This window comes from Nocardia beijingensis NBRC 16342 (assembly GCF_001612785.1).
Lineage (GTDB): Bacteria > Actinomycetota > Actinomycetes > Mycobacteriales > Mycobacteriaceae > Nocardia > Nocardia beijingensis.
The window spans coordinates 1-102,878 of sequence record NZ_BDBC01000026.1 but is presented as its reverse complement, the minus strand read 5'-3'; the positions used below and the strand labels follow the sequence as shown (position 1 = coordinate 102,878).

Annotated in this window: 89 protein-coding genes and 2 pseudogenes; 64 read left to right on the top strand and 27 right to left on the bottom strand. The window is 69.4% G+C overall.

Annotated features, from left to right (window positions below; genetic code table 11):
* Positions 1-527: 527 nt before the first annotated feature.
* From NB3_RS35060 to NB3_RS17065, 16 genes are all read left to right on the top strand, one after another.
* Positions 528-875: a hypothetical protein gene (locus tag NB3_RS35060; protein WP_067803894.1), complete on the top strand. Its 348-nt coding sequence runs from the start codon at positions 528-530 to the stop codon at positions 873-875.
* 48 nt (positions 876-923) lie between these two features.
* Complete coding sequence (locus tag NB3_RS17135) at positions 924-1,208, top strand: hypothetical protein (protein WP_067803935.1); 285 nt, start codon at positions 924-926, stop codon at positions 1,206-1,208.
* A 29-nt stretch (positions 1,209-1,237) separates the two neighbouring features.
* Entirely contained in the window at positions 1,238-1,729 is a 492-nt protein-coding gene (locus NB3_RS17130; protein ID WP_067803891.1) for a DUF6301 family protein, read from the top strand.
* Positions 1,726-2,169 carry a TY-Chap domain-containing protein gene (locus tag NB3_RS17125; protein ID WP_067803888.1) on the top strand — a complete coding sequence of 148 codons (444 nt, stop codon included), beginning with the start codon at positions 1,726-1,728 and terminating at the stop codon, positions 2,167-2,169. The genes NB3_RS17130 and NB3_RS17125 overlap by 4 nt, the downstream gene beginning before the upstream one ends.
* 99 nt (positions 2,170-2,268) lie before the next feature.
* Positions 2,269-3,843, top strand: coding sequence for a hypothetical protein (locus tag NB3_RS35055; RefSeq protein ID WP_067803885.1), 1,575 nt, complete (start codon positions 2,269-2,271; stop codon positions 3,841-3,843).
* Positions 3,844-4,301: 458 nt separating this feature from the next.
* On the top strand, positions 4,302-6,152 hold the full coding sequence (locus tag NB3_RS17115; RefSeq protein WP_067803882.1) for a hypothetical protein: 1,851 nt from the start codon (positions 4,302-4,304) through the stop codon (positions 6,150-6,152).
* A complete protein-coding gene (locus NB3_RS17110) occupies positions 6,149-6,922 on the top strand; it encodes an ESX secretion-associated protein EspG (protein WP_067803879.1) in 774 nt (257 codons plus the stop codon). Before NB3_RS17115 ends, NB3_RS17110 begins: the two co-directional genes overlap by 4 nt.
* Before the next feature lie 41 nt (positions 6,923-6,963).
* The gene (locus NB3_RS17105; RefSeq protein WP_067803877.1) at positions 6,964-7,320 is read left to right on the top strand and encodes a hypothetical protein; all 357 of its coding nucleotides are present in this window, start codon (positions 6,964-6,966) and stop codon (positions 7,318-7,320) included.
* Positions 7,321-7,358: 38 nt separating this feature from the next.
* Entirely contained in the window at positions 7,359-7,646 is a 288-nt protein-coding gene (locus tag NB3_RS17100) for a YbaB/EbfC family nucleoid-associated protein (protein WP_244891940.1), read from the top strand.
* A gap of 99 nt (positions 7,647-7,745) precedes the next feature.
* Positions 7,746-8,063, top strand: a complete 318-nt coding sequence (locus NB3_RS17095) for a type VII secretion target (protein WP_067803932.1) — start codon at positions 7,746-7,748, stop codon at positions 8,061-8,063.
* Complete coding sequence (locus NB3_RS17090) at positions 8,060-9,439, top strand: hypothetical protein (RefSeq protein WP_067803872.1); 1,380 nt, start codon at positions 8,060-8,062, stop codon at positions 9,437-9,439. Before NB3_RS17095 ends, NB3_RS17090 begins: the two co-directional genes overlap by 4 nt.
* Before the next feature lie 32 nt (positions 9,440-9,471).
* Positions 9,472-9,813, top strand: a complete 342-nt coding sequence (locus NB3_RS17085; RefSeq protein WP_067803869.1) for a PE family protein — start codon at positions 9,472-9,474, stop codon at positions 9,811-9,813.
* Between the two features lie 34 nt (positions 9,814-9,847).
* On the top strand, positions 9,848-10,846 hold the full coding sequence (locus NB3_RS17080) for a PPE domain-containing protein (protein ID WP_067803868.1): 999 nt from the start codon (positions 9,848-9,850) through the stop codon (positions 10,844-10,846).
* Positions 10,843-11,634, top strand: coding sequence for an ESX secretion-associated protein EspG (locus NB3_RS17075; RefSeq protein WP_067803865.1), 792 nt, complete (start codon positions 10,843-10,845; stop codon positions 11,632-11,634). The genes NB3_RS17080 and NB3_RS17075 overlap by 4 nt, the downstream gene beginning before the upstream one ends.
* 95 nt (positions 11,635-11,729) lie before the next feature.
* Positions 11,730-12,035, top strand: coding sequence for a WXG100 family type VII secretion target (locus NB3_RS17070; RefSeq protein WP_067803862.1), 306 nt, complete (start codon positions 11,730-11,732; stop codon positions 12,033-12,035).
* A 60-nt stretch (positions 12,036-12,095) separates the two neighbouring features.
* On the top strand, positions 12,096-12,389 hold the full coding sequence (locus tag NB3_RS17065) for a WXG100 family type VII secretion target (protein WP_067803859.1): 294 nt from the start codon (positions 12,096-12,098) through the stop codon (positions 12,387-12,389).
* A gap of 67 nt (positions 12,390-12,456) precedes the next feature.
* Here NB3_RS17065 and eccE (NB3_RS17060) read toward each other — a convergent pair whose 3' ends face one another.
* Positions 12,457-14,199 (bottom strand): type VII secretion protein EccE, encoded by a 1,743-nt coding sequence (gene eccE / locus NB3_RS17060; protein ID WP_084486309.1) that lies wholly within the window; start codon positions 14,197-14,199, stop codon positions 12,457-12,459.
* A 172-nt stretch (positions 14,200-14,371) separates the two neighbouring features.
* Here eccE (NB3_RS17060) and eccB (NB3_RS17055) point away from each other — a divergent pair, with 172 nt between their 5' ends.
* Positions 14,372-15,880, top strand: coding sequence for a type VII secretion protein EccB (eccB, locus tag NB3_RS17055; RefSeq protein WP_067803854.1), 1,509 nt, complete (start codon positions 14,372-14,374; stop codon positions 15,878-15,880).
* Positions 15,881-15,916: 36 nt separating this feature from the next.
* On the opposite strand, the gene eccA is transcribed toward eccB (NB3_RS17055), so the two are convergent.
* Complete coding sequence (gene eccA, locus NB3_RS17050; RefSeq protein ID WP_067803850.1) at positions 15,917-17,749, bottom strand: type VII secretion AAA-ATPase EccA; 1,833 nt, start codon at positions 17,747-17,749, stop codon at positions 15,917-15,919.
* Between the two features lie 239 nt (positions 17,750-17,988).
* Here eccA and eccD (NB3_RS17045) point away from each other — a divergent pair, with 239 nt between their 5' ends.
* The 3 genes from eccD (NB3_RS17045) to eccCa (NB3_RS17035) are packed head-to-tail and all read left to right on the top strand — an operon-like array spanning position 17,989 to position 24,998.
* Entirely contained in the window at positions 17,989-19,467 is a 1,479-nt protein-coding gene (gene eccD, locus NB3_RS17045) for a type VII secretion integral membrane protein EccD (RefSeq protein ID WP_307694825.1), read from the top strand.
* Between the two features lie 32 nt (positions 19,468-19,499).
* Positions 19,500-20,873: a type VII secretion-associated serine protease mycosin gene (gene mycP, locus NB3_RS17040; RefSeq protein ID WP_067803846.1), complete on the top strand. Its 1,374-nt coding sequence runs from the start codon at positions 19,500-19,502 to the stop codon at positions 20,871-20,873.
* A 45-nt stretch (positions 20,874-20,918) separates the two neighbouring features.
* Positions 20,919-24,998, top strand: coding sequence for a type VII secretion protein EccCa (gene eccCa, locus NB3_RS17035; RefSeq protein WP_067803841.1), 4,080 nt, complete (start codon positions 20,919-20,921; stop codon positions 24,996-24,998).
* Positions 24,999-25,121: 123 nt separating this feature from the next.
* Here the strand turns inward: eccCa (NB3_RS17035) and NB3_RS17030 are convergent, their stop codons facing one another.
* Together NB3_RS17030 and NB3_RS17025 are read right to left on the bottom strand one after the other, a co-directional pair.
* On the bottom strand, positions 25,122-25,727 hold the full coding sequence (locus tag NB3_RS17030) for a GNAT family N-acetyltransferase (protein WP_084486307.1): 606 nt from the start codon (positions 25,725-25,727) through the stop codon (positions 25,122-25,124).
* A 3-nt stretch (positions 25,728-25,730) separates the two neighbouring features.
* Complete coding sequence (locus NB3_RS17025; RefSeq protein WP_067803838.1) at positions 25,731-26,534, bottom strand: GntR family transcriptional regulator; 804 nt, start codon at positions 26,532-26,534, stop codon at positions 25,731-25,733.
* Positions 26,535-26,811: 277 nt separating this feature from the next.
* On the opposite strand from NB3_RS17025, the gene NB3_RS17020 reads away from it, so the two are divergent.
* Entirely contained in the window at positions 26,812-27,204 is a 393-nt protein-coding gene (locus NB3_RS17020) for a DUF4254 domain-containing protein (RefSeq protein WP_244891938.1), read from the top strand.
* 51 nt (positions 27,205-27,255) lie between these two features.
* Here the strand turns inward: NB3_RS17020 and NB3_RS17015 are convergent.
* Positions 27,256-28,297, bottom strand: a pseudogene (locus NB3_RS17015) (MinD/ParA family ATP-binding protein); the annotation flags it as partial.
* A 3,794-nt stretch (positions 28,298-32,091) separates the two neighbouring features.
* On the opposite strand from NB3_RS17015, the gene infA reads away from it, so the two are divergent.
* From infA to truA, 8 genes are all read left to right on the top strand, one after another.
* Entirely contained in the window at positions 32,092-32,313 is a 222-nt protein-coding gene (gene infA, locus NB3_RS17010; protein ID WP_003418601.1) for a translation initiation factor IF-1, read from the top strand.
* Between the two features lie 149 nt (positions 32,314-32,462).
* Positions 32,463-32,576 (top strand): 50S ribosomal protein L36, encoded by a 114-nt coding sequence (gene rpmJ / locus NB3_RS17005; protein ID WP_011207363.1) that lies wholly within the window; start codon positions 32,463-32,465, stop codon positions 32,574-32,576.
* Between the two features lie 249 nt (positions 32,577-32,825).
* Entirely contained in the window at positions 32,826-33,197 is a 372-nt protein-coding gene (rpsM, locus tag NB3_RS17000) for a 30S ribosomal protein S13 (protein ID WP_039795645.1), read from the top strand.
* A 9-nt stretch (positions 33,198-33,206) separates the two neighbouring features.
* Entirely contained in the window at positions 33,207-33,620 is a 414-nt protein-coding gene (gene rpsK, locus NB3_RS16995; protein ID WP_039795647.1) for a 30S ribosomal protein S11, read from the top strand.
* A 20-nt stretch (positions 33,621-33,640) separates the two neighbouring features.
* Positions 33,641-34,246, top strand: coding sequence for a 30S ribosomal protein S4 (rpsD, locus tag NB3_RS16990; RefSeq protein WP_067803832.1), 606 nt, complete (start codon positions 33,641-33,643; stop codon positions 34,244-34,246).
* A gap of 142 nt (positions 34,247-34,388) precedes the next feature.
* The gene (locus tag NB3_RS16985) at positions 34,389-35,447 is read left to right on the top strand and encodes a DNA-directed RNA polymerase subunit alpha (RefSeq protein ID WP_039796155.1); all 1,059 of its coding nucleotides are present in this window, start codon (positions 34,389-34,391) and stop codon (positions 35,445-35,447) included.
* Between the two features lie 50 nt (positions 35,448-35,497).
* Positions 35,498-36,025: a 50S ribosomal protein L17 gene (gene rplQ / locus NB3_RS16980; RefSeq protein ID WP_067803829.1), complete on the top strand. Its 528-nt coding sequence runs from the start codon at positions 35,498-35,500 to the stop codon at positions 36,023-36,025.
* Between the two features lie 139 nt (positions 36,026-36,164).
* Positions 36,165-37,007, top strand: coding sequence for a tRNA pseudouridine(38-40) synthase TruA (truA, locus tag NB3_RS16975; protein ID WP_157111831.1), 843 nt, complete (start codon positions 36,165-36,167; stop codon positions 37,005-37,007).
* A 119-nt stretch (positions 37,008-37,126) separates the two neighbouring features.
* Here the strand turns inward: truA and NB3_RS16970 are convergent.
* Positions 37,127-37,567, bottom strand: a pseudogene (locus NB3_RS16970) (Hsp20/alpha crystallin family protein); the annotation flags it as partial.
* 162 nt (positions 37,568-37,729) lie between these two features.
* Between NB3_RS16970 and NB3_RS16965 the strand changes: the two are divergent.
* The 5 genes from NB3_RS16965 to NB3_RS16945 all read left to right on the top strand — a co-directional run bounded on the left by NB3_RS16965 (position 37,730) and on the right by NB3_RS16945 (position 43,209).
* Positions 37,730-38,563: an LLM class F420-dependent oxidoreductase gene (locus NB3_RS16965; protein WP_067803917.1), complete on the top strand. Its 834-nt coding sequence runs from the start codon at positions 37,730-37,732 to the stop codon at positions 38,561-38,563.
* A gap of 166 nt (positions 38,564-38,729) precedes the next feature.
* A complete protein-coding gene (locus NB3_RS16960; protein WP_067803827.1) occupies positions 38,730-40,121 on the top strand; it encodes an MFS transporter in 1,392 nt (463 codons plus the stop codon).
* A 46-nt stretch (positions 40,122-40,167) separates the two neighbouring features.
* The gene (locus tag NB3_RS16955) at positions 40,168-40,827 is read left to right on the top strand and encodes a response regulator transcription factor (protein WP_067803824.1); all 660 of its coding nucleotides are present in this window, start codon (positions 40,168-40,170) and stop codon (positions 40,825-40,827) included.
* Between the two features lie 28 nt (positions 40,828-40,855).
* Positions 40,856-42,277, top strand: coding sequence for a sensor histidine kinase (locus tag NB3_RS16950; RefSeq protein WP_067803822.1), 1,422 nt, complete (start codon positions 40,856-40,858; stop codon positions 42,275-42,277).
* Complete coding sequence (locus NB3_RS16945) at positions 42,277-43,209, top strand: TAXI family TRAP transporter solute-binding subunit (protein ID WP_067803818.1); 933 nt, start codon at positions 42,277-42,279, stop codon at positions 43,207-43,209. The genes NB3_RS16950 and NB3_RS16945 overlap by 1 nt, the downstream gene beginning before the upstream one ends.
* Before the next feature lie 4 nt (positions 43,210-43,213).
* On the opposite strand, the gene NB3_RS16940 is transcribed toward NB3_RS16945, so the two are convergent.
* On the bottom strand, positions 43,214-43,537 hold the full coding sequence (locus NB3_RS16940) for a metal-sensitive transcriptional regulator (protein ID WP_067803816.1): 324 nt from the start codon (positions 43,535-43,537) through the stop codon (positions 43,214-43,216).
* Positions 43,538-43,747: 210 nt separating this feature from the next.
* On the opposite strand from NB3_RS16940, the gene NB3_RS16935 reads away from it, so the two are divergent.
* Positions 43,748-44,557 carry an S-methyl-5'-thioadenosine phosphorylase gene (locus NB3_RS16935; protein WP_067803814.1) on the top strand — a complete coding sequence of 270 codons (810 nt, stop codon included), beginning with the start codon at positions 43,748-43,750 and terminating at the stop codon, positions 44,555-44,557.
* Positions 44,558-44,718: 161 nt separating this feature from the next.
* Here NB3_RS16935 and NB3_RS16930 read toward each other — a convergent pair whose 3' ends face one another.
* Positions 44,719-45,561, bottom strand: coding sequence for an NAD(P)H-binding protein (locus NB3_RS16930; protein WP_067803812.1), 843 nt, complete (start codon positions 45,559-45,561; stop codon positions 44,719-44,721).
* A 570-nt stretch (positions 45,562-46,131) separates the two neighbouring features.
* Between NB3_RS16930 and NB3_RS16925 the strand changes: the two genes are divergently transcribed.
* Positions 46,132-46,692, top strand: coding sequence for an NADPH-dependent FMN reductase (locus NB3_RS16925; protein WP_067803809.1), 561 nt, complete (start codon positions 46,132-46,134; stop codon positions 46,690-46,692).
* 208 nt (positions 46,693-46,900) lie between these two features.
* On the opposite strand, the gene eccE (NB3_RS16920) is transcribed toward NB3_RS16925, so the two are convergent.
* Complete coding sequence (gene eccE, locus NB3_RS16920) at positions 46,901-48,544, bottom strand: type VII secretion protein EccE (protein WP_067803806.1); 1,644 nt, start codon at positions 48,542-48,544, stop codon at positions 46,901-46,903.
* Between the two features lie 112 nt (positions 48,545-48,656).
* Here eccE (NB3_RS16920) and eccB (NB3_RS16915) point away from each other — a divergent pair, with 112 nt between their 5' ends.
* Entirely contained in the window at positions 48,657-50,150 is a 1,494-nt protein-coding gene (eccB, locus tag NB3_RS16915; protein WP_084486305.1) for a type VII secretion protein EccB, read from the top strand.
* A 529-nt stretch (positions 50,151-50,679) separates the two neighbouring features.
* On the opposite strand, the gene mycP (NB3_RS16910) is transcribed toward eccB (NB3_RS16915), so the two are convergent.
* Both mycP (NB3_RS16910) and eccD (NB3_RS16905) read right to left on the bottom strand, forming a co-directional pair.
* A complete protein-coding gene (mycP, locus tag NB3_RS16910) occupies positions 50,680-52,146 on the bottom strand; it encodes a type VII secretion-associated serine protease mycosin (RefSeq protein WP_067803800.1) in 1,467 nt (488 codons plus the stop codon).
* A gap of 10 nt (positions 52,147-52,156) precedes the next feature.
* On the bottom strand, positions 52,157-53,623 hold the full coding sequence (gene eccD, locus NB3_RS16905; protein ID WP_067803797.1) for a type VII secretion integral membrane protein EccD: 1,467 nt from the start codon (positions 53,621-53,623) through the stop codon (positions 52,157-52,159).
* A gap of 170 nt (positions 53,624-53,793) precedes the next feature.
* Here eccD (NB3_RS16905) and eccCa (NB3_RS16900) point away from each other — a divergent pair, with 170 nt between their 5' ends.
* Both eccCa (NB3_RS16900) and NB3_RS16895 read left to right on the top strand, forming a co-directional pair.
* On the top strand, positions 53,794-57,825 hold the full coding sequence (eccCa, locus tag NB3_RS16900) for a type VII secretion protein EccCa (RefSeq protein WP_067803794.1): 4,032 nt from the start codon (positions 53,794-53,796) through the stop codon (positions 57,823-57,825).
* Positions 57,825-59,252: a type VII secretion-associated protein gene (locus NB3_RS16895; protein WP_157111830.1), complete on the top strand. Its 1,428-nt coding sequence runs from the start codon at positions 57,825-57,827 to the stop codon at positions 59,250-59,252. Before eccCa (NB3_RS16900) ends, NB3_RS16895 begins: the two co-directional genes overlap by 1 nt.
* Positions 59,253-59,353: 101 nt before the next feature.
* On the opposite strand, the gene NB3_RS16890 is transcribed toward NB3_RS16895, so the two are convergent.
* The 6 genes from NB3_RS16890 to NB3_RS16865 form a co-directional block, all read right to left on the bottom strand.
* Entirely contained in the window at positions 59,354-59,656 is a 303-nt protein-coding gene (locus tag NB3_RS16890) for a WXG100 family type VII secretion target (RefSeq protein WP_039795677.1), read from the bottom strand.
* A 36-nt stretch (positions 59,657-59,692) separates the two neighbouring features.
* Entirely contained in the window at positions 59,693-60,010 is a 318-nt protein-coding gene (locus NB3_RS35595) for a WXG100 family type VII secretion target (RefSeq protein ID WP_039795679.1), read from the bottom strand.
* Positions 60,011-60,421: 411 nt separating this feature from the next.
* Positions 60,422-61,960, bottom strand: a complete 1,539-nt coding sequence (locus tag NB3_RS16880) for a serine/threonine-protein kinase (protein ID WP_067803915.1) — start codon at positions 61,958-61,960, stop codon at positions 60,422-60,424.
* 83 nt (positions 61,961-62,043) lie between these two features.
* The gene (locus NB3_RS16875; RefSeq protein ID WP_157111828.1) at positions 62,044-63,273 is read right to left on the bottom strand and encodes a DUF7373 family lipoprotein; all 1,230 of its coding nucleotides are present in this window, start codon (positions 63,271-63,273) and stop codon (positions 62,044-62,046) included.
* Positions 63,270-64,469: a DUF7373 family lipoprotein gene (locus NB3_RS16870; protein ID WP_244891937.1), complete on the bottom strand. Its 1,200-nt coding sequence runs from the start codon at positions 64,467-64,469 to the stop codon at positions 63,270-63,272. Before NB3_RS16870 ends, NB3_RS16875 begins: the two co-directional genes overlap by 4 nt.
* 110 nt (positions 64,470-64,579) lie before the next feature.
* Positions 64,580-65,785: a DUF7373 family lipoprotein gene (locus NB3_RS16865; RefSeq protein ID WP_067803780.1), complete on the bottom strand. Its 1,206-nt coding sequence runs from the start codon at positions 65,783-65,785 to the stop codon at positions 64,580-64,582.
* A 142-nt stretch (positions 65,786-65,927) separates the two neighbouring features.
* Here NB3_RS16865 and NB3_RS16860 point away from each other — a divergent pair, with 142 nt between their 5' ends.
* On the top strand, positions 65,928-67,259 hold the full coding sequence (locus tag NB3_RS16860; RefSeq protein WP_067803777.1) for an FHA domain-containing protein: 1,332 nt from the start codon (positions 65,928-65,930) through the stop codon (positions 67,257-67,259).
* A 7-nt stretch (positions 67,260-67,266) separates the two neighbouring features.
* Here the strand turns inward: NB3_RS16860 and NB3_RS16855 are convergent, their stop codons facing one another.
* Positions 67,267-68,712 (bottom strand): neutral zinc metallopeptidase, encoded by a 1,446-nt coding sequence (locus NB3_RS16855; RefSeq protein ID WP_067803774.1) that lies wholly within the window; start codon positions 68,710-68,712, stop codon positions 67,267-67,269.
* A 107-nt stretch (positions 68,713-68,819) separates the two neighbouring features.
* Here NB3_RS16855 and NB3_RS16850 point away from each other — a divergent pair, with 107 nt between their 5' ends.
* From NB3_RS16850 to glmM, 5 genes are all read left to right on the top strand, one after another.
* Complete coding sequence (locus NB3_RS16850) at positions 68,820-71,312, top strand: FHA domain-containing protein (protein ID WP_067803771.1); 2,493 nt, start codon at positions 68,820-68,822, stop codon at positions 71,310-71,312.
* A 100-nt stretch (positions 71,313-71,412) separates the two neighbouring features.
* Entirely contained in the window at positions 71,413-73,032 is a 1,620-nt protein-coding gene (locus tag NB3_RS16845) for a chromosomal replication initiator protein DnaA (protein WP_067803912.1), read from the top strand.
* Positions 73,033-73,207: 175 nt separating this feature from the next.
* Positions 73,208-73,651 carry a 50S ribosomal protein L13 gene (rplM, locus tag NB3_RS16840; protein ID WP_067803768.1) on the top strand — a complete coding sequence of 148 codons (444 nt, stop codon included), beginning with the start codon at positions 73,208-73,210 and terminating at the stop codon, positions 73,649-73,651.
* Positions 73,648-74,157 (top strand): 30S ribosomal protein S9, encoded by a 510-nt coding sequence (rpsI, locus tag NB3_RS16835; RefSeq protein WP_084486303.1) that lies wholly within the window; start codon positions 73,648-73,650, stop codon positions 74,155-74,157. Before rplM ends, rpsI begins: the two co-directional genes overlap by 4 nt.
* 215 nt (positions 74,158-74,372) lie before the next feature.
* On the top strand, positions 74,373-75,749 hold the full coding sequence (gene glmM, locus NB3_RS16830; protein ID WP_067803766.1) for a phosphoglucosamine mutase: 1,377 nt from the start codon (positions 74,373-74,375) through the stop codon (positions 75,747-75,749).
* A 36-nt stretch (positions 75,750-75,785) separates the two neighbouring features.
* Here the strand turns inward: glmM and NB3_RS16825 are convergent, their stop codons facing one another.
* Positions 75,786-77,441, bottom strand: coding sequence for an ABC-F family ATP-binding cassette domain-containing protein (locus tag NB3_RS16825; RefSeq protein WP_067803907.1), 1,656 nt, complete (start codon positions 77,439-77,441; stop codon positions 75,786-75,788).
* A gap of 147 nt (positions 77,442-77,588) precedes the next feature.
* Here NB3_RS16825 and NB3_RS16820 point away from each other — a divergent pair, with 147 nt between their 5' ends.
* From NB3_RS16820 to NB3_RS16800, 5 genes are all read left to right on the top strand, one after another.
* Entirely contained in the window at positions 77,589-77,780 is a 192-nt protein-coding gene (locus NB3_RS16820; protein ID WP_039795694.1) for a PspC domain-containing protein, read from the top strand.
* A 98-nt stretch (positions 77,781-77,878) separates the two neighbouring features.
* Positions 77,879-78,187, top strand: coding sequence for a DUF6802 family protein (locus NB3_RS16815; RefSeq protein ID WP_067803763.1), 309 nt, complete (start codon positions 77,879-77,881; stop codon positions 78,185-78,187).
* 127 nt (positions 78,188-78,314) lie between these two features.
* Positions 78,315-78,626, top strand: coding sequence for a hypothetical protein (locus tag NB3_RS16810; protein ID WP_157111827.1), 312 nt, complete (start codon positions 78,315-78,317; stop codon positions 78,624-78,626).
* A 58-nt stretch (positions 78,627-78,684) separates the two neighbouring features.
* Positions 78,685-80,436 (top strand): hypothetical protein, encoded by a 1,752-nt coding sequence (locus tag NB3_RS16805; protein ID WP_067803757.1) that lies wholly within the window; start codon positions 78,685-78,687, stop codon positions 80,434-80,436.
* A 47-nt stretch (positions 80,437-80,483) separates the two neighbouring features.
* Positions 80,484-80,834: a hypothetical protein gene (locus NB3_RS16800; RefSeq protein WP_067803754.1), complete on the top strand. Its 351-nt coding sequence runs from the start codon at positions 80,484-80,486 to the stop codon at positions 80,832-80,834.
* 27 nt (positions 80,835-80,861) lie between these two features.
* Here NB3_RS16800 and NB3_RS16795 read toward each other — a convergent pair whose 3' ends face one another.
* Positions 80,862-81,719, bottom strand: coding sequence for a poly(ethylene terephthalate) hydrolase family protein (locus NB3_RS16795; protein ID WP_067803751.1), 858 nt, complete (start codon positions 81,717-81,719; stop codon positions 80,862-80,864).
* A gap of 36 nt (positions 81,720-81,755) precedes the next feature.
* On the opposite strand from NB3_RS16795, the gene glmS reads away from it, so the two are divergent.
* A complete protein-coding gene (gene glmS, locus NB3_RS16790) occupies positions 81,756-83,639 on the top strand; it encodes a glutamine--fructose-6-phosphate transaminase (isomerizing) (RefSeq protein ID WP_067803748.1) in 1,884 nt (627 codons plus the stop codon).
* Between the two features lie 57 nt (positions 83,640-83,696).
* On the opposite strand, the gene NB3_RS16785 is transcribed toward glmS, so the two are convergent.
* A complete protein-coding gene (locus NB3_RS16785) occupies positions 83,697-84,863 on the bottom strand; it encodes an MFS transporter (RefSeq protein ID WP_067803745.1) in 1,167 nt (388 codons plus the stop codon).
* Positions 84,864-85,023: 160 nt separating this feature from the next.
* Between NB3_RS16785 and NB3_RS16780 the strand changes: the two genes are divergently transcribed.
* Positions 85,024-85,515, top strand: coding sequence for a MarR family winged helix-turn-helix transcriptional regulator (locus NB3_RS16780; RefSeq protein ID WP_067803742.1), 492 nt, complete (start codon positions 85,024-85,026; stop codon positions 85,513-85,515).
* Between the two features lie 145 nt (positions 85,516-85,660).
* Here NB3_RS16780 and NB3_RS16775 read toward each other — a convergent pair whose 3' ends face one another.
* Entirely contained in the window at positions 85,661-86,086 is a 426-nt protein-coding gene (locus tag NB3_RS16775) for a cupredoxin domain-containing protein (RefSeq protein ID WP_067803904.1), read from the bottom strand.
* Positions 86,087-86,128: 42 nt separating this feature from the next.
* Here NB3_RS16775 and NB3_RS16770 point away from each other — a divergent pair, with 42 nt between their 5' ends.
* The 7 genes from NB3_RS16770 (at position 86,129) to tsaD (ending at position 93,083) form a co-directional block, all read left to right on the top strand.
* The gene (locus NB3_RS16770) at positions 86,129-87,574 is read left to right on the top strand and encodes an NAD(P)H-hydrate dehydratase (RefSeq protein WP_067803739.1); all 1,446 of its coding nucleotides are present in this window, start codon (positions 86,129-86,131) and stop codon (positions 87,572-87,574) included.
* 479 nt (positions 87,575-88,053) lie between these two features.
* Complete coding sequence (gene alr / locus NB3_RS16760; protein WP_371855912.1) at positions 88,054-89,232, top strand: alanine racemase; 1,179 nt, start codon at positions 88,054-88,056, stop codon at positions 89,230-89,232.
* Positions 89,229-90,317: an alpha/beta fold hydrolase gene (locus NB3_RS16755; RefSeq protein WP_067803729.1), complete on the top strand. Its 1,089-nt coding sequence runs from the start codon at positions 89,229-89,231 to the stop codon at positions 90,315-90,317. Before alr ends, NB3_RS16755 begins: the two co-directional genes overlap by 4 nt.
* Positions 90,310-90,762, top strand: coding sequence for a tRNA (adenosine(37)-N6)-threonylcarbamoyltransferase complex ATPase subunit type 1 TsaE (gene tsaE, locus NB3_RS16750; protein WP_067803726.1), 453 nt, complete (start codon positions 90,310-90,312; stop codon positions 90,760-90,762). The genes NB3_RS16755 and tsaE overlap by 8 nt, the downstream gene beginning before the upstream one ends.
* A 55-nt stretch (positions 90,763-90,817) precedes the next feature.
* Complete coding sequence (tsaB, locus tag NB3_RS16745; protein WP_067803723.1) at positions 90,818-91,534, top strand: tRNA (adenosine(37)-N6)-threonylcarbamoyltransferase complex dimerization subunit type 1 TsaB; 717 nt, start codon at positions 90,818-90,820, stop codon at positions 91,532-91,534.
* A 26-nt stretch (positions 91,535-91,560) separates the two neighbouring features.
* Positions 91,561-92,043 carry a ribosomal protein S18-alanine N-acetyltransferase gene (gene rimI / locus NB3_RS16740; RefSeq protein ID WP_067803900.1) on the top strand — a complete coding sequence of 161 codons (483 nt, stop codon included), beginning with the start codon at positions 91,561-91,563 and terminating at the stop codon, positions 92,041-92,043.
* Entirely contained in the window at positions 92,040-93,083 is a 1,044-nt protein-coding gene (gene tsaD, locus NB3_RS16735) for a tRNA (adenosine(37)-N6)-threonylcarbamoyltransferase complex transferase subunit TsaD (protein ID WP_067803720.1), read from the top strand. Before rimI ends, tsaD begins: the two co-directional genes overlap by 4 nt.
* A 79-nt stretch (positions 93,084-93,162) precedes the next feature.
* Here tsaD and NB3_RS16730 read toward each other — a convergent pair whose 3' ends face one another.
* Positions 93,163-94,641 (bottom strand): DUF7159 family protein, encoded by a 1,479-nt coding sequence (locus NB3_RS16730; protein WP_067803897.1) that lies wholly within the window; start codon positions 94,639-94,641, stop codon positions 93,163-93,165.
* Between the two features lie 583 nt (positions 94,642-95,224).
* On the opposite strand from NB3_RS16730, the gene groES reads away from it, so the two are divergent.
* Positions 95,225-95,527, top strand: a complete 303-nt coding sequence (gene groES / locus NB3_RS16725) for a co-chaperone GroES (RefSeq protein WP_028479292.1) — start codon at positions 95,225-95,227, stop codon at positions 95,525-95,527.
* A 153-nt stretch (positions 95,528-95,680) separates the two neighbouring features.
* Positions 95,681-97,291 (top strand): chaperonin GroEL, encoded by a 1,611-nt coding sequence (groL, locus tag NB3_RS16720; RefSeq protein WP_067803717.1) that lies wholly within the window; start codon positions 95,681-95,683, stop codon positions 97,289-97,291.
* A 223-nt stretch (positions 97,292-97,514) separates the two neighbouring features.
* Here the strand turns inward: groL and NB3_RS16715 are convergent, their stop codons facing one another.
* The 3 genes from NB3_RS16715 to NB3_RS16705 form a co-directional block, all read right to left on the bottom strand.
* Positions 97,515-97,766: an RskA family anti-sigma factor gene (locus NB3_RS16715; protein WP_067803714.1), complete on the bottom strand. Its 252-nt coding sequence runs from the start codon at positions 97,764-97,766 to the stop codon at positions 97,515-97,517.
* A gap of 1 nt (position 97,767) precedes the next feature.
* Complete coding sequence (locus NB3_RS16710; protein WP_067803711.1) at positions 97,768-98,343, bottom strand: sigma-70 family RNA polymerase sigma factor; 576 nt, start codon at positions 98,341-98,343, stop codon at positions 97,768-97,770.
* Between the two features lie 430 nt (positions 98,344-98,773).
* Positions 98,774-99,067: a WhiB family transcriptional regulator gene (locus NB3_RS16705; protein WP_039796164.1), complete on the bottom strand. Its 294-nt coding sequence runs from the start codon at positions 99,065-99,067 to the stop codon at positions 98,774-98,776.
* 629 nt (positions 99,068-99,696) lie between these two features.
* Between NB3_RS16705 and NB3_RS16700 the strand changes: the two genes are divergently transcribed.
* The 3 genes from NB3_RS16700 (at position 99,697) to NB3_RS16690 (ending at position 102,456) form a co-directional block, all read left to right on the top strand.
* A complete protein-coding gene (locus NB3_RS16700; RefSeq protein ID WP_067803708.1) occupies positions 99,697-100,581 on the top strand; it encodes a hypothetical protein in 885 nt (294 codons plus the stop codon).
* Between the two features lie 134 nt (positions 100,582-100,715).
* Complete coding sequence (locus NB3_RS16695; protein ID WP_039795737.1) at positions 100,716-101,294, top strand: sigma-70 family RNA polymerase sigma factor; 579 nt, start codon at positions 100,716-100,718, stop codon at positions 101,292-101,294.
* On the top strand, positions 101,287-102,456 hold the full coding sequence (locus NB3_RS16690) for an anti-sigma-D factor RsdA (protein WP_067803705.1): 1,170 nt from the start codon (positions 101,287-101,289) through the stop codon (positions 102,454-102,456). Before NB3_RS16695 ends, NB3_RS16690 begins: the two co-directional genes overlap by 8 nt.
* 229 nt (positions 102,457-102,685) lie before the next feature.
* Here NB3_RS16690 and NB3_RS16685 read toward each other — a convergent pair.
* A partial coding sequence (locus NB3_RS16685; RefSeq protein WP_169810698.1) for a DUF5319 family protein occupies positions 102,686-102,878 on the bottom strand: 193 nt, incomplete at its 5' end.

The following is a 102,878-nucleotide window of genomic DNA, read 5'->3' as shown; positions in this document are numbered from 1 at the left end:
CGCCGGTGCCGCCGACGCTGCCAGTGCCGCCGGTCCCGCCGTCACCTGCGGAACCGCCGTCACCTCCTGAACTTCCCACGCAGTCTCCGTACCGGCCCACGCCTTCGGAACCGCCCACACAGTCTCCGTACCCGCCGTCGCCTCCTACCCGGCCCGGCCCGCCGACACCTGGCGAGCCGACGCCTCCGTACCCGACGCCGCCGGGACCACTACCCCCATACCCGTCGGCCCCACCCTCGTACCCGTCGATGCCGACTCCGGGACCGTCGACACCCTCGTATCCGGAACCGTCCACTCCGCCGTATCCGCCGACGTCGCCGAGTTGGCCGGGCGACACGAACGGATCGGCTCACCCCGACGGCACGGTCCCCCCTGGCATGCCCATGCCCCCGATGCCCCCCGGCATGCCGATGGCGTCACCGGCGAACGGCGCCCGGCGGACCAACGGCCTTGGACCGCATGGGAACGGGCACCGCGCCCAGGACTCGGGATGCGGTGTCTTCGTCCGTCCCTTCGCAGGATTCGGTGTGCCTGCCGAGTTCGACCCGAGCACCGGCGCGCTGCGCGCCAACCCGTCCGAGGTGGCCACGCACAATGGCGTCTACGGTGAGCTCGGTGGAGTCACGGTGGTGTTCTATCGGCATAACGGCGGGCTCGTGCTGCGTGTCGGCGACCACACGGTCGAGCTCGACGGCCCCGTCGGCGTCGAATGGGGCACGGTGGGGTGGCGCACCACTCGTTTCGCGGTGGTCGTAGGCGGTGCCGTCCGCTGCGAGCTGACCTATCGCTCGGTGCCGGAGGAGATGGACATCGGCGCGCTGATCCGAGCCGTGGTCGACGACCCCGTCCGCCGCGCCGAGATCTTCGCCGGATGACCGGAAGGCGACGATGCGACAAGGTAACCACCGACGTGAGGAGGAATGATGCGGATCGACCATCCAACGGATGACGAACTGCGGGAGAACTTCGACGAGATGCTCCGCTCCGTGCTGACCGGCGGCGGCATCCGCACGGAGACCGGCCTCGACATGAAGACCGAGGAGGCGCTGTGGGCGATCGCCCGCGCGTATCCCGAGGTGCCAGACGCGCTGGTCGACGCGGCACGCTCCGCGTTCGCGGGTCAGCTCGACGGCTCCAACGCCCGCGAGCGCAAGGAGGCGCTGGCCCGCAAGATCGAGGAGATCAATCGTCGCAGGTCCGCCCGGTGAGCGCCGATGTCACGACCTAAGGTGGGCACATGACCGAGTGGCGCGCGCTGACCGACGGCGAGATCGTCGACCTGGCCACCGGCCTGCGGCAGCTCGACGGCTCCGAGCCGATGGACGCGGTGCCGCGGCTGGCGGAGACGTTCCGTTGGAAAGTGCTGACCGCCCACCCGGACCGGGCGATGCTGGACGCCGGATTCGGGATGGCCAGCGGGAAGATTCACGGCCGGGACGGCCTGATCGTCGATATCAAACTGCGCGTCACCGATTTCGCTCCGGACGACGCGGACGGAAGGGCGCGCTCGCGGGACGCGTTCGTGGCGATGGTCGCGGCGCTCACCGGCGCACTCGGCGAACCGACCACCCGGGTTCCCGGCGCCGCCGCCGAGGTCAGGTGGGCGGGTCCCGAGACCACACTGGTGGTGGCGGACCTGGGCCGCTCGGTGCAACTGTCCCTGACCGCCAATTCCTGGCTCGAATTGCACGATCAGGCCATCGAGCTGGAGCAGCAGGAGCAGAGTTGACCGGGTGGGGAGATTTCGCCGCGGGCCTGGCCGTGGAACTCGCCGGGTTACGTGCCGGTTCCATCGTGAAGCTGGTCGAGTCCGAGGCCGGACCGCGACGGCGATACGCTCAGTTCCTTCAGCTCGACGACGCGCTCTCGGCCGAATTGGTCGACGACGAATGGCTCGATCCCGCCTTGCGTGCGGGCGCTGCGGGACGTGCGCTGATCGCCGAGTCGGGTTGGCGGGAACGCGATGCGAGCCACAGCAATTGGTGGGCCGAACTCGCTTGGCCGAGTCCGACCAGTGAATACCGGCGGCTGGCCGGCATGGTCGTCACCGGATTGCGCGACGGGTTCGGCATCGACGCCCCCGCCGCCATGGCCTATGCCGCGTGGAACGAACGTTCGGCGAATCGCAAGCTGGACCTGCCGCTGCTCGGCCTGCGGCAGGAGCCGTGACGTGCGCCGCGTGCGAACCGGCGCGGCGCGGATGAACGAAAGCAGGCATCGTGGCGTGCACGCCCGCTCCGATGCGGTGGACGAGGGGATTTCCACGACGTGACCAGATCAGGCGGCCACGCCACCGGCGACGAACTCGGCGCTGCCGAGACACCGGCGGACAGCGCGGCGCACTCGGCCGAAACGGCGGCTCAGCAGCTCGAACAGGACAGCGAGCCGTCGGCGGATGAGCCCGACGTCGGCTTCACCTTGTCCGAGGCGGCGCCGGTCGAGGATGTCGCCGAGCGGGCCAAGACGCTCATGCACCAGGTCGCCCGCGAGCTCGCGGCGGGCGGGCCGCCGGGTTGGCAGCGGGTCGACGCGGTGTTCGCGCTGACGGTGGCCGCGGAGGTGGCGCTGGCCGTCTACGCCGACGAGCAGGAGCGCGCCGTACGAGTGACTCCCGATCCCGCGGTCGTCGCACTGGTCCGGGACCATCGGCAGCTGGCGGCCGGGCTCGAGGACGGGCCGTGGTGGCGTCTGCTCTTCACGCTGACCAGCGACGGCCGGATGGAGGTCGACTACGACTACGGCGACGAGCCGTTCCCGGACGACCAGCTGTTCCCGCCGGAGGTCTACCTCGCCGATCTCGCGGCGTTTCCGCGGGATTCGCTGCCGGTCTGGCTCGGCGCCTACCTGGGACACGGTGACCGTCAGGCGCGGCCGCCGCAGGTGGCGGCGGCACAGGCGCGGGCGGACCGAGAGGCGGGCGTGCGCGCCGTCGTTTGCGAGGACGAGCTGCCGCTGTTCCCGGTCATGGCCGCCCGGTGGGCGGTGCTCGCCGCGGCGTTCGTCGCGGTCGGGTCGCCATGGGGGCCACGGTTGTTGCCCTCCGTGAGCTGGTTCGAGGGAGCAAAGCGCAGCGGCTGTTCGCTGTACGCGCTGCCCGGCGGGCGCGCCGTGCTCTCCGGCGGGGTGTGGAACGCCCCGGAACTGGCCGCGGCCTACAACGACGGGGTCCGGCTGCCCGACCTGTACGCGGGCGCGCCGGAATGGGTGGCGGGACAGGTGCTGAACCACCGCTGCACCAGCGGTCTGCTGACGTTCTGCTACTGGTGGGAGAACGGCCGCTGGTATCGCGGTGAGTCACCGGGGCCTGCCCGGTTCGCCGAGGCGATGCCGGGCGTGTGGAGCGCGGAGACCGCCGCCGACATCGTCGGCGGCCTGCTCGGCGACGACGCGAACGAGCGGCGGCGGGCGGCCGTCGGCGCGCTGGTGTCCGCGGCGGAAGCAGGCGGCGTCACGCGGGACGTCCTCGCCGGTGTCTTCGACGACGACGAACGATTCGATGTGGACGGCGCCTTCTTCCAGCTCACCATGGCCGGGGTGACCATGACCGCGCCGGAGCCGATGCCGCGCGAGGACGCGCTCGCCCGGGTCGAGCGGTTCCTCCGCGACAGCGGCGCCGACCTCGCGGCCTATCCGCCGGAGGACTTGCGCGCCGATCGGATCAGCGTGGGCTGGATGGTGTACGTGCCGGTCGAGCCGGGCGAGATCGCGATCGGCCGGGCGATCTACTACCTCGCCGACGACGGTGTGCTGGAACGGTCTTCGTCCTCGGTGGCGCCGTCGGTCTACCGCGCGGAATTCGAGCGACGGTTCCGGGACCGGCACGGCCCGGTCGGCGCGTCCTGACCTCGGCTTCGCCGCTGCGTCGCAACGGAATCCAGTCGGCGCGGGGCAGGGCGGTGCCACCGGGATTCGGGTCTGTACATGCGTCGGCAACCCGACTCACCATAGAATCGTTGGTGCGTCGTAAGACAATATTCGGCCTGCCGTAACAACCGGCTGTCAGATTGGCCTGTGGCGCACAGCCGTTCCGCGGCACGCCAGCGATGAGGAGGGTCGTCAGCGTATGAGTTGCCGGGCGCAGCAGTGTGATCCCGTACGCGGGGGCGAACGGGTCACCGCGCCGTGGCACGCGCACCGTCGGCGCCCACGTCGGGGAGGTATTCAGTTGTGCTGGCCGGAGTTTCCGGCTCGGGGATCGGACTTCGGCATCGTATCTCCCTGGGCCGTCGGCACTCGCTCAGCGCGCTTCCCAGTGGTGACAACAGGGGCGGGGAGCTTCGACGCGACGGAGGGAGCCTGGCATGTCTGAGCAACCGAATCCGTGGAGCGGCCTGTCGCGCGAGGCGCAGAACGGCACGCTGGAGCTGCGTCCGGGAGTGCTCGAAGCCCTGATCAACGCGGCTAACGGCGTACGCGTTCGCGTCGCGTCGGTCAAGAAAGAGCTGTCGAAGATCGATTCACTTCCGCCGTTCGCCGATCTGTTGCTCTCGGCCGAGGCGCTCGCCTCCCGCTTCTCGGAAAAAGGAAAAGAACTCGGCGGCATTCTGGACGACCACATCACCATCCTCGATGATCTGACCGATACGTTCTTCGCGGCGGCCAGGCACTACCGGGGCACCGAGGAGGACAACCGGGTCGATTTCGCCGCGCTCGAGCGCCGAGTGAGCGAGCACAAGGGCATCACCGAGAATCTTTCGAAGCGTTGGGACCCGGCGGGTTTGACCACGGCGAGCGACGGCAGCGGCAACACTTACGCCCATCCGGATTGGAACGAGGTCGGCAAACGCAAGCCCGAGGAGAACCACGGATTGCCGTCTACCCTGGCCGAGCCCGGCGACGTGAAATTCGAACCCAGGGGCGTGCACGCGGACGACCCGGAGAACTTCACCTACTCCCAGTACCAGACGATCATTTCCTCGATCACCGGTGGCAGTCCGAGCATGCCGATCAAGGTCGCGCAAGCCGCGGCGGACTGGCGGTGGCTGGCCGGAGAACTGAAGGAAACGTTCGACATCCTCACCAACCAGATGACGACCAGTAGGTCGAGCTGGACCAGTCCGAACGACAATGGCGGCGCCGAGCGAGCCCGCCGAGCGATCACCGCTTACGGCACCGGCACCGATCAGCTCCATACGAATATGAATCTCATCGGTGACAGCCTCGAATACGTGTCGGAATGGCTGTACACCACCGGCGTGCTGCTCCAGCAGGGCGACGACTATCCGCCCACACGAACTACCGGCGAGACCGACGACGCATACCGGCAGCGGAAGGAAGAAGCCGCGGTTCGCAATTACGTGCGGGCGATGCAAGAGGCATATGTTCCCGGCGTAGAGGAGACCGACAAGGTCATCGCGGTGCTGCCGGATCCGATTCCGCCGACCACCGGCCAGGTGCCGGGACCGGGACCTGGCCCCGGCGGTCCCGGGCCGGGTGCCGCGCCGGGGCCGGGAACCAGCCCTGCGCAATTACAGGCGATGCAGAACGCGCAGCGGCAGGCCGAACAGCAGCGCAAAGCGTTGGAAGACGCGCAGCGTCAGGCGCAATTGGATGCTCAGCGTCGCGCCGCCGAACAGCAGCAACAGCAACAGCGGCAGCAGCAACAGCAGCAACAGCAGGCCGCGCAGCAAGCTGCCCAGCAGGCCGCTCAGCAGCTGGCGCAACAGGCGCAGCAGGCCGCCCAGCAGATCGCGCAGCAGGCGCAGCAGATCGGCCAGCAGGCGGCGAGCGCCGCGCAGCAGGCTGCCCAGCAAGCCGCCCAGCAGGCTGCGCTGGCCGGCCTTCCCGGTATGCCGAATCTCTCCGACGCGACGAAGAAACTCGAATCGGCGCTGGCGAAGGGCGCGGGCGGCCCCGGTGGTTCGGGTGGTCCCGGCGCGCCGAAGTCGGCCGCGAATCAGAACTTGGAGAAGGCGTCGAAGTTGTTCCCGCGGGCAGCGACGAACGCGGTTACGGCGGCCGCGGCCGGGCGGGCCGGTCTCGCGCCGGGGCAGGGCATGCCGGGTCCCGGCATGCCGATGGGCGGACCCGGCGCCGCGCAGGGCGGACAGCAGAAGGAGCACAAGCGCGCCGACTACCTGGACTCCACCGAGCATCTGGAAGAGGCGCTGGGTGAAGCGCCCGTGGTCGCGAAACCGGTTGTCGAGCAATGAACGACACGTGGGAGTTCTCCGGGCTCGAGTTCGCCGCGGCATGGCACGCGGCGAAGGAGAGTCTGCCCGACCCGTTCTTCTACCTCAGCGGCACGACCTACTACGACGACGCGCGCAGGCAGAAAGACGAGGCGTGGCAGCGCATTCGAACCCGATGGGGACATGCGCTGGAGGAGTTGATGGACGTGCTCATGGTGCCCGACATCCGGCTGGTGATCCGTGGGATCGACGGCCGGGACGCGCGGAATCCGCAGGGCTCGATCCGCATACTCGCCGGCCGTAAGGGCGACCGTGCGTTCCTGGTGACCCAGAAGCCGGGAGCGGAACGGCCGACCGGAGGATTCACGGTGGCCGAACACGACGCGCTGGCACTCGGCCACGCCGTGGCGGCCGCGCTGCCGAAGGTCGATGCCGGGCGCGGCCGCGCCTTCGATCTCCTCGAGCCGGACGGCGACGGCCTCGACCACTCCTACGGTCGTTCCCTGGTGCACGACGTCGAAGACCGCGCGGCGAGTCGCAGCGAGTCCTTCGATCGCGCGCAGGCGACCACGGTGGGCACCATCGTGGTGGAGCAGGGGCATTCGCGCTTCGGTCCGCGCGGCATCGCCAGAGCGCATCTGGCCTGGCGCGATCTCGTCGACGACGGGCGTTACGCGATCGTGCCCGGCAATCCGCCGACGGTTGTCGCCGCGGACGTCCGGCGGCTGGCCGAACTGATCAACGCGCGGATCGCCGAAGTGGTCCGAACCATCAAAGACGAGCGGATGTGATCGTGCGCGCGATTTCATTTCCGACCAGAAGGGGGGACTGAATGACCACACCGCAGCCGGATCCGATCGGTGAATTCCCGACGGAATTCACGGCCACGTCGCTCACCGGATCGATTTCCGTGCGCACCACCGAAACCGGCCTGCCGCTCGGAATCGAGGTCGACGCCGACCAATTGCGCCGCGACCCGGAAGCATTGGCGGGTGAGGTCCTGCGATTGTGCAGACAGGCGGCGAATCGCGCCGGCCTGGCGCGGCGGGCGCAATTGCGGCAACTGGGATTCACCTCGGAAATGCTGGCGCTGACCGGATTGCCCACCGAACAGCAGGTGGCGACGCAGGAGATCATCGACGAGCAGCAGTACGACACCGAACCGCAGAGCTGGCTGCGATCGGTCTGAGCGGCAACGGAATTCGTGAGGTCGGCATGGTCGAAACAATGGACGAGCTCATCGCTCGGGTGCGGAATCAGCTCTACCGGCTCACCGATCTCGATGACGCCATGAACGGGATCCGGGTAGCCGAGACATCGCCCGACGGCGCGGTGACCGCGGAAGTCGACGGTAACGCCGCGTTGGTCGGACTCAGCTTTTCCGCCGCGGTGTCGAAACTTTCGCCGAAAGAGTTCGAGAAAACGGTCGTCGATACCGCGCGAGCCGCCGCGCACATGGCTTTTGCGCAACGCGGCGCGCTTATCACCGCATTCAATGAGGAGGCCACCGGGTAGTCACCGGATGTTAACCACGACGGGATCGCGACAAGCGGTCTTCGCTGGGTAGAGTTGAATACGAAACGTCGGGGGATGTTTCGGGATTGGACGATGATCATGAATCACATTGAAGTAGTCCCGGATGCGCTGCGTGTGTACGGAAGCGAATCGGCGGCCATGGCCGCCGGAGTGGGAGCGATCGCCGCGACCGACCAGGCCGCGACGATCGCCGCGGTGGTCCCGGTGTTCGGCCTGATCGGCCAGGAGTTCCTCGTCTCGTACGCCTTCGCCCAGGCCAACCACCTGTCGTCGGTGGCACAGCTCGCCGCCGTGCACGCGGGCACCGCGCTGACGGCGCATCAGGCCGCCGCCACCTACGAGGGCACGGACACCGCCTCGGGCGCGGCCATCGGAGCGATCCGCGCGCGGTCATGACCACGCCGGGAGCCGTTCCGCCGCCCGGCGCCGATCCGCTGGATCCCACAGTCCTGGAATTGCTGCGGGGCAGCGCTCTCGCGCCCATGCTGGACCTGCCGGTGAACGATGTCCTGCGCAGCATGGGATTACCGAATCTGCCGGAGCTGCCCGCCTTCGTGCACCTGCCGGAGCTGCCGCCGCTGCCGACGATCGATCTCGGCGCGCTGATGCGCCCGCTGACCGATCTCGCCTCCGCGTTCGGCACCGGTCAGCTCGCCGCGCCCGCGCCCGCCGGTGCTACCGCCGCGGCGCAGGCTCCGCCACCGGCCGACCCGACCCAGTTGTTGCAGAACGTGTCCACCGTGATGCAGACGGTGATGCAGGTCGGCTCCTCCCTGGTGCAGACCTTGATGTCGGTGTGGCAGGGCATGGCGGCGATGGAGGCCGCGAAGAAGGCGGGCGAAGCGCAGGCCGACGCGGGTGAGCTGGCGGCGCAGAGCACGCAGGAGAAGGCGGTGCTCGGTGGCGCGGCGGGCAGCGTCTTCACCGGCGCGGGCCTGATGGCGGCGGTGCTGGCGAAGTTCTCCACCACCATGGCTTTCGCGCCGCTGCTCGCGGCTTCGCCGGGCGGGCAGGGCTTCCTGGTCGCCTCCGCGATCGAGGCCACGACCGAGGCGCTGGCGATCACCGTCAAGACGAAGGCCGAGCTGGCCGGCCACAGCGCGAGCATGACGCAGGCCGGTCAGAAGGTCCCGATCACGAACGCGCCGACGGGGGTGAAGTCGGCCGAACAGCTCACCCAGTTGATGAGCATGATCACGCCGCTGATCAGCACGGCCGGTCAGGTGGCGCAGTCGCTCGGGCAGCTGGCGGCGGCCAATCCTTCGCTGCTTGCGCCGAAACCGATCAGTGCCCCTGGCGCGCATGAAGACGCGGGCGAAGCCGGGGAAGGCAAGGAAGGCGAGAACGGCGAGCACGCCGGTGGCGCGGGCGGTGCCGGTGGCATCGGCGGTGGCGTCCCCGGCGCGATCGCCGCGGCCGCCGCACCGCTGAACCCATGGCCGGGGACCCGCGTGGCCGGCGGATCACTCGGCGCCATCGGCGGCGCCACCGCCGCCGGTACCGGAGCGGGAACGTCGTCTGCCACCGTCGCGGGGACCACCGCGGCGGGGACCGGAACCGGGACGGGATATGTGCCGATGGGCGGCGCAGGCATGGCGGGCGCCGGCCTGGCCCGCGACGGCGAATCCACCACCGACGCGCTGCGCGGCCAGATGGTCACCGGTCAGCACGGCGACGAAGTGGTCGGCCGGATCGAAGGGGTCTCGCTGCCGGTGGTCGGCGCGGCCGACACGACATCGGAACCACCGCCGGACAAGGAACTCACGCTCTGACGCGAGTGCCGACCAGTACACAGGAGGGTCTTATGAGTGACGGGCGGGGTCAGGTGTACGACAGCGTGCGATTCGACTCGGTCACGGCGGCCGAGGCGTCATCCGGGCTGGACGCTCTGGCCGACCGGTTGGCGTCGGATCTGCGTTCCGCCGAGGAAGCGCTGACCGTCGTTCCCGCGGGCGCCGACGAGGTCTCCGGCCGCGCCGCGCGGACCGCGAACGACGTGGCGTCGTCGTACCTGGCAGGCGCGCAGGCCAGTGTGCACGAACTGCGCAAGCTGGCGGCCACGTTGCGGCTGCACTCGAACCAGTTCGACGGCATGGAATCGGCCAATACGGCGGATTTCGGCACCACGGGCGACCGGTCGGCCTGACCGTCGCCGAGCAACCGGAAGGTCCTCCGCAGCGATGATCGAACCACCGCAGCCAGGTTTCACCGGCGTGGTGTGGACCGCGCGCCCGCCCGAGCGGCTCGCCCGCGAGCTCACCACGGGGCCGGGCGCCGGGCCGATGGCCGAGGCCGTCGCCGCATGGTCGCGCCTCGCCGCGTCGTTCGGCGCCGCTGTGGCCGAGTACGAGAAGGTTCTCGCGGACGTGCGCGGGGCCTGGCAGTCGGGGCGCAGCGACGAAGTGCTGCACCAGATCTCGACCCTGCGGGACTGGCTGGTCGACGCCGCCGCCGCCGCGGCGGCCAACGCCGCGCGATTCCAGGCCCAGGTCACCGCCTACGAGATCGCCCGGCTGGCCATGCCGAACACCGCCGACCTGGAGAGCCTGCAGCAGGTACAGCGGATGCTGGAGTCGATGGGCGGCATGCTCGGTGGGCCGATCCGCGCGATCGCCGCCGAGACGGACGCCGACCAGGACGCGGCTAAGGCGGTGGCCTCGCGCGTCATGCGGAACTACGAGCTGGCCACCGAGCCACTGGCCCTGCCGTGGCAGCACCAGGAGCCGCCCGCGGTGGCGCCGGAACAGGCGCTGGCCGCCGAACAGGCCGCGGCATCGGCCGAGGCCGCGCAGTCGGCCGCGGCGCCGTTCGGCCCCGCACCGCTCGCTGCGCTGCCCATCGGGACGGTCCCCGTCCCGGTGGTGCCGCGGGTGCGCACCGCCTACCAGGCGCCGGTGTACGCGCAGTCGGCCGCCACCGCCGACGTCGTCCCGCGCGCCACGCAGGCCGCCACGGTGAACGCGGGCGGGCAACCCGCTCCGCTCTTTCCAGGGGCGCTGGGCCAGGCCGGGCCCGCGCCGGACGCGGCGCGCTTCCCACGCGCCAGCCTGCCCACGGAGACGAGCGATCAGATCGGTTTCGAGGGTGGCATCCAAGCCGCGCCCGCGGTGCTCGGCGGCGCGGAACCCGCGGCTGTCGCGCAGACGGAGACCAGGTCCGAACCGGGAGGTGCGCCGTGACGTCACTGACGAACGACGCGCTGCTCGTCGTCGCCGAGCGGCTCGGTGTGCAGACCTTGCCGCTGGTGCTTTCGGTCGCGCCGCGACAGGACTCGATCGAGGAATACCGCGCCGCGCGGGAGCGTGCGCTGTCCGGCTTGATCGGTGCCGGCCTGCTCGACGCCGAGGGTGAAGTCGAATCCGACCTGGCCGCAGCGCTGTTCGTCCTGGCGCAGCCCGATCGCGAGCTCGTCGCCCGCGTCTACACCGAGGACGGCGCCCGCCGCTTCTGCCTGGCGCGCCGGGGGGAGCGGCACGCGCTGGCCGCGCGCTCGGGCGACAGTTTCGAGGTGACGTCGATCTGGGCCGACGGCTCGGACGCGTCACTGGCTCGTCCGCTGCTGGCCGCGCTCGGCGCATGCGAACCCGCGCAGATCGCCGGATTCAGCGCGCTCGCCAGCGAACTGGCCGACCGCATGGACGCGGCCGAATGCTCCGGCGATTACGCCGACGCGATGTACGCCCTCGGCGTCGGCGAACGTGACGCCGCCGTGCTCGGACTCGCCTTCGGCTCCTGCCGCGCCTATGCCGAGATCGTGGCCTACGCCCATCAGGACGGCTTGACCAGGCGGGCGCCCGGCGCGGTGGCGGTGTACGACACCGGCCGCGGCCGCATCGTCGCCGCCCCCATGGTCGCGCCGGATCAGCGGATCTGGTCGACGGTCACGACGGGCACCGACCACCGGGTGACTCAGGCGGTCGCCACGTTGCTGGAAGGGCTGCCCGGGGGGAGGTGGCTGCCTCAGTAGCTGTCGAGTCGCAAGAAAACTCGGTTGCCACATCGCTCGGCGAGATCGTCCTGATCTCCGCACCAACACCACTTCTGACGGAAGGACCACACGAAATGGCTTACACAACTCTCGGCGACGGCTCGGGGAACACCTACGGTGTCGAACAGGGCGGCATCGACGGCGTCGTCAGCCGCATGGAGGACTCGATCTCGACGCTGCGCACCTCGATCAACCAGATCGACGAGTCGGTGCAGGCCGTCGCGCGCGGCTGGCAGGGTGACGCCCACCGCGAGTTCAACACCGCCGCCGCCGAATGGCACGACGAGGTCACCGCGCTCAACGGCAAGCTCGACCGGCTCTCGCAGGCCGTGACCTCCGGCAAGAACACCATCGTCGGCTCCGACGCGGCCGGTCTGTGACAGCTGGACGGCAACGCCGTCCAGCCGGATCGCCCATCGCACGACCAGAAGGGAACAACAATGACGATCAAGTACAATTCGCCCGCCATCACCGAGATGGTCAGTGATCTCAATCAGTACGGTTCGAACATGAAGGCGCAGATCGACGAACTCAACAGCGCCGCCGCGTCGTTCCGGGAGAACCTGCAGGGTGATCAGGCGGTCGCGAACTTCAACGATGCGCACAACAAGTTGACCACCGAGCTGGAGGACACGCTCCAGAAGCTGGACAACCTCGGCCGCAAGGTCGAGAACGCGCTGAACCGCGCCATCGAGGCCGACGGCAAGGTCGGCGACGGCTTCGCCGCTTTCTGAGCGCGCGCGGCGACGAGCAACGGCCGGCTGGCCCGGTAAGGGTGCCAGCCGGCCGTTTTGTGTGCGGTCAGCGGGCGGCGAGCGACTCGCCGATGTAGTGCATCTCGTCCGGTGTGGTGACCATCAGCACGGTCGCGCTGCGCGCGGCGGTGCGCACCGTGATCCGGTTGGGCGCCTGGGGATCCTGCACCAGCGTGACGTCGGCGTCGACCGACCTGTCCGGATCGTCCGGCCGCCGCACGTGCACGATCGTCGCGCCCCCCGCGTGCGCGATCGGCGGGATGCCGTCGAACACCAGCACCGTCGTGCTCGGGTAGGGAGCGGCGGGCGTCGGCGGGGGAGCCGGCGGGTGGTAGCTGGCGCCCGCGGCCCGCGGAGCGATCGAGAGCACCTGTGGCGCACCGAGATTCGCCACCATGGTGTGCCATGCCTCGGGCCGGGCGGTGTGCACGATGGCATGGGCGCCGAGCGCGGTGGCGCGCAGGATCACCTGCTGAGCCAGGTCGAGGTTGCCGATCACCTCCAGGTGCCTGGTGCCCTCGCCGATCAACGGCACCGCGATGCCCTGCCCGCGCTCGTCGGCGCCGATGAGCTGGCCGCAGCCCGCTGTCGGCACCGCCAGCTCGGTGAGCGCGGCCAAGGTGCCGCGATAGGCGATGTCGCTGCCCCAGCGCCCCGCGTAGCCGATCGGCAAGGTGTCCAGCAGGATTCGCAGCTGGTTGCCGATCAGTTCGCGCAATCCGGGCAGTGGTGGCTCCTCGGGCGGCGCGACGGTGTCGAAGCGGACGACGGCGTTGAGCACCACGGTGCCGGCCGCGTCGGCGTGCCGATCGCGGCGGCCCGCTCCCGGCCGCAGGCGCAACGTCACCGTGGTGGACAAGCTGGGCACCGCCCAGATGCCGGCCAGACCGCGCGGACCGATCATGTCGGCCGCGATCTGGTATTGGGTGAGGTAACGGCCTTGGTACTCCAGTGTTTTCGGGGATTCGGTGAGCTGGTCGACATCGAAGCCGTGGGTGAGCTGGCGCACCGCGGCGTTCATCTCGGTGGCGGTCAGCACGGAAGCGGCGATGTCGTGCGCGGCCAGCCGGTTGGCGACCCGGCGGGTCGCGATGATCGCGGTGCGCAGCGCGCCGCCACCACCGCCGCCGCGGTTGTCCACCGCCTCGGCGTTGGCCAGCGGATCCATCCGCAGCACCAGCCAGCAGGTGCGGTGCGCGATGGCGGGCAGCGGGCCGAGGATGCGGTCGTACAGTTGCGCGGCCACGCCGGTGCCCGCGGTGCGCGCGCCGGTGCTCACCACGTCGATGCCCGCCAGGGTCAGATCGAATTGATCGAGGCAGCGGGCGATCTCGGGGAGCGGGAGCAGTTGATCGGTGCTGAGCGAACCACGATCCAGCAGCGTCAGCGTGTCCGGCGGCGGATCGATCCGGAGCATGGTGAGCAGCAGGTCGCCGTCCCAGCGCACCCCGTAGGCGCCGCCCTCGGCCAACGGCACGTCGAGCGCGGGCGCCTGCGACAGGCGTTCGGCCGGGCGCAATCCCTGGCGCCTGCGGGCGATCGCGCTACCGATGCGCTCGGCGGGCGTGTGTCCACCGACCGGCACGAGACCGGCCAGCACGACCACCGCGCCCGCGGCGATCGCACCCCACGTCGAGTCGCCGACGGCGAGAACGATCCACGCGACGGCGGCGGCCGATATCGACACGGGCACGACCACGCGCAGCGGAAAAACGCGAAACAACCAGAATTCCGGATCGCGCAGTGTGTCGTAGTCCGATCGGCGTTGATTTCTCGGCGGCGCATTCATTATTTCACTATCGGTTGCCGCGCCGTTCATCGTTTCGTTCACCGCTGTTCGTCCCCGCTTCGTTTCGAAACGGCCGCCGTCGATCGGGTCGTGATTCCATCGGTTCAGGGCCGTCGGTGAATTACGGTACCGTGTCGGAGAGAATGGTGATCGATAGCTCGATGGAGACCATGTGCCGGCACAGCTGACCACCCGTGCTCAGGTCAACGGATACCGATTCCTGTTGCGCAGGCTCGATCACGCGCTGGTTCGCCGCGACGTGCGCATGTTGCACGATCCGATGCGTTCGCAGATCCGTTCCCTGCTCGTCGGCGCGGTGCTCGGTGTGCTCGTGGTGGCGGGCGCCGCGATCCTGGCCTTCCTGCGTCCGCAGGGCGCGATCGGCGACGCCGTGATCGTCTCGGGAAAGCAGAGCGGCGCGTTGTACGTGGTGGTGCAGGGCCAGGATGGCGGCAAGACGCTGCATCCGGTGCTGAATCTCGCGTCAGCGCGGTTGATCACCGGCGCGAACGCCGAGCCGCACGCGGTGAAGGACGACAAGCTCAACGACCTGCCGCGCGGGCCGCTGCTCGGCATCCCGGGCGCGCCGAGCGCGCTGCCCGGTTCAACGCAGGGCAGCGACTCGGAGTGGTCGCTGTGCGAGACCATCCCGCTGTCCGAGGGCGGTAGCGCCGCTTCCTCTTCCGGCGGCACGACCACGGTGATCGCGGGCCACCCCGCGCTCGGCGACCGGATCCGGACCGCGAATCACGACGAGGCGCTGCTCGTCCGGCGCGACAACAAGACCTACCTGGTCTACGACGGCAAACGCGCCGAGGTGGATCCGGCCAACTCGGTGATGGCCAGGGCGCTTGACCTGCGCGCCCAGCGGCCGCGGCCGGTCGGCACCGGTCTGCTCGGCGCGACGACGCAGGTGCCCGCGTTGACGCCGCCGCAGATCCCACGGGCGGGTGAGCGGGGCCCCGGCCCGCTGTCGGAGATCCCGGTGGGCGGCGTCATCTCGGTGTCCGGTGTGGGACCGGACGGTGGTTCCGCGCTGTACGTCGTGCTCGCCGACGGTGTGCAGCCGGTATCGCCGTTCACCGCGCAGGTGATCAGGTACGCCGATTCGCACGGCATGCGCGAGATCGCGACCATGCCGCCCGATGTGCTGGACCGGGTTCCGGTGGTCCGGCAATTGCCGGTCGACGACTTCCCGGTGCGCACCCCGCGGATTCTGCCCGCCGAGGACGCGCCCGTGACCTGCGTGGCCTGGGCGAAATCGCCGGGCACCGCTCCCGGGAAGAGCGAGGACAACGCGGGCGACGGCCCCGGCGAGCGAGCTGTGGTCAGCCTGCTGGTCGGCACCCGCCTGCCGATCGCGGAATCGGCGAAACCCGTCGAGGTGTCCACCTCCGACGGCGTCGGAGACCGGGTCGACGCGGCCTACATCCCGCCGGGCTCAGGGGAGTTCGTGCAGGTGACCGGCATGGAGCCGGGTAGCCCGCGCCGCGACAGCCTGTTCTACGTCGCCGACACCGGCGTCCGCTACGGCATCCCGGATTCGGCCACCGCGAACGTGCTCGGACTCGGCGGCTCTCCGCGTCTCGCGCCATGGGCGATCATCGGCCAGCTGGTCCCCGGCCCCACGCTGTCGGCGCGCGAAGCGCTGGTCAGCCACGATTCGCTGCCCACGAAATGAGCCGCGGCGGACCGGTCTCGCGGTCCGCCGTGGGCCTCAGTCCGTCCAGCCGACGTTCAGCGAGGTGAGCAGACCGGCCAAGGCCAGCTCCATGTCCGACGCCTCGATGCGGCGCAGCACCGCCTCATCGATGTCGGTCAGGTCCAGCGATTCGTCGTTGGCCAGCCGGTATTCGCGCTCCTCCTCGGCCGCCTCGATCACGTTGCGGACGAACCGTCCGTTGCCGGCGAGGTCGACGCCGCGGCGCGGCTGACCGCTCTGGTCGGTGCTCTGCATCGCGTACAGGCGCTCGCAGGCCCGCACCAGCTGCTCCAGCGCTCCTTCGGACAGGTCGGAATCGCGTTTGCGGGCGATCACCTGGCCGATCTGCCCCAGTTCGTCCGGCGTGTAGGACGGGAACTGCAATCGCTTCGAGAAACGCGAGGCCAGGCCGTCGTTGGCGGCGAGCAACCGATCGATCTCGCCGTCGTAGCCCGCGATGATCACGACGAGGCGATCGCGGTCGTTCTCCATGCGCGCCAGCAGCGTGTCCACCGCTTCGCGGCCGAACGCGTCGCCGCCCTGCAAGCCGGTCTGGATCAGCGTGTACGCCTCATCGATGAACAGCACGCCGTCCATCGCGGTGTCGATCAGCTTCTCGGTCTTGATCGCGGTGCCGCCCAGGTTCTGGCTGACGAAGTCGACGCGCTTGGCCTCGACCACCTTGTCGGTCTTCAACAGGCCGACGCCGCAATAGATCTTCGCCACCACCCTGGCGATGGTCGTCTTACCGGTGCCGGGCGGCCCGGTGAAGGCCAGGTGCTGGCCGCGCGGCTGGCTCGCCAAGCCCTTCTCGGCCCGGATCTTCGCCAGCTGCGCCGACGACTGCAGCTTCGCCACCTGGGTTTTCACCGAGGCGAGACCGATCTGCGCATCCAGTTCGGCACGGGCCTCGACCAGGATCTTCTTCGCCCGGTCCTGGTTCTCGGCCTGCTCCATCTGCTCCATCGACGGCGAGGACGCCGGGTCCCACTTGTCGGTCCGCGCATCGATCACCTCACGGCTGGTGACGGTGATCCGATAGGTGCGGTCGCGCATCGCGGCCGCGTTCGCCTCGAAATCCGGCGCCTGCGAGTACACCTTCTCGAACAGGGCTTGGGCTTCGTCCTCGTTGCCCGATTCCCGCAGGCACAAGCCGCGGCAGAACATCGCGGTGGACCGGGCCGCCGGGATCGGGCCCGCCTCGGCCTGCTGCATCCGCCGGATCGCCTCGCCGAACAATCCGAGCTGGGCACACGCGGTGCCGACCATCACGTGCGCGCCCGCCGCCAGGTACGGATCCTCCCACTCCGCCGACCCGGCCAGCACCGCCATCACATCGGGCCAGCGCTGGGTGTTGTAGTGCAGCACGCCACGGACATACGCGCAGATGCGGTCGTCGATCTCGCCGTCGGGGTTGCTCAGCTGCCCGCGGCGGAACGTGTCGAGTTCGTCGAGCACTCGCTCGGCCTCGCCGTACTCCTTGTCGGCGATCAGATGCGCCGCCCAGGCCAGCGTGATCTCGGTGTGGTTGGCCAGCGGATAGTCGATGTACAGGCCCGGCAGGAAGCGGCCGGCGAGTTCGCGCGGACGCAACCCGAGCCTGCGCTGCTCACGGTAGAGCGTGCTCGCGCTGGTCTTGTACAGATTGAACAGAACGTCCTTGGTCAGCTCGCCCGCGGCGGCGCGTCCGAGCCACGCGTCGCACATCGTGGGATCCCACTCCGTGGCGCGCTGAAAAGCCAGTTTCGCGTAGTCGAGATCACGTGCGGATTCTTGCCCCTCGATGGACAATCCGAGCGACAGGATTCCGGCGTCGAATGCGCGTTGTGCTTGGCGGTTGCCGGTCATTGCTGTCGAACCCCGAAATCTTCGTTTCTCATAGTAGAGACGTTCATCTGGATACCAGACTACCGATCGCGCGCGGCCCGGTTCGTCCGTTACATTAGGTTCAGCTGCCGGGAGGTCGCAACGCAAGAGTCGGCTATGTGTGAACGTGCTCGACGAGTGGTGAAGTCGTGTACTCAGGACAGGTTTCAGCAAATGGTGTCGATGCGTGAATCATTGTTCCGGATGAGGGCGGGAGAAGGTTGCCGTTGATCGAGCCGGCGAGCGGCACACGTGCCACCGAGCCCGTATTGAGTCGTGTTTCGGTCATCGGTGGAAACACTCAGATCGATGTGGGATTGCCTGCCACCGTGCCGATCGCCACATTCATAGGTGATCTGGTCGCGCTCATCCGGTCGCGCGACCCGGAGCGTTCCGAGGCCGAGGAGGACGCGGCGCCGCTGGACGCGCGGCACTGGACGCTGGCCCGGCTCGGTCGCGAGGCGATCGCGCCGAGCCGCACGCTCACCGAGGCCGAGGTCTACGACGGTGAGCTGCTGGTGCTGCGTTCGGTCGCGGCGAAGGAAGCGCCCGCGCTGTTCGACGACGTCATCGACGCGGTATCACGGCTGACGGCGGAGGAATTCCGGAGCTGGTCGGGGGCGGCGGCCCGCTGGATGGGCCTGGTCGTCTCGGCGCTCACCGTGCTGGCTACGCTGGCCGTGCTGGCGCTCTCCCGCGGGAACGGTGATCCGCTCGCGCCCGCTCTGGCGCTGCTCGGTTGCGGCACAGCGGCTTTCGTCGCCGCGGGCATCGCCGCGCGCCGATACGCCGACCAGGTGACCGCGACCTGGCTGTCACTGGACGGATTGCTGCTGCTGTTCGGTGGCGCCGCGCTGCTGGTCCCCGGCGCGCTCGGCAGTCCCCATCTGCTGCTGGGCAGTTCGGTGCTGCTGATCGCGGCGCTGCTGGGCTACCGGATAACCGGCGCGGGCGCGACGCTGTTCTCCTGCGCCGCCGCGCTCGCCGTGATCGCGGGTGTCGCCGCGGCCATCCATCTGATCTGGCATCCGGGTCTGCCGAAGCTGTCGGCCGGTCTGCTGGTGGCCGGCATCGCGATCATCTCGGCGGTGCCGCGGCTGGCGGCCGTGCTGGCGCGGCTGCCGATTCCGCCGGTCCCCACCGCGGGCGGCGCGATCGACCCGGCCGACCACGAACCGCGACCGACCATCGAGGGCATCGGCGCCATCGGCGCCAGCGCGCTGCCATCGGCGGCGGGGCTCGGGGCGCGGGCCCGCACGGCCAACCGGTTCCAGTCGGGGCTGATCGCGGCCTGCGCCGCGAGCGCGGTCGTCGGCGCGTTCGGCGTGGCGGATCCGCTGGGTTCGCCACGCTGGCAAGGAATCTCGCTCGCGGTCGTGACCGCGATCATCCTCGCGCTGCGCGGCCGCTCGTTCGCCGATCTCGCCCAGGCCGCGACGCTGATCGGCGGCGGGTGCCTGACCGCGGTCGTCCTGACCGCCGGGTTCGCCGTCGGCGATGCGGATCACACCTTGCTCGCGGCAGGGGTCCTGCTCGCGTTCGCGACCGGCGTCGTCGGGTTCGGGGTGATCGGTCCTCACATCGAGGTCACCCCCGTGACCAGGCGAATGATCGAGATCTTCGAGTACTTGCTGATCGTGTCGGTGATCCCCCTGGTGTTGTGGGTGATGAACATCTACTCCATGGCCCGGAACATATGACCGGCAGTGCCTTCCGCCGAAGCGTCTTGCGGATGGTTTGCGCCGCAACGGTTGCCGGCGCCGCCATCGGTGTGCCCAGCGCCCGGGCGATCACCCCACCCGGGATCGATCCCGGCGCACTCGGGGCCGCACAGGCTTTGAGCGTGCGGCCCGCGCCGCTGGAACCGACCGAACAGCGTGCCGTGTGCGCCGAACCGCTGCTCACCGGCGCGCCGCCCAGCGAGCCTCCCATGGCGCAGCGGGTGCTGGATCTGCCGTCGGCGTGGCAGTTCAGCCGCGGCGCGGGGCAGAAGGTGGCCGTCATCGATACCGGGGTGAACCCGCACCCGCGGCTGCGGTCCCTGCAACCGGGCGGCGATTTCGTCTCCGACAGCGACGGCACCGTCGACTGCGACGGTCACGGCACCCTGGTCGCCGGGATCATCGCGGCCCAGCCGAGCCCCGGCGACGCCTTCGCGGGCATCGCGCCAGACGCGGAGCTGCTCACCATCCGGCAGCTCAGCCTGGCCTACGAGCCGAAGGACCGTGCCGGGCGCGGCGATCCGCCGGGCAAGATCAGCAGCGACGGCTACGGCAGCGTGCTCACGCTGGCGGCGGCCGTGGTCCGCGCCGTCGATCTCGGCGCCACCGTCATCAACATCTCCGAAGTCGCCTGCACCGCGGCCGGTTCCGACACCGCCGACGCCTCGCTCGGCGCGGCGGTGAAGTACGCCTACGACCGCAATGTCGTCGTGGTCGCGGCGGCGGGCAACTTGCAGCCCGACGGAGCCTGCTCGAAGCAGAACGAGGGCTCCGGCTGGGGTTCGGTGGTCACAGTCGCGAGCCCGGCCTGGTTCACGCCCTATGTGCTCTCGGTCGGCTCGGTGGACTCGACGGGCCAGGTGTCGGAGCTGTCGCTGCACGGCCCGTGGGTGGGCGTCGCCGCGATCGGCCGCAATATCGTTTCGCTGGACAGCAAGCCGGGCGCGGCCGGATTGGTGGACGGCGTCCAGACCACCGACGGCATCAGGACCGTCGAGGGCACCAGCTTCGCGGCCCCCTATGTGGCCGGGCTGGCCGCGCTGGTGCGCGCGCGTTTCCCGGAACTCACCGCCCAGCAGGTGATGGACCGCATGATCCGCACCGCGCACGGGCCTGGCACCGGCCGCGACGACCGGATCGGGCACGGCCTGATCGATCCGCTCGCCGCGCTGACCGCACAACTGCCGGACAAACCCGTGAGCGCCGACGCCGACGCCGCACGAGCGGTCGCCGCGCCGGTGCATCCGCCCGGCCCCGACCCCCGGCCCCGCCGGATCGCGGTGCTCGGCTCCATCGTCTGCCTGGCCGGCCTCGCCATCGGTGTGGCCGTGGCGTTCCCGTTCCGCCGGACCAGGCAGGACCTGAACGCCGAATTCGATCCGTAGCGCGGGCGCAGCCGCACCGCTCGCCGCCGACCGAACGAAGGAATCATGGCTACCGAAGGCTTTGTGCGCCGCCCCCGCCTCGCACCGCCCCGGGCACCCGGTGGCGAGGTGGCGCTGACCGCACCGCCGGAGATCGCGCGCGCACTGCCGGCGCCGCTGATGATGAAGCTGATGCCGATCGTCATGGTGGTCGCGGTGGTCGGCATGATCGCCATGATGGCGATGATGGGCCGCAACCTGCTGGCAAATCCGTTCATGATGATGTTCCCGATGATGATGCTCATGTCGATGGTCGGCATGATGGCGGGCTTCCGGGGCGGCGGGCCGAAGCGCGCGGTGGAACTGAACGAGGAACGCAAAGACTACTTCCGCTACCTCGACCAGGTCCGCAGGGAGGTGCGCCGCACCGGCGGCAAGCAGCTGGATACGCTGCGGTGGAGTCATCCCGAACCCGCCGACCTGCCGTCCCTGATCGGGACGAGGCGGATGTGGGAGCGCAGGCCGAACGACCCCGACTTCGGGCACGTGCGCGTCGGGGTCGGCAGCCACCGGCTGGCCACCAAGCTGGCGCGCCCGGAGACGGGGCCACTGGAGGATCTGGAACCGGTCTCCACCGTGGCTCTGCGCCGATTCGTGCGAACCCATTCGGTGGTGCACCGCCTGCCGACCGCCGTGTCGTTGCGCGCGTTCCCCGCGATCAACATCAGCGGCGCGGCCGAGGAGGCGCGCATGCTGGTGCGGTCGATGCTGATGGAGCTGGCGGTGTTCCACGGGCCCGACCATCTCGCCATCGCGATCGTCTGCTCCGACCCGGACGGCGCGGCGTGGTCCTGGGCGAAATGGCTGCCGCAGCTGCAGCATCCGACACAGCGCGACGGCATGGGCTCGGCGCGCATGATGTACCACTCGCTCGGTGAGCTGGAGACGGCGCTGGCGGCCGAGCTGCTCGAGCGCGGCCGGTTCATGCGCAACCCGCAGCCGACCCAGGGGCGCCTGCACCTGGTGGTCGTCATCGACGACGGCTACGTCAGCGGCGGCGAACGACTGGTCAGCGAATCGGGCCTGGACTCGGTGACGGTGCTCGACCTCACCGCGCCGGAGGGCGGGCTCGCGGCCCGGCGCGGACTGCAACTGGTCGTCGCCGACGGCGAGGTGGCCGCGCGCAGCGCCGCCGGAGTGGAGAAGTTCGCCACCGCCGACGAGGTGAGCACGGCCGAGGCCGCGTCCTTCGCCCGCGCACTGGCCAGATACCGGCTGGCGACCGCGGCGCAGATCGTCAGTCTCGGCGAGGGAACCACGGCCGATCCCGGGCTGATGGCGCTGCTGAAGATTCCCGACGCGGCCCAGATCGATCCGGCGCGGGTGTGGCGTCCGCGCACCGGCCGGGAGCGGCTGCGGGTGCCGATCGGCATCACCCCCGACGGCACTCCGGTGGAGATCGACATCAAGGAGTCGGCCGAGAACGGTATGGGCCCACACGGCCTGTGCATCGGCGCCACCGGCTCCGGAAAGTCCGAATTCCTTCGCACCCTGGTGCTCTCGCTGGTCACCACGCACTCGCCGGACGCGCTGAACCTGGTGCTCGTCGACTTCAAGGGCGGCGCCACCTTCCTCGGCCTCGACTCGCTGCCGCACGTCGCCGCCGTGATCACCAACCTGGAAGAGGAACTGTCGCTGGTCGATCGCATGAAAGACGCGCTCGCCGGCGAGATGAACCGCCGCCAGGAGCTGCTGCGTTCGGCGGGCAACTACGCCAACGTCACCGACTACGAGAAGGCGCGCGCCGCGGGCGTACCGCTCGATCCGCTGCCCGCGCTGTTCATCGTGGTCGACGAGTTCTCCGAATTGCTTTCGCAGAAGCCGGATTTCGCGGAGCTGTTCGTGATGATCGGCCGCCTCGGGCGGTCGCTGCACGTGCACCTGCTGCTGGCTTCGCAGCGCCTGGAGGAGAACAAGCTGCGCGGCCTGGAATCGCACCTGTCCTACCGGATCGGTCTGCGCACGTTCTCGGCGAACGAGTCACGCGCCGTGCTCGGCATCACCGACGCCTACCACCTGCCGAGCGTGCCGGGCTCGGGATATCTGAAGAGCGACGCGTCGGACCCGTTGCGGTTCAACGCCAGTTACGTGTCCGGTCCGTATGTCGCGCCGCAAGCTACGGTGGCCGGCGAGGACGGCAGCCCGGTCGCGGGTCGACGGCCCGCGTTGTTCACCGCCGCCCCGGTGGAGATGCCCGAGCCGATCGATACCGATATCGGAATCGAGCCGGTCGCGCCGTCGAACCCGTTGCTGGAGTTGCCGCCGCCACCGTCGGCGGTCGGGGCCGCGCCCGGCGCCGACGAGGGCATCCCCGACACGTTGCTCGACGTGGTGGTCAAGCGACTCACCGGGCACGGCCGCCCGGCGCACGAGGTGTGGCTGCCGCCGCTGGACGAATCCCCGACGGTGGACATGCTGCTTCCGGATCCCGATTGGCGTTCGCCGGTCAACCGGCACGGCCAGCTGTGGATGCCGATCGGCGTCATCGACAAGCCCTACGAGCAACGCCGAGATGTGCTCACCATCAATCTGGCCGGCGCGCAAGGCAATGTCGCCGTCGTCGGTGGCCCGCAGTCGGGCAAGTCGACGACACTGCGCACCATCATCATGGCGACCGCGGCCACGCACACCCCGGAACAGGCGCAGTTCTACTGCCTCGACTTCGGTGGCGGAAGCATGGCCGGGTTGTCCGGCGTGCCGCACGTCGGTTCGGTGGCCGGGCGTCTCGACAGCGACCGGGTGCGCCGCACCGTCGCCGAACTCACCACGCTGATGCGTCAGCGCGAGGAGCGCTTCGCCGCGCTCGGCATCGAGTCGATGGCCGAGTTCCGTCGGCGCAAGTTCGGCGATGGCCGCCGCGTCCAGGACGGCGCGGCCGGGCCCGCCGATCCGCTGGCCGACGACAAGTTCGGCGACGTGTTCCTGGTGATCGACGGCTGGGCCGCGATCCGCGAGGAATTCGACATGCTGGAGCCGCAGATCAACGCCATCGCGGCCCAGGGGCTGTCGTTCGGCATCCACCTGATGATCGGCGCCGCGCGCTGGGCCGAGATCCGTCCGGTGGTCAAGGACCAGATCGGCACCCGCATCGAGCTGCGCCTCGGCGATCCGTCCGACTCGGAGATGGGCAGGCGCACCGCGCACCAGGTTCCGGTCGGACGTCCCGGCCGCGGTCTGACCGCCGACCAGCTGCACATGCTGATCGCTGTGCCGCGCTTGGACTCCGACTCCGACCCGGGCAGCCTGGCCGACGGTGTCGCGCAGGCGCGGGCCGGACTCGAACAGCAGTACCCGGACCGCCACGCGCCCGAAGTGCGCATGCTGCCGCTACGGTTCGGCAGGGACGAGCTGCTGGCCTCGGCGAAGGCGGAAGGTGTCGAACTCGGCCCCACCCGCGTCGTCGTCGGGCTCGGCGAGTCCGAGTTGCAGCCGCTGGTACTGGATTTCGGCGTGGAACCGCACTTCATGGCATTCGCGGACGTGGAGTGCGGCAAGACCACCCTGTTGCGCAACATCGTGCTGGGCGTGGTGGAGCAGTCGACCACCGAGCAGGCCCGGATCATCATGGTGGATTACCGCCGGACCATGCTGGGCGTGGTGGAGGGCGACCACCTGGCCGGGTATTCCACGTCGTCGCAGACCTGTGGTCCGATGATCCAGGAGGTGGCCGGGTATCTGGCCAAACGGATTCCGGGCTCGGATATCACGCCGCAGCAGTTACGCGAACGCAGCTGGTGGAGCGGCCCGGAGATCTACATCGTGGTCGACGACTACGACATGGTCGCCACGGGCACCGGCATGAATCCGTTCGCGCCGCTGCTGGAATTCCTGCCGCAAGCGCGCGACATCGGCATGCATTTCGTGGTCACCCGCCGCAGCGGCGGTGTCTCCCGCGCGCTGTACGACCCGATCCTGGGCACCATGAAGAACCTCTCGGTGGAGACGTTGATCATGAGCGGATCGCGGGACGAGGGCAAGCTGATCGGTGACGTGCGGCCGAGCAAGCTGCCGCCAGGACGCGGAACGCTGGTCTCCCGCAGCAGAGGCATCGAGATGGTGCAGATCGCGCATCTGCCGCCGATCTGAGGGGCGCATCGGATCGTCGCGCGGCATGCGGCCGGGGATGGCACGGATCGCCGACCATCTCCCGTGAGCGGGGTGCCGCGCACCGGTACGTTCGCCGTCGTCGCGAGCGCCGAGTACCGGCGCTCAGTTGTTCGGTGGCGGGCGCAAGAGCGCGGACGCGCCCACTCGCCCGGCAGCCGTCACCGGTACGGGAAGGGGGGGATCCCAGGTATCGGCTCTCCGCTCGAACAGTGCGCGCGAAGGTCCTAGCGCGAGCGGTCCCCCCGCGATGCGCACCGAACGGAAACCCGCGGAACGGTAGTAGGCGTGCAGGTCGGCATTGGTGGTCCACGCGTCGAGCCGGACCCAGGCGCGGCCCTGCGAGCGGGCGAGGGTTCCCGCGTGCGCGAGCATGTAATGGCCGACGCGCTGGCCCGCGAATCGCAGGTCCACGATCATGTAGTGGACGATCACCGCGTCGTCGAGTTCCCACCGAGACCACAGGCCCTCGTCGGCGCGGTCGTTGACCGTGATGGTCCCTGCCGGTTCCCCCGCGACCTCGGCGATCCAGGTCTCGCCCGCGTCCAGCGCACGTCCGACGGCGCGGGCGAAGATCTCGATGGGCAGCCCGCGCCCGGCGACCGTCCACTGGTCGGAGCCGCGCGCGGTGAGCCACGCCGTGCGCTGCACCCGCAGGCGGCAGATCGTGCCGAGATCGCCCCAAGTCGCCTGGCGCAGCGCGATCGTCATGGACTACGCCCGGCCGGACCCGTGTGAATCGGCAAGCGTGTTCCGGATGACCGCGGTGCCTTCGGCGTCGCCGAGTTCGTAGGCGAGCCGATTGCCGGTGGCGAGCGAACGTTGCCGCGTGGCGCGGGTGACGCGTTCGTGGGTGGCGCCGATCCGCAGATGGTCGAGCAGGATGGTGCCGGTGGCGACGCCGAGCACCAACGCTTCCTCCGCGTTCGCCGGCCGCGCGACGAGCGTGTCGCGGTGCGCGGTCTCGGCATGGCCCCGGTCGGCGAGGCGGCGGGTGGTGCCCTCCGGGATGTCGTGCGGCGAGTCGATTCCGGTGGCCTCGGCCAGGTCACGGGGATAGAAACTGACCTCCCACGACCACGGCTCGTTGTCGAGATACTGGACCACCGTCCTGGCCAGCACCCACGAATCCGGCGGTACACCCAGCCAAGACGCGACCTCGGGGCTGGCGGGCTCCATCTTCGCGCTGAACTCCTTCGACGGCTCCCGGTGCGCGGCCCGCGCGATCTCCTCGAAGATGTCGTGCGGGGTCTGCGGCCGGTCGGGGCGGATGGAATCGGTGACCACGGATTCCAGAATCTCTTGGTTTCGAACGATCGTCCCGCGGGAAGTAGCTGTATAGACGAGATTTTCGGCCACCAGCACCTGGATCGCGTTGCGGGCCGTGGTTATCGAGACCTGCATTTGATCGGCAAGTTCCGAGTGACTGGGCAGTCGATCGCCCGGTTTCCACTTGGCTGCGCGGATCTCCTCGCGGAGGAGGTCTGCGATCCGGTGATACGTCGGACCGTCCGCCATCTTGCTCCTCGGTTGGTCATGCAGGTAACGAAGTGTACTCTTCGTGACTGCCTACGGACCGGTAACGCTTGACAGGTGCCTTCAGAGGTTTATTGTAATGAAGTCCTGATCCGGTGTTGTGCGGCGATGACGGCGAGGCAACGTGGCAGGTTCGGATTCAACGGTCGTAATGCCCCTCCCCGGCACATCGAGGTGTGCCGATCCTTCGGTGCGCTCTTCGGCGCCGGGATTGCTTCCCACGTCCGACCTATTGGTCCGGGCGTGTCGCGGACACCGCGTGGTCGGTGGTCCGCTCCTGTGGTTCGCTCGTGATCTGGCAGTGCTACATGAGCGCCGCCTGGTCGGCCGCGGTGGTTCGGTGGACACCTCGGTGGCGGTGGTCCGCGAAATCGAGCGTCGCAGAGTCGAATTGGTGATGGCCATCGATGACTGGGTGATGCGGAACGTGCCGCAGCATCGGCTCGGCGCCACGTTGCATACCGAAACGGTGGGCGCGGTGATCGATCGCCTCGCCGAGTCGTCGGTGCGCGCGCACCACGCGTTGATGACTCTGAACGCGCACGACGAGTTGCTGCACAACGCGTGGCATCATCTCGCCGAACTCGCGGACGCCTACGACGATCTGGTGCGCGACGTCATGGCGGGCAGACGGCGTCTGCCCGAGTGGTGAGCGGCTGATCCGTTCTCGCCCTTTGCCCGCCGGGCCACGGCCCGGCGGGTGTCACGGGTGGTAACGACGGTGATCGGTGGCGAAATCGTCCGCGACGGTCGCGGCCAGCTCGACGTAGGCCCGCTTGGTCTGCTTGTGCAGCCGGTGCAAGTCGATTTCGGCGCCCTCGGACATGTGCGCGTCGAACGGGATGATGTGCACGGCGCGGCACCGGGACAGGAAGTACTCCCGTAGCTGCTGGATACCGACATTCGGTGATCCGGCCCGCGGGGAGTTGATCACCACCACCGCGTTGCGCACCAAATGGTCGTGGCCGTGCAGGGACAGCCAGTCCAATGTCGCTGCGGCACTGCGGGCTCCGTCGATCGCGGGGGAGGAGATCAGTACCAGCGAGTGCGCCAGATCGAGCACGCCGGACATGGCCGAGTGCATGAGCCCGGTACCGCAGTCGGTGAGGATGATGTTGTAGAACCGCTGCAGGATCCGGGCGACCGCGCGGTACTCCTCTTCGCTGAACGCCTCCGACGCGGCCGGATCACGTTCGCTGGCCAGCACTTCCAGGCGGCTGGTCGCCTGCGAGGTGTGCCTGCGCACGTCCGAATAGCGCTGGATGGTCGAATCGAGGAGCAGGTCGCGCACGGTGGACCTGGTCTGCAGCGGCACCCGCTGCGACAGCGTGCCGAAGTCGGGATTGGCGTCCACCGCGATCACCCGGTCGCCCCGGATGGAGGCGAAGGTGGAGCCGAGACCCATTGTGGTAGTGGTCTTTCCGACACCGCCCTTGAGCGACAGCACCGCGATCCGGTAGTCGCCGCGGACGGGCTGCCTGATCCGCGCGACCAGTTCCTGCAGCCTGCGTTCCTCCGCGGACATACCGGGGTTGATCGCGCCGCCGGACACGTGGTGCACCGCCTTGCGCCATCCGGTACCCGGCGCCTTCTTGGCCCGGCGCAGCGGCACGTTGTCCAGCGAAGGTTGCTGGAACGGCGCGCCTTGTTGCTGGAGCGGGACGCCTTGCTGTTGGAGTGGTGCGCCTTGCTGTTGGAGTGGTGCGCCTTGCTGTTGGAGTGGTGCGCCTTGCTGTTGGAGTGGTGCGCCTTGCTGTTGGAGTGGTGCGCCTTGCTGTTGGAGTGGTGCGCCTTGCTGTTGGAGTGGTGCGCCCTGCTGTTGGAGCGGCGTGCCTTGCTGCTGGGCGGGCGGTTGTGCGTAACCCGGCGGCGCGCCCCACTGCGGGGCTGTTTGCACGGTGGTCTGGTGCGGTGGCGCGGAATGCGGTGTTGCTGCCGCGGATTCCGGGGCGGCGGCATTGCGCCACTGGTCGGCGGGGGCCTGTGGTGGGGCAACCGGCGTCTGACCGCCCGCGAACTGGGCAGGCTGGACCGCGTTTACGTCGCTCGGGCCATTGGGGTGCTGCTGTGGGCCGCCTGCGGCGTAGGCAGTATCCGGTCGTGACTGGGGAACTTGTTGCTGGTCGAAGCCGGGCACTTGTCCGACCGGCGTCTGCGGAGCCGACGGCTCGTTCGGCTCCTCGGACAGCCGGTGTCGTCCGCCGCCTGCGACGGACCGGTGGCCTACCTCGGTCGCGCTGGTCCAGTTCGGCGCTGGCGCGCTCGAATTACCCTGCTCGCCAGCGACATCCGCAGAATCCGAGGCGTTCGGATTCGCGGGGGTTTCTGGCGTGTGGGCGGCAGCCACAGCGCCGGTCGCGGCGGCGCTGTGGGGGCCGGGCGGCACAGTGAGCCCACCATGCCCGGCATGCGGGCCGGAGGGGGCCGGTTCCGTGACGCCGTGATCCGCGGGCAGCGGGTGCGACGGCGGTCGGTGATCGGCGGGCGTATGGGTTTCCGGCGCGCGGTCGGCCGGTGCGGCGGTCTCCTGCGGCGTGGGCGGGAGTCCCGGACGGTCGGACCGACCTTGCTCCGGCGCGCTGTGACCGAGCCAGGGCGGCGGGCCGTCCGCGCCGCGCGGCGGCAGGCGGTGCTCGTCCGGAGCGGCTGTGGGTGAACCGGATCCGCCGGTGCGCGGCGGGTCGGGCAGCGGCGGGAGTGGGCCCGGCGCGTCGGTCGCGGACGCCGCGGCCTGCTCGGGCGTGGACGCGGCGAGCCAGGGCGGCGGACCGTCAGAAGTCACCGCAGGAGGAGCAGCCGAGGCGGCCTGCGGGCCTTGTGCGGAATGCTGTGCGCTGGACGGTGTCTGGTCGGCATCGCTCGACGGCGTGATGTAGCTGGTGCCCTGCCCGAACTCCGTAGCTGCCGTCGTCGCCGGGGCCTGAGCCGCTGCCGCGCTCGACCCGGCAGCGGTGTTCTCGCCGCGCGGTTCGGCCGGACTTGCACCGCTTGACGGCGTCCCAGCACCGGGCGCTCTCTCACTCCCTGCCTCCCGGACCGGGTCTGCTCCGGTAGAAGCCGTGCTTCCACCCCCGGGCGCCGATACCCGATCGGCGTGCTGCCGTGTCTGCTTGTCGGCTGCAACCCCGGAGTGCTCTCCCTGCGGCTCGCCGGAATCTTCCCCGCTCAACAGGGCGGCCGACTCCCGTGCCGAAGATTCCGCGCCGGCCGGTGCCCCGCTCGCGGTCGCGACCTCGCTTGATACGGGCTGGGTGCCGGGTGTTGTCGGCAAGAGTGCGTTGTGCGGTGCCGTGTGGTCCGGGCCGGTCGGCGTTCCGCTTGTGGTGGGGGCGTCACCTGGTGTGGGTGGGGTGCCGGGTGTTGTCGGCAGGGGTGCGTTGTGCCGTGTCGCGTGGTCTGGACCGGTCGGTGTTGCGCTTGTGGTGGGGGCGTCGCCTGGTGTGGGTGGGGTGCCGGATGTTGTCGGCAGGGGTGCGCTGTGCCATGCCGTGTGGTCCAGGCCGGTCGGTACTGCCCCCACGGTCGCGCCACCGGTCGGCCCGGCAGTGCCCGTGGTGGGCGGTGTGCCAGCCGGTGCCGACGCCTGTGCGATCTGCGAACCCGGCTGCTCGGTGTCGGTCGGCGCAGCGGCCACGTCGGTGGGAAGCTCGGAAGGCGGAGTGGGTGGAGTGGCCGTCGGCGTCGGCGAGTGCCCGCTCTGCCACATCGTGTGGTCTCCGGTGAACGGAGGCACTGCGGAGTATCCGCCGCTGGTCGGCGGAACCGGCGTATCGCCGGTCGGAGCTTCCGGACGCGCGCCGGTCAGGCGCGTCTGCTGCGGGCCGTGTGGTGCGAGTTCGCCGGGAGCCGTCGGTGAGTGCCCGCCCGGCCATGCCGCCTGGTCCGTCGGAGACGGGGGCGCGGCGGGGTATCCGCCGTGGAGCGCCTGCGCGGACCTATCGCCGCCGGTCGGAATTGGTTCGCCGCTCGGCCGCGTCTGCTGTGGACTGTGTGGTGCGAGTTCGCCGGGAGCCGTCGGTGAGTGCCCGCTCTGCCATGCCGCCTGGTCTGTCGGAGACGGAGGCGCAGCCGGGTCGGGTGACTGCGTCGACGTGTCGCCGCTGGTCGGAGCCGGAGTCCGGGGTCGGGGAGATCCGGCACCCGGCTGAGCTACCTCGTTTCCAGTCGGTCCGGTGCCTGCGGCCTGGCCGGGCGGAGCCGAGTTCGGCCACAGGTTCGGCGCCACGGCCGAGAGGGCGGCGTCGAGCCGAGGGTTGCCGGTGGACGGCCATCCGCCGTGCTGCGGGCCGAGCGGAGGCCGGCCGACGGCTTGGGCGGGCGTGCTCTGTCCGTGCGACGGCCGGGCGTGCTCGTCGTTCCGCGCGGCGGCGGGCCGCTCCTCGGCCGGCTGCCGAGGCGGCGGTGGCGGGAGATCGGGCCGGTCCGCCTGCCGGTGCGCAGGCTGGTCGTTCGGTACGGGCGGGTTCGCGGCCCTGCTGCCGAGCGGCTGGAAGCCGGGCGACGGCCGCGACGGGTTGCGGGTGGGCAGGCTGTGCTGCGGACCGTTGCCGCGCTCGGGCGGCGCTTGCCACGAGTTGTCCTGGGCCGGTGGAGTGCGGTCCTGGCCGGGCTGCTGCCACGATTCCTGGGACTGCTGCCATGACTGCTGCGGCTGCTGCGATGGCTCCTGCGGCTGCTGCCATGACTGCTGGGACTGCTGCCAGGACTCCTGCGGGGGCGGAACCGGTGCAGGCTCGTCCGGGACCGGTGCGGGCGCGCGGCTCGCCTCGCCGTGCCGCTGGTCCTCCTCGGCGGGGCCCTCGTTCTTGTCGCGGCGCCAGCCCTTGCGGCGCTTCTCCGGCCGCGCGGCCTCCGGGCGTTCCGCCTCGGGCGCGCGGTTCTTGAAACGGCCGCGCCTGCGGCTGGGCGTCTCTTCGATGAGGTCGTCGTGCGGAAGGTTCTGCACCGGCGCTTCGTAGCCGCTCTGGCCGACGTCGCTCTCCGACAACCACGGCGGCAGCATCGGCAGGCCGTCATTGCTACGGCTCACGACTGCGCCTCTCCGCCACTCGACGGGCCGGTGATCCGCTCGTGCTCAGCCACGACTCGCCTCGCTGCCGCTCGGCTCGGTCGTGGCCAGGGGTGCCCTGCCGGTGACTCGCTCGCTACGCTTACTCACGGCCTCGCCTCCCTGCCGCTCGCTTCGGCCGCGACCGAGAGCGCCTCCGCCGGTGGCTCGCACGCTGCGCCGGCTCACGCGTCCCCCTCGATCTGCTCGACCCAAATACCTGAACAGCGGCCAGTTTACGCGACAACCGGGCGCCGTCGCGGCACCGCGTCGGAGGCCAGCCACCAGTGGGAAGGCGGCTGCGAAACGCCTGGCGACACGGGTATACAGGGAGGCATTTTTGCCCGATCCGGAACGTGTCGGTAAGCTGGAGCGGCGGTGCACCTACGCGCCGCCTGTTTGTGTGCGAGCGGTCCGCTCCAGCGGCCCGGTCCCATTCGAGCAGAACCAGGCAAACAAACCAGGTTGAGCGTAACCGGGATCGCGGAGGACATGGCGAAGAAAGACGGGGCCATCGAGGTCGAGGGTCGAGTTGTCGAACCGCTGCCCAATGCGATGTTCCGGATCGAGCTCGAGAACGGGCACAAGGTTCTCGCGCACATCAGCGGGAAGATGCGGCAGCACTACATTCGCATCCTCCCCGAGGACCGTGTGGTCGTCGAGCTCTCGCCCTACGACCTGTCGCGCGGCCGGATCGTCTACCGCTACAAGTGAGCGCGCCCGCGCGATCGGAGTCGGTTGCGAACCGGCGGTCCCGGCGTGAGCCGGGGCGGAGTCGAAGGACTCACACCAGAACTTCCCCAGTCGCCGACTGGGGAAAAACTGTGTTCACACCCCTGTGAACCACAACAGATTGGACGGACGTGAAGGTTCAGCCGAGCGTCAAGAAGATCTGCGAGAAGTGCAAGGTGATCCGCCGTCACGGCCGGGTCATGGTGATCTGCGACAACCTGCGCCACAAGCAGCGCCAGGGCTGAGCGGAGGCGAGGGCGACCTCGCACCATTCGCCCGAGGCTTGCCGACGGCGCCGCTCGACGCGACACCAGCCAAGCACCGAACCGCAGTTCGGATTGGCAAGAAGAACTCCCAGCACCAGCCGCACGCTGCGGAAATCCAGGGTTCGCCCTGGGGCGTGCGCGCCTACCACCGGTTCGGAGGCCGGTGCCCCGCCAAGACGAGGGGACGGACAGGGAGCAGACCTCCGCAACGATTAAGGAAGCTGCCAGATGGCACGTCTCATGGGCGTCGACCTCCCGCGCGAGAAGCGCATGGAGATCGCACTGACCTACATTTTCGGCATTGGCCGTACCCGCTCCAAGGAGATCCTCGAGGCCACCGGCGTCAGCCCGGACCTGCGTTCGAAGGATCTCAGCGACGACGATCTGACGAAGCTGCGTGACTACATCGAGGCTTCGGAGTTCAAGGTCGAGGGTGACCTGCGCCGCGAGGTGCAGGCCGATATTCGCCGCAAGATCGAGATCGGCTGCTACCAGGGCCTGCGCCACCGTCGTGGCCTGCCCGTGCGTGGCCAGCGCACCAAGACCAACGCGCGCACCCGCAAGGGCCCGAAGCGCACCGTCGCCGGCAAGAAGAAGTAGGGATAACCGATGCCTCCGAAGAGTCGGGCCGCGGGCCCGAAGAAGACCCAGAAGTCGCGTCGCAGGGACAAGAAGAACGTCCCGCACGGCAACGCGCACATCAAGAGCACGTTCAACAACACGATCGTGTCGATCACCGACCCGAACGGCAACGTCATCTCCTGGGCGTCGTCGGGTCACGTCGGCTTCAAGGGCTCGCGCAAGTCGACCCCGTTCGCCGCGCAGCTCGCCGCCGAGAACGCCGCCCGCAAGGCGCAGGAGCACGGCGTCAAGAAGGTCGACGTGTTCGTGAAGGGCCCCGGTTCGGGCCGCGAGACCGCGATCCGCTCGCTGCAGGCCGCCGGCCTCGAGGTGGGCACGATCTCCGATGTCACCCCGCAGCCGCACAACGGCTGCCGTCCGCCCAAGCGGCGTCGCGTCTAGCGGGAAAGGAATAACGAACAATGGCTCGTTACACAGGCCCTATCACCCGCAAGTCGCGTCGTCTGCGCGTCGACCTCGTCGGCGGCGACCAGGCGTTCGAGCGTCGCCCCTACCCGCCCGGCCAGCACGGCCGCGCGCGGATCAAGGAGAGCGAGTACCTGCTCCAGCTGCAGGAGAAGCAGAAGGCCCGCTTCACCTACGGCATCATGGAGAAGCAGTTCAGCCGGTACTACAAGGAGGCCAACCGCCTCAAGGGCAAGACCGGTGACAACCTGCTGCGTCTGCTCGAGACCCGCCTGGACAACGTGGTGTACCGCGCCGGCCTGGCCCGCACCCGTCGGCAGGCTCGCCAGCTGGTCAGCCACGGCCACTTCCTGGTGAACAACAAGAAGGTGGACGTTCCCAGCTTCCAGGTCACCCAGTACGACATCATCGATGTCAAGGAGAAGTCGCTGGGCACCCTGCCGTTCCAGGTGGCGCGCGAGACCATCGGCGACCGTCCGGTTCCCGGCTGGCTGCAGGTGCTCCCCGGCCGGCTGCGGATCCTGGTCCACCAGTTGCCCGAGCGCGCGCAGATCGATGTGCCGCTGCAGGAACAGCTGATCGTCGAGTACTACTCGAAGTAACACTCGACGAGCCGTCCTTGGCATGCCTCGGACGGCAAGCGCGCATGTGCCGCTGGTGCGTGGCTGCCCCCGATGGGCGGCCACGCGCAACCCCTGAGACGAGGCGTCAAATAGCGGGCGCCCAAAAAGGAGGATGATCCTAATGCTGATTTCACAGCGTCCGACGCTGACCGAAGAGGTCGTCGCCGAGAACCGCTCGAAGTTCACCATCGAACCGCTCGAGCCCGGCTTCGGTTACACCCTCGGCAACTCGCTGCGGCGTACCCTGCTGTCCTCGATTCCGGGGGCGGCGGTCACGAGCATCCGCATCGACGGCGTCCTGCACGAGTTCACCACCGTTCCCGGCGTGAAGGAGGATGTCACCGACATCATCCTGAACCTCAAGGGCCTGGTCGTCTCGTCCGAGGAGGACGAGCCGGTCACGATGTACGTGCGCAAGCAGGGCCCCGGCACCGTCACCGCGGGTGACATCGTGCCGCCCAGCGGCGTGGTGGTGCACAACCCGGACATGCACATCGCGACCCTGAACGACAAGGGCAAGCTGGAGATCGAGCTCGTCGTCGAGCGCGGTCGCGGCTACGTCCCCGCCGTGCAGAACAAGGCGTCCGGGGCGGAAATCGGCCGGATCCCGGTGGATTCGATCTACTCGCCGGTGCTGAAGGTGACCTACAAGGTCGAGGCGACTCGCGTCGAGCAGCGCACCGACTTCGACCGGCTCATCCTGGACGTGGAGACCAAGAACTCCATCAGCGCGCGGGACGCGCTCGCCTCGGCGGGCAAGACCCTGGTCGAGCTCTTCGGCCTGGCCCGCGAGCTGAACGTCGAAGCAGAAGGCATCGAGATCGGCCCCTCGCCGGCCGAGGCGGACCACATCGCCTCGTTCGGTCTGCCGATCGAGGACCTGGACCTCACCGTCCGGTCCTACAACTGCCTCAAGCGCGAGGGTGTGCACACCGTGGGCGAGCTTGTCGCCCGCACCGAGTCGGATCTGCTGGACATTCGCAACTTCGGCCAGAAGTCCATCGACGAGGTCAAGGTCAAGCTGCACGCGCTCGGCCTCTCGCTCAAGGACAGCCCCGCGTCGTTCGACCCGTCCAGCGTGGTCGGCTACGACGCGAGCACCGGCACGTGGAGCGACAGCGGCACGTTCAGCGACACCGACGGTGGCGAGCAGGACTACGCCGAGACCGAACAGCTCTAGGCCGCCGGGGTAGGCGCCCCGGCCCGGCCTCATACAAGGAGAACACCACAATGCCCAAGCCCAAGAAGGGTGCCCGCTTCGGCGGGTCGGCGTCGCACCAGAAGGCGATCTTCGCCAATCTGGCCACGGCGCTCTTCGAGCACGGCCGGATCACCACCACCGAGGCCAAGGCCAAGGCCGTGCGTCCCTACGCGGAGAAGCTGATCACCAAGGCGAAGGCAGGCACCCTTGCCGACCGTCGCGAGGTGCTGAAGGTGATCCGCAACAAGGACGTCGTGCACGAGCTCTTCGCTCAGATCGGCCCGTCCTTCGAGGGGCGCGAGGGTGGCTACACCCGCATCACCAAGACGCTGCCGCGTAAGGGTGACAACGCGCCGATGGCGATCATCGAGCTGGTCCGGGAGAAGACCGTGACCAACGAGGCCGATCGCGCTCGCCGGGTGGCCGCGTCGAAGAAGGCGGAGGAGGCTCCGGCCACCGAGGTCGTCGAGGAGGAGGCCACCGAGGCCACCGCCGAGACCGCCGAGGCCGAGGCTCCGGCTGCCGACGAGGCCGCCGAGGACAAGAAGGACGCCTGACGCTGAGCGTCGGACTTCGCGGACGAGCCCGCCACCCGCACTGGGTCGGCGGGCTCGTTCGTTTCTACCGGAGGATCATGTGACCGTGGAGGAATCGGTGGGATCGTCGTCGGACCGGCCGCACGCGGACGCGCCGGGCGTGGCAGCGGCCGAACCGCCACGGGCCCGGGTCCGGTTGGACATCGCCTACGACGGCACGGATTTCATCGGCTGGGCGCGTCAGCCCGGCCTGCGCACCGTGCAGGGGGTGCTGGAGGACGCGCTGAGCAAGGTGTTCCGCGAGCCGATCCAGTTGACCGTGGCTGGTCGTACGGACGCGGGCGTGCACGCCGAGGGGCAGGTCGCGCATTTCGACACCTCCGGCGAACTGGACGCGGAGAAGCTCGTGCACCGGATGGCGCGATTCCTGCCGAAGGACGTGCGGATCAAGCAGGCACGCCCGGCCGCGCCCGAGTTCGACGCCCGGTTCTCCGCCATCCGCCGCCATTACGCCTATCGGTTGACCACCGCGCCGTACGGGGCCGAGCCGCTGCTGGCCCGCAGCGTGGTCGCCTGTCGATCCGGCGTCGATGTCGACGCGATGCGAGCGGCGTCGCGAAAGTTGCTGGGCCTGCACAACTTCGCCGCGTTCTGCCGCCGCAGAGAGGGCGCGACGACGGTGCGGGAGTTGCAGCGCTTCGACTGGGTGCGCGACGGTGACCTGCTGATCGCCTACGTCAGCGCCGACGCGTTCTGCTGGTCGATGGTCCGCAGCCTGGTCGGCGCGGTCCTCGCCGTCGGCGAAGGGCGGCGCACGGTGGAGTGGGTCGCCGACCTGTTGCGGGAGACCGAGCGCTCCAGTTCGGTCACCGTCGCTCCCGCGCATGGCCTGAGCCTGATCGGCGTCGACTATCCGGCGGACGAGGATCTCGCCGCCCGCAACGCGCAGACGCGGGAGACGCGGACGGTTCCGGTTCCGGGCGGAGGTTGCTGCGGCGAGTGAAAGCTACCCGCACCCGGCGTGGGTGCGGGTAGCGGGTACGGTCACTTCGATGACCGCGGGTACTGCTGCTGCGACTGCTGACTCTGTTCCTGCTGCGTCGGCGACATCGTCTCCGACCGGCTCGATTGCGCTTCGATGGTCCTCGGTTCCTGTGACGCCCCGGTGATCTGGATGCGGCGCGGCTTCGCGCGCTCCGCGATGGGGATCGTCACCGACAGCACGCCGTTGTTGTAGGTCGCGCTGATGTTCTCCACGTCGACGTTCTCGCCGAGGGACATCTGGCGCATGAAGGTGCCCGCGAAGCGTTCCGAGGCGATCCACTGCACGCCTTCTTCACTCGGCACGGTGCGCTGGGCCCGCAGGGTGAGCGTGCCGTTGTCGACGCTGACGTCGATCGAGCCCGGGTCGACGCCGGGCAGGTCCGCGTTCAGGACGTAGTGATCTCCCGCTTTGAACAGATCCATCGGCATGAATCGCGGTGCGCGACCGGTTCCGGCGCTCTCACCGAGCAATTGGCGAGCAACGGTATCGATGTCATGGAATGGATCGAATCGAAGCACAGCAATCACCTCCATTTCCCTAGTGGCGGCGCGGGCCAGGTGGCGGGCGCCGATAGCTGTGCAATAGCCACCCTAGCCCTCGGTAATCAGGAAGGCACCGACTCGACCGGCCCGGCGCATCGAGCCGGAATAGCCGTCTCCGGGCGTGTGTTGGGTCGGGACATGGCATTCGACAGTCTCGGACGGTTCGGCGTGTGGCGGGCGTACAACGGGTTCAGCCCGGAGGACGCACGGGAATTGGAGCAGCTGGGGTACGGCGCGCTGTGGTTGGGGGCTTCGCCTCCCGCGGATCTGGCGACGGTCGAACCGCTGCTCGAGGCGACCGAGACGATCACCGTCGCCACCAGCATCGTGAACATCTGGGCGTCGCAGGCGAAAGAGGTGGCCGACTCGTTCCATCGGATCGAGGCCCGCTTCCCCGGCCGGTTCCTGCTCGGCATCGGCGCGGGACACCCGGAGCACACCGGTGAGTACCGCAAGCCGTACGACGCGCTGGTGGAGTATCTCGACGACCTCGACGCCGCAGGAGTGCCCGCCGAACGGCGCGCGGTGGCCGCGCTCGGGCCGCGCGTGCTGAAGCTGGCCGCCGAGCGGTCCCTGGGCGCCTTGCCCTACTTCGTGCCCGCGGCGCACACCGGGAAAGCGCGCGAGATCGTCGGCCCGGACGCGCTGCTGGCGACCGAGCACAAGGTAGTGCTGACCGACGACACCCCGACCGCGCACGCCGTCGCGGACCAGACCGTCGCGTTCTATGTCGGCCTGACCAACTACGCGTCGAACCTGCGCCGATTCGGTTTCACCGACGCCGACCTCACCGTGCCGCCGAGCGAGGCGCTGTTCGATGCCGTCATCGCGCACGGCACGCCGGAGCGGATCGCCGCCCAGCTGTCCGCACACGCCGACGCGGGCGCCGATCACGTCGCGGTGCAGATCCTCGGCGACAACTACCTCCCCGCACTGCGCACCCTCGCTCCGCTGCTCACCGCGCGAGCCTGACCACCCTGTCTTCTCCGGCCCCCGGCGCAGCGCCGGGGGCCGGTTCGCGTTTCCGGGTGATCGTCCTAAGGGACTGTTAGGAAGCCGCGAGAGCCATTCCGCGCGCGTGTGACTGCCGACACACTGATCTGCGACGACGTGATGAGGCGTCGGAGAAGGAGATGTTGTGACTACGACACAGCCCGTGGGCGAGCGCCGGGTGGTCGCGAATGTGCTGCGCGGATCCATCGGCAATCTCGTCGAGTGGTACGACTGGTATGTCTACGCCGCGTTCAGCGTGTACTTCGCGAAGACGTTCTTCCCCAAGGACGATCCGACCGCGCAGCTGTTGTCCACCGCCGCCGTGTTCGCGGTCGGCTTCCTGATGCGCCCGATCGGCGGCTGGGCGCTGGGCCGCTACGCCGACCGGTTCGGCAGGCGCTCGGCGCTGACCTTGTCGGTGACGGTGATGGCCGCCGGATCGCTGATGATCGCGGCGACGCCGGGCTATCAGACCATCGGTCTGGCCGCGCCCGCCCTGCTGCTGGTGGCCCGGTTGCTGCAAGGTCTGTCGGTGGGCGGTGAGTACGCCACCAGCGCGACGTATCTGTCCGAGGTGGCCTCGGCGGGCAGACGCGGGTTCTACTCGAGTTTTCAATACGTGACGCTGGTGGCAGGCCAGCTCGTCGCGCTCGGGGTGCAGATCGTGCTGCAACAGTTCCTCGACGCCGACCAGATGAACGCGTGGGGCTGGCGGATCCCGTTCGTGATCGGCGCCGCGGGCGCGCTGATCGTGATGTGGTTGCGGCGCGGCATGGACGAATCCGAGCAGTTCCGCGCCGAATCCGCCCAGGAGCCGGCGAAGGACGCGCCAACCGCTGTGCGGCAATCGCGTGGCTCGCTGCGCATCCTGTTGCAGTATCCGCGCGAATGCCTGCTGGTCGTCGGCTTGACGCTGGGCGGAACGGTCGCGTTCTACACCTACACGACCTACATGCAGAAGTTCATGATCAACACCTCCGGCATCTCCAAGTCGACTGTCGCGTGGATCAACTTCATCGCGCTGCTGGTCTTCGTGGTGCTGCAACCGCTGGCGGGCGCGCTGTCGGACCGGGTGGGACGGCGCAAGCTGCTGATCTTCTTCGGCGTGGCGGGCACCCTGCTGACCGTGCCGATCATGACGGTGCTCGCGCGCACCACGAATCCGGTCGCCGCGTGGGGCCTGATGATGGCGGCGCTGGTGATCATCACCGGATACACCTCGATCAACGCGATCGTGAAGGCCGAGCTGTTCCCGACGAGGATTCGCGCGCTCGGCGTGGGACTGCCCTACGCCCTGACCGTCGCCATCTTCGGCGGCACCGCCGAGACGATCGCGCTGGCGCTGAAGAAGGGCGGCCACGAGTCGCTGTACTTCTGGTACGTCGCCGGCTGCATCGCCGTCTCGCTGATCACCTACTACTTCATGCGGGAGACCTCGGCCTCGTCGGCGATCGACGCCGAGCCCACCGCGAGCGCCGATACCGGGCCCGGCGCCGCGGCCGAGCCGGGACGGCCGATGGTCACCGTGCGTGACTGACCGGCCGGCACACGCGCCGGTCCGCCCACTGTGGGAGGATCGGCGCGTGCGGCTTGCGGTGGTCGAGGACGACGACGGCGTGGGAGACGCGCTGGTCGAAGCGCTCAACGCCCGGGGTTACCGCGCCGAACGCAAGCGCCGCGGCGCGGACCTGCTGATCGCGCACCGCGACTACGACGCGGTGATCCTCGACCTGGGACTGCCCGACGGCGACGGCTTTCAGGTGCTGCGCAGGCTGCGCGAGGTGAGTTCGGTCCCGGTGCTGATCCTGACCGCACGCAGCGACGAACGTTCGATCGTGCGCGGTCTGCGCGGTGGCGCCGACGACTATCTGGTGAAGCCGCCGCGCATCGCGGAACTCGTCGCGCGGTTGGAGACGGTCGCCAGGCGCGCTGCCGCGGCGGCGCGGCAGGAGCGGTCGGTGGTCGTCACCGGTGACGTGCGGGTCGATCTGGGCGCGCGCGTGGTGGAGGTGGCAGGCGAGCCGGTGGCGCTGACCCAGAAGGAATTCGAGCTGGTCGAGGCGCTGGTGGAACGGCCGGGGGCCGCGGTGAGCCGCCAGCAGTTGATGGATCGCATCTGGGGTGACGCCTTCGTCGCGGTCTCGCGTTCGCTGGACGTGCACATGACCGGCTTGCGGGCGAAGCTCGGCAGGCCCGGCCTGATCACCACCATTCGCGGATACGGGTACCGGTGGGGGCAGTGAGCGCGGCCCGGCGGGCCGGAGGAGTGCGATGCGGCGTCGCTTGCTCGTCGCGCTGACGCTGTTCGCGGCCGTCGCGGTGCTGGGGTTCGCGGTGCCGCTGTCGCTGACCGTCGCCACCAGCCGCACCCAGCAGTTGGTGCTCGCCCGCTCCGGGGACGCCGATCGCTTCGCCACCCTCGCCGACGACGCGGTCACCGCGGGGGACAGCCGCGCGCTGGCCGACGAGGTGCTGCGCTATCACGAGCTGTACGGCGAGAACGTGCTCGTGGTCGACGCCAAGGGCGCGACGACGGTGAACGCGGGCGCGGACGTCGACGATCCCGGTATCGAGGCGGCGGTGGCGGCCGCGCGCCGTAACCAGCGCCCGCACGCGGTGGACAAGCTGACGCCGTGGGGCGCGCCGACCATGCTGGTGGCACGGCCGGTCGGCACCGGCGTGCAGGTGAACGGGGCCGTGGTGATCGAGGCGTCGACGGCCGGCGCCCGCGGTGACATCGGGCGGGCCTGGCTGGTGATCGTGCTCGGCGGCGTGGTCGCGATGGCGGTGTTCGTGCTGCTCGCGGTGACGATCGGCCGCTGGGTGCTGCGGCCGCTCGCGGCGCTGTCGCACGGTGTCGCGGAGTTGACCGCGACGCTGCCCAAGCCGCGCGCCGACACTGTCGCGCCGGTGTCGATCGCGGGCCGCTACGGCGGGCCGCCGGAGATGCGGGCGCTGGCGGAGTCCTTCGACGCCATGGCGCTGGCCGTGGCCGATTCGGCGGACGCGCAGCGCCAGCTGGTGGCCGACACCGCACACGCCATGCGCAATCCGCTGGCCGCTCTGACCATCCGCCTCGATTCCCTGGAATCCGCGATCCCGGCGAGCGCGGCGAATATCTTCCGCAGCGCGGGCGCCGAGGTCGAGCGGCTCACCGCGCTGCTCGACGGCCTGCTCAGCCTGGCTGTCGCCGAGACGCCCGCGGCCTTCGACCTCGCCCGCACCGCCGAGGACGACAACCAGTGCGATGCCGCGCAGGTGGTCGCCGACCGTTTCGACGCCTGGTACTCGGCATTCGAGGCGGCCGGGCAGGAATTGCGGATGGCGCCCGTGGCCGGGCACGCCGAGGTCGCGGTCCCGGCGGACGTTCTCGCGCAGATTCTCGACGTGCCGCTGAGCAACGCGACGCGTTACGCGGGCGCGGGCGCGCACATCGATCTGGTCGTCGCGACCGAGCCAGGCTGGGTCACCGTGGCCGTCCGCGACGACGGCGACGGTGTTCCCACCGCCGAGATCGATAAGCTGACCACCCGTTTCTTCCGGGGTTCGGCCGCGCGGGCCGGTGGCTCCGGGCTCGGCTTGCCGATCGCCGCGGCATTGGCGCAGGCGCGCGGCGGCGCGCTCACCGTGGCGGCGGTGCGTCCGCACGGTCTGGCGGTCTCGGTGCGCCTGCCCGCGGCGGAGGCACCCTGATGGACAGGCAGCCGATCGTCGGGCGCGGCATAGGTCGTCGCGGTTTCCTCGCCTTGGCCGTGGCGGCGGGCATCGCGGGTTGTGGGCCGGGCGGCGGGGGCGCCACCGTGCGGCTGGCGTCCGGCGAGGTCGGCGGCTTCTATCACGCCTTCGCCGGATTGCTCGGCCTGGCCGCCGCCGATACCGCGGATGTGCGGATCGAACGGGTGACCACCTCTGGATCGCAAGACAACCTGGCGTTGCTGGCGCGCGGGGCCGTCGATGCCGCGCTCGCCCTCGCCGATTCGGTGCGCGACAGCGCGGGCGAGGTGTTCGCGCTGGGCCGGGTGTACGAGAACTACTTGCAGTTGGTCGTGCGCGCGGACAGTCCGATCGGTTCGGTCGCGGACCTGCGCGGAACGCGGGTGAGCCTGGGCGCGGAGGGCTCGGGCGCGGCGTTGACCGGTGAACGCATCCTGCGCGTCGCGGGGCTCGACCCGAGCGCCGACGTCACGATCACCCATCGTCCCTTGGCGCAGGCGGTGGCCGCCTTGACGGCGGGCGAGGCGGATGCGCTGTTGTGGGCGGGCGGTGTGCCGACGGCGCGGCTGGCGATACCGAGCCGGATGCGTCTGGTGGACATGGGCGAACTGGCCGCGCCGATGCGGGAGCGGTTCGGGCCGGTGTACGACCGGGTCGCGATACCCGCCGACGCCTATCCGGGCGGGGTCTCGGTGCACACCATCGGGGTGGCGAATCTGCTGCTCGCCGCGGGCGGCATGGCCGAGGAGGTGGCCGCCGCCATCGTGGAACTGCTGGTGTGGCATGCCGACGCGCTGGTGCCCACCGAGGCGGCGGGCACCCAGTTCCTCGACGGCCGGTCGCTGATCAGCACCGGCCCGATTCCGCTGCATCCCGGCGCGGCCGCGGTCTATCGCCGCTGGCACGGCTAGCTCGTCAGGAACGGACCAAGCGGGCGATGGCGTCGGTGGCTTCCTTGATCTTGGCTTCGGCCTCAGGGCCGCCCGCGACGGCCGCGTCCACCACGCAGTGGCTGATGTGGTCCTCGAGCAGGCCCATCGCCACCGCTTGCAAGGCTTTGGTCATCGCGGAGACCTGGGTGAGGATGTCGATGCAGTATTTCTCCTCCTCGACCATCCGCTGCAACCCGCGCGCCTGGCCCTCGATGCGCCGCAGCCGCTTGAGGTAATCGTCCTTGGCGGTGATGTAGCCGTGCCCGGCGTGGTCGGCCGCCGTGTGGTCGTGGGGGGAAGCTGCCACCGATGTCTCCTCGCTGCCTGCCGGTCGCCGCAACCGGCTCAATACCCCCCTAGGGTACAGCTCGCGGGGCGTCTTGTCAGGTCGGGGCCATTCGACGCGGCGGGTTCTTCCTCGGTCGCCATGGTCGGTGTCCCCTCGTGCGCCGCCACGAAAGCAGGGTAACGCGGATCCCGGCGCGCGACGGCCGTCGCGGGACGAGACAATTGGGGTATGAGTTCGCACCCTCGGCCCACGCTCGCCGTCATCGGCGGCAGCGGCTTCTACGATTTCTTCGACAACGAGGCGACCATCGTCGAGGTCGAGACCCCTTATGGCGCACCGAGCGCGGGCATCGCCGTCGGAGAGGTGGAAGGGCGGCCGGTGGCGTTCCTGCCTCGCCACGGCAAGAACCACGAATTCGCTCCGCACACCTTGCCGTACCGGGCCAACTTGTGGGCGCTGCGCTCGCTGGGCGTGCGCCGGATCTTCGCGCCCTGCGCCGTCGGCAGCCTGCGCGCGGACTGGGGGCCCGGCACGGTCGCGGTGCCGGATCAGCTGGTCGACCGGACCTCCGGCCGCCCGCAGACCTACTTCGACGGCGGCGGCATCCACGTGTCCTTCGCCGACCCGTACTGCGAGGAACTGCGCGCCGCCGCCATCAAGGCCGAGTCCGACGAGCTGCACATGATGCACGCGGCCACGATGGTCGTGGTCGAGGGACCGCGTTTCTCCACCCGCGCCGAGAGCCGGTGGTTCGCCGCACAGGGCTGGGAGCTGGTGAACATGACCGGCCACCCCGAGGCGGTGCTCGCTCGCGAACTCGAGATGTGCTACGCCGCCGTCGCGCTCGTCACCGATCTGGACGCCGGTCTGGAGGAGGGCGAGGGAGTGCGCGCCGTCGACGTCTTCGCCGAGTTCAAACGCAATCTGGTGCCCTTCAAAGAACTCATCCGCCGCGCGGTGGCCGCGGTGGACGGCACCGACACCTGTGACCGGTGCCGAGTCCACGCGGGAGCGTCGCTGCCGTTCGAACTGCCCTGAGTCCTTATCCGAGGGTGGGCCACCGCAGCGGGCGCCCGCTGCGGTGAAGCCCGCCGAGTCGGTGACGCCCGGCGTTCCCGCGCGGACCGCGGAAAGGGCGGAACGACCGCGCCGGGCACGGCCGAGTAGTCGGCCACCGAACTCGGATGGCCGGATGTCGCTCAGCTCGGCCTCGGCGCGAACGCCTCGGCGTGAGCCGTTGCCCACTGCTCGAAAGTGCGCGGAGGTCGGCCGGTCACCTGCTCGACGGTCGGATAGAGCGTCGCCTCGTCCAACGTGCCCTCGACGAAGAAGCTGAGAAACGCGTCCACGTACTCCCGCGGCATGGTGGCCGCCAACTCGGCCTCGGTCTCCTGGTCGTCGAGCTCGTGCGCCACCAGCGGCCGGTTCAGCACCGCGGCGAGTACCGCGACCTGCTCCGCCGGTCGCAGTGCCTGCGGGCCGGTGAGCTCGAGCACTCGCCCTTGCAGCCCGTCCCGGGTGAGCGCGGCGGCGGCGACCGCCGCGATGTCGGCGGGGTCGATCGCGCCGACTCGGACACCGGGGAATTGCACACGGACGACGTCGCCCGCGGCGAGCTGCGGCAACCAGCGCAGCGCGTTCGACATGAACGACCGCGGCCGCAGGAAAGTCCAGCTCAGCTCGGATGCGCGCACCGCGTCCTCGGACAGCGTCATGTAGCGCGAGACGGCGTTGTCCATGTCGCGCAGCGCGGCGGAGCCGCCGGAGAGCAGCGCGACCCGGCGGACCCCAGCCTTGTTCGCGAGGTTCAGTAGCCCCGGCAAGTCGTTGTAGCCGGGGAGCAGGAACATGCCGTCCACGCCGTCGAGCGCGTCGGCCAGCGTCTCCGGGCGGTTCAGATCACCGGTGACGGCCTCGGCGCCGGGTGGGAGCACCGCCTTGGCCGGATCGCGCACCAGCGCTCGCACCTGCTCGCCCGATTCGCTGAGGGTCCATACCAGTTCCGCGCCGACATTGCCGGTGGCGCCGGTTACCAAGATCATTTCGTCTCCGTGTTTGTTTGGCCGCGACTGCGTCGCGGCGTATTCGCGGCCCTCTGATGGCTCGCGTGTGCGCGACCGCCGCTTGCTCCTTCGTCGCGGACGCGGCGGCCGCGCACACGCGAGCCGGGCCGCGAACGGCGGATGCTCGGTCTCGCTTCGCTCGAAAGACGTGGTTGCGGGGCGCTGGGCGCGTCGGTAGCGGGACTCAGCACCAGGCGCGCAGTGGAGGTGGACGGTGTGCGGCTTGCCACGGCGGTCGCTTGCCCCTTCGTCGCTTACGCGGCGGTCTGCCCGGACGCGAGCCGGGCCGCGAACGGCGGATGCTGGTGCGTGTAGGCCATGCCTTCCGTATCCAGTGCTTGCCGTCCAGTGTTGTTTCGGCAGCGTTGGCTTCGGTTGTGACGTCGGATCGAATTGCGGTAGCTCGAATGGGTTGTCTTGTCGGCCTCAGAGTATCCAGTGCTCTCGGGTCGGGCGCTCGTCAACGGCGGGAAGTCGTCGCTGAGTTTCCCGATGCTGCGGAGCGCGCCGGTACGCGGTTGCCGTCAGGTCCCGCGTTAGGCTCGCGCGGTGGAAACCCCGTTGCGGCTCGAGGTCATCGTGGCCAGTGTGCGTCCGGAGCGGTTCGCGCCGGTGGTCGCGGAATGGTTCCTGCGTACGGTGCGTGCGTGGCCCGAATTCGACACGGGCGTCATCGATCTCGCGCACACTCCGTTGCCGCTCGAGCTCACCGAGAACGAGGAGACCGCCGCCTATCGCGCGCGACTGCGGGACGCCGACGCGTTCGTCGTCGTCACCTCGGAGTACAACCACGGCTATCCGGCGTCGCTGAAGACGGCTTTCGACACCGCGAAGCACGAATGGCGCGCGAAACCCATCGCGTTCGTCTCCTACGGCGGCCTTTCCGGCGGTCTGCGTGCGGTGGAGCAGTTGCGCCAGGTGGTCGCGGAGATCCATATGGTGTCGGTTCGCGAGACGGTCAGCTTCCACCAGGCCAAGAAGCGGTTCGACGAGACGGGCGAGACCCGCGACGGCGCCGCCATCGACGCGGCGGAACGCATGCTGCGTCAATTGGCTTGGTGGGCGCGCACTTTGCGAGCTGCGAGGACAACCGATCCGTACCCGGGCTAACGCTGCCTGAGCGCAGGAGGGGTGAGGGGGGTCTTGACGCCCGCGCCGGAATCGGTATCAGTGTGCGGACGACCTGCGCTTCTGACGCTCAGCACCGGGCCGCCGATTGCGCGGGGCCGGTGCGCGCCCAGTTCTACGGCTCAGCTTTTCGATTTCGGAGCCATCGAGCCGACGTCGGAACCGAGGTGAATCGAATTCTCATGCTGCGCTACTGCGGTTGCATCGCCCGTCGGCCGCGCGGCTGGCCGATGTAGGTGGCCTCACTGGGAATCGATACCAGCGTGAGGTCGACCTGTGCCGTGCCGGTGCGCAGCACCACGTGGTTGCCGATCGCGCCGGGCTGGTGGATGGCCAGGTCGGGACGGCTCGCGGGCCAGCCCATCGGATCGCCCGTCACGTAGATGGTGGTGACGCCGGCGTGCGGGGCGGGCGCGAGCACCCCGTCCACCACCGTCGCGGTGAAACCCGCGTCCGACTGGTGGGTTTCGACCGCGATGGTCAAGCGCTCGGGATTGCCGATGGTGGTGACCAGGTTCTCCCACGCCCGCGCCCGGTCGGTGCGGATGAGGATCCGTTCGCCGACCGCGAGCGCCCGGAAGACCAGCTGCTGCGCCAGATACAGCTCACCGGCGACGTACACCGTCGAGATGCCCGCGCCGACGATGCGGACCGCGACGCCGTTGCCTTCGTCATCCGAGCCGATCAGCTGGCCGCAACCGGACGAAGGAAGGTGCAAGTCGTCGACGATATCGATGAGGTGCTCGATCATCGGAATGGTGTCGTCCACACCGGGAACGGCCAGCGGCAGATGCGCCAGCAGGCCGTCGCGGTGGCGTCCGTTCATCGAGATCATGCCCGGCAGCTGGGAACGCTCCGGCAGCTCGCGTGCGGTCAGCCGCCAGGCCGCACCGATGCTCACCGAGTCGGCGGAACTACCGGGGCGCAGCCGCACCGCCACCGTGGTTCCGCGCGACGGCGCCACCCAGAGCTGGGCGAGCAGGTCGGATTCGAGTCGCTTGGGGTCGAGTGCGCTGCCGATGTTCACGCTGTTGCCGATTTCGGCGTAACGCCAGCTGTGTTCGAGCGTGCGCGGATCGTAGCCGCCGGTGATCTGCAGGACCGCCTTGCGGATCTCCGGCGCGGTGAGGATGCGGGCATTGCAATCGGCGTCCTCGAGCGTGCGCATGATGCGCTGGGTGGCGATGGTGACCGCGCGCGACGCTCCTTCCGCACCACCGCCGCGCCGGGCCGCCGCCTCCGGGCAGGCGACCGCGTCGAAGCTGATCGCCAGCCACACCGTGCGGTGCGCGGTCGCGGGCAGCGGGCCGAGCAGCGATTCGTAGATCTTGCCCGCGGGAGTGCCGGAACGGCTGCGATGCCCGTGGCTGACGATGTCGATGCCGCTGAGCAGGATGTCGTGCTGGTTCAGGCATTTCGCCAGCTCGGACAAGGGAAGCAGATGCGAGGCGTGCACCGTGGTGCGAGCGATCCTGGTCAGGCCGCCGGGCGGGGGCAGCACCTCCACCACCGTCACCACGCGGCTGCCGTCCCAGTAGAGGCCGAGCGAACGTCCGTCGGCGCCGCGGAAGTCGACGGTGTCACCGAGTTCGTAGTCACGATGGGTGAGGTAGCGCCACCACGTGGCGACCCAGTCCAGCAAAGTGCGTCCGGCGACGGGAATCAGCGGAATCAGCGCGACGACCACCGCGACGCCGAGCGCGGGAAGTCCCGGCAGGCCGGCCGACAGCGCGACGACTCCGGCGAGCAGCCCGATGAGCTGGGCGACCAGCAGGTTCCGCATCGAGATGCGCCCGAAAAGCGGTCGTGGTCCCGCGCCTGCCGGTTCCGCCATCGTCGTCCCCCAAGTACCCGATATCGGCCGGTTCGCCGCGGCCGAGCTGAACAAGAGTCCCCGGGAACTGTACTGTGTTCGGCGAACGTGAGCACTGTTCGGGGGAGGAATAATGCCTTCAAAACCCACCACTCGCTGGCAGGTCAGCGGCTACCGCTTTCTGGTCCGGCGGATGGAGCACGCCTTGGTGCGCCGGGACGTGCGAATGCTGCACGACCCCATGCGTTCCCAGTCCCGCGCCTACGCGGCCGGACTGATCCTGGCGTGTGTCGCACTGGCGGGTTGCGGCGTGCTCGCGTTGCTGCGCCCGCAGGGCAAGATCGGCGACGACAACAAGATCCTGATCGGCAAGGACTCCGGCGCCGTCTACGTGGTGATCGACGACGTGGTGCACCCGGCCCTCAACCTCGCCTCCGCCCGCCTGGCCGCGGGTGAGGCCGCCAAGCCCGCCACCGTGAAGGAATCCGAGCTCGGAAAGAAGCCGCGCGGCCAATTGATCGGCATCCCAGGCGCTCCCGCCTCGCTGCCCTTCGACAAGGAGGGCAAGGGGCGCGCTTGGACGGTGTGTGATTCGTTGAAGACCGACGGCACCGATGACCGCAGCACCTCCGTTCTCGTCGGCGATCTGGAACTCGGCGACAAGGCGTCGGCGATGGGCAAGGACAAGGCGCTGCTGGTGAAGGGTAAGGACGCGACTTACCTCATCTGGAACAAGACGCGCGCTCGCGTGGATATGAGTGAACCGGCGGTCACCGGACCGTTGGGGATCCGTGGCATGACGCCGCGCCCGATCAGTGAAGGTCTGCTGAACGCGATTCCAGAGGTGGACGCGATCGTGCCGCCGAAGATCGATGATCCGGGTGGGCAGCCGTCCGGCTACTCGATCAACGGCCTGCGGATCGGCACCGTCGTGCAGATGACCGGCAAGTCGAACCAGAACTTCGTCATCCTGCACGACGGTTTGCAGCCCATCAGTGCATTCACAGCCGAAGTCATCCGCAGTTCCCAACGCAACCCGGATCACGGCGCCGCCATCGGCGACTACGAGGCGAACAATGCGCCGCCTTCGAAAGCGCTGAAGGTCGACTCCTACCCCGATGTCGCGCCGACCGTCATCGAGCCCAAGGCGCGACCAGTGAGCTGCTTGTCCTGGAAGCCCATCCCGGGAGTCGCGGGCAATGCCGACGTTGCCCTGCGTGCGGAACTCACTGTCATCGATGGCAGCGACCTGCCGATGTCCAGCAGCGCCAAGCTGGTTCCGCTCGCCCAAGCCGATGGCAAGGGGGACAAGGTGGACTCCGTGTACTTCAAACCGGGCTCCGGCGCCTTCGTCCAGAGCACCGGCATCGAACCGGACAGTCGACGTAAGGACAGCATGTTCTACATCGCCGACACCGGTGTCCGCTTCGGTATCAAGGACGTCGAGGCCGCGAAAGCGCTCGGCATGGACAAGGAATCGGGCGTGACGCCGGAACCCGCCCCTTGGCCGATCATCGGTCTGCTCGCAAGCGGCCCAACCCTGAGCCGCGAGGCGGCCATGATCGCCCACGACGGCGTCGCTCCGGATTCCGCTCCCGCGAAGCAGCCGGTGGCCTCGGCGAAATGATCGACTGGCGGAGGTTGGCACCTCCACCACATCTGTGACCCAGATTACTTAGCCGATTTTTTGTCAGACGGGAACCGAAGCCGATCACGTGACGTCCAATCCCCTGACGGACAGCAACTGCCGATCACGTTCGTCGCCGATGGCCGCACAGCAGATGCTGGACGGCGGATCAGGGAAGGGGTTTCGTATGAATAGAGGGGTTTCGGCACTGGCATCGTTCGCCGCCTCAGTTGCCGTTGTCGGGGGTGTCTGTGCGCTCAATGCGGGACAGGCGTACGCGGACCCGATCGCCAAATACAGCAGCCCGGACGCATGCGAGAAGGAAGCGGCGAAGCGAAACGCCGAATACCGGCGTAGTAACGAGGGTTCGACTGCGCCCGGGGTTACTTTCTACTGCGAGCCGTGGGAATGGGTGGAGACCAAATCGTGGGGCTTGTTCTGGAGGCCCAATTCTTAACCGTGATCACGTCCTGTGATTCGAACGGCTGTAGGCCCGTCGTATGACGGGCCTACAGCCGGGTCCAGCGGGTCACTCGTCTTCGCGGACGCCGAATCGGCGGCGGATCGGAAAGGAGGCGAGCATGCCCAGCACCAGTAGTACCGCGACGCTGCCGCTGCCGATAAACGCTACGTTTCGTGCGCGATGGTCGGGCGGTGGAGCCGGCGACGGAACCCGCAATTGCACGCTCGAAGCTGCTGCGGGTCGCTTCGGCGGAAGCGTTTTAGGTACTTCGGCGGTCAAGGCGGCGACCGGATCCACAGCGCCATAGCCGATGTAGGGATTCCATCCCTCCGCAGGGGCATGGGCGGTCGCTTCGATGCGCTTGATGACCTCCAGCGCACTCAGCTCCGGGAAACGGGCTCGCACCAGGGCAGCTACCCCGGAAACCAACGGGGTCGCAAAACTGGTGCCCTGAATCGGACCGAGCTTCCCCGACTGCTGCACGCTGCCCAGTTGAACCGCGGTTCCTTTGCTGTTCGGATCATTGAACAGTGGGTCGAGGGAGGTGATGTTCTCGCCGGGCGCCGCCACACCAAGCCATGGTCCGGGCACTGTGAAGGTGGACGGCTGCCCGTTCCCGTTGATGGAACCGACGGCGAGCACGTAGTCGTCATAGCGGGCGGGCGACACGTTCAGGTCGACTTTGGCCCACGGGTCCCCGGTGGGGTCGAGCGGATCGATGATCGCGTTGTTGCCCTTGCAGCTGTCAGCGCTTTCGCTGCTGTTACCTGCTGCCGCTACCACGACCACGTCCTTCTCGATCGCGGCGTACCGGACCGCGGCGCCGAGCTCGGTATCTTCAAAAGGCTCGGAGATCGGCTTGCACGCGACTTCGGAGATATTGATGACGGTTGCTCCCATGTCCGCCGCGCGACGGATCGCCGATGCCATGGTTCGAGTGGTGCCGTATCCCTGGGGCAGCGCATCCGGTCCTTTGTCCCGATTCGCTCCCTCCTGCTGGTACAGCCTGCTGGTCTGGCGGATCGTGAGAATTCGGGCCGCCGGTGCGACCCCGGAGAAGCCCTGGCCGTCGACCTCCGTCGCCGCGATCAGCCCCGCGACCAACGTTCCATGTGCATCGCAGTCCTCGGTTCCGTCACTATTGCTCACATAGTCGCCGCCCGCGATCAACCCAGGCAGGCGCGGATGGCGGGCGACGCCGGTGTCGATGACCGCCACGAGTTGACCTGCGCCCTTCGAGAATCCCCAGGCATGCTGCAGGTCGAGGGAGCGTTGCGCCTCGGGAATCGAGGGCCCGTTGCCTCCCGAGCCGGTACTGACGCAAGGGGTATTGGATGCCCGCTCGGTCTTGTCCGGTGGAGCGGCCGGCTCGCCCGCTGGCGGTGGCGTATTCGGGCTTACGGTGGGTTTCTCCGCTTGCGCAGGCGGGATTCCGGCCGTAGCGCCGACGGAGACGCCGAGCGCCAACACGCAGACTGCCGTGCCCAACCGAACCGCTCGGAAGCCACCGGCGATCAGCTGTTCGGAACTCATCGCTGCGAACTCACAGCCCGCGGACGATGGAGTAGAGGTCCGCCACCCAGAAGACCAGGGGCAGTACCGCGGCGACGAACGTGTACTCGAGCAGTTCCACGCCCCGGCGCATGGGCGGGGTGGCCGACTGGTTGGGGATGATGATGCCGAGGATCAGCGCGGCGACCAGGACCACCATGGCCGCGCCGAAGACGGCCAGCGGCTGGTGCATCGCGAAACCGGCGCCCACCAGCATGATCAGCACGATGCCCGCGCCACCGGCGATGAGAACGACGGCCTGTTCCGCGCCCGCGTAGGTGCGACTGCGGAACATCAGCACCACCGCGCAGACCAGGGCGAGCGCGATGCCGGGCCAGTACGGGTCGTCGGACGCCGGGTCGGTGGCGCCGAGCGCGCCGATGACGGTGACCAGCGTGGTCGCCGCGACCAGGCCCGCGAGGTACATACGAGCCCGTTCCGACTTCACCCGCAGCACCTCCATCGTGGGCAGTGCGCGGTGATCGTCGGGATCGTCCTCGGTCGGATCGATAGGGGTGCCCGGCGAAGGCACCGGCGGCAGCGGCAGTTTCGCCAGCAGCATGGACACGCGCGGCGCCAGGGACAGGCCGCCGAGGCCGAGCGCCGCCGCGCCCGCGCCGATCGCACGCTCCGGCTGGTCGGTGAGCAGGCCGACCAGCGCAGCCGGCACGGCGTAGGTGGCGAGCGCGGCGCCGCCGATGAACAACGCGAGCCCGACGCCGGTGACCCGCCACGCCAGGATCGCCGTCGCTCCGGCCAGGACCGATCCGAGCAGGATGTGCGCCCAGCCGTAATCGTCCGGCACGTAGAGCATGCCCGCGCTGAACGCGGCGGGCAGCGCGCAGCCGCCGAGCACCAGCGCGGTGCCGTTGTCGCTGTACATCCTGCTCAGCACCATCGCGGTGACGACGAGCAGGATCGCGACCACCAGCGCGATCGAGCCGCCGACCCCGGTCGGCAGCGAGCCGGGGGACAGCAGCAGCCCGAGACAGCCGACGATCATGGTGAGCGCCGCGAGCACGGAGCCGGTGATCCGCGCGACCCGAGGGGTCCAGCTGCGGTAATGGTCGGTGTCGGCGATCGCGACGTTGTACATGATGTCGTCGAACAGCGGAGTCGGCGCGGTGTGCGAGGCGCTCTCCAGCATCAGCAGTTCGCCGTCGCGGACGCCGTGCTCGCCGAGGCTGAGCGAGTTGGAGAACGGGGGATGGCCGATCCGGGCGAGCACCCATTCCGCGGGTTCGTAACGCTCGCCCTCGTTGTCGAAGTCGTTGGTGCGGCTGTGCTGGGCGACCATGTCGACCACGCTCGGAATCACCAGCGCGACCGGCACGTCGACCGGGATGGCCATGTCGACCTGTGTGTGCTTGGCCAGAATCGTCACCCGGGCGAGGTCGGGGGCGCGGACGATGCCCCGCGAGGATTCTTCGTCGATGTGGTCGAGCCGCGCGTGCGTCAAACTTCCCCCAACTCCGTCTTCTACCTAGTGATTCCACGGCACGGCGGGCCTGGGGCGAGCTTGCGAACCCTCGGTCCGGGCAGCAGAATGCTGGTCGAACTGTACGACATGTCGGCTGTGACCTCTACACTGAGGCCGAATCGCAGCTGGCCTAAGGGGGAATCTCGTCGATGAGCACTGTCCGCTTCCAGCGCCGTGCGCGCCGCGAGATGCCACGAACGCCCGGCGGCGAGGTCACGCTGCAGCCGCCGCCCGAAATCCCCCGGGTCACACCGGGAAATCTGGTGCTCAAACTCATGCCGGTCGTGATGGTGATCGGCATGGTCGGCATGATGGCCCTGATGTTCACCCAGGGTGGCGGCATCGCGTCCAACCCGATGAGCATGATGTTCCCGATCATGATGCTGTTCTCCATGGTCGGCATGTTCGCGGGCCAGGGCGGGGGCAAGGGGCAGAAGGCCGCCGAGGCCAACGAGGACCGCAAGGACTACCTTCGCTATCTCGACCAGGTCCGCAAGGACGTCAACGAGACCGCCGCCCAGCAGCGCGCTTCCGTCGAATGGAGTCACCCGGAGCCGGAACTGGTCTGGATGCTCGCAGGCACCAGCCGCATGTGGGAACGCCGCGCGGGGGACAAGGACTTCTGCCACGCCCGTATCGGTCTCGGCGGCCAGCGCTTGGCCACCAGGCTGGTTGCGCCGGAGACCGGTCCGGTCGAGGAGCTCGAACCGATCGCCGCGGTCTCCCTGCGCCGTTTCGTGCGCGCCCACTCGACCGTGCCGGATCTGCCGACCGCCATCGCGGTCAAGGGTTTCGCCACCATCGCGCTGGACGGCGACCGAGGCCAGGCGCGCGACATGACGCGCGCGATGCTGGTGCAGCTGTGCATGTTCCAGGCGCCGGACCAAGTGCTCGTCGCGGTCGTCTGCGGTCCGGACACCGCGCCGGAGTGGGAGTGGACCAAGTGGCTCCCGCACACCCAGCACCCCGACGCGCAGGACGGCATCGGCACCCAGCGCATGTTCTACGGCTCGATCCGGGAGGCGATGGCGGGGCTGCATCCGCTGCTCGGCAACCGGGTCAGGTACTCGCGCAACCAGCCCGCCAACGCGAACATGGTGCACATCGTCATCGTGGTCGACGGCGGTCTGCTGGAGGCCGAGGACGATCAGCTGCGCGAATCCGGCTACGAGGGCGTCACCATCATCGACCTGTGCGGCTACGCACCGCGTCTCGCGGTGTCGCGCGGCATCAAGATGATCGTCGAGAACGGCGAGTGCGTCGGCCGCGGCGCCACCGGCAATCAAGAGCGGTTCGCGCTGATCGATCGGATCAGCCCCGAGCAGGCGCAGCAGGTGGCGCGCAGGCTCGCCCCCTACCGTGCCGCCACCCAGCGCAGCAGCGACGCGGAGACCGACGACGCCGAGGTGATCTCGACCTGGGCGCAGCTGATGGGTCTCGGGGACATCGGTTCGTTCAACCCGGAGCACGCGTGGCGGCCGCGCTACGGACGGGAACGCCTGCGCGTCCCGTTCGGTGTCGGCGCCGACGGTCTTCCGGTGGAACTGGATATCAAGGAGGCCGCCGAGAACGGCATGGGCCCGCACGGTCTGTGCATCGGCGCCACCGGCTCCGGTAAATCGGAGTTCCTGCGCACCCTCGTGCTCAGCCTGCTGGCCACGCACTCGCCCGACCAGCTGAACCTGGTCCTGGTCGACTTCAAGGGCGGCGCGACGTTCCTCGGCCTGGAAGGTGTTCCGCATGTCGCGGCCGTCATCACGAACCTGGAGGAAGAGGCCGATCTCGTCGACCGCATGAAGGACGCACTGGCCGGTGAGATGAACCGCCGCCAGGAAGTGCTGCGGGCGGCGGGCAACTTCGCCAATGTCTTGGAGTACGAGAAGGCCAGGGCCGCGGGCGCCGATCTGGATCCGCTGCCCGCCCTGTTCGTGGTGCTCGACGAGTTCTCCGAACTGCTCACCCAGCACCCGGATTTCGCGGAGCTGTTCGTCATGATCGGCCGCCTCGGCCGCTCACTGCACGTGCATCTGCTGCTCGCCTCGCAGCGGTTGGAGGAAGGCAAGCTCAAGGGCCTCGAATCGCATCTTTCCTACCGCATCGGCCTGAAGACATTCTCCGCCAACGAATCTCGTCAGGTGCTCGGTGTGCCCGACGCCTACAACCTGCCGAACCACCCCGGTGGCGGCTACCTGAAGGCCGACTCCGGAGAGATCCAGCGCTTCCAGGCTTCCTATGTCTCCGGGCCATATGTCGGCGGAGGCTCGCAGCGTGACATGACCGTGGCGACCCAGTCCGGGGAAATCGATGTCAAAGCGCGGCCGTTCACCGCGACCCATGTCGACTTCCGGGCCGCGGACCGCGTTCCGCTGCCGCCCGAACCGAGCTCGGAACCGGAACAGGACGAGGACGGCGAGCAACTGTCCAACCTGAACATGCTGGTCTCCCGGATCCGCGGCCACGGCCGCCCGGCGCACGAGATCTGGTTGCCACCGCTGGACGAGGCGCCGACGCTCGACCAGCTCGTCCCACGCTCCATTCTCACCGGCGAGTACTCCGCGGTGTCCACGCTGCGTGCTCCGATCGGCATCGTCGACCGCCCGTACGACCAGCGGCGCGACCCGATGATCATCGACCTGTCCGGCGCCCGCGGCAATGTCGCCGTCGTCGGTGGCCCGCAGTCCGGGAAGTCGACGGCGCTGCGCACGCTCATCATGGCGATGTCGTTGACGCACACCGCCGAACAGGTGCAGTTCTACTGCCTCGACTTCGGCGGCGGCACCCTGGCGAGCCTGCAGGGGCTGCCGCACGTCGGCTCGGTGGCGAGCCGGTTGGACGAGGACCAGGTGCGGCGCACCATCGCGGAGATGACCACCATCGTCCGGCAGCGCGAGGCCCGCTTCCGCCAGCTCGGCATCGAATCGATGGCGGACTTCCGCAGGCTGCGCGCGATGGACCCGGCCGGCAGCCCGGGTGCTGCGGGCGCGCACGAGGACCCGTTCGGTGACGTCTTCCTGGTGATCGACGGTTTCAGCTCGATCCGCCAGGACTTCGAGATGCTCGAGCAGACCATCATGAATCTCGCCGTCCAGGGTCTGTCCTACGGCGTGCACGTGGTCATCGCGCTCAACCGCTGGGCGGAGGCGCGGCCCGCGCTCAAGGATCAGATCGGCACCAGGATCGAGTTGCGCCTGGGTGATCCGATGGACTCCGACCTGGGCCGTAAGTTCGCCTCCCTGGTTCCGCAGGGGCGGCCGGGTCGCGGTATGACCCCGGAGTGCCTGCACATGCTGACCGGTCTGCCTCGCATCGACGGCAGCTCCGATCCGACCGACCTCACGCACGCCGTCGCGGACGCGGTCGCCACCATCGCCAGGCTCACGCCGGGGCGTCATGCGCCGCAGGTTCGCATGCTGCCCGAGCAGCTTCCCCGCGAGCAACTGCTGTATCTGGCGGGCGATTGGCCGTCGCAGGTCGACCCGAACGCGAAATGCCTGCGTATCCCATTCGGCATCAACGAATCCGAACTCGCGCCGGTCTACATCGACTTCGTCGAGAGCCCGCACTTCATCATCATCGGTGACACCGAATCGGGAAAGACGACGCTGTTGCGCTCGCTGATCGAGGGCATCGCCGCGTCGAACACGCCCGATCAGGCCCGCTTCATCATCGGCGATTACCGGCGCGGCATGCTGGGCCTGGTCCCGGAGGGATATCTCGCGGGCTACGGCTCCACGGCGCCGCAGTTCACGCAGAACATGAACGACCTGGCCGCCTACGTCGGCAAGCGCACGCCGGGTCCGGACGTCACTCCGCAGCAGTTGCGGGATCGCTCGTGGTGGAGCGGACCGGAGCTGTACGTCATCGTCGACGATTACGACTTGGTCGCCACGTCCGCGGGCAATCCGGTCCAGGCGCTGCTCGAGCATCTGCCCCACGCCCGCGACCTCGGCTTCCACGTGATCATCGCCCGGCGTTCCGGCGGTGCGAGCAGGGCGATGTTCGAGGCGACGTTGGCGCGGATGCGCGATCTGGGCTCGGCGGGCCTCATCCTGAGCTGCAGCAAGGACGAGGGCGTCCTGATGGGCACCAAGCGACCGAGCCCGATGCCGCCGGGCCGAGGCACCTATGTCACTCGCAATGTCGAGGGCTTGATCCAGACGGCGTGGATGCCGTCGCCCTGATGTCCGAGGTCGAGCTCGTCGTCACCGAGGCGCGCATCTGGGCGCGTGGCGCCGACACGCACTGGGACGCGCCGCCGACGGTGGTGCTGGGCAGCAATGGCTTCGATCTCGTGGTGGGACAGTCGCTGACTCCGCCCACCCAGGTCGGTTCGGTGGTTCAGTTCGTGCCCGCCGACGCCATCGCGCTGCCACCGCGCACGCCGTCGGTGGTGGACGCGATGAGCGCCGTCTTCGCGACTGTGCTCGAGCAACTTCGCGTCGCGCCCCCCTGTGCCCGGATGACGTTGATCTGTCCGACCGAATGGGGCGCGGCCCGTCGCGGCGTGCTCGATCAGGCGGCGCGGCGCGTCGCCTCGGACGTCGTTTTCGAGGACATCGCGGTCCGGTCGGTCGCCTCGGACGAGGGCACCAGCCACAGCCGGCGAACGCTGGTGCTGGAGTTCGGCACGCTGGCCACCACGGCGTCGGCGGTCATCCGAAGCCATCGTGGCGTGCATATCGAATCCTGTGAGCACGAGCCGACGCTCGCGTTGGCCGAAATAGCCGACGCATCACCGGGCTTCGCCGAGCTGTGCAGCCTGATCACCCGAGTGCTCGAGAGCGGCCCGATCGACCTCGTGCAGGTGGTGGGTATCAGCGATCCCGGAAAAGTGGACTTGCTCCGCGGGGCGGTTCAGCAGGCCATAGGCGCCGATGTCGAACTGCGCCCGGTCGCCGGCCCCGATCTGGTCCGAGGGCGCGGGACCGAGCCACGCGAAGTGTCCACCGCGTCGACCGAGTGGATGCGACCGCTCCGTGAGCGCGCCGCAGCACGGCCGCCCCGGTACGGCGCGGCGCGTATCGCGCTCGCGGCGTCCGCGGCCGTGGTGATCGTCGCCTTGACGATCGCCGGCGCGATCGTCTTGGCCGGTCGCCGAGGAGACGAGACCACAGCGGCGCCCAGCTTGGAAGCGGTGTCGCCGACTGTCGCGTCGTCGCCGGGCGCCCCACCGGTCGAATCGGCACCTGAGGCTTTCGGCCGAATCCGCTTTCGGGTTCCTCCCGGCTGGCGCATCGCCCAGTCGCCTGATACGGGACGTGCCCGGGTCGATCTGGTGCCAGAGGTCGCGGCGCGGCAGCGGATCACGCTGATGCAGGCGCCGCTGACAGCGTCGTCCAGTTACGCCCAGGTCGCGGCGAAACTGGAAGCGCAGATGGCGCAGCGCCCGCCGGGAGTGCTGACCGACCTGCGGCAGGACGTCATGTTCGGTGGCCGTTCCGGTCTCGCCTATCTGGAGCATCCCGGAGACGGATCGACGGTCCACTGGCATGTCCTGCTGGAGTACGGGATTCAGATCAGCATCGGTTGCCAGTACGCGGGAGACGAATGGGCGCAATTGGAAGCCCCGTGCTCGCATTTCGGGGATACGGTCCGCGTCGTCCCCTGATGGGCGTGGCGGCGGGCGCCTGAAACAAACGCGCTGCGCGGCAGAATGATTCGAGCCCCCGGCACCGAGTACCGGGGGCTCGAATCAGCCGAGACGGGATCTCAGAAGAGGCCCGCCAGGGCGGTGTCGGTGCCCTGCAGGTCGGAGTTGCCGCTGCTGACCAGCTTGCCCGCGCTTTCCAGCGTGGTGTTCAGCTGGGTGACCTGCGTGTTCCACTGGGCCTGCAGCGAGGCGAACGCGTCGTTCGCGTCACCCTTCCAGTAGTTGGTCACGAAGTCGGTGACCTGCTTGTGGAAATCTTCGAGCATGGTCATGACGCTGCGCGCCTCGGCCACGATGGCCTGGGCGCCCGCCTCGACCTCGCCGAAGTTAGAAGCAATCCGACCGGGGTCGTTCGCTACCATGGGGAGCTCCTTGTTGTCTGTGGTTCGGCTGTCGGATCAGGGAAGGTCCAGGCTGGAGGCCTGCGCGGCCACCTGCTGGGCGAACTGCTGGTCCTGGTCGGCGAACTTCCGGCCGGCGTGGGCGAGCTTGTCCGACGTCTGATCCAGCTGATCGTTCAGCTTCCGCGCCTGGGCGAAGTAGCTGTCCATGAACGTGTCGAACGCCTGACGGGCAGCACCGCTCCAGGTGGCGGTGGTCTGATCCGACTTGCTGTTCAGTGCGGTGATCGCGGTCTGCAGATCCTGGTGCCGCTGCCGGCAGTTGTCTACAAACTTCGAGATCGCCTCTTCGCTCGCTTCGAGCTGTCCTGCCATTTCGGCTCCTTTCGGGTTCCCGTCTCGGCCAACGGCGGAAGCCCCAGTTGGCCTGTACATCTGGTTGGACGCGGTGCGGGTCTGATCGGTTCCATCCGACTCGAGAAAAATTCGGCATCGCCCCACGGGATCAGGGCCCTGCGCCGCCTCAGCCCGGCTCGTCCGTAGATTTCGGCGGCCGCGCACGGGCCTGCTCGGAAGACCACGATGCGATCCGGGTCTGCATGACTTGTAACGCCAGCGCTCGGCTCCCCTCCTTCCCCCTGCTCGCTGCTGTAATGATCGGCGAGTGGGCTGGCTGCGGTACACCTTACCGAACGCCTAAGTCCGCCGCTACCAGCAGATTGCCGAAAGCCGGTGGTCTCGGAACTCGAAAAGCCTACGAACCCTTGCCTTCACCGGACGGCCGCGTCACTTCACGCGGTTGCGCAGCACCGGCACCAAGCGGTCGAGCAATGTCTGCTGGGACGACTCGCTCCATTCGCGGACCGCGGCGACGGCCGCGGGATCGTCCAGCGGAATCACCGTGGCCCGGGTACCCGCGACCTGGTACGGAAGGCCGAGCAGACCACCGCCCCCAGCTTTTTCGTCGCTGCGCACGGCCAGCACATAGCCATCCGCCGCGACTTCCAGCCGGTTGGATCCGGTCAGCTCGCGAGGCGATGCCTCCTCGCCTTGCCGCCGGTAGTTGAGGTTGTAGACGAACCCGAGATCTTCCAGGAACTCGGTCTGCGGGGTGCCGCCGAGAAAGATCGAGATCTGTGCACCGCGCGGCACGTCGACCATCGTGATCGTCTTGCCCCGGAACACGGGGTTGTCCGCCCGTGCCCGGTCCAGCGGCGACAGGGCTGCCGTGCTGCTCGGCGTGGCGACGGCGGGTCCGGGTGCGGGCTCTTCGCGGTTCAGCGCCCAAATGCCGACGCCCGCGGCGAGCGCGACGGTCACCACACCCGCGGCGGCGGCGAGCAGCCGGTTCTTGCGCGTTGGCCGTGGTGGGACGCTCGGCTGCTGCCCGGCGACGGCCGCGCGGGGATCGGTCCTCGGCCGCTGATCGAAGACCTGGATCGGATACGTGGGGGAAGTGTTGGTGGCGACGGGGTTGTAGCCGGGAACGAGGGCACTCGCCGCCGCGTCGGTGAACTCCCGGCAGCTGTTGAACCTTTCGGCGGGATTCTTCGCCATAGCTCGGGCGAAAACGTGGTCGATGGCCTGGGGCAGGCCGGGGTTGACCGCGGTGGCCAGCGGCGGGGGCTCGTGCAGATGCCCCATCATCACCAGCGCGGGCTGGGTTCCCGGGTAAGGATTGCGCGCGGTGAGCAACTTGAAGAACGAGCACGCGAGGCTGTAGACGTCGGCGCGATGGTCGAGCGGGCTGCCGGTGAGCTGCTCGGGCGGTGCGTAGGCGATGGTCGCGACGAAACTGCCGGTCTGCGTGAGTTCGGTGGTGTCGTCATTGGCTTTGGCCACGCCGAAATCCGTCAGCAGCACGCGTTCTTCTTCGCCGTCGACAGGTGTGGACAGCAGGAAATTGGCCGGTTTGACGTCGCGGTGCAGCAGACCTTTGCGGTGCGCGTAATCGAGCCCTTTGCCGACTTCGGTGGTGATGCGCAGGGCGCGAAGCGGATTCATCGCATGCGTGTCGCGGGCCAGTTCGGCGGCGGCATCGGTGCCGTCCACGTATTGCATGGCGATCCACAACTGGCCTTGTTCTTCACCGCGGTTGTAGACCGAGACGATGTTCGGATGATCCAGTCCGGCGGCCAGATTGGCTTCGCGTTCGAAGCGGGTGCGGAACTCGTAATCGCGACTGAGTTCGCCGCCGAGCACTTTCAGGGCGTCGGTTCTGGGCAAGCTGGGATGTTTGGCCAGATACACCGTGCCCATGCCGCCCGCGCCGAGTACACGGATGATGCGGTACCCGCCGACGATGGTCCCCGGGCTCATCGCCATATGCACGATCTCCTGACTCCACGCGGGCCGCTGGCGTTCGCCAGGCAGCATACTCGACCGGATTCGCGACGAAACCGGGGCGTTTATCGGCTGTTCGCGAAAACGGAATACTGTGCGGCAGCGCGCTGCTGAGCGTCCAGCAGTTGATTCGCCGCGACGAATCCGACGTATTCCTTGTACGCGACGACGCAGGTGAATCGCCGATCGTCGAATAGCGTGGCCCGGTTCTCCACGCATACCGAATCGGGCAGGTGCTGCGGTGGATCGGCCGGGCCAGCGATCACCGTGGGGGTGATGCGTTCCGCGACAATCCGCCGCGCCGCCTCCGGATTCGGCGTGCGAATCACCATTGTGTCCCCGGAGACGGCGAATCTGTCGGCGCCCATCGCCGTGAAGCGTTGTTTCGCGTGATCCCGGTCTTCGGCGTAGTGCATGATGCCGCGCAGACCGAGCAGCGCGTGTGAATCGTCGTAGCTCGGGGAGTGGACCCCGGCCGGATTAAGGGTGCGGCTCAGCAGATGGTGGGGGTCCCAAGGCAGACGCAGCATTTCTTCCTCGGTCAGCGCGGGCAACTGATCGAGCAGCGGCAACTGAACGTCGTACGCCTTCTCCGCGAGCGCGACGAGGGCGTTGCGATCGGGAGCGTTGGCCGAGACGAGGAACGCCACCACGTAGGAGCCGTGGGCGAGGATGGTGCGCAGGAACGGAGAGCCGGGACGCCAGTGCGCTCGCGCCTGCGGCTGCCGCGGCAGGGTGACCGGCTCGTTCTGCTCGCGGTAGGCACCGAGATCGGCGTCGTAGAACTCGTTCGCGGCCTGGCGGGCGCGTTCCGGGTCGGGGAACTGCATGACGATCGTGCCGACGGTCGTGGAATTGGGGCGAGGCTTGGTCGGCCACCCCGAGGCGATCAAGCTGACATTCTGATCAGAGCCGTTGGTGTGGAACCCGAACATCATCCGGTTCCGTTCCGCGATCGGCCGCATGTCCTCTTGGCGCCCGAGTTCGCCGGGCAGCGTTCCTTTGCTGATGCTCGACGGCGTCCAGCTGTACTTCATCCTGGGATCGATGTCGTAGGCCGAGGCGACGTGATCGGCCAGCCGCATGGCGGCGATCTTGTCCATGTCGATGAACAGCGGTTGATAGTCGTCGTCGTGGGCGTTCGGCGGCTCGGTGGGGTAGTTGCCGGTGTCCAGCCCGCGAATATCGATCTCACCCGGTCGCGCGGTACCCGCGAGCGTTGAGCCACAGCCGGTGACGATGGTGGCGGCCACCGCGCACGCGAGGGCGACGGCGGCGTTATGGATTCTCCTCATGCGGCGTTCACCAGCAATGCGTACTGGGCGGAGATGCGCTGCTGCGCGTCGAGCAGTTGATGCGACCACGCGAACGCCGCGTAGCGGTCGTAGGACACCGAACAGTAGAACCGGACCACCACCGTCTGGCGGCCGATGTACTCCTTGCAGTGCGCGGCGGGCAGGCCCTTCGGCGCCTCGGCCCCACGGAACTTCTTCGTCAGCCCACCGCGCTGCTCGCGCAGCTGTGCGGCCGCCGCGGCGTCGCGGGCGCGGAACAGATCGGTGCCGTCGGTGGCGTACCGATCCACTCCGGCCGCTTCGATGATCCTGCGATCCTCGGCCGAATCCGTGGTGAAGTGCAGTGCGCCGGGCCCGGTGTAGGCGCCGGGCGGATCAATCCACGAGTCCTCCCTCGGCCTCGGCAGCGCCCGGCTCAACATGCCGTCCATATCGATCGGCACTGTCATCAACTGGTCGACCGGGGTCGGAGTGAAGCGGCCGATGGCGGGGACGACTGTGTCGAGGCTCTTCTCGACCAAAGTGAGCAGCGCGGGCAGGTCCACCTTCTCCAGGAAGATCTTCGCGTAGTCGAAGATCCAGGTGTAGACGACGAATTTGCCGGTGGCGAACCACGAACCGATCGACTGCTCCTGCGGCTGCCAATGCGCGTGCGCCGCCGGGTACTTGGGGATCTGCACCGGCGTGTTCCGGTTGTTGGCCTCGAAGTCGACGCGTTCCAGGGCGGCGGCGGCCGCGGCGGCCTTCTGCTCGTCCGGGAAGATCAGGACGGCGTTGACCAGGTCGGTGCCGCGGTTGTCCGGCGCGGTGCCCGCGCTGCTGAGGAATCCGGCGACGAAATCCGGGGCCGCCTCGGCGAATCGGGACACGTTCATGATCCGTCCCAGCGAACTCCTCGGATCGATGAACACCTTGGAGATCGAAGGATTCGCGGAGACGAACGCGGGATCGATGTCCGACGGCATGGGCACGAAATTCGCCAGCCGCTCCGCCTCGATCATGCGCGCCTGCTCGGGATTCTTCGCTGTCGCGTAAACGCGCGGCGTCGTCGCGTAGTTGCCCACGTCCAGCTGCGCGAGATCAACCGGCTGCGGAGGCTTCTCCGTCGCGGCCTCCGGATCGCCGCACGCCCCGGCGCACAGGGCGACGGCGCCGGCCAGTACCAGCGCACAAGCGGCTCGGATCGGTCTCGACATCACGCCGTGCTGCACTCTTCCCTCCCCTGACTGCGGTAGTTGCGCCGGATCCTACTTCGGCCCACCCGCGGCCATGGATCCCGAAAAGGCGGGGGCTACCGCTGCCGATCTCAGAAACTGTTCGCCAGCAGCGCGTACTCCGCGGCGACCTTCTGCCGCACGTCCGGTTCCTTATCACTGGTGACGACTCCGGCGTACCGTTTGTACGCGACGTAGCACCGGTACTTGTACTCCCGATCCGGGTCGCCCTTGCTGTTGAGCTGCAGGCATTTCGCGCCGGGGACGTCCTTGGGAGCGCCGAGCGGGTCGTAGTGCGCGCCTTCGCTCTCCAACAGGCCGGTGACCAATTTCTGGGCGGCGGCCGCGTCGCGAGTGCGGGCGACGTAGCTGTCGTCGAGCAGGCCGATGCGGTCCGCGCCCGCTTCCTCGATCAGGCGCAGGTGTACCGACTCGTCATCGGCGCGGTGCACCGTGTGATAGGCGCCGTAGACGGCGAAGGTCGCCGGGTCGGGCACCCGGTTCTTGCGGTCGGCGACCGCGACGCGGGCGAGCAGGCCGTCGGGATCGGCCTTGAGTGTGTCGAGTTTGTTCACCGGAGTCGGGGTGAACTTGTCCAGCTGCGCCACCTCGGCGGCCAAGGTCTTGTCGACCCATTTCACCAGGTCGTCGGCATCCGCCGTCGGGCGCTGGATGAACAAGGAGATGACGAATTCCTTGTGCGCCATGAAGGTGCCGACGTTGGGAACGCCGGGCCGCCAGTGGATATAGGAGTCGGGATACTTCGTCGACGACAGTTTGCGGTTGTCCGGCGAGACGGCGATGTCCACGTCCTCGAGTTCCCTGGCGGCGAGTTTCGCGGTGGCCTCGTCGGGGAAGCGGAACACCGCGTTCGTGACCGCGGTCGCTTGCGGGGAAGGATTGGTCTGGCCGGCCGGATCGGGACGGTCGGCCCCGCTGGCGGCATACCCCACGACCAGTTTGCGGTTGTCGAAGACCGGCCTGGACACCTTGGCCACGAAGTCGAGCGCCTGCTCGGCGTCCTTGACGACGGTGCTGCCGCGGCCGAACTTCAGTGTGGAGTCGATGCGCACGGTCGGGACCACGGCGTCGGACATCCGCATGCCTTCCAGCAGCGCGCCTTTGCCCGCCCCATCCTGGTCGTATTCGTGCTTGTCTACGGGATAGGTGCCGACTTCCAGCTTGCGCACGTCGATCTCACCCGCGGTCGGTGTCCCCTGCACGCCTGCGCAACCGGCCAGCATCCCTACCAAAGCCAGACAAGACGCGGTGAGCGCGATGCGTTGCGTCCGAACCATCTCAGGCCCCTCGTTCCTCCCGTTGCTGACACTGAAGTTACCCGACGGACGGCGGGGAGGGGGACCGATGGTCGTCGTATTGCAATACCCTTGTCGGTGTGGCGACGACCTTGCACTGCAATCCTGGTGAAGGCCGATACCGGTGAAGGATCGGCAGGTCGAAGTCGTCGTCGGCAGCCACGCCGTGGCCACGGTCGCGGGCGCGGTGATCGTCGTCGCGCACCGCAAGCCGGGCAGGCCGACTCAGCACTCGCCCGCGGCGGTCGCGCTGGAATCCCTGGCCGAACTAGTGCGCGACGCGACCGATCGGGAGCCGGGCGGGCCTGGCGCCCTGGTGGCGCGGCAGGCGACGCGCTGGCTGATGAAACAGGCCGAGCGGATCAGTCCGGGCGAGCCGATCGACTTCGGCATTCTGTCCACCGCCGAGCACGGCGGTGTGGCGATCTTCCTGCACGGGGCGATCACCGCTGTGCTGGCCGGTGACGGGGTGCTCGAGCGCTATCGCGGCAGCGACGCGGCCTTCACGGTGGACCGGGTCGCGGCGGTTCCGGCGCGGGCGGCGGCGCTGTTCGTCGACGACGCGAAGGGCCGTATCCCGGACCTGCCGCCCGAGCCCGGCATCGGCAGGCTGGTCGAAGGCATCGCGCAGGCGGGTGGCGCGATCGTCTGGACGGAGGGCTCGCGCACCGGTCTGCCCGCGCACGGCGGGGCATCCGGTTCCGTAGGCGCGCACCGCCGCCCGGAGACGTCCGCGCTGCCGACGGCGCGCGTCGAACACGAGCCGCCCGCGGAATCGGAACGGCACGAGCGGTCGCAGCCGCGCCCGCCGCGATACCCGACGGCGCCGTCGACCGCGATGCTCGACGCCCAGACCGAGCAGACGCCGATCGACCCGCACCACGCGCCGACGCAGCTGGGCGGCACCAATCCGGCGCCGCGGCCCGACCCGGAGCTCCAGCGCAGGCTGGAGGCGACCGCGAAGGCCACCGCGCTGACCGTCAAGGTGATGGGATTCAAGTGCGCGCGAGCGCATCCCAGCGATCCGCGGGCGGCGTTCTGCACCGTCTGCGGCATGCCGGTCGACCAGACCCAGGCGTTGATCGAAGTGGTCCGCCCGCCGCTGGGCATGCTGATCCTCGACGACGGGATGACCTACATGCTCGCCGCCGACGCGGTGATCGGTCGCGATCCCGAGCGTTCGCCCGCCGCGGAGAGCGGACTCGTCCCGCTGCGGGTCGAGGACGCTTCCGGTGGCATGTCAAGGGCGCACGCCGAAATCCGCTTGGTGAACTGGGACGTGACGGTGGTGGACTGCGGTTCGACCAACGGAACCCGCACCAGGCTGCCCGGCTACCGCGACTGGGTGCGCCTGGCGCCGCGCCAGTCCATGGCGCTCGTCCCCGGCACCGAGATCATGCTCGGCAACCGCGTGCTGCGGTTCGAGCTGGCCGCGCCGCCGCCGTTCGGCCGCTGAGCCCGCGCTAGGAATAGCGCGCGGCGCACACGCTCTCACCGTTCAGTACTCCCGCGCGGAACGCCTCCACGCGGGAGAAACCACTCGGCACGGTCTTGCCCTGGGCGTCGCTCGCGGCCAGGCCGTCGGTGAGCAGACCCGAGACCGCCTCGTCGAGATCTCCGGCGGCGAGCTTGATATCGCCCTGAGTGACCGGTCGCCCCGATTCGGCGAGTTTGCCGGTGACCACTCCGGACAGGCAGGCCGCGCGCAGTCCGGTCTTCGCGCCGACCAGGCTCTGTCCGCGGCTCTGCTGGACGGCCAAGGTGTATCGGGAGATGAACACGATGTAGCCGTTGTAATCGCCGGTCACCTTGAGCGGCAGCGGGTCGTCCGCGCCGTAGTCGGACGTGCCGCGCTCGGCCAGGGCGGGGATGTCCGTGGCGATCGTGTTCGCGGCGGGGCAGTACGACACCGGTTCGGTCACCACCCCGTCGGGGCAAGCGATCTTCGCCCGGGTGTAGTCGTAGGTCGGCTCGTGGTCGATCGGCAGAATCGCTTCGAGCGCTTTGGTGAGTTCGACCAGGGTCTGTTTGGTGATGGGGTATTCGCCGCGTCCGTTGTCGTCGCTGAAACTCTGCGGCAGATTCGCGCGGCGCTGGTCGATCTCGTCCTGGTCGATGCCTTTGCACGCCTTGGGACCGTCGGTGAAACCGATCTGCACGGCGGTGACCCGTTCGAAGGCGGAGCCGTGCACGCTCTCCGGGTCGTCGGGGTCGGAGTCGCGGATGGCGACGGTGGCGGCGAGCACGGTGTTGAGGCCGTCGGAGGTGTTGATCGTGAAATGCTCGGCCTTGCCCTCGGCAACGTGCCGCATGAAAGCGCCCGCGAAGCAATCCGCCTGTTGCTCCTTGACGATCACCGGGTCCTTCGGCCCGACGATCTTGGCCATGGTCTGCACCGCGTGCCCGTACTCGTGCGCGAGCACCATCACCACGGACATCTTCCCGAAGGTCTCCTCCATGGTGGGAAGCAGCACCGACCGATCCCAGCCGATGGAGTTGTCCAGGCGGCAGTAGGCGGCGTTCACCAAGCGGTAGGTGGTCTCCTTGCAGAACTCGACCGACTCGGGCCGCCCTGCCTTCGCACTCCAGGACAGCAGCTTCTCGACCGGCTTGAACTCGCCTTGGAAGTATTTGCCGAACTCGCCGCGCCAGAAGGTCTGGATGTCGTCGACGGCGTTGAGCGCCAGGGTGTCCACGGCGCCGCCGTCGCCGTTGGTCGCGGTCAGCGTGCTGTCCTCGACGCCGGCGCGCGGGCCGCTCGGGCCGCTCGTCGTGGGCAGCCCGGCCACCTTGAACGGATCGTCGTAGACGGAGACGGCCCGGCCGTCGACTACCCGGATACAGCCGCCGACCAGCACCAGAACACTGAGCAGCGTCGCAACCAGCGCGGTCGCTCTGACTCTCGACAAGGCTCCCCCTGGTCGGCCGCTACAACGTCACATCGGTCGCCGGATTCGGGGCATTCGGCGCATCGGGGGCACCGCCGATGTCCGGGCGATGGAATAGTATCCGCTGCATGTCTTCACCGGGGGCGCAGACCATCACCGTGCGCCATGATGGAAACGAACGAGTATTCGATTCGAGCCAGCAGGTCACGATGGGCCGCGCGCCGGAGGTGACGCTTTTCGTCGACAGCCCGCTGGTTTCGCGTGTGCACGCGACACTGGCCTGGCAGGGCAGCGCCTGGGTGTTGACCGACAACAAGAGCACCAACGGGGTTTTCGTCGACGCGCGCAGGCTGACCCAGCCGGTGTCGATCGACCGCCCCACCCAGGTCCGGCTGGGCGACGCGATCAGCGGCCCGCTGCTGCACCTGCTGCCTGCGAACCCGCAACCCCCGCAGCGGCCTTCCGCGCACCCGCCGCAACCGGCTCACGCGCCGCACCCGGGCCCGCCGCCGCACGCGGTCCGGCGGCCCGCGCAGCCGTTCCAGCGTCCGCACTATCCGCCTCCGCAGGACGCGCCCGCGCCCGCGGTGAACGTCAACATGACGACCAGGGCGGACACCTCGAACATGCCTCCGGTCCGGGCCAGGGCGAGCACGGCGCCCATCGCCCGCGCCGACCGGATCCCGCAGACCGGTCTGAGCATCGGCCGCACTACCGACAATCAGATCGTCGTCAACGATCCGCTGGCCTCCCGCAAGCACGCCCGGCTGATCGCCTCCGCCGACGGCCTCACCATCGAGGACCTCGGCTCGGCCAACGGCACGTTCGTCAACGGGCACCGCCAGCAGCGGGCGGTGCTGCGCGAGCGGGACATCATCACCGTCGGCAACGTCGACTTCGTCGTCCAGCAGGGCACGCTGGTGCACCGGCAGAAGCCGGTCGCCGAGCAAGGCCTCGCGGTGCACGGGGTCGGCTTCACCGTCGAGGGCAACAAGCAACTGCTCGTCGATGTGAACATGTCGGCCAGCCGCGGCACGCTCACCGCGCTGATCGGTCCCTCCGGAGCGGGTAAATCGACGCTGTCGCGCCTGATCGCGGGCACCACACATCCTTCGGGTGGCGTGGTCACCTTCGAAGGCCGCAATCTGCACGCCGAGTACGAGGCGCTGCGTTCCCGTATCGGCATGGTGCCGCAAGACGATGTGCTGCACCGTCAGCTCACGGTGCGCCAGGCGCTGGGTTTCGCGGCCGAGCTGCGGCTGCCGAGGGACAACAGCAAGCAGGACAGGCAGAAGGTGATCGACGGTGTGTTGCAGGAGCTTTCGCTCACCGAGCACGCCGACACCAGGGTCGACCGCCTCTCCGGCGGTCAGCGCAAGCGCGCCTCGGTGGCGCTGGAACTGCTGACCGGTCCGTCGCTGCTCATCCTGGACGAACCCACATCGGGCCTCGATCCGGCACTGGACCGCCAGGTCATGGTGATGCTGCGCGAACTGGCCGACGCCGGTCGCGTGGTGATCGTGGTGACCCACTCGGTGGCGCATTTGGACATGTGCGATCAGGTGCTGCTGCTCGCGCCCGGCGGCAAGACCGCCTACTGCGGCAATCCGGCCGGGGTCGGTGCGGCGCTCGGCACCAGCGACTGGGCGGAGATCTTCGCCAATGTCGCGGCCAACCCCGATCAGGCGTTCGCCGCCTATCGCTCCCGGCAGGCGTTCGCGCCGCCGCCCCCGCCACCCGCGCAGCCGTACGGGCCCGCGGGCAGTCCGCCGCAGTCCAGTCGCGGCAAGCAGTTCTCGACCCTGGCGCGCAGGCAGGTCCGGCTGATCCTGGCCGACCGCGGCTATCTGACGTTCCTGGTGCTGTTGCCGTTCATCCTCGGCGGCCTGTCGCTGGTGGTGCCGGGGAAGAACGGTTTTCAGCGCGGCGCGTTGAAGGCATTGCCGGATGGCACTTTCGTGCCGGAGGGCGGCAGTGAGACACAGCAGTTGCTGGTGGTGCTGATTCTGGGCGCCTGCTTCATGGGCTCCACGCTCACGGTGCGCGACCTGGTCGGCGAACGGACGATCTTCCACCGCGAACGGGCGGTCGGCCTGCTGCCGTCGGCCTATCTGATGGCGAAGATCGCCGTGTTCAGCTTCACCGCGCTGCTGCAATCGGCCGTGCTGGTCGGCATCGTCCTCGCGGGCAAGAAGCGTCCCGGCGAGGGGGCGGTGCTGGCGTCCGGCAGCGCGGAGCTGTACATCGATATCGCCCTCACCGCGATCTGCTGTGTGGTCGTCGGGCTGCTGCTCTCGTCGCTGGCCAAGTCGAACGAGCAGGTGATGCCGCTGCTGGTGGTGGCCATCATGTGCCAGCTGGTGATGGCGGGCGGCCTGATCCCGGTCACCGGCCGGGTGGTGCTCGAGCAGGCGTCCTGGCTGTTCCCGGCGCGCTGGGGTTACGCGATGGGCGCTTCGACGGTGAACATCCGCGAGCTGTTCCTGAACGCGCAGGCCGACACGCTCTGGCAGCACAAGCCGGAGATCTGGGCGTTGGACGTCGGCGCGCTGTTGCTGATCACCCTGGTGCTCGCGGTCATCACCTGGCGCCGGTTGCGACTGAAGAAGTCGGCCGCGTGAGTCGGTCCGGACGGTCCGTCCTCGCCCCGGTACGCCTGAGCGGCACCGGGCGGTGTGGGACGGCGACGACGAGCATCTCGGCCGCGAACCGGGCACACTTATGCCTGTGACGGTGCGAGTAGGGGCAGTGCATCTCGGCTGGGATGTGGTGTCCGTTGCGGCCGGTGGCGGTGGCGTTCCCATCCGCCCCGTGCAGGTGGAGGGCATGTGGACGCCGCCGGCCTATCTGCTGGCGGATTCGTCGGGCCGGTTGCACACGGCGGGCGTGGAACGCAACAGACCCGATCTCGGGATGGCGATCGCCGACGTGCGCGACATCCTCGGGCACCCGCAGATCGTGGTCGCCGGTGCGACCTGGCCCGCGGAACTGGTCTTCCGCGCGCGTCTGTACAACCCGCTCGCCGAGATCGGCAAGCACTTGCGCGGCAAACCGGACCTGGTGGCGTTGCCCTACCCGGACAGCTGGCCGGACGAGAAGATCGATATCTACGCCGCGATGGTGGAACAGCTGGATGTCGTCGTGGAACCGCTACCCGAGAGCGTCGCGCTGTCGGGGTACGTCCGCGCCCTCGGATTGGTGCACCCGCCCGACCGGGGCAGGCCGAACGGCATCGGCGCGACGGGTGTGTACTCCGACGGCCGCGGCATGCTGGTGGTCGCGGTGCACGGCGACGACGAGCAGCCCACCGAGTCGGTCGACGTTCCGGTGGACGCGGAGGCCATGCGCGACGCCAGGTCGGCCGACGACGTCGTGATCGAGGTGATGGCGGCGGCCCGCTCGATCGGCGCGGATACCTCGACGGTCCTGCTGTCGGGCAATGTGCGCTTCAACGACGCGTTGCGCCTCGCCTTCCAGAACCATCTCGGGCACCGCCTGCGCGTGGCCGACCATCCGATGCACGCTCTGGTTCTCGGCGCGGCGCACCTGCTGGTGAGCGACCCGGAGGCAGGCGAGCCGGAGGCTCCGGGCAGGCCCGCCGAACCCGCGCCGGCGCGACCGCAGGCCGGATACCCGCCGCAGCAGGCGGAGGCGGGTCAGCGCACGGCCCGGCCGGTGCCGGGCGTCCAGTACGGCCCGGGATACCCGACCCAGCCCGACGAGACGACGACCAGGGTCGGGCGCGACGACGTGCCACGCGGCCTGCCGCCGAACCTGGCCGAGCTGGGCAGCCGCTTCACCCGGCCGCCGAGCGTGCCCGACGAGCAGCAGGACGGCGGTTCCGCACCCGGCGATCCCGTCGGCCCGCGTCCGCCCTACCCGGGCGCGCCGGAACAGTCGCGGTACGCCGGTGAGCAGCGCCAGGGGCCGTGGCAGGAGCAGGGCGCCGAGTCCGACGACGCCGACGGGCACCGCAAGGGCAAGCTGTGGAACAAGATGAAAGGCAACCTCTTCGGAGCCAACACCGTCGCCGGGGCGGTGGCGCTGGCCGTGGTCGCGCTTCCGTCCGGGAATCACCGGGTGGAACCGGTCGCGCGGCCGGTCGTCCTGGACGCGGCATCGGTCGTGTCCGCGGCAGGGCCCGACGGCGAGCCGGTCGGGTGCCCGATCGCGCCCTACGCGCTCAACCAGCCGAAACCCGGGGTCACCGCCACCAAGGGCAACCAGCGGGAAGCGAGGGAAAGGACCGCCGAGTGCGGGCGGCCGGACGTCGACACCTTGCGCTACCTGGTCCCCGGCCCGCCCGGCGCCATGGACCTCGGCCCGCCGATCGAGATCTGACGGATTTCTCCCCGCCATACCCCACTGGTATGGTGGCTCGTTGGCGTGTGGAACGTCCGTCCGACTCCTGGTGGAGCTGGGCGGAGGTCCACCGAGCCCCGGGTCTCCACCGGCCGCCGGGAACACCTCGACCGCACGCCTGGCTGGCAACACCGACGACAGACAGGGAAGCACTGTGCCTACGTACAGCCCCAAGGCGGGTGACGTGACCCGTAAGTGGTACGTCATCGACGCCACTGACGTAGTGCTCGGCCGTCTCGCCGTCCAGGCAGCGAATCTGCTGCGTGGCAAGACGAAGCCGACCTACGCCCCGAACGTCGATGGTGGCGATTTCGTCATCATCATCAACGCCGACAAGGTTGCCATCAGCGGCAACAAGCGGCAGGACAAGCTGATCCACCACCACTCCGGGCACCCGGGCGGCCTCAAGTCGCGGACCGTCGGTCAGGTGTTGGAGAGCCGTCCCGATCGGCTCGTGGAGAAGGCCGTCAAGGGCATGATCCCGAAGAACAAGCTCGGCAACGCGATCGCGGGCAAGCTGAAGGTGTACGCGGGCCCGACGCACCCGCACGCCGCCCAGCAGCCCATTCCGTTCGAGATCAAGCAGGTGGCCCAGTGACCGCTCCCGAGGAATTCAACGAGGAATACGTCGAGGAATTCGACGCCGCCGAGGCTGTCGAGGACGGCGCGGGCTACGAGGACGCCGAGGCTTCGGCGTCCTACGCTCCGGTCGTGATCGACCGTCCGGTGCAGACCGTCGGCCGCCGCAAGGAGGCCGTCGTGCGCGTGCGCCTGCTGCCCGGCTCCGGCAACTTCGTGCTCAACGGCCGCACCATCGAGGACTACTTCCCGAACAAGGTGCACCAGCAGCTGGTCAAGTCGCCGCTGGTGACCGTCGAGCGCACCGAGTCCTTCGACGTGCACGCCCGCCTGGTCGGCGGCGGCCCGTCCGGCCAGGCAGGCGCCCTGCGGCTGGCCATCGCCCGTGCCCTGATCGAGGTCACCCCGGAGGATCGCCCCGCCCTGAAGCGGGCCGGCTTCCTGACCCGTGACCCGCGCGCCACCGAGCGCAAGAAGTACGGTCTGAAGAAGGCGCGTAAGGCGCCGCAGTACTCGAAGCGCTGATTTCGGCATCGTCGGCCCTCCGCTTCCCGCACTCTCGCGGTGTGGGAAGCGGTACGGTCGACGCGGCAGCTGTACGAGAGCAGGCTCCCAGCGAACAGCTGGTCGCCTGCTCTCGCGCTGTATGAAGACGCGGCGTTCGCGGGGCCTTCGTGGTGCACGGGCCGGTGCCTCCAGGGCCGACGCCCACGCCACAGATCACCAATGAGGGGCGAGGTATGGGACGGTTGTTCGGCACCGACGGAGTCCGCGGGCTTGCGAACGAGTCACTGAGTCCGGAGCTGGCGTTGCGCGTTTCCGGCGCGGCGGCGCAGATCCTGAGCCGGGGCAAGAAGCGCGCGCTCGCGGTGGTCGGGCGCGACCCGCGGGCCAGCGGGGAGATGCTCGAGGCCGCGGTGACCGCGGGGCTGACCGCGGCGGGCGTGGACGTGCTGTCGGTGGGAGTGCTGCCGACCCCGGCCGTCGCCTACCTCACCGGCCTGTACGACGCCTGCCTCGGCGTGATGATCTCCGCCTCGCACAACCCGATGCCGGACAACGGGATCAAGATCTTCGCCGCGGGCGGGCACAAACTCGACGACGCGATCGAGGACCGGATCGAGGCCATCATGGCCGCCCAGACGCCGTTCCGTCCGACCGGCGCGGGCATCGGGCGGGTGCGCAACGCGGCGGGCGCGCGCGACCACGGGCTGAGCATCCCGGACCGATACAGCCTCGCCGGCACCCATGAGCGCTATGTGGAGCACCTCGTCGAGGCCACCGGACAGGACCTGTCGGGGCTGACCGTCATGGTCGACTGCGCGCACGGCGCCGCCGCCGAGGTGGGGCCCGCCGCCTACCGGGAAGCGGGGGCGACGGTGATCGCCATCAACGCCGAGCCCGACGGGCTGAACATCAACGACGGCTGCGGCTCGACCCATCTCGACCAGGTGCGGGCCGCGGTGGTGGAACACGGCGCAGATCTCGGTCTCGCGCATGACGGCGACGCGGATCGCTGCCTGGCCGTGGACGCCTACGGCAATGTGGTCGACGGCGACGCGATCCTCGCGATCCTCGCCCTCGCCATGCACGAGGCGGGCGAGCTGGCCGACGACACGCTGGTCGTCACCGTCATGAGCAACCTCGGCCTGCACATCGCCATGCGGGCGGCGGGCATCACCGTGCGCACCACCGCCGTCGGCGACCGTTACGTGCTCGAGGAGTTGCGGCGCGGCGGCTTCACGCTGGGCGGTGAGCAGTCGGGGCACGTGGTGTTCCCCCGATACGGCACCACCGGCGACGGCATTCTCACCGGCCTGCGCCTGATGGCGCGGATGGCGCAGACCGGGCGCGGCCTGGCCGATCTGGCGAGCGTCCTGACGACCGTGCCGCAGATCCTGGTCAACGTGCCGGTCGAGGACAAATCCGTGGTGGCGCGCGCACCCGAGATCCGCGAAGCGGTGCTGGAGGCGGAACGGATACTCGGCGACTCCGGGCGTGTGCTGCTGCGGCCCAGCGGCACCGAGGAACTGGTGCGGGTGATGGTGGAGGCCACCGACCCGACCCAGGCGCGTCAACTGGCGGACGATCTCGCCAAGCTGGTCGCGGGGGTGTGAGCGGCACGCTGGGGTCGGGCCGAGCGTGGCTTCGAGTCAGTGGGTTTCGGTGAGTACGCCCGCGTTCATGTGCCAGCGGCGGGTCGCGCGGACGGTGTCGAGCATGCGACGGTCGTGGGTGACCAGCAGCAGTGTGCCGGTGAAGGATTCGACGGCCTGCTCCAGTTGTTCGATGGCGGGGAGGTCCAAGTGATTGGTCGGCTCGTCGAGCACGAGCAGGTTCACGCCGCGGGCTTGGAGCAGCGCCAGGGCGGCGCGGGTGCGTTCGCCGGGGGAGAGCGTGTCGCACGGCCGCAGTACGTGCGGGCCGCGCAGGCCGAATTTCGCCAGTAGCGTGCGTACTTCCGCCTCCGGCCAGTCCGGCAGTTCCGCGCCGAAAGTGTCGGCGAGAGCGGCGGTCCCGCGAAACAGGCCGCGCGCTTGATCCACCTCGCCGATCTCGACGCCGGAGCCCAAGCTCGCGGTTCCGGTGTCGGGCCGGAGTCTGCCGAGCAGCAGGGCGAGCAGCGTCGACTTCCCGGAGCCGTTCGCGCCGGTGAGCACGATGCGGTCGGCCCAGTCGACCTGGGTGGTGATCGGGCCGAGCGTGAAGTCGCCGCGGGTGACCGTCGCCCCCGACAGCGTCGCCACCACCGAGCCGCTGCGCGGGGCCGCGGCGATGCTCATGCGCAGCTCCCATTCCTTGCGGGGTTCCTCCACCGCCTCGAGCCGCTCGATGCGCCGCTGGGTCTGCCTGGCCTTGGCGGCCTGCTTCTCGGTGGCCTCCGCCCGCATCTTGCGGCCCGCCTTGTCGGAGTCCATCTTCCTGGGATCACGCGCCTTGCGGCGGGCGGTGCGGACACCGTGCTCGAGCCAGTTGCGCTGCATCTGCGCGCGGGCCTCCAGATTCGATTTGGTGTCGGCGTACTCCTCGTACGCCTCGCGCGCGTGCTGCCGGGCGATCTCGCGCTCCATCAGGTAGGACTCGTAGCCGCCGTCGTACGAGCCGACCTGCTGCTGCGCGAGATCCAGTTCCAGGACGCGATTCACCGTGCGCGCCAGGAACTCCCGATCGTGGCTGATCACCACTAGCGGCACCCGCACACCGGTGACGAACTGCTCGAGCCGGGCCAGGCCGTCCAGGTCCAAGTCGTTGGTCGGCTCATCGAGCAGCAGGATGTCGAAACGGGACAGCAGCACCGAAGCCAATCCGGCGCGCGCGGCCTGACCGCCGGACAATCCCGTCATGGGGGTGTCGAGGCCGCTGGGCAGGCTGTCGGCGAGGCCGAGGTCCGCGGCGACCTCGTGCGCGCGCTGGTCCAGATCGGCTCCGCCGAGGGCGAGCCACCGTTCCAGCGCGGGGGAGTACTCGTCCGGCCCGCCTTCGGCGAGGCGCTCGGCCGCGGCGTCCATCGCCGCCTGCGCCTCGGTGACTCCGGTTCGGCGGCCGAGGAATTCCAAGACGGTCTCGCCCTCGATCCGCTGGGCCTCCTGGGCCAGATAACCGATCGTCGCGTCCGGTGGACTGAGCGTGATGCTGCCCGTCGGCGCCTTCCGTTCGGCGAGCAGGCGCAGCAGTGTCGACTTGCCCGCGCCGTTCACGCCGACCAGGCCGATCACATCGCCCGGCGCGAGGGTCAGATCGAGGTCGGCGAACAGGGTGCGCTCGCCGTGACCGGCCGACAGGCCGCGGGCATGCAGAGTGGTGCTCACCAGCACGAGTCTGCCGTGCTCGGGGTCGCACCCTGAGGCCGACCCCGGGAGAAATCAGGGTCGGTATCGGCCGCCGGGCCGATGGCGTTGCCCGCGGCGCCGGGCACAGTGGAGGACGTAGCGATCACCGCACGAGAGGGAAGACCAATGACCGCCCCCACCCGCCGTTTCACCCGTTCCACCCACGACAAGTGGATCGCAGGCGTCTGCGGTGGCATCGCCGAATACCTCGGCTGGAACGCCAACGTCGTCCGTCTGCTGTTCGTGGTGTCGTGCCTGCTGCCGGGTCCGCAGTTCGTCATCTACTTGGTGCTGTGGCTGTTGATGCCGAAGAAGTGAACCCGCGGGGCTGCGTCGAGCCCGTGTGAGTGACAGGATGGAACGATGCCGCGCGAGCGGCATCGCGCCACCGGTACGAGTCCTGCTGAGGAGGGGTCATGATCACCTCGAGCGAATTCCCGGGCCTGGATATACCCGGCATCGACGCGTCGTCGTCACTCGACGGCCTGGGTGCGATCGAATTGCACCACCCGACACAGGACATCGACGGCGACGGCTCGCTCGACACCATCACCACGACGGGTGACGAGGCGATGCAGGTCTGGACCGACTACGACCACGACGGCTTCGCCGACCACGTCACCGTGGTGGAGAAGGACGGCGACTACGCCGCATGGGAATTCCACCGCCACCCCGACGGCACCTCCGAGTGGGTCCGCACCGACCGAGGCAGAATCGGCGGCTGACCGATTCCGCCGCGGCGGAATTCGGGGGAACCGAGTGTCGGTGTGTTGCGTCGAAGGAAGTACGGCGGCATTCGGCGCGAACCAGTTTCGCGTCGGCGCAACGACACTACGAGGACGGAGGGGAGTCGTGGGCGGGTCGGAAATGGTCGGAGTCCGCACGGGGGAGCTGGGTGCGCTCGGCAGCGACTATCGCAGATCGGCGGACGTCGTTCGCGACCAAGCGAAACGAATCGCCGAGCACCTGTTCGGCAGCGGTGGCGAGGCGGGCCGGAACTACGCGCCGCAGGGCATCGCGGTGCAGCAGGGGCTGGAACGGATCGGTGCGTGGTTGCGGAACTGGAGTGACGCCACCACCGCGACCGCGGACGCGCTCGGGGCCGCCGTGGTGGCCTACGCCGAGACCGACCAGCAGCGCGCCTCCGAGACGAACAAGACATGAGACCGCCGAATGACCCGCGCTCGCGCCGGCGACGCCTCCCGTTCGAGGAGTCGGAATCATGACGGTTCCCTGGCAGGGCAAGGCGATCAACACCCTCCTGGACGAGGGCAGCGCGGGGTTGCAGTACTGGATCCAGTTCATGCCGCTGTACGAGGCGGCGTTCGGCGGAAATGAGGGGCGCGGTGACGTCGGCGAACTGCTGGCGATGTACGACGAGCAGCGCGGCACGCGGCTGGAGAAACTCGAGCAGGCGGGCGAGGCGCTGAAAGTCGCACTGGCCGAGGTGGATCGGCAATGGGACGCGCAACAGGGCTACACCCGCCGGCTGCCCGAATTGTGGCAGGGCACTGCGGCGGCTGCCGCGCTCGACATGCTCGGCAAGCAGTCGGTCCTGGCCGACGAGGACCGGCAGCACGCGAGGGCGGCCATGACCGTGATCGCGGATATGGCCGGCTCGCTGCGGTCGGCGGTGGCCGCGAAGGCGTTCGCCACCCGAGAGTTGCTCGAGGGGCCGGTGGGCGGCAGCAAGTCGGTCAGCATCGACGGCAAGACTCCGGCCGATGTGAAGGTCATCGTGGACGTGCACAACGCGCGGGAATGGATCGACGCTGATCAGGTCCGCGCACTCGGGCGCATCTTCCCCGCGCTCGCCGTGCCGGAGGACAAGATCAACGAGAGCGTGCTCGGCTTGATCAACTCCGACAGCGAGAAGCTGCTCACCGGCGCGTACGGCGATCGAGTGCGCAGCGTCACCGAGGAGTGGCTGACCAAGACCTTCAAGCCGGACTTCGACCGCAAGCTGGCGTCCTACGTCGATGTCTGCGCCGAGGTCGATCGACTGTTCAGGGACCAGTACAAGAACCTCACCGACGCGTTGGCCCAGTTGTCCGAGCGAACCTACCCGCGCCCGGAAGGCCCGTCGCAACCACAGCAGGGAACCCCGGTCGACCAGAACAAGCCCGAGGTGACGAGTGCACCCGGGCCACCGGGCACGCCCGCCGCGACGGCCCCGGCGAGCACGACGCCGAGCACGGTCCCCGCGTCCACTGCAACGGATACGCCGACCACGCCGAGTGTCCCGAGCACGCCGAGTGTCCCCAGCACGCCCAGCGCTCCGACCACCCCCGCGCCGAGGATGCCCGGGATGGACGGGCTCGCCGCGCTCAGTCAGGTGGCGAGGGAATTCGCGCCGCTGGCAACGAGTCTCGGTCAAGCCGTGGAGCAGGGCGTGTCCGCGCTGAGCGGAATCATCACCAGCGGCGTCGACGACGCCATCGAAAAGCTCGTGCAGGGCATCGATGCGCGGCAAGCCGAAGCCGACGACCGCGATGACGAGGGGTCAGACGAAACGCCGCGGGCCGAGGCCGAATTCGATATCGGTGGCAAGCATGTCAAGTTCGAGATGGGGCCGGACGGCCGGTTGAAGCTCCTGCTCTCCGATGCCACGGGTGCGGAGCAGGAGTTCACCGTCGAGCTGAACGAGCACGGCTTACCGGTCATCTCGACGATCGAGCCGCAAGCCGACAACGCGCAATCACCGGCGCCTGAGGCGCTTTCCCCGGAGTCGCGGAACGAAGAGCCCCCAGCGCCACAGTCCGAGGACGAAAACGAAACACCCACTCCCGGCCCGCCGCCGCCCGAGGACGCTGCCCCAGGGCTGCCGAGCGGAACCGTGCCGGGCGCCCGGCGGGAAGAGGACGGCGAGCACTATCCGAAGCCGATACCGGAGCAGGGTGAGCCGGACGGTGACGCGGACCTCGCCGAAGCCGGGCCGCTGGACGCGGGGTCCGCCGAGGCGGGTCCCCTGTGAGCCCGGCCGGGACGCGGTCGCACACCAGATGAGCGAGGAGGCGCAGCATGGTCGACTACGCCGAGGAAGCGAGGCAACTCGCCGCCGAGAATCAGCGCCGCATGTCGCTGCTGCTCGACGAGATCCAGGCGATCAACGAGCAGACCGCGGCGACCGGCCGGGAATTCACCGACCGGCTGACCGCCGACATGGACGAGTTCTGGACGACGCACGCCGCCGACCTGGACCAAGCCGCCGCCGAGGCGCAGGAGCAACAGCGGCGGCGAGACGAAGCCGAAGAGCAGCGCGCGGCCATCGCGCGGTCGATGGCGGCGCGCCGGGCCAATCAAACGGTGCGGCCGGTGGACGAGGAGGACGAGGAGGCCGAGTTCTACCAACGCAAGAGCTGGCTGATCTGACCGGCGTTCCCCGGCTGGGTCGGCCTGCTACCGCCGCAGCAGCGCGGCGAGCTGTCCGACCTTCAGCTTCGGCGCCTCCGTCTCCTGTGGCGCCGTAGGGTCGACGACGGTGGTGTGCGGAATCACCTCTTCCGGCTCGGCGAAGGCGCGGTAGTTCTTGTCGCCCGCGAGCGTGGCGAGCAGGTAGCCCGCCAGCAGGGCGCGGGTGGTGCGGGCGGTCTTCGATTCGTGCTTGCCCGCGCCCACCGCGGCGAGGACGCGCCTGCCCTCGATGATGCCGTTGTGCGAGGCCTTGTCGATCGCGCGCAGGATCGCGGGGCCGCCCCACGCGGTCGCCAGCGGGATGGCGTTGGAGCTGACCGACGTGATGTCGGTCGCTCCGGCCAGGATCAACGCGGGAACGTCGAGCTGGGGGGCGATGGTTTCGGCGGCGGGAGCGGTCGGCGCGGGGAACAGCGCCGCGACGGCGGCGACGTCGCGACGACCGGCGGCGATGACCGCGGCGCCCGCGCCCATGCCGTGCCCGGCCAGGGCCAGCCGCTCCGGATGCACGCTGATGTCTCCGTCGCCGAGCCGCACGCCGGTGCAGATGTCGAGCGTGGTGAGCAAATCGGCGGCCAGCCCCAGATGTGACGGGATCGGCCCGCGCTCGGTGTCGGGCGCGGCGGCCACGATGCCCCATGAAGCGAGGTGTTCGAGCAGCGTGCGGTAGTGGTTCGCCCCGGTCAACCAGCCGTGTCCGAAGGCGACGGCAGGTAGGTTCCGCCCCGCTTCCGGCGTGAACACCACCCCCGGCTGGCCGGCGATGGCCAGGTTGCCACGCAACACGCGGTGCGGGCCCCGGCTGGTCAGGGTGCTCAATAGCGATTTCACAGACGCCGACACGACGTGAACGTTATCCGATAAGTAGTGTGGTGAGCCATGTGCGGAATCGTGGGGTACGTCGGGTACCGAGACGCGCTCGGCGTCGTCGTTGACGCGTTGCGCCGCATGGAATATCGCGGATACGACTCCGCGGGTGTGGCGATCCTGGACGGCGCGGGCGCGCTGGCGGTGGAGCGCAAGGCGGGTCGTCTGGCCAATCTGGAGGCCGAACTCGCCGAAGCCGGGATCGATCGCTTCGTGGGCACCACGGGCATCGGTCACACCCGCTGGGCCACACACGGCGCGCCGACCGACCGCAACGCGCACCCGCATCGGGACCACAGCGGCAAGGTCGCCGTCGTGCACAACGGCATCATCGAGAACTTCGCCCCGCTGCGTCGCGAACTGGAGGACGCCGGGGTCGAGCTGAGCAGCGACACCGACACCGAGGTCGCGGTGCACCTGGTGGCCCGCGCGTACGCCGATGGCCCCACCGCCGGTGACTTCGCGGCCAGCGCGCTGTCGGTGCTGCGCCGTCTGGAGGGCGCGTTCACGCTGGTCTTCACGCATGCCGACCATCCGGACACGATCGTGGCGGCGCGCCGCTCCACCCCGCTGGTGGTCGGCGTCGGCAAGGGCGAGATGTTCATCGCCTCGGACGTCACGGCGTTCATCGAGCACACCCGTGAGGCGGTCGAGCTCGGTCAGGACCAAGCCGTGGTGATCACCCTGGACAGCTACCGGGTCACCGACTTCGCGGGTGAGGACGCGAGCTCGCGCACCCGCCCCTTCACGATCGACTGGGACCTGGCCGCCGCCGAGAAGGGTGGCCACGACTACTTCATGCTCAAGGAGATCGAGGAGCAGCCCGCCGCGGTCGCCGACACCCTGATGGGGCATTTCAGCACCGACCAGGACGGCGCGGGCCGGATCGTCCTGGACGAGCAGCGCCTCGCCGACCAGGAGCTGCGCGATTTCGACAAGGTGTTCGTCGTGGCGTGCGGCAGCGCCTATCACTCCGGTCTGCTGGCGAAATACGCCATCGAGCACTGGACGCGGCTGCCGGTCGAGGTGGAGCTGGCCAGCGAGTTCCGCTACCGCGACCCGGTGCTGGACCGCTCGACGCTGGTGGTGGCGATCTCCCAGTCCGGCGAGACCGCCGACACGCTGGAGGCGGTGCGGCACGCGAAGGAGCAGAAGGCACGCGTCCTCGCGATCTGCAACACCAACGGCGCGCAGATTCCCCGCGAGTCCGACGCGGTGCTCTACACCAGGGCCGGGCCGGAGATCGGCGTCGCCTCCACCAAGGCGTTCCTGGCCCAGGTGACCGCGAACTACCTGGTCGGGCTGGCCTTGGCGCAGGCGCGCGGCACCAAGTACCCGGACGAGGTCGCCCGCGAGTTCGCCGAGCTGGAGGCGATGCCGAAGCTGGTGGAACGCGTGCTGGAGACCGCGCCGCAGGTGCGGGCCATCGCGCGGGAGCTGGCGCAGGTGCCGACCGTGCTGTTCCTCGGACGCCACGTCGGCTACCCGGTGGCGTTGGAGGGCGCGCTCAAGCTCAAGGAGCTGGCGTACATGCACGCCGAGGGCTTCGCGGCGGGTGAGCTCAAGCACGGCCCGATCGCGCTGATCGAGGACGGTCTGCCGGTGATCGTGGTGATGCCGTCGCCGAAGGGCCGCGCGGTGCTGCACTCGAAGTTGCTGAGCAACATCAGGGAGATCCAGGCTCGCGGCGCGCGCACCATCGTGATCGCCGAGGAGGGCGACGACACGGTGCGTCCGTTCGCCGACGACCTCATCGAGATCCCGAGCGCGCCGACGCTGTTCCAGCCGCTGCTGTCGACGGTCCCGTTGCAGATCTTCGCCGCCGAGGTGGCGCAGGCGCGCGGCTACGACGTCGACAAACCGCGCAACCTGGCCAAGTCCGTCACCGTGGAATAGCCGAGCGGCCGCGCACTCACGAGTGCGCGGCCGCCGCTTCGCCGGAATACCGGCCGGCTATGCCGGGACGGTGGCCAAAGGCTCCTCCGGGACGGTCGCCGCCGCGCGGCGCTCGAGCCGTCCGGACAGGATCGCGAGCAGCAGCGCGACCAGCACCAGTCCGACGCCGACCCAGTTGGGTGCGGTGTAGCCGTACCCTGCGGCGATCACCACGCCCCCCAGCCAGGCCGACACCGCGTTGCCGAGGTTGAAGGCGCCGATGTTCACCGCCGACGCCAGCGTGGGCGCACCGGCGGCCTGATCGAGGACGCGTTTCTGCAGCGGCGGCACGGTCGCGAAACCGAGCGCGCCGATCAGCACCACCGTGACGGCGGCGGCGATCTTGTCGTGCGCGGTGACGGTGAACAGCGCGAGAACGAGCGCAAGGCCGCCGAGGGTGAGATACAGCATCGGCATCAGGTGGCGGTCGGCGAACTTGCCGCCGATCAGATTGCCCGCGAAGAAGCCGAGGCCGAACAGCACGAGCAGCCAGGTGACCGAACTGTCCGCATAGCCGGTGACCTCGGTCATCATCGGCGCCAGATAGGTGATCGCGGCGAAGACCCCGCCGAAGCCGAGCACCGTCATCGCCATGGCGAGCAGCACCTGTGGATTGCGGAACACCGCCAGCTCGCTGCGCAGCCGGGCGTTCGCCGCAGCGGGCTGTTCCGGAACCAGCGCCGCGACGCCGGACAGGCCGATCAACCCGACCAGCGCGACGAACAGGAAGGTCATCCGCCAGCCGAAGTGCTGGCCGAGCAGCGTCCCCAGCGGCACGCCGACCACGGTGGCGACCGTGAGCCCGGTGAACATGATCGCGATCGCCCCGGCGCGCCGGTCGGCGCTGACCAGCGTGCCCGCGACGACCGCTCCGATGCCGAAGAACGCGCCGTGGGCCAGCGAGGCGACGATCCGTCCGGTGAGCATCAGCGCGAAGGTCGGCGCCACCGCGGACAGGATGTTGCCGAGGACGAGCAGCGTCAGCATGCCGAGCAGCATGCGTTTGCGCGACACCCGGGTGCCGAGACCGGTCATCAGCGGCGCACCCGCCACGACGCCGAGGGCGTAACCGGTGACCAGCAGGCCCGCGGTGGGGATGGACACCGAGTAGGTGCCCGCGATGTCGGGCAGCAGGCCGACGACGACGAACTCCGTCGTCCCGATCGCGAATGCCCCGAGGGTCAGGGCGAGGAGTGCGAGGGCATGAGGGAAGCCTCCACGTGACGTTGCTTCAAACCATTACAGGCGGCAACAATAATTGCATACGCGCTTTAATTGCAAGCGCTGGCTATTGTGATGCCTGGCTATCCTGGAGACACAACCCCCGACGCCGAAGGAAACGCCGATGACCGCGGATGCCGCCCTGACCGGCCTCGCCGATGGTTGGTACGCACTGTCGCTGCTGCACGACCGGATCGAGGCGCACATCGAGCGGGCCCTGCAATCCGGCCACGACCTGAGCGTTCGCGAATACTCGCTGCTGGTCGTCTTGAGCCGCCAGCACGACGGGCCTGGTGGGCACCTGCGGATGAACCAGGTGGCCGAGGCCGTGGTGCTGAGCCAGAGCGCGACCACCCGACTGGTCTCCCGGCTGGAAGATCGCGGTCTGCTCCAGCGCTACCTGTGCCCCGACGACCGTCGCGGCATCTACACCGACGTCACACCGGCCGGACTGGATCTGCTCGAACAGGCGCGGCCCACGCACGACGCCGCGCTCGCCGGGGCGCTCGGGCAAGCGGCCGCCGATCCCGACCTCGCGCCGCTCGTGGCCGCGGTCGAGGCCTTGAACACCAGTTCAGGTAACGGCGCTCGCCCCCGCGACTACCACCCCGTCTGATCGAGACGGGTTGCGCTGGGGGCCGGAACAAGACGGGGCTCGGCTGCTCGCGACGCACGGCGGAGGTTTCAGCGGCTCGGCTCGATCGAGGACGGGAGCGTCGTGCCGAGTCGATACCGACGCGCAAGCCCGCGATCGGCCGTGATCACTCCACAGTGACGGTGCCGCGCATCTCCGGGTGCAGGGAGCAGAGGTAGCGGTAGGTGCCCGGCGTGGTGAAGGTGTAGCTCCACTCGCCCTTGTCGAAGATCGGGCTGTTGATGCCCATGGCCTTGTCACCGATGCCCTGCACGGTGTGCGGCACTTTGTCGTCGAACTTCCAGGTGACCGTATCGCCGACCCCGACGGTGACCTCGTCGGGCGAGAATTTCATGTCGTGCACCACGACGGTGGCGGCGGCGGGCTTGCGCTCACCGGTCTGCTGAACGGTGGTGGTCGGCCGGGCCGGTTTCCTGGTCGTGGTGGCGGCCGAACCGGATTCGTCGCCGCCGCAACCGGACAGCAACAGCGCGCAGGCCAGGGCGGCTCCCGTGACGACGCGGACGATCCCGATGCGGCGGACGCTTGGCATGATGGCCAAGCGTAGTAGGCCACACCGAAGGAGGGAGCGGCGATGTCCACGCAGCGGGGCTATTTCACCGTGGACCAGGTGCGCGCGGCGGAAGCCGAGCTGTTCACCCGGGTGCCCGAGGGCGTGCCCATGCGCCGGGCGGCGCACGGTTTGGCCACGGTGGTGGCGGGCGAACTCCGGGAGCGCACCGGCGGTGTCGCGGGGCGGGCGGTGACCCTGCTGGTCGGTTCGGGGGACAACGGCGGCGACGCGCTCTGGGCCGGAGCGCAGTTGCGCCGCCGCGGTGTCGCGGTCACCGCGGTGCTGCTCAGCCCGGAGCGGGCGCACGCTCGCGGACTCGCGGCGCTGCGCGCGGCGGGCGGCCGGGTCTCCGACGACGTCGGCCGCCCCGACCTGGTGATCGACGGCATCGTCGGCATCTCCGGTCGCGGTGCGCTGCGGCCGCGCGCCGCGGAAACCGTTGCGGCGCTGCGGGCCCCGATCGTCGCGGCCGATCTGCCCAGCGGCGTCGACCCGGACACCGGCGCGATCGAAGGCCCGGCCGTTCGCGCGGACGTCACGGTCGCGTTCGGCGCGTACAAACCCGTGCACGCCCTCGCCGCGCCGCAGTGTGGCCGAATCGAATTGGTGCCCATCGGCTTACGTCTTCCGGAAGCGGGTCTCGCCGCCCTGGAGCCCGCGGCGATCGGCGCGGCGTGGCCGGTTCCCGGCCCGGCCGACGACAAATACACGCAGGGCGTCACAGGCGTATGCGCGGGGAGTGCGACGTATCCCGGCGCCGCGGTGCTGTGCGCGGGCGCCGCTGTGGCCGCGACATCCGGCATGGTGCGCTATGCCGGAACCGCTGCCGCCGAGGTGCTGAACCACTTCCCCGAAGTGATCGCCACCCAGGAGGTCTCCGCCGCCGGTCGCGTCCAGTCCTGGGTCTTCGGTCCCGGCGCAGGCACCGACTCCGCCGCCAGGGAGCGCCTGCGCGAGATCCTGTCCACCGACCTCCCGGTGGTGATCGACGCCGACGGCCTGACCTTGCTGGCCGCGGAGCCGGACCTGGTGCGCGGTCGCACGGCTCCCACCGTCCTGACTCCGCACGCGGGTGAGTTCGCCCGCCTGACCGGTCACGAGGTCGGCCGGGACCGGGTGGCCGCCGTCCGCGACCTCGCCGCTTCCTGGCAGGTCACCGTCCTGCTGAAGGGCCGCGCCACGCTCGTCGCGGCCCCCGGCCGTCCCGTGCTGGTCAACGAGGCCGGCGGCTCGTGGGCCGCGACCGCGGGCGCGGGCGACGTGCTCTCCGGCATCATCGGAACGCTGCTCGCGGCGGGCCGGGAACCCGCGTGGTCGGCGGCGGCCGCCGCGCGCGTGCACGCACTGGCCGCCAACCTCGCCGCCCACGACGACGCCCCCGCGGGCACCCCGATCTCGGCGAGTGTCTTGGCCGCGCACGTCCGGCCCGCTATCGGCGTCCTCCGTGGGCTGGCCCACCCCTTCTGACTGGCGCGCACGCTCGGGCGATGGAGGCGGTGCCGAGCCCCGGCGACCGCGGCGGCCACGTCCCAGTAGGCCATAGTCCGGCGATGGGTGCGCGAGGCGGTTCTCCCGTTCCTCGATCGCCGTGTGCGCCACGGGCTCGCGTACCCGGGCGATCAGCCGCATGTCTTCGAGACACTGGCATCGCCGACCCGGGCGACGCTGGTGGTGCAGTACACCTGATCGGTCGGGCGGCGCTTCTGCTGCGTGCCGAGCGACCGCGATGTCTCCGGGCCGACGGGTTCCAGCGGGTCGGTGGCGGCGCTGGGTGCCGGACGCCATCGGCATCGGCGCGATCGGTGCTGGTCGTGGCGCTCGACACACGGGGCCAGGCGCGATCCGAACCGATTGGAACCGGAACCGAGCCCGCCAATAGACTCGACCGGAACCATCGCACCGACTGATTTCGAGAACACATGGGTAACTCGCCGGGTACGCCCAGAATCCAGGCGGCATCGAACGAATCTCGCGCGCCCGACCGGCACGGCCCGAACACGCGGAGAGGCGGCACAGCGCACGTGGAAACGGTCATCGACCTGGACGCCATCGCCCACAACGTGCGGATCCTGCGGGAACACGCGGGCGACGCCGCGGTGATGGCGGTGGTGAAGGCCGACGGCTACAACCACGGCGCGGTCGAGGTGGCTCGGGCCGCCCTGGCCGCGGGCGCGGCGGAACTGGGTGTCACGACGGTGGGCGAGGCCGTGCAGTTGCGTGCGGCCGGGATCACCGCGCCCATCCTGTGCTGGTTGCACAGCATCGACACCGATTTCGCGGCCGCGGTCGCCGCCGATGTCGAGATCGGGATCTCTTCGGCGGCTCATCTGCGCGCGGTCGAGGCCGCGGCGCGCGACCTGGGCCGTCCGGCGACGGTCACGGTGAAGGTGGACACCGGCCTGAACCGCAACGGTGTGTCGCCGCTCGCCTACCCCGAAGTCCTGACGACGCTGCGCGCTCTGGTCGACGAGGGCCTGGTGCGGTTCCGCGCGATCTTCTCCCACCTCGCGCACGCCGACGAACCCGAGCACCCCAACAACGACGCGCAGCGCGCCCGGTTCCTGGACGCCATCGCCACGGCCAAGGAACACGGCCTGGAACCGGAGCTGGTACACATCGCCAATTCCGCCGCCACCCTGACCCGTCCTGACCTCGCCTTCGACCTGGTGCGCCCCGGCATCGCCATGTACGGCCTTTCCCCGATACCGGACGACGATTTCGGCCTGCGGCCCGCGATGACGTTCCAGGCCCGCGTCGCTCTGGTCAAACGGGTGGCGGCGGGCGAGGGCGTTTCCTACGGGCACCAGTGGATCGCGCCGCACGACACCACCGTCGCGCTGATCCCCGCCGGTTACGCCGACGGCGTGTTCCGCCCCTTGAGCGGACGATTCGACGTCTGGCTCGGCGGCGCTCCACGCAGGAACGTGGGACGGGTGTGCATGGATCAGTTCGTCGTCGATCTCGGCGACAACGCGGCCGGTGTCCAGGAAGGCGACACCGCGATCCTCTTCGGTGCGCGACCGCACGCGCAGCAGTGGGCGGACCTGCTCGACACCATCCACTACGAGGTGGTGTGCGCGCCGCGCGGGCGGGTCGCCCGACGCTATGTCGGCGGCGACCGATGAGCCGCTTCCGGGTGACCCCGCTGCGCGGCGGGCTGGCCACGGCGGGTGTCGTCGGTGCGCTGGCGGGCGCCCATGCCCTGCGCCGCGCGGGCGCGCGGGTGCTGTGGCCGGCCAGGGGCGACGACTACCGCGACGAGAATTTCGCGCTGATCGATGCCGACCGCGCGGGGACGGTGCTCGCCGACGACGGTGTGCCCCTGGCCACCCGGACCTGCGGACCGGACGACGCGCCGGTGACGGTGATCTTCGTGCACGGGTTCTGCAACAGCATGGCCTCGTTCCACTTTCAGCGACGTGACTTGGAAAAGCGCTACGGCGCACGGCTTCGCATGGTGTTCTTCGACCTGCGCGGGCACGGCCTTTCCGGCGTGCCGAGCGCGGCGAGCTGCACCGTCGCCCAGCTCGGCAGCGACCTCGCCACCGTGCTGAACGCCACCGCTCCGGAAGGGCCGGTGGTGCTCGTCGGGCATTCGCTGGGCGGGATGGCGGTCCTGGCCGCGGCCGCGCGATTCCCGGAGCTGTTCGCGACCAGAGTGATCGGGATCGCACTGCTGTCGACCGCCGCCGCCGGCGTCACCGCGGCGGGTATCGGGCAGTTGTTGCGCAATCCCGCGATCGACGGGTTCCGGCTCGCCGTCTACACCGCGCCCGCGCTGGTGCAGGCGGGCCGCGTCACCGCGCGGCACGTGATCACGCCGTTGCTGCACGTCAGCTCGTTCCACGGACCGGTGAGCCCGACCCTGTCGCGCTTCACGACGCTGATGATCGACCGGACGCCGATGGAGACCATCGTGAAGTTCCTGCAGGCCATCGAATTGCACGACGAGTCGGCGGCGTTGCCCACGCTGGCGAGCACACCGGCGCTCGTTCTCGGCGGCAGCCACGATCTGGTGATCCCGTTCCGGAATTCGCGTGCGCTGGCCGCCGCCCTGCCCGACAGCGAACTCATCCGGTTGGAGGGCGCGGCGCACATGCCGCATCTGCAGTATCCGGACATCGTCAACGCCGCGCTGGATCGCTTGCTGGTGCGGGCGGGCGCGATCGACTTGGCGCAGGGAGAGACCTCCGAGGTGGCCCGTGGCTGATCCGGGGTATCGGGTGCTGCCCACCGTCGCCGACACCGAGGCGCTCGGCCGGGAACTGGCCACGGATCTGCGCGCGGGGGATCTCGTGGTGCTGGACGGTCCGCTCGGCGCAGGCAAGACCGCGCTCACCCGCGGCATCGCCGAAGGACTCGGCGTGCAGGGGCGGGTCAGCTCGCCGACGTTCATCATCGCCCGCCAGCACCGCGCGGGGCAGCGCGCGGACGGGCCGCCGGTGCCCATGGTGCACGTGGACGCCTACCGGCTCACCGGCGACCTGGACGAGCTGGACGCGCTGGACCTGGACACCGATCTGCATCAGGCGGTGGTCGTGGTGGAGTGGGGTCGCGGCGTGGTGGAGCATCTCGCGGAGCGGCACCTGCGCGTGGTGCTGTCGCGGGCGCCGGACTCGGATGTGCGCACCGCCAGCTGGGAATGGGTGAATTAGCTATCAGGTAGCTCTGCGTGGGCGCCCGCTACCACCCGGTATCGTTGGCCCAATCATGCTTGTACTAGCCGTCGACACCGCGACACCCGCCGTCACCGCGGGACTGGTGGACTTGGAGCAGGGCGCCGACGCGGCGAATTCCGCCCGGGTACGCACTGTCGCCTCCCGGGTGCGGGTCGACCCCCGCGCCCACGCCGAGGTGCTCACCCCGCAGATCCTCGAATGCCTCACCACGGCAGGCCGTTCCAGGACCGAGATCGACGCGATCGTGGTCGGTGTCGGCCCCGGTCCGTTCACCGGCCTGCGCGTCGGCATGGCCACCGCGGCCGCCTTCGGCGACGCGCTCGGCATCCCGGTGTACGGCGTGTGCAGCCTCGACGCGATCGCCGCCGACGCCGCCGTCGACCCGGCGGTCCCGCCCCCCGTCGAACTGCCGCCCGCTGCCGAACTGCTCGTGGTGACCGACGCGCGGCGGCGCGAGGTGTATTGGGCGCGGTACCGGGCCGGCACACGCGTGGCCGGTCCCGAGGTGTGCAAGCCATCGGACTTGGACGCGGGCGACGCCACGGCGATCGCCGGATCCGCCTCGCACGTCGACTACTTCGATCTTCCCGTGCTCCCCGCCGAGACGCCGTCGCCCGCGGGGCTGGTCCGCGTCGCCGCCGCCGAGCTGCTGTCGGGCAGCGTGCCGCAGCCGCTGGTCCCGCTGTACTTGCGCAGGCCGGACGCGGTCGAGAACGCCTACCGCAAGCTCGACCGGACGGGGGCGTGAGGCCGGTGGCTTACCGGATCGCGCCGATGGTGCCCGCCGATATCGCGCGCTGCGTGGAACTGGAGCAGTTGCTGTTCCCGGAAGACGACCCGTGGGCCGCCGTGGCGTTCCAGTCCGAGCTGGCCGGGCAGCACAATCGCTACATCACCGCCCGCGACGACGACGGGCGAATGGTCGGCTACGCGGGCATCGCCCTGCTCGGTGACGCCGAACATCCCGAGGCCGAGGTGCACACCATCGGCGTCGACCCGGGCCGCCACCGCGCGGGCGTCGGCACGCTCTTGCTGGAGGCGCTGCTCGCCGAGGCGGACCGGCGCGGGGGACCGGTGTTCCTGGAGGTGCGCACCGACAACGCGCCCGCGATCGCGCTGTACGCCAAGCACGGCTTCCACATCATCGGCTTGCGCAAGAACTACTACCACCCGAGTGGTGCGGACGCGTACACGATGCGCCGCCCCGCGTTGACCGGCCAGGACCGCTGGCGCACACCGGACGAGGTGCTGTCGTGATCATCATGGGCATCGAAAGCTCCTGCGACGAAACCGGAGTCGGCATCGTCCGCAGGCACTCCGACGGCACCTGTGAACTACTCGCCGACGAGGTCGCCTCCAGCGTCGACCAGCACGCCCGCTTCGGCGGCGTCGTCCCCGAGATCGCCTCGCGCGCACACCTCGAGGCGATCGTGCCCGCCATGCGCCGCGCGCTGTCGGCCGCGGGCATCGCGAAACCGGATGCGCTGGCGGTGACCATCGGCCCCGGCCTGGCCGGTGCGCTGCTGGTCGGCGTCGCCGCGGCGAAAGCCTATGCGGCGGCGTGGGATGTGCCCTTCTACGCGCTCAACCATCTCGGCGGTCATGTGGCGGTGGACACGCTGGAGCACGGGCCGATGCCGCCGTGCGTCGCGCTGCTGGTGTCGGGCGGGCACACGCACCTGCTGCACGTCACGGATCTTTCCGAGCCGATCGTCGAGCTGGGCAGCACCGTCGACGACGCGGCGGGCGAGGCGTTCGACAAGGTGGCGCGGCTGCTCGGGCTTGGCTTTCCCGGCGGTCCCGCGCTGGACGCCGCCGCGGCGACCGGTGATCCGCGCGCCATCGCCTTCCCCCGCGGCATGACCGGGCCGCGCGATCCGCGCTACGACTTCTCCTTCTCCGGCCTGAAGACGGCGGTGGCCCGTTACGTAGAGGCGGCCCAGCGCGACGGCGTCGCGGCGGAGGATCTGCCCATCCCGGATATCGCGGCGTCCTTCCAGGAGTCGGTCGCGGATGTGCTCACCATGAAGGCGGTGCGCGCGGCCGAGGACGTCGGCGTCGACACGCTGGTGCTCGGCGGCGGCGCGACGGCCAACTCACGGATCCGCTCGCTGGCCGAGGAGCGTTGCGCGGCGGCCGGTTTGACCCTGCGGGTGCCCAAGCCCAGGCTGTGCACGGACAACGGGGTGATGATCGCCGCGCTCGGCGCTCATGTCATCGCGGGCGGCGCGGCTGCTTCGCCGCTGACGGTCGCCACCGATCCGGGTCTGCCGGTGTCGGTCAGCATGGTTCGCTGATCGGCTCTGATTCGGGGAAGGATCTGCGGCCGTACCGGTTCCCGGCGCGATGGCCGCGAAGGGCTGTCGTGCGGCCGGATCAGTTCGGTGCGAGCAGTCCGGGGTGCGACGCCGACCCGGAATCCCCCCGGAGCGGAAGCGGCAGGCTCGTGCGCGCGGGCGCCTGGGTGGGCGCCGGACTGGTGCCGGGCGCCGTAGCGCTGGGCGCCGCGGGCAAACTGGTCGGCGCCGCGTTCGGGTTCCCGAACAAGGGACCGAGCAGTTCGGGGAACGGAATCGGCGGGAGGTTTGGATCCGGGCGCAGCGTGGGCTGCGTGGGTGGGATCACCGGCGTGGGCCACGGCCCGCCGGTCGTGCTCTGCGGTCCCCGATCCGTGGTGGGGGCGACGCCGGTGCTCACCGCCGTGGTGGCCTGCGGCACGGAGGTGGGGCTCGGCAGTTGGGACGCGCTGCTCGTGGTCCCGGCGGGAGAGACCTCGTCACCCGAGGTGGGCGCGAAGGTCTTGACCCCGTAACCGACGATCAGCCCCACGACCACGATGGCGCCGGCCAGTGTGCCGAACACCTTGGTGACCGTGCCCGCGGGCGCGTCGCCGCCGAGCCCGCCCACCGGGAACACCGAAGGCTGCATCGAATCGGCGACCAGCGCCGCGCCTTTCGCGGTCACCGCCTCCGGGTCGGGCACGGTGAACACCGGGATGTCCACGGCGGCGGTGAGCGTGTCGAGCACCGCGGGGATGTTGGCGCCGCCGCCGATGACCGCGACCGCCTGTGGCTGCCTCGGCGCGCGGGCGAACGACATCGTGACGAACCTGGCCAGGTCGCGCAGCAGGTCGGCGATCAACTCCTCGAAGTCGGCCCTGGTCAGCTTCAGCGGACGGCCCGCGACGTGGTCGATGGTGACCGCGGGCGCGATGGACAGGTGCTCCTTCGCCGCGCGGCCCCGGTTGGTGAGCATCCCGCGGTTCGGGCGGGTGCCGCGCCGGGCGAAGTGCAGGTCCACCAGATGGTGGTAGATGAGGTCGTCGATCGCCGTGCCGCTGACGGCGGCGGTGCGATCCGAACGCAGCAGGGAGCCGTCGGCGCGGTCGGCGACGGTGACGCTGAGCCCGCTGGCGCCGAGGTCGACGATGGCGACCGTGTCGTAGCGATCGAGCAGACCGGTGTGCCGCAGGTAGGTGAGCGCGGCGGTGCCCTCCTGGATCAGCCGCAGGTCGCGCTGCTTGCCGGTGGCCGAACGGATGATCTGGGCCTGCTCCTTGGTGCGGTAGGCGACCGCGACGCTGGTGGGCGGGTGACCGGTCATCGGCTCGAAGTCGCGTGGCCCGCCCGCGTATCGACCGCCGACCGGACGGATGATCTCGCGCGGCGGCTGCGTGGTCGGCAGCTGGGTGGTCATCAGCTCGATCGAGGACGCCACCAGGTCACCGAGATCGGAATGGGCGGCGTCGGCGGAGACGACGCGGTAGTCGAAGCTCTGCGCGCCGTTCGGCGCGGTGGAGACCAACGCCGAGCACACGACCTCTGCCCCGGCCGAGATGCCGAGGGATGTTCGCATGTTCACCTCCCTTCGAGCGGATGGTCATGGTGTCGCCGACCATCTCGAATGGACTGCCGGACCGCGGTATGGATGACGCGCGACCCGGACCGGGAAACGAACCGGCCCCTCGTCCGGGTGGGTCGCGGGGACCGGCCATGGATCACGTGTGTCTTGCTCTCTGGTGAAGCTGGTGGTGCAACGATGGTGCTGCGGCGCTGCGAGTTCGGCGACGCTGTGGCACTCGTGTGCCGCCTGGCCGCCGCTCGAGGAGCGACGAACCGGCGGCCGGACCGCAGCCGTCGTCAATAGTGTCACAATCCGTTATCCGAACGTTACTGTTTTCTCGAACTTATCGCCAAGCCCGAGGTGTCGTCGGCGCGCCGCGCAAAGTTGGCACCGCCCAGCCTTGAGCGCTGGCACTCTCATGTATAGAGTGCTAGTCGGCACTGTGTGTAGTGCTTGTGCCAGCAGCTTGACCACTGGGCAGGGGTCCCGGCACCCGCGACGACGGGGCTATGCGCAGGGTCAGCATCGTGACCAACCGACGAGTTCGGAGCGACAGTTCCGGACGACCGAATCCCCTGAAAGTGGAGGGCTCAACGTGGCGAGCGTGAACATCAAGCCGCTCGAGGACAAGATCCTCGTCCAGGCCAACGAGGCCGAGACGACGACGGCCTCCGGCCTGGTCATCCCCGACACGGCGAAGGAGAAGCCGCAAGAGGGCACCGTTGTCGCCGTCGGTCCCGGCCGGTGGGACGACGAGGGCGAGAAGCGCATCCCGCTGGATGTCCAGGAGGGTGACACCGTCATCTACAGCAAGTACGGCGGCACCGAGATCAAGTACCAGGGCGAGGAGTACCTCATCCTGTCGGCGCGCGACGTGCTGGCCGTCGTCACCAAGTAGCCGATCAGGCACGCATGCGTTCCGCCCCGGTGTCTTTCGCGACCCGGGGCGGAGTGCGTTCGGCGCCGACACCCCGGCACTGAAACACGCGGTGCGAGCGACGGGCCCGGAGGCGGTCCGGAGCGCCGCAATCCACTACAGGAGCGAATTCCCATGGCAAAGCAGATCGAGTTCGACGAGAAGGCTCGCCGGGCTCTGGAACGCGGCGTCGACAAGCTCGCCGACGCCGTGAAGGTCACCCTGGGCCCGCGCGGACGGCACGTCGTACTCGCGAAGTCCTTCGGCGGCCCGACCGTCACCAACGACGGCGTCACCATCGCGCGCGACATCGAGCTGGAAGACCCGTTCGAGAACCTCGGCGCGCAGCTGGTCAAGAGCGTCGCCACCAAGACCAACGACGTCGCGGGCGACGGCACCACCACCGCCACCGTGCTGGCCCAGGCGCTGGTCCGGGCCGGGCTGAAGAACGTTGCCGCCGGGGCGAACCCGATCGCGGTCGGCTCCGGCATCGCCAAGGCCGCCGACGCGGTCTCCGAGGCGCTGCTCGCGCTGGCCACCCCGGTCTCCGGCGAACAGGCCATCGCGCAGGTCGCGACCGTGTCCTCGCGCGACGAGGAGATCGGCGAGATGGTCGGCAAGGCGCTGACCACCGTCGGCAAGGACGGCGTCGTCACCGTCGAGGAGTCCTCGACGCTGCAGACCGAACTCGTCGTCACCGAGGGCGTGCAGTTCGACAAGGGCTACCTGTCGCCCTACTTCGTCACCGATCCCGACAGCCAGGAGGCCGTCCTCGAGGACGCGTTCGTCCTGCTGCACCGCGAGAAGATCAGCTCGCTGCCGGACTTCCTGCCGTTGCTGGAGAAGATCGCCGAAAGCGGCAAGCCCGTCCTGATCATCGCCGAGGACGTGGAGGGCGAGGCGCTGTCGACCCTGGTGGTCAACGCCATCCGCAAGACGATCAAGGCCGTCGCGGTCAAAGCGCCGTTCTTCGGTGACCGCCGCAAGGCGTTCCTCGACGACCTGGCCGTGGTCACCGGCGGCACCGTGGTGAACCCCGATCTGGGCATCACCCTGCGCGAGGCGGGCCTGGACGTGCTCGGCAAGGCGCGCCGCGTCGTGGTCACCAAGGACGACACCACGATCATCGATGGCGCCGGTTCCGCCGCCGACGTGGAGGCGCGGGTCGCGCAGCTGCGCCGCGAGATCGAGGCCACCGATTCCGACTGGGATCGCGAGAAGCTGGAGGAGCGGCTGGCCAAGCTGGCCGGCGGCGTCGCGGTGATCAAGGTCGGCGCGGCCACCGAGACCGCGCTCAAGGAGCGCAAGTACCGCGTCGAGGACGCCGTGAGCGCCGCCAAGGCCGCCGTGGAAGAGGGCATCGTGCCCGGTGGCGGCACCGCGCTGGTGCAGGCGAGCGGCAAGCTCGCCGAGCTGCGCGATTCGCTGTCCGGTGACGAGGCCGTCGGCGTCGAGGTGGTCCGCACCGCGCTGCGGGCGCCGCTGTACTGGATCGCCACCAACGCGGGCCTGGACGGCGCCGTGGTGGTCAGCAAGGTGGCCGAGGGCAAGGAGGGCTTCAACGCCGCCACCCTCACCTACGGCGACCTGCTCACCGACGGCGTCGTCGACCCGGTGAAGGTGACCCGTTCGGCCGTCGTGAACGCGGCGTCGGTCGCGCGCATGGTGCTCACCACGGAGAGCGCCGTGGTGGACAAGCCCGCCGAGGAGCAGAACGACCACGGTCACCACGGTCACGCGCACTGAGCCCTTCCGGGACGACGCGGGAACAAGGCCCCCGAACCACCTGGTTCGGGGGCCTTGGCCTATCCGGCCGCGCTCGCGCGACGACCGCGACTACCGGTGAGACCGAGGATGTTCCGAAGCTCGACACGCTGTCTGCCGCGGGGCCGCAAACAAGGCCGCGGGAAGATTCGGACCGCTGGGGGCCGGGAGGCGTGGAGCGGGAAAGCCTGACGGGAAGCCGGATTCAGCTGGCGACCGGTGGCTGTTCAGCGGCGATGGCCGCGAGGAGGCGAGCACGCAGCGACGGCGGGGGAGTGACCGCCGTGGCTGTGGCGAGAACGGCGAGCGCTTCTTTCGTGTCTCTGACTTCCTGGATGAACTCCGCGCGTAGCACGGGGTCCTCGCTGTCGAACAGTTCCTGCACTTCTCGATGGTCTTCGTCGTCGATCGATCCGAGCGCGACGGTGTGCGCGAGATCGATCCGGCGTTCGTTCATCTCACGTCACCCCCAAACTTTTCTTCAGTCGTGTCAATCCGTCCCGAATCCGGGACTTAACCGTTGGTAACCCTACGTCGAGATAGGTGGCTACCTCCGCGTAGGTGCGCCCGCCGTAGTAGGCGAGCGAGATGGCTTCTCGCTGGGTTTCGGTGAGTGTGGCGAGACCGGCCAGGACGGCCTGTTGCTCGAGCCTGCGCTCGACCTCCTCGGTGACCTCGTCGAATTCGTTGCCGAGCACCCGGATCCCATACGCGACCTCGCGCTGGGTGTGGGCTTGCTCGGCGCGGACCCGGTCGACCGCGCGCCGGTGGGCGAGGGTCATCAACCAGGTGACCGCGGAACCTTTCGCCGGGTCGAAACTCGATGCCATCCGCCAGATCTGCAGATAGACCTCCTGCGTGGTCTCCTCCGCGTATCCAGGATCGTGCAGGACGCGCAACACCAGACCGAAGACGCGCGCACACGTCCGGTCGTACAGTTCGGCGAATGCTTCCTGGTCGGCTCGGCCGCATCGTTGAAGAAGCGCGGCGAGCTCCATACTTTCGGCTGCGCGTGCCGTAACCGCAGAATCCACCGTGGGTGGGAAGGCTTCTCTTCGGAACGAGTCGCCCTCTGCGGCCGACGGCCGCGTTGTCACAACGCTCCATTCTGTGTCATCGGTCACTACCGTAGCGTGCCGCTATGACCTCCCTTCCGGTGGGGTGCCCGCAAGTTCGTCATGGCCCGGCGCCGGCCGCGAAACACGCCGACACGTCGGATATCTCGGGAGGAACGCCGTGACACGCCGAGCCCTGCCGCACCATGCCGGAAAACGGCGGGTGCACGGTCTTCGGCCTTCGCCCGGCGGCCGGCCGATCGATGGTGACGATCGCAACCCACGCGCCGCCTTCGGCGCGGAACCGATCACCGTGTCGCGTGAGCGGCTCGGCCCGAAGCGTGTTGCAGTGGCCCGTTGTTTGCTAGGGATTCGACGCCCGGTGGCGCGCGGATGGGAGAAGTTTGCTTCAGACGGCCATGCGGCGGCGGTTGCGCCGCGCGTGCATCTCGCGCTCGGTCTCCGACATGCCGCCCCAGATGCCATAGGGCTCGCTGACTTTCAGCGCGTGGGCGCGGCACTGCATGAGCACCGGGCAGGTGCGGCAGATCTCTTTGGCACGCATCTCGCGCGCGGTGCGGGCTCGGCCACGCTCCCCGTCGGGATGGAAGAACACCGCGGAATCCTGCCCGCGGCACGATCCTCGCATCTGCCAATCCCAGACATCGGCGTTGGGTCCCGGGAGGTGGGTCGGCATGGGCATGGTGAACTCCTCGTGGTGCGAGCTCGTCAGCGTTGTCGAGCAGTTGTTCTGCAACAGTTTGTGGGCCACGACGCCGTGTCGGCGGGGGTACCCCGTTGGGCTCGCCCTTCGTGGTCGCTGCAATTTCGCGCGGCGCCGTCCGTGGCGATGAGCTACGTTAGGTCCAGCCGCGAAATTCCGTCAATAGTTCGACGCAGCACTTTTCCAAATCTCGCGCTGCCAAATTTAACCTCCGAACTGTTTACTTTTCGCGCTGGTTCCGGCGATACTGTTCGGTTGGCCGGAAGCCCGTGGCTGCCGCATGGGCCGGGACTGATGAAGTTTCCGCTGGTAGGGGTGATTTCCGGGTTCTCGCGCCGCGGTGGAGCCGAAGCCACGCCCATGACGTCGGTCACCGCGGTGGCCGACGGTGTTCGCGGCGGGTGGATCCGAAGATGGCGGCAACGGGGCGCGCAGGTTAATTACGCGAAACACGCATGAATTCCCGGCACGGGCGCTCGGCGATTGCCGGGGCGAGATTTACCTAATGGCAACATCGGCTCGGCGGCGGAAATCCGCCGCGCCGCCCGCCTGCCGTCGGGCGCCTTTCCTCGCCGGGGAGCGCGGGCCGCGCAGGATAGAGTGCGCCCGTGTTCGCGCCCGCTCCGCTCGGAGATCCTCACGTCGCGGTCCTCGCGGAGGCCGCCTTCGGGGCCGCTCCCGGTCGTGCCGTCGCCGATCTGCCGCCCGCGTCGGACGCGCTCGGCCGGTGGTATCGCGCGGTGGTCCTCGGCGGCCAGGGTCGTTATGCCGCCGCGCGCGCGGAATTGCGAGGGGTATGCAACCACAGCACCGACCCCGTTCTCCTCTCACTGGCGGGAAGTACCGAGGGTTCTTTTCTTCGCCAGCTCGGCTGGCACGAGCGCGCCGCGGCGGTGGACGGGCGGGCGGCCGCGCTGATCCTCACCGCGGGCGCCGAGTCGCGGCCGCACGCCGCCGAGAGTTCCGTCGGCGCGGCCGGCGGCTACCGTCCCAGCCGCGCCGACGCGATCTGCGACGCGCTCACCGGACTCGCCGCCGACGCGCTCGGAACGGGACGGCTCGCGCTGGCCGATCGCTTGCTGCGCCGCAGCGCCGCGGCGGCGCGGGAGCATCGCGCCGGGTGGCGTCCCGCGATCCGCCTGCGCTGGGTCTCCGCGGAGACAGCGCTGGCCACAGGCGATTTCGAGGCGGCGGCGGCGCACGCGGTGGCCGCGCTCGAGCTGGCCGAGCGCTCCCCGTCGGTGCGCCACCAGGTCAAGTCCCGCCTGCTGGTCGCAGCGGCCGACGTGGCGCGTGACGCGCGCGGACGATCCGGCGTGTCGGCGGAGGAGGTCGCCGAGCAGTGCCGCGAGCACGGCCTGCTGCCGTTGCGCTGGGCTTGTGCCATGCTCCGCGCCGGATCCGGCGCGCGGGACGCGGTGGCGGAGGCGGCCGAATGCGCCGCGATCATCGCCCGCTCCGGCGGCGTGTTGCGTCCCATGGCCGGTTGGTAGGTGATCACGGAGTCCACCGTGTTGCCAAGTTCCGGCCAACGGGTCGCTATTGTTAGATCCGTTCCGCCCCTTCGGTGGAAGCACTGGTCGTCACCTGACCGTGCCACTTTGTAACGCCGGGAATATCTCTGACGATGACGCACACGGGCGAAGAGTTGGACCTCGCCGTCGCTGCCGCTGCGCAGGGCGACAGATCCGCTCTAGCTCAGGTACTGGAGATGATCCGCCCGCTGGTGGTGCGCTACTGCCGCGCGCGGATCGGAGCCGCGGAGCGTGGGCAGCTCTCCGCGGACGACGTTGCGCAGGAGGTTTGCCTGGCTGTGATGACCGCCTTGCCCAGGTATCAAGACCAGGGCAGGCCCTTCATGGCCTTTGTTTACGGGATCGCTTCGCACAAGGTCGCCGACGCGCATCGCAACGCCGCCCGTAACAAGGCGGAGGCGATGGCCGAAGTACCAGATGTCATATCCACCGACCAGGGACCGGAACAACGAGCTCTCGAATCCGAGACGAGCAGGCAGATGAACCGTCTGCTCGCGACGCTTCCCGAGAAGCACCGGGAGATCTTGATCCTGCGCTTGGTCATGGGTTTGTCAGCGGAAGAAACCGCAGTCGCCGTGGGCAGTACGGCGGGTGCGGTACGGGTGGCCCAACACAGGGCACTCGCGAAACTCAAGTCACAAGTGGCGAGGGCAGGTGAAATGTATGGCTAGGGATGGCGAGCGCGGTCGGGGTGACTGGAAGGCGCGGCTTGGATCGCGGAACAGCGGTCCCTACGCCGAGGCGTCCGGTGACACCGGCCCGGTCGACATCGCAGCGGTACGCCGCGACGATGCTCTGATCGATGCCATCGCCAGCGATGGTCCGGTGCACACCGACAGCGCCGAGGAGTATCAGCTCGCGACGTTGCTCGCGGACTGGCGAGCGGAGTTGATCGCCGCACCGATGCCGGCCGAGCCGGATCTGGACGCGATCGTGGCCGCGGTCAACCAGGAGATCGGCGCGCGACAGGTTCGCATCGGGGCGCACAGCGGCGGGCGACTGCGGCTACTACGCCCGATCATGGGCACCGCGGCCGCGCTGGCCCTGGTCATCGGCGGCATGACGGCGTTCTCGTACAACGCCGAGCCGGGCGATCCGCTGTGGCGGGTGAAAGAGGTCGTGTTCAGCGAACAGGCCCAGACGACGGTCGTGCAGCGGGCAGGCGACGACCTGAACGAGGCTTCCACCCTGGTCACCCAGAACCCGACCCAGGCCAAGGTGCGCCTCGAGCGGGCCAAGGAGAACGCCGCGCAGGTCAGCGATCCGGACAAGCGCGCCGAGCTGATGACCGAGTGGGAACGGTTGCTCGCGGAACTGCACAAGGTGAATCCGGACCTCGCCGATCAGCTGGGCTCGACGGTGCCCAAGACCACCGATCCGCGTGCCACCTCGGGCAACAGCGCGACGACGAAGCCGAGCCCGACGCCGGGCAGCGGGAGTTCGACGATCGTGCAGCAGCCCGGTGAGCCCTCGACCAAGCCCGCGCCATCGGCCGACGCCACCGCTCCCAATGGTGGAACGTCGAACGGCGGAACGTCGAACGGCGGCGGCGCGCCGACCACGGTGCCGCCGGTGACCACACCGCCACCGGCGAACACCCAGCCGCCGACGACCGGTGAGCCGACGGCGCCGCAGGAGCCGCCGGTCACCGAGGTCAAGCCGCCGCCTGCGGGTGGAACCACGGGCGACACCGGTAATCCGCCGTCGGCGCCGCAGCAGCCGCCCACCGCCCCGACGCAGGGCAACACCGGTACTCAGAACAACAACCAGCCGCCGACCTTCAGCGTGCCCGTGATCCCCAATCCGGGCTCGTTCGTGCCGCCCCACCGCTGACACAAAATAATCCGGTCAAGGCAAGAACCGATCGCCAGCCAGGCGGTCGGCTTTTTGTCGTCTGAGGGAAGCAATGCCTTATCCGGCGGGTGACCATAGGGCCGGATTCATCGGCGTGTCGGACGGTGCTCCTGTGCCTGCCGATGTGATCGTGTGCGTCGAAAATCACAGTGGCAAGCGCGAAGTACGCGAGCCTCGCAAGGCCCGCGTGGCGCTCGATCGGCTGCTCTCAGCCGTCGAATCCGTCGAATCCGTCGCCGTGGAAGGCCTCGTTCATGGAAGCGTCCGCGTAGCCCCGGCAGTAGTCCCAGGTGACATACGCTTCCGGGGTCGGGTCGTAGGCGGGCTCGTGCGGGCGGACCGTGCCGTCGACCAGCAGCTGAAGCAAGTTCGCGCGCAGCATGTCCCAGTCGTGGTAGTGG

Excerpts from the sequence above, each read along its gene's own strand:
- NB3_RS16800 (WP_067803754.1), top strand. The coding sequence starts at position 80,484 with ATGGTCGACTACGCCGAGGAAGCGAGGCAACTCGCCGCCGAGAATCAG.
- NB3_RS17130 (WP_067803891.1), top strand. The coding sequence starts at position 1,238 with ATGACCGAGTGGCGCGCGCTGACCGACGGCGAGATCGTCGACCTGGCC.
- NB3_RS16945 (WP_067803818.1), top strand. The coding sequence starts at position 42,277 with ATGGACAGGCAGCCGATCGTCGGGCGCGGCATAGGTCGTCGCGGTTTC.
- NB3_RS16695 (WP_039795737.1), top strand. The coding sequence starts at position 100,716 with ATGACGCACACGGGCGAAGAGTTGGACCTCGCCGTCGCTGCCGCTGCG.
- eccCa (WP_067803794.1), top strand. The coding sequence starts at position 53,794 with ATGAGCACTGTCCGCTTCCAGCGCCGTGCGCGCCGCGAGATGCCACGA.
- NB3_RS17080 (WP_067803868.1), top strand. The coding sequence starts at position 9,848 with ATGATCGAACCACCGCAGCCAGGTTTCACCGGCGTGGTGTGGACCGCG.
- NB3_RS16775 (WP_067803904.1), bottom strand. The coding sequence starts at position 86,086 with ATGCCAAGCGTCCGCCGCATCGGGATCGTCCGCGTCGTCACGGGAGCC.
- NB3_RS17115 (WP_067803882.1), top strand. The coding sequence starts at position 4,302 with ATGTCTGAGCAACCGAATCCGTGGAGCGGCCTGTCGCGCGAGGCGCAG.
- rimI (WP_067803900.1), top strand. The coding sequence starts at position 91,561 with ATGGTGCCCGCCGATATCGCGCGCTGCGTGGAACTGGAGCAGTTGCTG.
- NB3_RS16965 (WP_067803917.1), top strand. The coding sequence starts at position 37,730 with ATGGCATTCGACAGTCTCGGACGGTTCGGCGTGTGGCGGGCGTACAAC.
- NB3_RS17025 (WP_067803838.1), bottom strand. The coding sequence starts at position 26,534 with ATGGCGGACGGTCCGACGTATCACCGGATCGCAGACCTCCTCCGCGAG.
- NB3_RS16935 (WP_067803814.1), top strand. The coding sequence starts at position 43,748 with ATGAGTTCGCACCCTCGGCCCACGCTCGCCGTCATCGGCGGCAGCGGC.
- NB3_RS17110 (WP_067803879.1), top strand. The coding sequence starts at position 6,149 with ATGAACGACACGTGGGAGTTCTCCGGGCTCGAGTTCGCCGCGGCATGG.
- NB3_RS16870 (WP_244891937.1), bottom strand. The coding sequence starts at position 64,469 with ATGTCGAGACCGATCCGAGCCGCTTGTGCGCTGGTACTGGCCGGCGCC.
- NB3_RS17090 (WP_067803872.1), top strand. The coding sequence starts at position 8,060 with ATGACCACGCCGGGAGCCGTTCCGCCGCCCGGCGCCGATCCGCTGGAT.
- NB3_RS16715 (WP_067803714.1), bottom strand. The coding sequence starts at position 97,766 with ATGAACGAACGCCGGATCGATCTCGCGCACACCGTCGCGCTCGGATCG.
- rplQ (WP_067803829.1), top strand. The coding sequence starts at position 35,498 with ATGCCCAAGCCCAAGAAGGGTGCCCGCTTCGGCGGGTCGGCGTCGCAC.
- NB3_RS17105 (WP_067803877.1), top strand. The coding sequence starts at position 6,964 with ATGACCACACCGCAGCCGGATCCGATCGGTGAATTCCCGACGGAATTC.
- NB3_RS35595 (WP_039795679.1), bottom strand. The coding sequence starts at position 60,010 with ATGGCAGGACAGCTCGAAGCGAGCGAAGAGGCGATCTCGAAGTTTGTA.
- NB3_RS16845 (WP_067803912.1), top strand. The coding sequence starts at position 71,413 with ATGCCTGTGACGGTGCGAGTAGGGGCAGTGCATCTCGGCTGGGATGTG.
- eccA (WP_067803850.1), bottom strand. The coding sequence starts at position 17,749 with ATGACCGGCAACCGCCAAGCACAACGCGCATTCGACGCCGGAATCCTG.
- NB3_RS17100 (WP_244891940.1), top strand. The coding sequence starts at position 7,359 with ATGGACGAGCTCATCGCTCGGGTGCGGAATCAGCTCTACCGGCTCACC.
- NB3_RS16985 (WP_039796155.1), top strand. The coding sequence starts at position 34,389 with ATGCTGATTTCACAGCGTCCGACGCTGACCGAAGAGGTCGTCGCCGAG.
- NB3_RS17070 (WP_067803862.1), top strand. The coding sequence starts at position 11,730 with ATGGCTTACACAACTCTCGGCGACGGCTCGGGGAACACCTACGGTGTC.
- NB3_RS16820 (WP_039795694.1), top strand. The coding sequence starts at position 77,589 with ATGACCGCCCCCACCCGCCGTTTCACCCGTTCCACCCACGACAAGTGG.
- NB3_RS16780 (WP_067803742.1), top strand. The coding sequence starts at position 85,024 with ATGACCGCGGATGCCGCCCTGACCGGCCTCGCCGATGGTTGGTACGCA.
- NB3_RS16895 (WP_157111830.1), top strand. The coding sequence starts at position 57,825 with ATGTCCGAGGTCGAGCTCGTCGTCACCGAGGCGCGCATCTGGGCGCGT.
- NB3_RS16755 (WP_067803729.1), top strand. The coding sequence starts at position 89,229 with ATGAGCCGCTTCCGGGTGACCCCGCTGCGCGGCGGGCTGGCCACGGCG.
- rpsD (WP_067803832.1), top strand. The coding sequence starts at position 33,641 with ATGGCTCGTTACACAGGCCCTATCACCCGCAAGTCGCGTCGTCTGCGC.
- rpsM (WP_039795645.1), top strand. The coding sequence starts at position 32,826 with ATGGCACGTCTCATGGGCGTCGACCTCCCGCGCGAGAAGCGCATGGAG.
- NB3_RS16805 (WP_067803757.1), top strand. The coding sequence starts at position 78,685 with ATGACGGTTCCCTGGCAGGGCAAGGCGATCAACACCCTCCTGGACGAG.
- NB3_RS16705 (WP_039796164.1), bottom strand. The coding sequence starts at position 99,067 with ATGCCCATGCCGACCCACCTCCCGGGACCCAACGCCGATGTCTGGGAT.
- groL (WP_067803717.1), top strand. The coding sequence starts at position 95,681 with ATGGCAAAGCAGATCGAGTTCGACGAGAAGGCTCGCCGGGCTCTGGAA.
- NB3_RS17085 (WP_067803869.1), top strand. The coding sequence starts at position 9,472 with ATGAGTGACGGGCGGGGTCAGGTGTACGACAGCGTGCGATTCGACTCG.
- infA (WP_003418601.1), top strand. The coding sequence starts at position 32,092 with ATGGCGAAGAAAGACGGGGCCATCGAGGTCGAGGGTCGAGTTGTCGAA.
- glmS (WP_067803748.1), top strand. The coding sequence starts at position 81,756 with ATGTGCGGAATCGTGGGGTACGTCGGGTACCGAGACGCGCTCGGCGTC.
- eccE (WP_084486309.1), bottom strand. The coding sequence starts at position 14,199 with ATGAATGCGCCGCCGAGAAATCAACGCCGATCGGACTACGACACACTG.
- mycP (WP_067803846.1), top strand. The coding sequence starts at position 19,500 with ATGGTTTGCGCCGCAACGGTTGCCGGCGCCGCCATCGGTGTGCCCAGC.
- NB3_RS16690 (WP_067803705.1), top strand. The coding sequence starts at position 101,287 with ATGGCTAGGGATGGCGAGCGCGGTCGGGGTGACTGGAAGGCGCGGCTT.
- NB3_RS17135 (WP_067803935.1), top strand. The coding sequence starts at position 924 with ATGCGGATCGACCATCCAACGGATGACGAACTGCGGGAGAACTTCGAC.
- eccCa (WP_067803841.1), top strand. The coding sequence starts at position 20,919 with ATGGCTACCGAAGGCTTTGTGCGCCGCCCCCGCCTCGCACCGCCCCGG.
- NB3_RS16930 (WP_067803812.1), bottom strand. The coding sequence starts at position 45,561 with ATGATCTTGGTAACCGGCGCCACCGGCAATGTCGGCGCGGAACTGGTA.
- NB3_RS16950 (WP_067803822.1), top strand. The coding sequence starts at position 40,856 with ATGCGGCGTCGCTTGCTCGTCGCGCTGACGCTGTTCGCGGCCGTCGCG.
- NB3_RS16730 (WP_067803897.1), bottom strand. The coding sequence starts at position 94,641 with ATGCGAACATCCCTCGGCATCTCGGCCGGGGCAGAGGTCGTGTGCTCG.
- NB3_RS17095 (WP_067803932.1), top strand. The coding sequence starts at position 7,746 with ATGAATCACATTGAAGTAGTCCCGGATGCGCTGCGTGTGTACGGAAGC.
- rpsK (WP_039795647.1), top strand. The coding sequence starts at position 33,207 with ATGCCTCCGAAGAGTCGGGCCGCGGGCCCGAAGAAGACCCAGAAGTCG.
- NB3_RS16815 (WP_067803763.1), top strand. The coding sequence starts at position 77,879 with ATGATCACCTCGAGCGAATTCCCGGGCCTGGATATACCCGGCATCGAC.
- NB3_RS16850 (WP_067803771.1), top strand. The coding sequence starts at position 68,820 with ATGTCTTCACCGGGGGCGCAGACCATCACCGTGCGCCATGATGGAAAC.
- eccB (WP_084486305.1), top strand. The coding sequence starts at position 48,657 with ATGCCTTCAAAACCCACCACTCGCTGGCAGGTCAGCGGCTACCGCTTT.
- NB3_RS16890 (WP_039795677.1), bottom strand. The coding sequence starts at position 59,656 with ATGGTAGCGAACGACCCCGGTCGGATTGCTTCTAACTTCGGCGAGGTC.
- NB3_RS16880 (WP_067803915.1), bottom strand. The coding sequence starts at position 61,960 with ATGGCGATGAGCCCGGGGACCATCGTCGGCGGGTACCGCATCATCCGT.
- mycP (WP_067803800.1), bottom strand. The coding sequence starts at position 52,146 with ATGAGTTCCGAACAGCTGATCGCCGGTGGCTTCCGAGCGGTTCGGTTG.
- NB3_RS17030 (WP_084486307.1), bottom strand. The coding sequence starts at position 25,727 with ATGACGATCGCGCTGCGCCAGGCGACTTGGGGCGATCTCGGCACGATC.
- NB3_RS16770 (WP_067803739.1), top strand. The coding sequence starts at position 86,129 with ATGTCCACGCAGCGGGGCTATTTCACCGTGGACCAGGTGCGCGCGGCG.
- NB3_RS17065 (WP_067803859.1), top strand. The coding sequence starts at position 12,096 with ATGACGATCAAGTACAATTCGCCCGCCATCACCGAGATGGTCAGTGAT.
- tsaB (WP_067803723.1), top strand. The coding sequence starts at position 90,818 with ATGCTTGTACTAGCCGTCGACACCGCGACACCCGCCGTCACCGCGGGA.
- glmM (WP_067803766.1), top strand. The coding sequence starts at position 74,373 with ATGGGACGGTTGTTCGGCACCGACGGAGTCCGCGGGCTTGCGAACGAG.
- NB3_RS16865 (WP_067803780.1), bottom strand. The coding sequence starts at position 65,785 with ATGGTTCGGACGCAACGCATCGCGCTCACCGCGTCTTGTCTGGCTTTG.
- NB3_RS16875 (WP_157111828.1), bottom strand. The coding sequence starts at position 63,273 with ATGAGGAGAATCCATAACGCCGCCGTCGCCCTCGCGTGCGCGGTGGCC.
- eccE (WP_067803806.1), bottom strand. The coding sequence starts at position 48,544 with ATGGCGGAACCGGCAGGCGCGGGACCACGACCGCTTTTCGGGCGCATC.